This is a genomic window from Klebsiella sp. CD33, assembly GCF_051992865.1.
Classification (GTDB): domain Bacteria; phylum Pseudomonadota; class Gammaproteobacteria; order Enterobacterales; family Enterobacteriaceae; genus Klebsiella; species Klebsiella pneumoniae.
Genome location: NZ_CP197023.1, coordinates 2,162,459 through 2,276,203, shown reverse-complemented (window position 1 = coordinate 2,276,203; position 113,745 = coordinate 2,162,459). Strand labels below are relative to the sequence as shown.

General features: G+C 60.4%; 106 protein-coding genes, 3 tRNA genes and 5 pseudogenes (2 of these 114 only partly in view). 53 read left to right on the top strand and 61 right to left on the bottom strand.

Going from position 1 to position 113,745, the window contains the following annotated elements; translation table 11 throughout:
* Positions 1 to 203, bottom strand: the start of a protein-coding gene (locus ACR809_RS11310) for a riboflavin synthase (protein WP_025861980.1). 433 nt of this gene lie to the left of the window's left edge; the window shows 203 of its 636 coding nt (coding positions 1–203); the start codon lies at positions 201 to 203; its stop codon lies beyond the left edge, outside the window.
* A 229-nt stretch (positions 204 to 432) separates the two neighbouring features.
* On the opposite strand from ACR809_RS11310, the gene mdtK reads away from it, so the two are divergent.
* Entirely contained in the window at positions 433 to 1,806 is a 1,374-nt protein-coding gene (gene mdtK / locus ACR809_RS11305; protein ID WP_032434648.1) for an MdtK family multidrug efflux MATE transporter, read from the top strand.
* Positions 1,807 to 1,981: 175 nt separating this feature from the next.
* Positions 1,982 to 2,332 (top strand): acid resistance repetitive basic protein Asr, encoded by a 351-nt coding sequence (asr, locus tag ACR809_RS11300; protein WP_002907794.1) that lies wholly within the window; start codon positions 1,982 to 1,984, stop codon positions 2,330 to 2,332.
* A gap of 140 nt (positions 2,333 to 2,472) precedes the next feature.
* Here the strand turns inward: asr and ACR809_RS11295 are convergent, their stop codons facing one another.
* On the bottom strand, positions 2,473 to 3,051 hold the full coding sequence (locus tag ACR809_RS11295; protein WP_004175848.1) for a TIGR00730 family Rossman fold protein: 579 nt from the start codon (positions 3,049 to 3,051) through the stop codon (positions 2,473 to 2,475).
* Positions 3,052 to 3,305: 254 nt separating this feature from the next.
* Between ACR809_RS11295 and ACR809_RS11290 the strand changes: the two genes are divergently transcribed.
* The 3 genes from ACR809_RS11290 (at position 3,306) to ACR809_RS11280 (ending at position 3,544) form a co-directional block, all read left to right on the top strand.
* Positions 3,306 to 3,382 (top strand) — tRNA-Val (locus ACR809_RS11290).
* A gap of 4 nt (positions 3,383 to 3,386) precedes the next feature.
* Positions 3,387 to 3,463, top strand: a tRNA-Val gene (locus tag ACR809_RS11285).
* 4 nt (positions 3,464 to 3,467) lie between these two features.
* Positions 3,468 to 3,544, top strand: a tRNA-Val gene (locus ACR809_RS11280).
* A 411-nt stretch (positions 3,545 to 3,955) separates the two neighbouring features.
* Here ACR809_RS11280 and ACR809_RS11275 read toward each other — a convergent pair.
* Positions 3,956 to 4,207 (bottom strand): annotated as a pseudogene (locus tag ACR809_RS11275) (hypothetical protein); the annotation flags it as partial.
* Positions 4,208 to 5,240: 1,033 nt separating this feature from the next.
* Positions 5,241 to 5,993 carry an SDR family oxidoreductase gene (locus ACR809_RS11270; protein WP_122051260.1) on the bottom strand — a complete coding sequence of 251 codons (753 nt, stop codon included), beginning with the start codon at positions 5,991 to 5,993 and terminating at the stop codon, positions 5,241 to 5,243.
* A 98-nt stretch (positions 5,994 to 6,091) separates the two neighbouring features.
* Here ACR809_RS11270 and ACR809_RS11265 point away from each other — a divergent pair, with 98 nt between their 5' ends.
* Positions 6,092 to 7,018: an AraC family transcriptional regulator gene (locus ACR809_RS11265; protein WP_095221645.1), complete on the top strand. Its 927-nt coding sequence runs from the start codon at positions 6,092 to 6,094 to the stop codon at positions 7,016 to 7,018.
* On the opposite strand, the gene ACR809_RS11260 is transcribed toward ACR809_RS11265, so the two are convergent.
* Entirely contained in the window at positions 7,015 to 7,899 is an 885-nt protein-coding gene (locus tag ACR809_RS11260) for a LysR substrate-binding domain-containing protein (RefSeq protein ID WP_004180176.1), read from the bottom strand. The genes ACR809_RS11265 and ACR809_RS11260 overlap by 4 nt on opposite strands.
* 156 nt (positions 7,900 to 8,055) lie before the next feature.
* Here ACR809_RS11260 and ACR809_RS11255 point away from each other — a divergent pair, with 156 nt between their 5' ends.
* Complete coding sequence (locus tag ACR809_RS11255) at positions 8,056 to 8,571, top strand: hypothetical protein (RefSeq protein ID WP_122051259.1); 516 nt, start codon at positions 8,056 to 8,058, stop codon at positions 8,569 to 8,571.
* A 7-nt stretch (positions 8,572 to 8,578) separates the two neighbouring features.
* Positions 8,579 to 9,415, top strand: a complete 837-nt coding sequence (locus ACR809_RS11250) for an MBL fold metallo-hydrolase (RefSeq protein WP_004180178.1) — start codon at positions 8,579 to 8,581, stop codon at positions 9,413 to 9,415.
* Between the two features lie 87 nt (positions 9,416 to 9,502).
* Here the strand turns inward: ACR809_RS11250 and ACR809_RS11245 are convergent, their stop codons facing one another.
* Positions 9,503 to 9,652, bottom strand: coding sequence for a hypothetical protein (locus tag ACR809_RS11245; protein ID WP_002907802.1), 150 nt, complete (start codon positions 9,650 to 9,652; stop codon positions 9,503 to 9,505).
* A 401-nt stretch (positions 9,653 to 10,053) separates the two neighbouring features.
* Between ACR809_RS11245 and ACR809_RS11240 the strand changes: the two genes are divergently transcribed.
* From ACR809_RS11240 to ACR809_RS11230, 3 genes are all read left to right on the top strand, one after another.
* Positions 10,054 to 10,488 (top strand): winged helix-turn-helix domain-containing protein, encoded by a 435-nt coding sequence (locus ACR809_RS11240; RefSeq protein WP_004143863.1) that lies wholly within the window; start codon positions 10,054 to 10,056, stop codon positions 10,486 to 10,488.
* 45 nt (positions 10,489 to 10,533) lie between these two features.
* Complete coding sequence (locus ACR809_RS11235) at positions 10,534 to 11,250, top strand: hypothetical protein (protein WP_122051258.1); 717 nt, start codon at positions 10,534 to 10,536, stop codon at positions 11,248 to 11,250.
* An 84-nt stretch (positions 11,251 to 11,334) separates the two neighbouring features.
* Positions 11,335 to 11,544: a YdgH/BhsA/McbA-like domain containing protein gene (locus ACR809_RS11230; protein WP_002907807.1), complete on the top strand. Its 210-nt coding sequence runs from the start codon at positions 11,335 to 11,337 to the stop codon at positions 11,542 to 11,544.
* A 311-nt stretch (positions 11,545 to 11,855) separates the two neighbouring features.
* On the opposite strand, the gene ACR809_RS11225 is transcribed toward ACR809_RS11230, so the two are convergent.
* A complete protein-coding gene (locus tag ACR809_RS11225; protein ID WP_002907811.1) occupies positions 11,856 to 12,491 on the bottom strand; it encodes a carbonic anhydrase in 636 nt (211 codons plus the stop codon).
* Between the two features lie 249 nt (positions 12,492 to 12,740).
* Between ACR809_RS11225 and ACR809_RS11220 the strand changes: the two genes are divergently transcribed.
* On the top strand, positions 12,741 to 13,370 hold the full coding sequence (locus ACR809_RS11220; RefSeq protein ID WP_002907812.1) for a LysE family translocator: 630 nt from the start codon (positions 12,741 to 12,743) through the stop codon (positions 13,368 to 13,370).
* 4 nt (positions 13,371 to 13,374) lie between these two features.
* Here the strand turns inward: ACR809_RS11220 and ACR809_RS11215 are convergent, their stop codons facing one another.
* Complete coding sequence (locus ACR809_RS11215; protein WP_009307695.1) at positions 13,375 to 14,145, bottom strand: DeoR/GlpR family DNA-binding transcription regulator; 771 nt, start codon at positions 14,143 to 14,145, stop codon at positions 13,375 to 13,377.
* A 91-nt stretch (positions 14,146 to 14,236) separates the two neighbouring features.
* On the opposite strand from ACR809_RS11215, the gene ACR809_RS11210 reads away from it, so the two are divergent.
* From ACR809_RS11210 to ACR809_RS11170, 9 genes are all read left to right on the top strand, one after another.
* A complete protein-coding gene (locus tag ACR809_RS11210) occupies positions 14,237 to 14,620 on the top strand; it encodes a glyoxalase/bleomycin resistance/extradiol dioxygenase family protein (RefSeq protein ID WP_004175834.1) in 384 nt (127 codons plus the stop codon).
* Between the two features lie 31 nt (positions 14,621 to 14,651).
* Positions 14,652 to 15,335, top strand: a complete 684-nt coding sequence (locus tag ACR809_RS11205) for a CatA-like O-acetyltransferase, family 1 (RefSeq protein WP_004175829.1) — start codon at positions 14,652 to 14,654, stop codon at positions 15,333 to 15,335.
* A 342-nt stretch (positions 15,336 to 15,677) separates the two neighbouring features.
* A complete protein-coding gene (locus ACR809_RS11200) occupies positions 15,678 to 17,381 on the top strand; it encodes an ABC transporter substrate-binding protein (RefSeq protein WP_004184295.1) in 1,704 nt (567 codons plus the stop codon).
* 43 nt (positions 17,382 to 17,424) lie between these two features.
* Positions 17,425 to 18,384 (top strand): ABC transporter permease, encoded by a 960-nt coding sequence (locus ACR809_RS11195; RefSeq protein WP_004175825.1) that lies wholly within the window; start codon positions 17,425 to 17,427, stop codon positions 18,382 to 18,384.
* Entirely contained in the window at positions 18,381 to 19,331 is a 951-nt protein-coding gene (gene opp4C / locus ACR809_RS11190; RefSeq protein ID WP_162992534.1) for an oligopeptide ABC transporter permease, read from the top strand. The genes ACR809_RS11195 and opp4C overlap by 4 nt, the downstream gene beginning before the upstream one ends.
* A complete protein-coding gene (locus ACR809_RS11185) occupies positions 19,328 to 20,308 on the top strand; it encodes an ABC transporter ATP-binding protein (RefSeq protein ID WP_004151192.1) in 981 nt (326 codons plus the stop codon). The genes opp4C and ACR809_RS11185 overlap by 4 nt, the downstream gene beginning before the upstream one ends.
* Complete coding sequence (locus ACR809_RS11180; protein ID WP_004891377.1) at positions 20,305 to 21,276, top strand: ABC transporter ATP-binding protein; 972 nt, start codon at positions 20,305 to 20,307, stop codon at positions 21,274 to 21,276. The genes ACR809_RS11185 and ACR809_RS11180 overlap by 4 nt, the downstream gene beginning before the upstream one ends.
* A gap of 365 nt (positions 21,277 to 21,641) precedes the next feature.
* On the top strand, positions 21,642 to 22,169 hold the full coding sequence (locus ACR809_RS11175) for an anti-virulence regulator CigR family protein (RefSeq protein WP_002907918.1): 528 nt from the start codon (positions 21,642 to 21,644) through the stop codon (positions 22,167 to 22,169).
* Between the two features lie 117 nt (positions 22,170 to 22,286).
* Positions 22,287 to 22,775: a DinB family protein gene (locus ACR809_RS11170; RefSeq protein ID WP_016530053.1), complete on the top strand. Its 489-nt coding sequence runs from the start codon at positions 22,287 to 22,289 to the stop codon at positions 22,773 to 22,775.
* A gap of 36 nt (positions 22,776 to 22,811) precedes the next feature.
* On the opposite strand, the pseudogene ACR809_RS11165 reads toward ACR809_RS11170, so the two are convergent.
* Positions 22,812 to 22,907, bottom strand: a pseudogene (locus tag ACR809_RS11165) (transcriptional regulator); the annotation flags it as partial.
* A gap of 13 nt (positions 22,908 to 22,920) precedes the next feature.
* Positions 22,921 to 24,453 carry an MFS transporter gene (locus ACR809_RS11160; protein ID WP_122051257.1) on the bottom strand — a complete coding sequence of 511 codons (1,533 nt, stop codon included), beginning with the start codon at positions 24,451 to 24,453 and terminating at the stop codon, positions 22,921 to 22,923.
* A 115-nt stretch (positions 24,454 to 24,568) separates the two neighbouring features.
* Between ACR809_RS11160 and ACR809_RS11155 the strand changes: the two genes are divergently transcribed.
* Positions 24,569 to 25,486 carry a LysR family transcriptional regulator gene (locus tag ACR809_RS11155; protein WP_122051256.1) on the top strand — a complete coding sequence of 306 codons (918 nt, stop codon included), beginning with the start codon at positions 24,569 to 24,571 and terminating at the stop codon, positions 25,484 to 25,486.
* A gap of 73 nt (positions 25,487 to 25,559) precedes the next feature.
* Here ACR809_RS11155 and ACR809_RS11150 read toward each other — a convergent pair whose 3' ends face one another.
* From ACR809_RS11150 to ACR809_RS11135, 4 genes are all read right to left on the bottom strand, one after another.
* Entirely contained in the window at positions 25,560 to 26,549 is a 990-nt protein-coding gene (locus tag ACR809_RS11150; protein WP_004175808.1) for an isopenicillin N synthase family dioxygenase, read from the bottom strand.
* 20 nt (positions 26,550 to 26,569) lie between these two features.
* Positions 26,570 to 27,988, bottom strand: a complete 1,419-nt coding sequence (locus tag ACR809_RS11145; protein ID WP_064143145.1) for an amidohydrolase family protein — start codon at positions 27,986 to 27,988, stop codon at positions 26,570 to 26,572.
* 11 nt (positions 27,989 to 27,999) lie between these two features.
* Positions 28,000 to 28,989 carry an ABC transporter substrate-binding protein gene (locus tag ACR809_RS11140; RefSeq protein ID WP_122051255.1) on the bottom strand — a complete coding sequence of 330 codons (990 nt, stop codon included), beginning with the start codon at positions 28,987 to 28,989 and terminating at the stop codon, positions 28,000 to 28,002.
* 294 nt (positions 28,990 to 29,283) lie between these two features.
* A complete protein-coding gene (locus ACR809_RS11135; RefSeq protein WP_002908057.1) occupies positions 29,284 to 30,183 on the bottom strand; it encodes a LysR family transcriptional regulator in 900 nt (299 codons plus the stop codon).
* 207 nt (positions 30,184 to 30,390) lie between these two features.
* On the opposite strand from ACR809_RS11135, the gene ACR809_RS11130 reads away from it, so the two are divergent.
* From ACR809_RS11130 to ACR809_RS11090, 9 genes are all read left to right on the top strand, one after another.
* The gene (locus ACR809_RS11130) at positions 30,391 to 31,359 is read left to right on the top strand and encodes a PDR/VanB family oxidoreductase (protein ID WP_122051254.1); all 969 of its coding nucleotides are present in this window, start codon (positions 30,391 to 30,393) and stop codon (positions 31,357 to 31,359) included.
* A gap of 11 nt (positions 31,360 to 31,370) precedes the next feature.
* A complete protein-coding gene (locus tag ACR809_RS11125) occupies positions 31,371 to 32,654 on the top strand; it encodes an amidohydrolase family protein (RefSeq protein ID WP_122051253.1) in 1,284 nt (427 codons plus the stop codon).
* A complete protein-coding gene (locus tag ACR809_RS11120) occupies positions 32,644 to 33,123 on the top strand; it encodes a RidA family protein (protein WP_122051252.1) in 480 nt (159 codons plus the stop codon). The genes ACR809_RS11125 and ACR809_RS11120 overlap by 11 nt, the downstream gene beginning before the upstream one ends.
* On the top strand, positions 33,120 to 34,001 hold the full coding sequence (locus tag ACR809_RS11115) for a creatininase family protein (protein WP_004151186.1): 882 nt from the start codon (positions 33,120 to 33,122) through the stop codon (positions 33,999 to 34,001). The genes ACR809_RS11120 and ACR809_RS11115 overlap by 4 nt, the downstream gene beginning before the upstream one ends.
* A complete protein-coding gene (locus ACR809_RS11110) occupies positions 34,001 to 34,984 on the top strand; it encodes an ABC transporter substrate-binding protein (protein WP_115197649.1) in 984 nt (327 codons plus the stop codon). The genes ACR809_RS11115 and ACR809_RS11110 overlap by 1 nt, the downstream gene beginning before the upstream one ends.
* A complete protein-coding gene (locus ACR809_RS11105; RefSeq protein ID WP_122051251.1) occupies positions 34,981 to 35,811 on the top strand; it encodes an ABC transporter ATP-binding protein in 831 nt (276 codons plus the stop codon). Before ACR809_RS11110 ends, ACR809_RS11105 begins: the two co-directional genes overlap by 4 nt.
* Before the next feature lies 1 nt (position 35,812).
* Positions 35,813 to 36,628: an ABC transporter permease gene (locus ACR809_RS11100; RefSeq protein WP_122051250.1), complete on the top strand. Its 816-nt coding sequence runs from the start codon at positions 35,813 to 35,815 to the stop codon at positions 36,626 to 36,628.
* A gap of 26 nt (positions 36,629 to 36,654) precedes the next feature.
* The gene (locus tag ACR809_RS11095; RefSeq protein ID WP_032411686.1) at positions 36,655 to 38,076 is read left to right on the top strand and encodes an FAD-binding oxidoreductase; all 1,422 of its coding nucleotides are present in this window, start codon (positions 36,655 to 36,657) and stop codon (positions 38,074 to 38,076) included.
* Between the two features lie 79 nt (positions 38,077 to 38,155).
* Positions 38,156 to 38,401 (top strand): transcriptional regulator, encoded by a 246-nt coding sequence (locus ACR809_RS11090; protein WP_122051249.1) that lies wholly within the window; start codon positions 38,156 to 38,158, stop codon positions 38,399 to 38,401.
* Positions 38,402 to 38,566: 165 nt separating this feature from the next.
* Here ACR809_RS11090 and ACR809_RS11085 read toward each other — a convergent pair whose 3' ends face one another.
* Positions 38,567 to 39,475 (bottom strand): DUF535 family protein, encoded by a 909-nt coding sequence (locus ACR809_RS11085; RefSeq protein ID WP_004180248.1) that lies wholly within the window; start codon positions 39,473 to 39,475, stop codon positions 38,567 to 38,569.
* Between the two features lie 289 nt (positions 39,476 to 39,764).
* On the opposite strand from ACR809_RS11085, the gene ACR809_RS11080 reads away from it, so the two are divergent.
* On the top strand, positions 39,765 to 39,905 hold the full coding sequence (locus ACR809_RS11080; protein ID WP_002908189.1) for a hypothetical protein: 141 nt from the start codon (positions 39,765 to 39,767) through the stop codon (positions 39,903 to 39,905).
* A 45-nt stretch (positions 39,906 to 39,950) separates the two neighbouring features.
* Here ACR809_RS11080 and ACR809_RS11075 read toward each other — a convergent pair whose 3' ends face one another.
* A complete protein-coding gene (locus tag ACR809_RS11075) occupies positions 39,951 to 40,841 on the bottom strand; it encodes a LysR family transcriptional regulator (protein ID WP_004180250.1) in 891 nt (296 codons plus the stop codon).
* A 140-nt stretch (positions 40,842 to 40,981) separates the two neighbouring features.
* On the opposite strand from ACR809_RS11075, the gene ACR809_RS11070 reads away from it, so the two are divergent.
* From ACR809_RS11070 to ACR809_RS11045, 6 genes are read left to right on the top strand one after another with little or no spacing between them, the layout of a single operon-like run.
* Complete coding sequence (locus ACR809_RS11070) at positions 40,982 to 41,689, top strand: CoA transferase subunit A (RefSeq protein ID WP_004175762.1); 708 nt, start codon at positions 40,982 to 40,984, stop codon at positions 41,687 to 41,689.
* A 1-nt stretch (position 41,690) separates the two neighbouring features.
* Positions 41,691 to 42,347, top strand: coding sequence for a CoA transferase subunit B (locus ACR809_RS11065; RefSeq protein WP_122051248.1), 657 nt, complete (start codon positions 41,691 to 41,693; stop codon positions 42,345 to 42,347).
* 9 nt (positions 42,348 to 42,356) lie between these two features.
* The gene (locus ACR809_RS11060) at positions 42,357 to 43,538 is read left to right on the top strand and encodes an acetyl-CoA C-acetyltransferase (protein WP_122051247.1); all 1,182 of its coding nucleotides are present in this window, start codon (positions 42,357 to 42,359) and stop codon (positions 43,536 to 43,538) included.
* 11 nt (positions 43,539 to 43,549) lie between these two features.
* Entirely contained in the window at positions 43,550 to 44,473 is a 924-nt protein-coding gene (locus tag ACR809_RS11055) for a 3-hydroxyacyl-CoA dehydrogenase family protein (RefSeq protein ID WP_004891326.1), read from the top strand.
* A gap of 44 nt (positions 44,474 to 44,517) precedes the next feature.
* Positions 44,518 to 45,912 (top strand): GntP family permease, encoded by a 1,395-nt coding sequence (locus ACR809_RS11050; protein WP_020323796.1) that lies wholly within the window; start codon positions 44,518 to 44,520, stop codon positions 45,910 to 45,912.
* A 23-nt stretch (positions 45,913 to 45,935) separates the two neighbouring features.
* Positions 45,936 to 46,706, top strand: coding sequence for a 3-hydroxybutyrate dehydrogenase (locus tag ACR809_RS11045; protein ID WP_004189574.1), 771 nt, complete (start codon positions 45,936 to 45,938; stop codon positions 46,704 to 46,706).
* Between the two features lie 19 nt (positions 46,707 to 46,725).
* Here ACR809_RS11045 and ACR809_RS11040 read toward each other — a convergent pair whose 3' ends face one another.
* Complete coding sequence (locus tag ACR809_RS11040) at positions 46,726 to 47,598, bottom strand: LysR family transcriptional regulator (protein ID WP_004145376.1); 873 nt, start codon at positions 47,596 to 47,598, stop codon at positions 46,726 to 46,728.
* Positions 47,599 to 47,704: 106 nt separating this feature from the next.
* On the opposite strand from ACR809_RS11040, the gene budA reads away from it, so the two are divergent.
* Genes budA through ACR809_RS11025 form a run of 3 tightly spaced genes read left to right on the top strand, consistent with a single transcriptional unit; the run spans position 47,705 to position 50,967 of the window.
* Positions 47,705 to 48,484 (top strand): acetolactate decarboxylase, encoded by a 780-nt coding sequence (budA, locus tag ACR809_RS11035; RefSeq protein WP_002908205.1) that lies wholly within the window; start codon positions 47,705 to 47,707, stop codon positions 48,482 to 48,484.
* A 9-nt stretch (positions 48,485 to 48,493) separates the two neighbouring features.
* Positions 48,494 to 50,173 carry an acetolactate synthase AlsS gene (gene alsS / locus ACR809_RS11030; RefSeq protein ID WP_004175750.1) on the top strand — a complete coding sequence of 560 codons (1,680 nt, stop codon included), beginning with the start codon at positions 48,494 to 48,496 and terminating at the stop codon, positions 50,171 to 50,173.
* Positions 50,174 to 50,196: 23 nt separating this feature from the next.
* Complete coding sequence (locus ACR809_RS11025; RefSeq protein WP_004151179.1) at positions 50,197 to 50,967, top strand: (S)-acetoin forming diacetyl reductase; 771 nt, start codon at positions 50,197 to 50,199, stop codon at positions 50,965 to 50,967.
* 171 nt (positions 50,968 to 51,138) lie between these two features.
* Here the strand turns inward: ACR809_RS11025 and ACR809_RS11020 are convergent, their stop codons facing one another.
* Positions 51,139 to 51,501, bottom strand: coding sequence for a TonB family protein (locus ACR809_RS11020; RefSeq protein ID WP_040244881.1), 363 nt, complete (start codon positions 51,499 to 51,501; stop codon positions 51,139 to 51,141).
* 826 nt (positions 51,502 to 52,327) lie between these two features.
* On the opposite strand from ACR809_RS11020, the gene ACR809_RS11015 reads away from it, so the two are divergent.
* A complete protein-coding gene (locus tag ACR809_RS11015) occupies positions 52,328 to 53,170 on the top strand; it encodes a hypothetical protein (protein ID WP_040244883.1) in 843 nt (280 codons plus the stop codon).
* Between the two features lie 519 nt (positions 53,171 to 53,689).
* Here the strand turns inward: ACR809_RS11015 and ACR809_RS11010 are convergent.
* The 14 genes and pseudogenes from ACR809_RS11010 to ACR809_RS10945 form a co-directional block, all read right to left on the bottom strand.
* Positions 53,690 to 54,694 carry an IS110-like element IS5075 family transposase gene (locus ACR809_RS11010; RefSeq protein WP_000427619.1) on the bottom strand — a complete coding sequence of 335 codons (1,005 nt, stop codon included), beginning with the start codon at positions 54,692 to 54,694 and terminating at the stop codon, positions 53,690 to 53,692.
* A 348-nt stretch (positions 54,695 to 55,042) separates the two neighbouring features.
* Positions 55,043 to 56,403: pseudogene (locus ACR809_RS11005) on the bottom strand (anti-phage deoxyguanosine triphosphatase).
* 1,234 nt (positions 56,404 to 57,637) lie between these two features.
* A complete protein-coding gene (gene ccmI / locus ACR809_RS11000) occupies positions 57,638 to 58,480 on the bottom strand; it encodes a c-type cytochrome biogenesis protein CcmI (protein WP_122051246.1) in 843 nt (280 codons plus the stop codon).
* Entirely contained in the window at positions 58,477 to 58,923 is a 447-nt protein-coding gene (locus ACR809_RS10995) for a cytochrome c-type biogenesis protein (RefSeq protein WP_162992577.1), read from the bottom strand. Before ACR809_RS10995 ends, ccmI begins: the two co-directional genes overlap by 4 nt.
* An 11-nt stretch (positions 58,924 to 58,934) precedes the next feature.
* On the bottom strand, positions 58,935 to 59,489 hold the full coding sequence (locus tag ACR809_RS10990) for a DsbE family thiol:disulfide interchange protein (protein WP_060655969.1): 555 nt from the start codon (positions 59,487 to 59,489) through the stop codon (positions 58,935 to 58,937).
* A complete protein-coding gene (locus tag ACR809_RS10985) occupies positions 59,486 to 61,438 on the bottom strand; it encodes a heme lyase CcmF/NrfE family subunit (RefSeq protein WP_116955292.1) in 1,953 nt (650 codons plus the stop codon). The genes ACR809_RS10990 and ACR809_RS10985 overlap by 4 nt, the downstream gene beginning before the upstream one ends.
* Complete coding sequence (gene ccmE, locus ACR809_RS10980; protein ID WP_004143391.1) at positions 61,435 to 61,893, bottom strand: cytochrome c maturation protein CcmE; 459 nt, start codon at positions 61,891 to 61,893, stop codon at positions 61,435 to 61,437. Before ccmE ends, ACR809_RS10985 begins: the two co-directional genes overlap by 4 nt.
* Entirely contained in the window at positions 61,877 to 62,107 is a 231-nt protein-coding gene (gene ccmD / locus ACR809_RS10975) for a heme exporter protein CcmD (RefSeq protein ID WP_004143390.1), read from the bottom strand. The genes ccmE and ccmD overlap by 17 nt, the downstream gene beginning before the upstream one ends.
* Positions 62,104 to 62,841, bottom strand: coding sequence for a heme ABC transporter permease (locus tag ACR809_RS10970; RefSeq protein ID WP_002908223.1), 738 nt, complete (start codon positions 62,839 to 62,841; stop codon positions 62,104 to 62,106). The genes ccmD and ACR809_RS10970 overlap by 4 nt, the downstream gene beginning before the upstream one ends.
* 49 nt (positions 62,842 to 62,890) lie before the next feature.
* On the bottom strand, positions 62,891 to 63,550 hold the full coding sequence (ccmB, locus tag ACR809_RS10965) for a heme exporter protein CcmB (RefSeq protein WP_004151166.1): 660 nt from the start codon (positions 63,548 to 63,550) through the stop codon (positions 62,891 to 62,893).
* Positions 63,547 to 64,170 (bottom strand): cytochrome c biogenesis heme-transporting ATPase CcmA, encoded by a 624-nt coding sequence (ccmA, locus tag ACR809_RS10960; protein WP_004151165.1) that lies wholly within the window; start codon positions 64,168 to 64,170, stop codon positions 63,547 to 63,549. The genes ccmB and ccmA overlap by 4 nt, the downstream gene beginning before the upstream one ends.
* 83 nt (positions 64,171 to 64,253) lie before the next feature.
* On the bottom strand, positions 64,254 to 65,594 hold the full coding sequence (locus ACR809_RS10955) for a c-type cytochrome (RefSeq protein ID WP_004217197.1): 1,341 nt from the start codon (positions 65,592 to 65,594) through the stop codon (positions 64,254 to 64,256).
* A gap of 10 nt (positions 65,595 to 65,604) precedes the next feature.
* On the bottom strand, positions 65,605 to 67,389 hold the full coding sequence (locus ACR809_RS10950) for a GMC family oxidoreductase (protein WP_002908285.1): 1,785 nt from the start codon (positions 67,387 to 67,389) through the stop codon (positions 65,605 to 65,607).
* Positions 67,390 to 67,391: 2 nt separating this feature from the next.
* Positions 67,392 to 68,147, bottom strand: a complete 756-nt coding sequence (locus ACR809_RS10945; RefSeq protein WP_162992532.1) for a gluconate 2-dehydrogenase subunit 3 family protein — start codon at positions 68,145 to 68,147, stop codon at positions 67,392 to 67,394.
* 501 nt (positions 68,148 to 68,648) lie between these two features.
* Between ACR809_RS10945 and ACR809_RS10940 the strand changes: the two genes are divergently transcribed.
* Entirely contained in the window at positions 68,649 to 69,020 is a 372-nt protein-coding gene (locus ACR809_RS10940; RefSeq protein ID WP_002908289.1) for a VOC family protein, read from the top strand.
* A gap of 60 nt (positions 69,021 to 69,080) precedes the next feature.
* Here the strand turns inward: ACR809_RS10940 and ACR809_RS10935 are convergent, their stop codons facing one another.
* From ACR809_RS10935 to ACR809_RS10920, 4 genes are all read right to left on the bottom strand, one after another.
* Positions 69,081 to 69,764: a YrhA family protein gene (locus ACR809_RS10935; protein WP_122051244.1), complete on the bottom strand. Its 684-nt coding sequence runs from the start codon at positions 69,762 to 69,764 to the stop codon at positions 69,081 to 69,083.
* Positions 69,765 to 70,186: 422 nt separating this feature from the next.
* Entirely contained in the window at positions 70,187 to 71,257 is a 1,071-nt protein-coding gene (locus ACR809_RS10930) for an ABC transporter ATP-binding protein (RefSeq protein WP_002908292.1), read from the bottom strand.
* Positions 71,250 to 73,019, bottom strand: coding sequence for an ABC transporter permease (locus ACR809_RS10925; protein WP_029497075.1), 1,770 nt, complete (start codon positions 73,017 to 73,019; stop codon positions 71,250 to 71,252). Before ACR809_RS10925 ends, ACR809_RS10930 begins: the two co-directional genes overlap by 8 nt.
* Before the next feature lie 73 nt (positions 73,020 to 73,092).
* Positions 73,093 to 74,181 (bottom strand): ABC transporter substrate-binding protein, encoded by a 1,089-nt coding sequence (locus ACR809_RS10920; RefSeq protein WP_020802897.1) that lies wholly within the window; start codon positions 74,179 to 74,181, stop codon positions 73,093 to 73,095.
* 302 nt (positions 74,182 to 74,483) lie between these two features.
* On the opposite strand from ACR809_RS10920, the gene ACR809_RS10915 reads away from it, so the two are divergent.
* Together ACR809_RS10915 and fdhF are read left to right on the top strand one after the other, a co-directional pair.
* The gene (locus ACR809_RS10915; protein WP_102012755.1) at positions 74,484 to 75,563 is read left to right on the top strand and encodes a malate/lactate/ureidoglycolate dehydrogenase; all 1,080 of its coding nucleotides are present in this window, start codon (positions 74,484 to 74,486) and stop codon (positions 75,561 to 75,563) included.
* 247 nt (positions 75,564 to 75,810) lie between these two features.
* Positions 75,811 to 77,961, top strand: a complete 2,151-nt coding sequence (fdhF, locus tag ACR809_RS10910) for a formate dehydrogenase subunit alpha (protein ID WP_122051242.1) — start codon at positions 75,811 to 75,813, stop codon at positions 77,959 to 77,961.
* Positions 77,962 to 78,003: 42 nt separating this feature from the next.
* Here the strand turns inward: fdhF and ACR809_RS10905 are convergent, their stop codons facing one another.
* Complete coding sequence (locus ACR809_RS10905) at positions 78,004 to 79,161, bottom strand: M20 aminoacylase family protein (RefSeq protein WP_002908364.1); 1,158 nt, start codon at positions 79,159 to 79,161, stop codon at positions 78,004 to 78,006.
* A 295-nt stretch (positions 79,162 to 79,456) separates the two neighbouring features.
* Here ACR809_RS10905 and ACR809_RS10900 point away from each other — a divergent pair, with 295 nt between their 5' ends.
* The 4 genes from ACR809_RS10900 (at position 79,457) to ACR809_RS10885 (ending at position 83,434) form a co-directional block, all read left to right on the top strand.
* A complete protein-coding gene (locus tag ACR809_RS10900; RefSeq protein ID WP_004148650.1) occupies positions 79,457 to 80,656 on the top strand; it encodes an MFS transporter in 1,200 nt (399 codons plus the stop codon).
* A 116-nt stretch (positions 80,657 to 80,772) separates the two neighbouring features.
* The gene (locus ACR809_RS10895; protein ID WP_040148252.1) at positions 80,773 to 81,207 is read left to right on the top strand and encodes a VOC family protein; all 435 of its coding nucleotides are present in this window, start codon (positions 80,773 to 80,775) and stop codon (positions 81,205 to 81,207) included.
* 565 nt (positions 81,208 to 81,772) lie between these two features.
* Positions 81,773 to 83,005 (top strand): multidrug efflux MFS transporter MdtM, encoded by a 1,233-nt coding sequence (locus tag ACR809_RS10890; RefSeq protein ID WP_002908368.1) that lies wholly within the window; start codon positions 81,773 to 81,775, stop codon positions 83,003 to 83,005.
* A gap of 36 nt (positions 83,006 to 83,041) precedes the next feature.
* Positions 83,042 to 83,434 carry a VOC family protein gene (locus ACR809_RS10885; protein ID WP_002908370.1) on the top strand — a complete coding sequence of 131 codons (393 nt, stop codon included), beginning with the start codon at positions 83,042 to 83,044 and terminating at the stop codon, positions 83,432 to 83,434.
* Positions 83,435 to 83,531: 97 nt separating this feature from the next.
* Here ACR809_RS10885 and ACR809_RS10880 read toward each other — a convergent pair whose 3' ends face one another.
* From ACR809_RS10880 to ACR809_RS10840, 9 genes and pseudogenes are all read right to left on the bottom strand, one after another.
* Positions 83,532 to 84,149 (bottom strand): DUF1062 domain-containing protein, encoded by a 618-nt coding sequence (locus ACR809_RS10880; RefSeq protein WP_162992576.1) that lies wholly within the window; start codon positions 84,147 to 84,149, stop codon positions 83,532 to 83,534.
* A gap of 299 nt (positions 84,150 to 84,448) precedes the next feature.
* On the bottom strand, positions 84,449 to 85,171 hold the full coding sequence (locus tag ACR809_RS10875; protein ID WP_002908374.1) for an amino acid ABC transporter ATP-binding protein: 723 nt from the start codon (positions 85,169 to 85,171) through the stop codon (positions 84,449 to 84,451).
* Positions 85,158 to 85,922, bottom strand: a complete 765-nt coding sequence (locus ACR809_RS10870; RefSeq protein WP_004151161.1) for an amino acid ABC transporter permease — start codon at positions 85,920 to 85,922, stop codon at positions 85,158 to 85,160. Before ACR809_RS10870 ends, ACR809_RS10875 begins: the two co-directional genes overlap by 14 nt.
* Positions 85,923 to 85,985: 63 nt before the next feature.
* A complete protein-coding gene (locus tag ACR809_RS10865; protein ID WP_002908376.1) occupies positions 85,986 to 86,753 on the bottom strand; it encodes a basic amino acid ABC transporter substrate-binding protein in 768 nt (255 codons plus the stop codon).
* 92 nt (positions 86,754 to 86,845) lie between these two features.
* Positions 86,846 to 87,779: pseudogene (locus ACR809_RS10860) on the bottom strand (MurR/RpiR family transcriptional regulator).
* On the bottom strand, positions 87,745 to 88,722 hold the full coding sequence (locus ACR809_RS10855; RefSeq protein ID WP_162992575.1) for an ABC transporter substrate-binding protein: 978 nt from the start codon (positions 88,720 to 88,722) through the stop codon (positions 87,745 to 87,747). Before ACR809_RS10855 ends, ACR809_RS10860 begins: the two are co-directional and overlap by 35 nt.
* On the bottom strand, positions 88,712 to 89,764 hold the full coding sequence (locus ACR809_RS10850) for a FecCD family ABC transporter permease (RefSeq protein ID WP_122051239.1): 1,053 nt from the start codon (positions 89,762 to 89,764) through the stop codon (positions 88,712 to 88,714). Before ACR809_RS10850 ends, ACR809_RS10855 begins: the two co-directional genes overlap by 11 nt.
* Complete coding sequence (locus ACR809_RS10845) at positions 89,761 to 90,780, bottom strand: FecCD family ABC transporter permease (protein ID WP_122051238.1); 1,020 nt, start codon at positions 90,778 to 90,780, stop codon at positions 89,761 to 89,763. Before ACR809_RS10845 ends, ACR809_RS10850 begins: the two co-directional genes overlap by 4 nt.
* A complete protein-coding gene (locus ACR809_RS10840; protein WP_002908416.1) occupies positions 90,777 to 91,598 on the bottom strand; it encodes an ABC transporter ATP-binding protein in 822 nt (273 codons plus the stop codon). The genes ACR809_RS10845 and ACR809_RS10840 overlap by 4 nt, the downstream gene beginning before the upstream one ends.
* Positions 91,599 to 92,103: 505 nt before the next feature.
* Between ACR809_RS10840 and ACR809_RS10835 the strand changes: the two genes are divergently transcribed.
* Positions 92,104 to 94,176, top strand: coding sequence for a TonB-dependent siderophore receptor (locus tag ACR809_RS10835; protein WP_004180325.1), 2,073 nt, complete (start codon positions 92,104 to 92,106; stop codon positions 94,174 to 94,176).
* Between the two features lie 937 nt (positions 94,177 to 95,113).
* Here the strand turns inward: ACR809_RS10835 and ACR809_RS10830 are convergent.
* From ACR809_RS10830 to ACR809_RS10800, 7 genes and pseudogenes are all read right to left on the bottom strand, one after another.
* Positions 95,114 to 95,887, bottom strand: coding sequence for an ABC transporter ATP-binding protein (locus ACR809_RS10830; RefSeq protein ID WP_002908439.1), 774 nt, complete (start codon positions 95,885 to 95,887; stop codon positions 95,114 to 95,116).
* Positions 95,881 to 96,876 (bottom strand): ABC transporter permease, encoded by a 996-nt coding sequence (locus ACR809_RS10825; protein ID WP_117110760.1) that lies wholly within the window; start codon positions 96,874 to 96,876, stop codon positions 95,881 to 95,883. Before ACR809_RS10825 ends, ACR809_RS10830 begins: the two co-directional genes overlap by 7 nt.
* On the bottom strand, positions 96,857 to 97,894 hold the full coding sequence (locus tag ACR809_RS10820) for an ABC transporter substrate-binding protein (RefSeq protein WP_122051237.1): 1,038 nt from the start codon (positions 97,892 to 97,894) through the stop codon (positions 96,857 to 96,859). The genes ACR809_RS10825 and ACR809_RS10820 overlap by 20 nt, the downstream gene beginning before the upstream one ends.
* The gene (locus ACR809_RS10815; RefSeq protein ID WP_122051236.1) at positions 97,891 to 98,853 is read right to left on the bottom strand and encodes an ABC transporter substrate-binding protein; all 963 of its coding nucleotides are present in this window, start codon (positions 98,851 to 98,853) and stop codon (positions 97,891 to 97,893) included. The genes ACR809_RS10820 and ACR809_RS10815 overlap by 4 nt, the downstream gene beginning before the upstream one ends.
* Before the next feature lie 5 nt (positions 98,854 to 98,858).
* Positions 98,859 to 100,010: an acyl-CoA dehydrogenase family protein gene (locus ACR809_RS10810; RefSeq protein WP_004891252.1), complete on the bottom strand. Its 1,152-nt coding sequence runs from the start codon at positions 100,008 to 100,010 to the stop codon at positions 98,859 to 98,861.
* Positions 99,997 to 101,092, bottom strand: a pseudogene (locus ACR809_RS10805) (LLM class flavin-dependent oxidoreductase). The gene ACR809_RS10810 and the pseudogene ACR809_RS10805 overlap by 14 nt, the downstream one beginning before the upstream one ends.
* 144 nt (positions 101,093 to 101,236) lie before the next feature.
* Complete coding sequence (locus tag ACR809_RS10800) at positions 101,237 to 102,130, bottom strand: LysR family transcriptional regulator (RefSeq protein ID WP_122051235.1); 894 nt, start codon at positions 102,128 to 102,130, stop codon at positions 101,237 to 101,239.
* Positions 102,131 to 102,236: 106 nt separating this feature from the next.
* On the opposite strand from ACR809_RS10800, the gene ACR809_RS10795 reads away from it, so the two are divergent.
* Positions 102,237 to 102,839 carry a cysteine dioxygenase gene (locus ACR809_RS10795; RefSeq protein ID WP_002908526.1) on the top strand — a complete coding sequence of 201 codons (603 nt, stop codon included), beginning with the start codon at positions 102,237 to 102,239 and terminating at the stop codon, positions 102,837 to 102,839.
* A 5-nt stretch (positions 102,840 to 102,844) separates the two neighbouring features.
* A complete protein-coding gene (locus ACR809_RS10790; protein ID WP_122051234.1) occupies positions 102,845 to 104,425 on the top strand; it encodes a rhodanese homology domain-containing protein in 1,581 nt (526 codons plus the stop codon).
* Positions 104,426 to 104,437: 12 nt separating this feature from the next.
* On the opposite strand, the gene ACR809_RS10785 is transcribed toward ACR809_RS10790, so the two are convergent.
* The 8 genes from ACR809_RS10785 to ACR809_RS10750 form a co-directional block, all read right to left on the bottom strand.
* Entirely contained in the window at positions 104,438 to 105,163 is a 726-nt protein-coding gene (locus ACR809_RS10785; protein ID WP_064278918.1) for a polyphenol oxidase family protein, read from the bottom strand.
* Positions 105,164 to 105,265: 102 nt separating this feature from the next.
* Entirely contained in the window at positions 105,266 to 106,462 is a 1,197-nt protein-coding gene (gene mhpT, locus ACR809_RS10780; protein WP_004148691.1) for a 3-(3-hydroxy-phenyl)propionate transporter MhpT, read from the bottom strand.
* Positions 106,463 to 106,537: 75 nt separating this feature from the next.
* Complete coding sequence (mhpE, locus tag ACR809_RS10775) at positions 106,538 to 107,554, bottom strand: 4-hydroxy-2-oxovalerate aldolase (RefSeq protein WP_040245467.1); 1,017 nt, start codon at positions 107,552 to 107,554, stop codon at positions 106,538 to 106,540.
* Complete coding sequence (gene mhpF, locus ACR809_RS10770; RefSeq protein WP_014907417.1) at positions 107,551 to 108,501, bottom strand: acetaldehyde dehydrogenase; 951 nt, start codon at positions 108,499 to 108,501, stop codon at positions 107,551 to 107,553. Before mhpF ends, mhpE begins: the two co-directional genes overlap by 4 nt.
* The gene (gene mhpD, locus ACR809_RS10765; protein WP_004215152.1) at positions 108,494 to 109,300 is read right to left on the bottom strand and encodes a 2-keto-4-pentenoate hydratase; all 807 of its coding nucleotides are present in this window, start codon (positions 109,298 to 109,300) and stop codon (positions 108,494 to 108,496) included. Before mhpD ends, mhpF begins: the two co-directional genes overlap by 8 nt.
* 10 nt (positions 109,301 to 109,310) lie before the next feature.
* Positions 109,311 to 110,177, bottom strand: a complete 867-nt coding sequence (gene mhpC, locus ACR809_RS10760; RefSeq protein ID WP_004151837.1) for a 2-hydroxy-6-oxonona-2,4-dienedioate hydrolase — start codon at positions 110,175 to 110,177, stop codon at positions 109,311 to 109,313.
* Positions 110,178 to 110,194: 17 nt separating this feature from the next.
* On the bottom strand, positions 110,195 to 111,139 hold the full coding sequence (mhpB, locus tag ACR809_RS10755; protein WP_122051233.1) for a 2,3-dihydroxyphenylpropionate/2,3-dihydroxicinnamic acid 1,2-dioxygenase: 945 nt from the start codon (positions 111,137 to 111,139) through the stop codon (positions 110,195 to 110,197).
* A gap of 1 nt (position 111,140) precedes the next feature.
* The gene (locus ACR809_RS10750) at positions 111,141 to 112,805 is read right to left on the bottom strand and encodes a bifunctional 3-(3-hydroxy-phenyl)propionate/3-hydroxycinnamic acid hydroxylase (protein WP_122051232.1); all 1,665 of its coding nucleotides are present in this window, start codon (positions 112,803 to 112,805) and stop codon (positions 111,141 to 111,143) included.
* A gap of 177 nt (positions 112,806 to 112,982) precedes the next feature.
* Between ACR809_RS10750 and ACR809_RS10745 the strand changes: the two genes are divergently transcribed.
* A protein-coding gene (locus tag ACR809_RS10745; protein WP_004891228.1) for a DNA-binding transcriptional regulator crosses the window boundary here: on the top strand, positions 112,983 to 113,745 show its 5' portion. The gene runs 50 nt beyond the window's last position; 763 of the gene's 813 nt are visible here — the first part of the coding sequence; it begins with the start codon at positions 112,983 to 112,985; the stop codon falls past the right edge of the window.

The window sequence follows — 113,745 nt, the reverse complement described above, 5'->3', positions numbered from 1 at the left end:
AGCGTCTCTTTCATCAGATCGAAGCTGATGCGCGCGCCGTTGATTTCGGTCACCGTCAGGCAGCAGCCGTTGTTGGCTACCGAGGCGCCGGTTTCCAGCCCCTCCAGCATATGTGCCGGTAACTCAACCACGTGAGTGCGAAAATTGGGTTTATCATCAATGGAGACCACTTTCGCGGTTCCCTGAACAATACCAGTAAACATGTTTGGCTCCTGTTGAAAATCATGACGGTATCATTACCGCTTTCGCTATCGGGAACAATAACAGGAGGGCAAAGCGGTTGCCAGCGCGCTTCGTGCCTCGACTCTTTTTTCACTGGCTTAATAGCCAATCCTCGCTACAATAGACTGGAAATTCCTCATTTTTATCCCCTTGCTGCCAGTTACGGCGGCTTTTTTAGTCTCAAAATAACAACAATTCGAAGGTGTTCACGTGCAGAAGTATTTCGTTGAAGCGCGTCAGTTATTAGCTCTGGCTATACCCGTCATCCTTGCGCAGGTGGCGCAGACGGCGATGGGTTTTGTCGATACCGTGATGGCGGGTGGCTACAGCGCCACGGATATGGCCGCCGTGGCCATCGGGACCTCCATCTGGCTGCCGGCGATCCTCTTCGGCCACGGCCTTCTGCTGGCGCTGACCCCGGTGGTGGCGCAGCTTAACGGATCCGGGCGGCGAGAGCGTATCGCGCCGCAGGTGCGTCAGGGCTTCTGGCTGGCCGGCTTTGTCTCGGTGCTGATCATGGTCGTGCTGTGGAACGCCGGATACATCATCAGCTCCATGCATAACATCGATCCGCTGTTGGCAGAGAAGGCGGTTGGCTACCTACGCGCGCTGCTGTGGGGCGCTCCGGGCTATCTGTTCTTCCAGGTCGCCCGTAACCAGTGTGAAGGGCTGGCAAAAACCAAGCCCGGGATGGTCATGGGCTTTATTGGATTACTGGTCAACATTCCGGTGAACTATATTTTTATCTATGGTCATTTCGGCATGCCCGAGCTGGGCGGCGTCGGCTGCGGTGTGGCGACGGCCTCCGTTTACTGGGTGATGTTCGCCAGCATGCTGTGGTGGGTGCGCCGGGCGCGTACGATGCGCGATATCCGCTGCGTCGAGCGCTTCAGCGGCCCTGATTTTGCCGTCCTGTTACGGCTGGTGCAGCTGGGGCTGCCCATTGCTCTGGCGCTGTTCTTTGAAGTCACTCTGTTTGCCGTCGTCGCGCTGCTGGTCTCCCCGCTCGGGATCATTGACGTCGCTGGTCACCAGATCGCGCTTAATTTCAGCTCGCTGATGTTCGTTCTGCCGCTGTCGCTGGCGGCGGCGGTCACCATTCGCGTCGGCTTCCGCCTTGGCCAGGGCTCAACGATCGATGCCCAGGTTTCGGCCCGCACCGGCGTGGGCGTGGGGATCTGCCTGGCAGTATTTACCGCTATCTTTACCGTCCTGATGCGTAAGCAGATTGCGCTGCTGTATAACGATAATCCCGAAGTGGTGACGCTGGCCTCGCACCTGATGCTGCTGGCGGCTATCTATCAGATCTCCGACTCTATTCAGGTGATCGGCAGCGGCATTCTGCGCGGCTATAAAGATACGCGGTCTATCTTTTTCATTACCTTTACCGCGTACTGGGTGCTGGGTTTGCCGAGCGGCTATCTGCTGGCGCTGACCGATATGATTGTGCCCCGCATGGGACCTGCCGGTTTCTGGTGCGGATTTATCATCGGTCTGACCTCCGCCGCCATCATGATGATGCTGCGGATGCGTTTTCTGCAGCGCCAGCCTTCCAGCATCATCTTACAGCGCGCTGCGCGCTAACTTGTCTAAGCCCGCCGCTCCGGCGGGTTTTTTCGTTCTTCGCTATAACGGCACGTTGTACATTCCGTTACTCCCTGACACCAAAGACTCACTGATAGCCTCCCGGCAGGCGCTTATAGTGTTGCCAACAGCCCCGCAGTGGGGTTACTCAAGAAACCAAGTCGAGGATTTCAGAATGAAAAAAGTATTAGCTCTGGTCGTTGCCGCTGCTATGGGTCTGTCATCAGTTGCTTTCGCTGCCGATGCGGCAAGCACCACCCCGAGTGCAGCAGCCAGCCATACTACCGTTCACCATAAGAAACATCACAAAGCGGCCGCGAAACCGGCAGCCGAGCAGAAAGCGCAGGCGGCGAAGAAACACCACAAAGCCGCTGCAAAACCGGCTGCTGAGCAAAAAGCCCAGGCGGCGAAGAAACACCATAAAGCCGCTGCGAAACCGGCAGTAGCGCAGAAAGCACAGGCGGCGAAGAAACACCATAAAACGACGCACCATGCAGCTAAACCGGCGGTTAAACCGGCGGCATAATGGTCAGGGCGTTAAGGTGATAAACCGGCGCTGAACAGCGCCGGTTTTTTTTCAGGAGGACATCATGCTGCAACGCTATCGCTTCGAATTGCTGCTGTTACTGCTCATCGTCTGCGCGCTGTTTACCCTGCGCTTGATGTTTAAATAGCTGGCTGCTGAACCCATTTACGGGCCGGCGGCGTATAGTCGCGAAAACCGGCGATAATCTCGTCTGCCGAGGTAGCGAACGGCAGCATCTCCGCGTAGCGCGGGTGCATAAACCCTTCCCGTACCATGTTATCGACCATCGCCTGAAGCGGATCGTAATAACCCTTAATATTCAGGAACGCGCACGGTTTCTCATGGATCCCCAGCTGCGCCCAGGTCCATTGTTCGAAAATCTCCTCGAGCGTCCCCGCCCCGCCCGGCAGGGCAATAAAGCCATCCGCCAGCGCCGCCATTTTGGTTTTCCGCTCGTGCATATCCTCGACCACATGCAGCTCCGTCAAGCCGCGGTGGGCAATTTCCCGCTCCACCAGGCCGCGCGGCATCACGCCGATCACCACGCCACCGGCCTCCAGCGCCGCATCGGCGACCGCCCCCATCAGACCAACTTTGCCGCCGCCATAGACAAGCGCCAACCCCTGCTGCGCCAGCGTACGTCCAACCAGACGGGCGGTTTCGAGGTACAGCGGATGTTCGCCAGCTGAAGAACCGCAGAAAATACCAATCGATTTCATCTTCGTTATGACTCCTTCTCTTCTGGTGGCCGATAATTTAACACATCGGCAACCCTTCCGCGCAGGTTTGGACTGGCTGAAAAATGAGAGCCGTGATGCTCGCTGGCGAAGAAATATCCTTGTGGTTCAGTAAAATATATCCGGAATGAGTAAAAGTTCCGCAATCGCATGCAATGTGCAAGAAAAGTGACGTTTACCTCTTGCCACATCCCCTCCCTGCCGCTAATATGCGTCCCCGTTGTCACCACAACATTGCGTTCGTAGCTCAGTTGGTTAGAGCACCACCTTGACATGGTGGGGGTCGTTGGTTCGAGTCCAATCGAACGCACCATAATGCGTTTATAGCTCAGTTGGTTAGAGCACCACCTTGACATGGTGGGGGTCGTTGGTTCGAGTCCAATTAAACGCACCATAATGCGTCTGTAGCTCAGTTGGTTAGAGCACCACCTTGACATGGTGGGGGTCGATGGTTCGAGTCCATTCAGACGCACCAATCATTTTTCCTTCTGTAATTCCCGAATTTTATCACCTGCTCCCCGTTGGTATTGCTGACATTAAAATGTTGTGTATTGGCAAAGCGTTTTCCTTGCATAGTCCATACTAGTCCACATGAGTGCTAAGGAAGCCAACCCTTTTAATGAGCATCAAAAATCGATCAACAGACCACGCCGTTTAATTTCTTAATGATAATCATTCCATTCATCATAAATATATGCATATGCAAATCGATATATCAGATACCCCACCAGGAATTCCACAACTGAAAGTAAACCCCAGAGAAATTTATATTCATTTACTGAGAAAAAAAAGAACCAACCAGCCAGCGCGATACCTGAAGCACCTAATCCCATCCCAGCCCCTCTGATAACACGGGAAAACAGGATGAGTAATGTTCGTTTTATATTCATAATCCACCAAAGAAATATTCACATATTTTGTTAAATTCTGCTGGATTCTTATCACTGGCCATACACGCTGTTTCGAAAGGTTTTACAATATCCTCAACAAGAAAATACAGAAGATCCAGATCTCCCAGATTTTGCAGTTTATCATGCAGTACCGGATTTCTGCGCTTCAGATATCGGGACGTGTATATTGCTCTGGATGTTTCAGCTCCAACGGATAATAATAATCCGGCAAGACTTCCTGCAAAAAAAAGCGGACACTCCTCTTGAGGCGTTCCCCTCTTCCTCATCCCGCTCCGCGTCAGGTGCTGCGGCTTCGGTCCTGCCGCCATATGGGTTAACAGTTGCTGATTCAGCAGGCTGTCGATATTGCGCCCCCCCGGTGAACAACCATCCGGTAGCGTGACTGCCCCGGCGGTTGCTTTACCAAACTGGTTGCATCGTTTATCAGCCTGTTCCTCATCGCTTCACTCCATCTTTTCTGGCGTTAAAATTCATCATTACGACCTCCATTCGTTACCCTTCGCCACCCACTGGCCGCGCTATCGCACCCGCCTGCTTTCGCGAACGCTACCGCCCGTCGCTGTCTCCCTACAGGAACCCAAAGCGCACTGGGTAAGGCAGAACGGTGATCTTTTATTTAACGCCCGGAATAGCAGTCGCTCAGCAATACATGCACAAGAAAATCCCGTTCGTATCCGCGTACTGCCGGAGTATATTCAGTTTGAATTCAGCGGAATCTCGGTTCAGATCGGGAGTGACTGCGTAATGCTGAAAAAGACGATAAACAGAATAAAACAAATAAACTGATAATATTTTGTCATGCGAGAGAAGGAAGCTGTCTGGACGCAGGGCAGAAGCGGTGGCTTCGCAACAACAATATTCCATACTGATAACTATTCCCTGGTGTAAAAAAGCGAGCGCGCGGTACAACAGGGAGGAAACCATGCCACAGTAAAATAAAGAAAGTCCAGCCCCGACCGGGCCAGACTAACTTTTTAAGATTAACGCCCGAATTACATTGAGAATTTACATATAAATGACCTGAGCTATTGATCATCTAATAATATAGCGGACGGATCGCACACATCCAGAATAAGCTGCGAAAACGCACCATGAAATACATTGCTGTCCTGATTTATATCAGTAAATCCCCCCGACCGTTATATCGTATAACAGCTCATATTATCCAGGCGATCCTGACAGAGATAATATTCCCCGACCATAAAGCGCAGCGGCAGCTTGCGCACCCACCGTCTGACAGACAAGTCCCGCATATTGCCTTCAGACAAGGCGATGACTGGCCTGCGCCATCGCCAGGGCGTCTTCCCCTGCCGGCAGCCGCGAAGGGGCATCAGGATCGTGCACCATTCGCCAGACGGCCTGAGCGACATCGGTCGCCTGCGTCACGCTGGCGTTATCCTGCATGCTGTCGAAGATCTGCTGGCCGAGCGCCGCATAGCTCTCCGGGAGCTGCCCCATCGTCCGGCGGGCGTTTTCCCCGAACCGGGTCTGCGGGGCGCGTCCCGGGAGGATCAGCCCGACGCGAATATTAAAAGCACGGAGCTCCAGCGCCAGCGACTCCGTGAAGGCATTCACCGCCGCCTTACTCGCGGTGTAGACAGCCAGCAGGGGCATCGGTTGCAGGGTGACCGCCGAGGTAATATTAACGATGGTCCCGCTTCGGCGCTCTCTGAACCGGGGGATCACCGCCTGGGTCATGGCAATCGTTCCCAGGGTATTGGTGGCAAACAGGTTGGCTATCGCCTCGCGCGGGGCCCCCTCCAGGGCATTAAGCATCCCCACCCCGGCGTTGTTAACCAGCACATCAATCTCTCCGGCTTCGGCAATGGCCTCTGCGATACTCTGCGCCGAAGTGACGTCAAGATGAACCAGCCGCAGGCGGTCGCTGGCGGGTAACACACCTTCCTGCGGAGCGCGCATCGTGGCAATAACCTTCCAGCCTTGCTCGAGAAAATAACGCGCCGTCTCCAGACCAAAACCCGATGAACAGCCAGTGATCATTATCGTTTGCATATCTCTGTCTCCGAATGGCTTCTTCCTTTTCATCATAGACAGGCCGTGCCGGACGATATAGGGTCAATAATCCATCATTCTTTAGCAGGAGTCCGGAAATGAGCGATCCGCTGGCGGAGGTCATCGCGATGTTAAATCTCAGAGCGGTGCTGACCAAAACCATCGAGGGGGCGGGAGACTGGCGAGTCCGACGCTCGGATCAGGGGTTGTCATTTTATGGCGTCGTGCTGGAAGGCGGCTGTCGGCTGGAAATTGACCAGCATGAGCCGCAGATCCTGCGCGCTGGGGATTTTATTCTGATCCCGGCGGCGTACCGCTTCTCGCTAACCAGCCTGACCCCGCCCCCTTCACCGGCGCTGGAAACCATCCCGGTGCAACTGGCGGAGGGACACTTTCGGCTGGGCGCCCTCGACCAGCCTGCGCAGATGCAGGCGCTGATTGGCCACTGCGCTTCCGGTTCAACGAACGCCAGCCTGCTGGCCTCGCTGTTGCCAGCCTTTGTGGTGATCCGCAATCAACCGCGGCTGGCCACCTTTGTCGGGCTGCTGAAAGAGGAAGCGCAGGCGGATCGCGCGGGCAAATCTTTCGTTCTGGCGCGGATGGTTGAGCTGCTTTTTATCGAGGCCATCCGTTCCTCCGGCACGCTCGCGACCCCCGGTCTGATGCGCGGGCTGAGCGACCCGCGGGTCGCCCAGGCAATCCGTCTGCTGCATCAGGCCCCCGCCAGACGCTGGACGGTCAACGCCCTGGCCGCCGACTGCGCGCTGTCTCGCTCGACGTTATTTGAACGCTTTACCGACCTGACCGGGATGACCCCGATGGGCTATCTGTTAGGCTGGCGAATGACCCTGGCCATGCAGTGGCTGAGCGAGACGGGCATCAGCATTGCGGATATCGCCGAGCGCATCGGCTATGGCTCGGCCAGCGCGTTCAGCGTAGCTTTTACCCGTTATACCGGGATATCGCCGGGCAAATATGCCCGCCAGCGGGCGGCGCTAAATGTCTCCCGGCCAGCTCTGACTTAACCTGCCGCAATCTCCGTCTGCAGCCAGCGCTCAAACATCTGCAGCGCTGGCTCCCCCTCCCCGCCGCCGGGTTTGATCAAGCAGAAGCGCTTAGCCAGCGTCGGGGAGCCCGGCCACGGGGCGGCCAGCGTTCCGGCGCGCAGCTCGCTTTCCACATACATCTTCGGCACCAGGGCCACTCCCTGCTGACTTAGTACCGCGGCGATCGCCATCTCATGCAGATCGTAGCGCGGCCCCTGGGCGGGGTTATCCAGCGCCAGACCGCACTCGCGGGCATAGTGCAGCCAGGCGTCCGGGTTTTGCCGCCGGTGAATGCGCGTTAGCCGGTTAAGCAGCCCCGGAAGATCGTCATCTGTCAGCAGCGCAGCATGGCAGACCGGCAGCAAATACTCCGCAAATAAAAACGTCACCTCCATTCCGGTCCACGCCGGGTGTTCAAAATGGATAGCGGCATCAAATCCGCTTCCCGGCAGAATGAAGGGATCGCTGCGGGCGGCGATATTGACCACGATATGCGGATGCTGCGCCGCAAAGCGCCCGAGCCGGGGAATTAACCAGCGGCTGGCGAAGGTGGGGAGCACGGCGATCTCCAGGCTGCGGCCATCGACGGGCATCCCGCTGACGTCATGGGTGTCCCGTTCCAGACGAGCGAGGATCTCGCGGACCTGACGAGCATAGCGGGCGCCTGCCGGATTGAGCCGCACCCGGCTCCCCGTCCTGTCGAAGAGTTTACTGTCGAGGAGCGCTTCCAGACGGGCAATCTGCCGGCTGATGGCCCCTTCCGTTAACGCGAGCTCCGCCGCCGCGCGGGCAAAGTTGCCGTGACGAGCCGCGGCCTCAAAAGCCAGTAGCGCAGCGCTGCTGGGGATTTTACGACGCATAGCCAATGCTCCTTGTGCAGGCTCACCGAAAGTCAGTGACAGAATATCACTAAGCCTTGAATTAACATCGTTTTTCAGCGCCATTTTTAGCCGATAGGATGATGAAAACTCACTAAAGCGCCTTGTGCGCCACATCATCTGTTCATCGAGGTCACTATGCTCTATGTCGTCGAATGCGCCTACACCGATCCCCAAAGCGAAGCGGCGTGGAATACCTTTTACAATCAGGAAAAACTACCGGCGCTGGTCTCTGTGCCCGGTTTCTACGCCTCCCAGCGCTTCCGCGCTCTTAGCGAGGTCTGCCCCTGCTACCTGGCGCTACACGATATCCACGATGCTACGGTCATCGACAGCGACGCCTACCGCCGCAACGGCGGCGGCCATTTTGCCCGCTGGCAATCGGCGATCGCCGACTGGCATCGCCATCTCTATCTAACGAATAATACGCTGCGGGAGGTTGCCCCGGATGAAGTGCTGCTGCTGGGCGATACCGCGGAGGACTTGCCCGTCGCTGCGCCGATACACCTGCAGCCAGGCGGCCTGGCGACCGAACAAAGCCGGTATGCCGCCATCCTCCCACGAGACAACCTGCATCACCTGGCCACGACTGCCGCCGTCTTTATCTATCAGCCCATCACCGCCCGGTTACGCAACCCGGCGCAGCGCGCGTGAGGTCGCCATGTCACCTGCTCCCTTTTATACGTTGACCGCTGGCGACCTGACGGTGACTGCCGTGAGTGATGGTCTGATGTCAGCGCCGCTGTCCTTACTCTCGGGTATCTCGCGGGAGGAGGCGGAGCATCTGCAGCGGCATTCAGGATTAGCCTCGCCGGAGACCATTGCGATTGGCGCCTATCTGATCCGCGGTCGCGGGAATACGGTGCTGGTGGATACCGGCACCGGCGGAGCCAATGGCGTTGGCGGCGAACTTATCGCCAATCTGGCGCGGCTCGGCGTTGGTCCTGAGGAGATCGACGCCATCCTTCTCACCCACGCCCATCCGGACCATATCGGCGGCCTGCTGTCCGCCGCTGGTACGCCAGCGTATCCCAACGCCACGGTGTTCCTGCCTACGCGGGAAAGCGCTTACTGGCTGGCAACATCCACGTTCGACAACGCCAGCGATCGCGGCCGGCGCAACGTGCTGCTTGTTCGCCGTGTACTGGCGAACTGCGCGGCGCAAATCAGCGGGGTTGATGATGAGGAGGTGATCGCCGGGATCCGCCCGTGCCCTCTGCCCGGCCATACGCCCGGGCATACCGGGTATCGTCTCGAAGCGGGCGATACCTCGCTGCTGATCTGGGGGGATATCGTCCATTTCCCGTCCATTCAGTCTGCGCGGCCAGAAGCCTCGGTCGCCTTCGACGTCGATCCTGAACAGGCCCGGCGTACCAGGGAGATCCTGCTGCGCCAGGCCGCCAGCGAACGGTGGTTGATTGCCGGTATGCATCTTGGCCTGCCGGGATTCGCCAGAGTGGAGAACACCGCCTCAGGCTATTGTCTGCGTTCGGTGTGATCGTTGAGCAGAACAATGACCACAGTAAAACCCCGGTCGTGGCATGAGCACGACCGGGGCATTTTGTCCGGGAAAGTGGACGAGCCGTTAACCGCGGCTCTTCCAGCCTTTTTTACTTTTGCAGCTGGCTTTGGTGGCGACCCACGGGTGACGTAGCTGAGTCAACTGAAGATCCTGGGAGGCCGGGCTGGCCGACCAGCGTTTGTTGCACAGAGGCTTACGAGTTGCAATGACCATAAAAACGCTCCTGAAAAGTAATGAACCATTCCCTGGGTAGTTCCACAAGTTCAGAATTAGCGTATCACCGCGTAACGGAAGTTATTTCAATCTTTGTTTTAGAATGTAAATGGTCATCGCCCTCTGAAATAGCTTAAATTGATCCAAATCAATTTAAGTGCATTTATTTTTCGATGCCACCTATATTTTCAACCGCTTACCTTCGCCAGCCGCCTGATTAAGACTTTTCCTATACCGCATAATACAACAGAATCAAGCGATATTATCAGATTTTTATTCTAGTTATGTATGCCTATGTGGTTATTTGTTTTGATTATTCTAACTGATAAAATTCACTTGGTCAGTCAGCAGCGGGCAGGTACTCTGCACCGGCAAGAAGAGGATTTGTCAGGGAGTTGTGGATGACTAAAGGCTATAAACTACTTGGCTATAAGTTAGCGGATAATATTTTCTACTGCCTGCATCATCGGGAAATTATCACGCTGCGCGGGACACGGACGCAAGTCCAGCTACGCAGCACCATGGCCTGTTTACTGGAGTACCTGCTGGCGCACGGCAGAGAACGTCTGGTCAGCGATGAAGAGTTAATGATTAACGTTTGGGAAAAAAATAATCTCCGCCCTTCCGCGCAGCGCCTATGGCAGGTTATTCAGAGCTTAAAGTCTCGCTTACACCAGGCTGGCGTGGAGAGCGCGTTAATCATCCGCGTTAAGTGTGCGGGGTATTATATTAATAACGTTTACGTAGCCGAAATTTATTCATACAAACCGCCGGGGATGATGAATTATATAAACACTTCGCCTGCTGATATGAATAAGCTTCTGGTACGCAGCTAATCCCCTCCCCGCGCCGTTTACATCGCCAGCAACAGGGTTTATTCGTTGAATATTTTAATTCACAGCAATAATATTTATTTTAATATCGGTATCGCCCAGTGTTTTCGGGATATTCAGAAAACAGCGCCCGAATTAAAGGTTATTCACTCCCTGCCCCTCAGCCATCTTCCAGAACTGTCCGGGCTGGATGTGATTATTTTGTCACTGGAAAACTATCATGATTACCTGGCTGCCGCTGAAATCGCTCAGCACTTTCAGGGCCTGGTCATCGGCTTTACGTCAGCCGGCAACGTAAGGCGCAGACGCCCCTTTTTCGCGGATACCCTACTGTGGGTCAGTCAGCGCGAAGCGGTACGTGAAGTGAGCCGCCTTCTGCGCTGCCTGGCCGAGCGCCGCTGGCCACTCGTGCCGCGTCACCAACGTCAGAGCGTTTCTTTCCGTCAACGAGCCCCGCTCAACCGCCTGGAGATGCGGATGATTGATGCCACCATGAAGGGTCAGTCGGTTCATCAAATGGCCGCTACGCTGGGGATTAATCGCAAGCGGGTCTATAACGGCCTGGAAAGGATTAAAGTGAATTTCCGCCTGGTCAGTCATAGCCATTTTCATCATTTCATGACCGACAGGCTCTCTTTTAGTCGCCTGTCTGCCGATTTCCGATGCCTAACCACAGCAGCTAATGCAACCCTGCCGCCGCGCGCAGCCTCGCGGCTGGCGGAAAATCATTCATATTATTTGAAAGAGTTTCGCAAATTGTTTTGATTTTAGGCTCCAGCAATCAAGCGTATTCTTTATCACATCAGGGCAACAGGCCCTTTATCAGACACCAAATTAAGGAATACGACCATGAAATTCATCAAAACTTTCGTTGCTGTTGCTGCGCTGTCTCTGTTCTCTGCTGCCAGCTTTGCTCAGAGCGTCAGCGCCACTGCCTCCACGCTGGACCGCGCGGAAGCTAAAATTGCCGCCCAGGCCGCAGAACAGGGTGCATCCTATAAAATTACCAGCGCCCAGTTTAACAACCGTGTTCATATGACGGCTGAACTGAGCAAATAAACCCTTGCCCCTAAACGTTTCCTAAAGCGCCGCCTGGACGGCGCTTTAGTTTTTCCCCTTCCTGACCTTTCCCGGCAGGTCCATGCGGCATTCGCCGGATCCCGGACAATACTGACTCTCAGCACAAAAAAAGCCTGATAACAATAAATACCCGATTGGCTGGATTATCTGCGGCTTGTCGGCGTAAAGCGGAGTGGTCTGTCGCCGCGAATCAGTCGGAGGCCTTCCGCTATCTGCAAAGCGGCGCCCATTTTGGCAAAATTTGCGTGACGTGGTGAGGGTTTGCAGGGCCTCCGTGCCCTGGAAAGACTTTATTCGAAAAAGACGTCCGGATTTTCCGACAGCGAAACAAAGGATTTCGTGTTTTTATCCAGCGCCTGAATATCGCCGGTTTCGATGTCGTAGAACCAGCCATGCAGGCGCAGGGTATGGTCGCGCAGACCAACCGCCACCGAAGGATGGGTCTTGATATTATTCAGTTGGGCGATGACGTTTTCCTGCACCATGCCGTTGACCTTATCGGTTTCGCTAGCCCAGGTTTTCTTTTCCACCACCGCTTTCGCGGCATCGGCATAGCGTAGCCAGTGAGACACCGCCGGCATCGGCTCAAGGCACTGACAGGTGGCGATCGCTTTCATCGCGCCGCAGTTGGAATGGCCGCAGATCACGATATCCGTCACGCCCAGCGCAACCACGGCATATTCGATGGTCGCGGAAACGCCGCCCGGCTCCGGCCCGAAAGACGGCACGATATTCCCGGCATTACGAATGACAAAGAGCTGTCCCGGCTCCTGCTGGGTAACCAGTTCCGGCACCAGACGGCTGTCAGAACAGGAGATGAAAAGCGCTTTGGGATTCTGGCTGGAGGCCAGGCTGCGGAAGAGTTCTTTACGCTGGGGGAAGATCTCTTTCTGGAAGTTGAGGAAGCCCTCAATGATATGTTGCATAGCAGTGTCTCTTCTCTGTAGTTATTACGGTATGACAAAGATCACAGTTATTCAGTTTACCATCGATGACAAGAATGGGAATCGTTATTCAAACAGTTGCGCATAAAACGCGCGCCGCCAACGCCTGCTTCTCCCCGTCTAATACACACCTTTTTGACGTGCTTTCCTGAACCAGTTTGCTACTCTGTCTGCTCCAACCGTCCACACGTTACCGACCGCCTGCCTGCGGCGGACATAACAGGAGTCGCTATGTTCCTATCCAGCCTGATGGCCATTGCCGCGGTGCTGATCATGGGCGTGATCAGTCCCGGCCCAAGCTTTATCTTTGTCGCGCGCAATGCCGTCGCTCGCTCGCGTCTGCACGGTATGGTGACCGCCCTCGGTACCGGCGCCGGTGCGGCCATTTTCTCCATTATGGCGATGCTGGGCCTGCAGAAGGTACTCACCGCGGTGCCGGAGCTGTTTATTGGTTTGAAGGTGGCAGGCGGGCTCTATCTGCTGTGGCTGGGCTATAAAATTTTTCGCGGGTCGGCGCAGCCGATGGATTTTTCCGCCAGCGGGATGGCCGGCAACCGCTCTTTGCTGAAGACCTTCCGCGACGGGCTGTATACTCAGCTCAGCAATCCCAAAACGGCGCTGGTGTTCGCCTCAATTTTTACCGCCCTGCTGCCGGCGCAGATCCCCACCGCCTTCTATTACATCGTGCCGCTGATGAGCTTTCTGATCGACGTCAGCTGGTATTCGCTGGTGGCGCTGGTGCTGTCTGCCGACCGCCCGCGGCGCGTCTACCTGCGGCTGAAGCGGCGGATCGACATCGCCACCGCGACGGTGCTGGGGGCGCTGGGCCTGCGGCTTATCGCCACCTCCCTCACCCGCTAGCGGGTTACACGGTATAGATGCGAATATCGTGCTGCTGAAAGGCAACGCGATATTCGCGACTGATATTCTCTTCCACCACCAGCACATCGATATCGCTGCTGGCGGCCACCACAAACCGCGCTGCTGCCGGAATTTTATCCGAAGTCAGACCAACAATAATTTCGCTGCACTGTTTAATGACCGCTTTCTTGAACTCGCAGTCGGCATAGTCAAAGCCGGTCAGGCCCGACTCTGGCGCCATCGCGCAGCCGCCGATAAACCCCTGGTCGAATAACATGCCCTGCACCTGAGCCACCGCCGCGGCGCCGACGCAACCGCCGCTCGCGCGCTGTACCTGGCCGCCAAGCATCACCACGTCATACAGCGGTTTTTTCACCAGTACCGCGGCGATCTCCGGCGAGTTCGTTACCACCGTCAGCGCCAGCTCGGTGGGCAGCGCCTCGGCCATCGCCAGATTGGTGGTCCCGGTATCAATGAAAATAGTGCCGCCGGGCTTCACCAGCCGGGCACACTGTTGCGCGATCCTGAGCTTTATCGCGCGGTTTTTATCTTTCCGCTGACTGTAATCCCCCGCTTCCGGCAGACTCAGCACCGCCCCGCCATACACCTTTTTACAGAATCCCTCGCGGCTGAGCTCATGCAGATCGCGGCGGATGGTATGCTCCGACACCTGAAGACGCGCCGCCAGCTCCGCGCACACCACTCTGCCGTTTTCCTGCAGGATCTGGCAAATCAGCGCTTGTCGCTGTTGAGGGAAAGCAGCATAATCGAGCATAACACAATCCTTAAATGATCAAAACCGAGCAGTAGCAAGCATGATCGTCTGCCCTGCTCTGGTTGTCAACGTTCCTGCCCGGAGGTTTACCATGAAAATTGCCCATTTCGCCCTGTGGACCCAACAGCTCGACGTCCAGGCCCGCTTCTGGGTGGACTTCTTTGCCGCCAGCATCAATGAAAAATACCTTAGCCAGACCAACCCCGGCTTTGCCTCCTATTTTGTTACTATCGACGACGAGGTGGTGATCGAGCTGATGACCAAGCCTGGCCTGCAGCAGGCCAGCGCGGATAATAACCATACCGGCTGGGCGCATCTGGCCCTCTCGGTGGGCGGGGCGGAACAGGTCGATGCCATCGCCCAACGCGCCGGGGCCGCCGGAATACTGATTTCGCCGCCGCGCACCACCGGCGACGGCTATTATGAGGCGGTGATCGCCGATCCCGATGGCAACCTGATCGAAATCGTCGCATAGTCAGCAGAACGCCAGTATTCAGGAGGCATCCATGGCACATTACCGGATTATCGACACCGCATCCTGGCCCCGCCGGGACCATTTCACTTTTTACCGCCAATTCGCCAACCCCAGCTTTAATCTCTGCGTGCCGATAGCGGCGCAGCGCCTGTACGAATGTGCGAAGGACCGTCGGGTCTCGTTTTTTCAGCTCGCGCTCTATGCCCTGCTGCGCGCGGCCAACGGGGTACCGCAGCTACGCCAGCGCGTGCGGAACGATGAGGTGATTGAATATGACAGTCTGGCAGTAATGACGCCGGTGATGACCGTCGGAGAGGGATTCCGTCAGGTGTGGTGCGACAACGCCCCCGAGTTCACCGCCTTCAGCGCCGCGGCCACGCCGAAGATTGTCGCGGCAAGAGAGACATCCCCGGCGCCGCTCATCGTCGATGGCGAGCATTTTATCTGCGCCAGCTGTCTGCCATGGCTCCACTTCACCTCGATGACCCATGCGGAATATGCCGTCGGCGCGGCGGTCCCCGCGCTCACCTGGGGAAAATTGCAGAATGGCGTTATCCCGGTGGCCGGGCGGTTTAACCATGCCTTCGTCGATGGTCTCCACGCCAGCCGCTTTTATGCCCTTGTCGAAGAGGGATTTAATGACCCCGAGCGGCTCTGGTTGCCGCTAACCGAAACCGCACCCTCCCTGCTTCCCCCAGCGGCGAAGGAGCGTTAACGTCTGCCCGGAACTGACCGCCAGGGAGCCTTACTCCCTGCACGGCGGTCGGTACGGGGCCACTATCATCGTTCCCTTTCAGCCGGCGAATACCGCAGGTGTGACGCCTGTTCAGAACCTCGCGATTGAAAAGCTGGGTCGCAGACAGCATGCTGACCAACCATCATCAGACAGCGGAAAACACTGCTTCATAGCCATAGAATGGGATTATATTGCCGATCCTTTGCTAATGATAATTAGTTATAAATCATAGCGTTTCAGTGTTAGACAGGGCGAAGTGCGCCTCTTATCTTTCGTCATGAATTGTAAATAACCACGCAATCATTTGATGAGGTAGCACTTTTGTCCAGATTACAACAAGGATTAAAAACCAGACAAACCCGCTTCGCCCTGGCGCTAAAAGTGGCCCTGCTCGGCGGCGTGGTAGCATTTTCTTCTGCTGTCTTTGCTGAGGGTCTCCTGAAAGAAGGTATCACCCCGGCCACTGACGCCAGCCAGATCCCGGCCAGCGCCAAACTGCGCACAGACACGGTGGTGGCCGGGATCTCCGAGCCGCAGGGGATCTTTAACCCCTACTTTTTCGTCAACGGCTGGGATGAGAACGTGACTAACGTCATTTTTTCACGCCTGATCGACTGGGACAGCCAGGGCAAGCTGGTCCCGGGACTGGCGGAGAGCTGGACGGTCAGCCCGGATAACAAAGTCTATACCATCAAATTGCGCCCTGGCCTCACCTTTAGCGACGGCTCACCGCTGACGGCGGAAGATGTCGCCTTTACCCTGACGGTCCTGCTCGACCCCAGCTATGATGGCGATACCGACATCACCCTGGCCAATATCGCCGGCGGGACGGACTACAAAGCCGGCAAAGCTGACAGCGTCAGCGGCCTGAAGGTCATCGACCCGCTCACCCTGCAGGTGACCACCACGCAGCCAGGCGCCACCACGCTGGCCAAAATTGGCGGGCCTGTACTGTCGAAAGCCTGGTACGGCAAAGGGTATCAGCGGGGAAATCTCGACTATCTGCGCTCACTGCACGGCAAGCCGCTGGGCAACGGCCCTTACGTGTACGACAAATACATTCCCGGTCAGGAAATTCGCTTCCATGCCAATAGCCATTTTTACCGTGGGACGCCGCCAACGCCGCGCTTTATCTATCGCGTGACCAATCCGTCCACCAACTTCCAGCTGTTCCAGACCGGGGAGACCGACTACGACGCCTTTACCTCGCGCCCCGACGATATTGAGCAACTGAAGATGCTCGGCTTCGCCAATATTAATCTTTACGGCTCCAGCGACTACAGCCAGGTGGAATTCAACGTGCATCGCCCGGCGCTACAGGATAAGCGGGTGCGCCAGGCGCTGATTTACGGCCTGGATAGGCAGAAGCTGATCGACGTGGTCTATCAGGGATACGGCAAAGTCGCCATCGAACCGATCGCGCCGATCTCCTGGGCCTTTAACGCTGAAGGCGTCAACCCTTACCCTTACGATCCGGCACAGGCCAAAAAGCTGCTGGATGAGGCCGGCTGGAAACCAGGCGCCGACGGTATCCGCGCCAAAGACGGCCAGCGCCTGGAGCTGACCCTGCTGGTGAGCAAGAAGGTGCTCAACGATGCGCTGATCCCCATCGCCAAGGAGAACTGGCGGCAGATTGGCGTGCTGCTGAAGCCGCAGGTGGTGGATTTCAACGCCCTGATGGCGCAGCGCAAAGCCGGAAATTACGATTTGGCCTCGTTCAGCACCAGCACCCTCAACGACCCGCACGACGGGGTATGGGATTTCTACAGCAGCGAAGCTAAAGAGTCCGGCTACCATAACGCGGAAGTCGATAAGCTGATTAACGCCGGCAACGCGGTGCTCGACATCGAACAGCGCAAGCCGATCTACCACCAGCTGTATAAAGTGCTGGCCGACGATCCGCCGGTGATCCTGCTCGGCTATCGCGAGATCCTTTCCGCCAGCAGCGCCCGCGTCAGCGGCTTTAAGCCGGATATCTACAACGGCCTGACCGGCAGCCTGCCGGATGTAAAAATCGTCAAATAAATCCCTGGCCGCCGGGTTAACCGGCGGCTGATGTGAGACCGTCATGAGAAATTTCATCCTGAGGCGCCTGCTGCAAACGCTGCCGATGCTGCTGCTGGCCTCCTTCATTATTTTTTTGCTGTTTGCCAAAACACCCGGCGACTTTATCGATGGCAATATCACCCTGACCGCTGCCCGCGCCGCGGAGCTGAAGGCGATCTACGGCCTCGACCAGCCGCTGTTGACCCGCTACCTCCACTGGCTGGGACAGTTGCTGCGCGGTGATTTAGGCTTTTCGCTGCAGTATCAGATCCCGGTCAGCCAGTTGCTCAACCAGTACATCTGGAACTCTTTTCTGCTGGCCAGCGTCGCGCTGGTCTTTTACTGGGGCATCGGCCTGGCGGTCGGCGTGGTTTCTGCCCTGCGACCCGGCTCCTGGTTTGATCATCTGGTGAGCGTCGCGGTGTTTGCCGCCATGTCGTTCCCCACCTTTTTCCTCTGCCTGCTGCTGATTAAATGGTTCGCCGTCGATCTCCACTGGCTGCCGGTAGGCGGGATGACCAATACCGGCAGCGACGAGAGCGGCTGGCAGTATGTGCTGCAGGTGGCTGCCCACCTGGCGCTGCCGGTGCTGGCGCTGGTGATGCTGCAGGCGGGCAGCCTGACGCGCTATGTGCGCGCCAGTATGCTCGACGTGGTGAAAATGGATTTTATCCGTACCGCCCGCGCCAAGGGGTTGCAGGAGCGCACGGTGATCCTCAAACATGCCCTGCGCAACGCCCTGCTGCCGATTATCACCCTGCTGGGCTTCGAGCTGCCGGGGCTGTTCTCCGGGGCGATCATTACCGAAAAGGTATTCAACTGGCCGGGGGCGGGCCACATTCATATCGACTCGCTGGCCGCCCGCGACTATCCGGTACTGATGGGGTTTACCCTGTTTCTGGCAGTGCTGACGATAGTCGGGAATCTGCTCGCCGACGTGCTGTACGCCTGGGCCGATCCGCGTATTCGGGTGAGGTCATGATGATCCTGTCTTACTTAGCTTCCCGTCGCCGCCAGCGGCAGGCGGCTATCCCGGCGCTGGCGCACATTACCCCCTCTCCCTGGCGCCAGGGGTGGCGACAGCTGCGCCGTAACCGGCTGGCCATGTTCTGCCTGCTCCTGCTGGCGGTGATGGCGGTGTGGTGCGTGCTGGGGCCCGTCTGGTCGCCGTGGAGAGATGATGCCACCGACGCCCTGAGCATCAACCAGCCGCCCGGGGCGGAACACTGGCTGGGGACCGATTTCCTCGGTCGTGATGTCTACACCCGCCTGCTGCTGGCCGGGCGCATCTCGCTGGTTATCGGCCTGCTGACCATGGTGATGTCGGTGTGCCTCGGCTACCTGCTCGGCGCCCTCTCGGGTTACATCGGCGGGTTAACCGACAAACTGATCATGCGCGTGGCCGACCTGGTGATGACTATCCCTGGGTTACCGCTATTGATCGTCGCCGGGGCGATGCTTTCCGAGCTCGATTTTTCGCCGGACTCGCGCATTTATATGGTGGTGGTGATGCTCAGCCTGCTGGAGTGGCCCCGACTGGCGCGGCTGGTGCGCGGGCAATGTCTCTCCCTGCGCGAACGCGATTTTATGCTGGCCACCCAGGTGCTGGGCCTGTCGGCGCGTCGACGGCTGTTTGGCCACCTGCTGCCGAATACCATTCCGATTCTGGTGGTGATGGCGACCATGGCCGTCGCCAACGCCATTCTCAGTGAATCCGCGCTGAGCTATCTCGGCCTCGGCGTGGTGCCGCCGACGCCGTCGTGGGGCAATATGATGGATGCCGCTAACAGTCTGATCGATTTCCAGCGTCGCCCCTGGCTGTGGATGCCGCCGGGCATCGCCATCTTTATCACCGTGATCGCCATCAACGTGCTGGGCGATGGCCTGCGCGATGCCATGGATCCCAATATGAAACCGAGGCTGAAATGACCACGCCGTTAGTCTCCTTTAATCATCTTTCCGTCTCTTTCGCCGGCGAACGCTCTCGCGTGCGCGCGGTGCAGGAGGTCTCTTTCACCATTCAGGCCGGGCAAACCGTTGGCGTGGTGGGTGAATCCGGCTGCGGCAAAAGCGTCACCGCCATGGCGCTGATGGGCCTCCTGCCGCCGCAGACGGCGCGCATCGACGGCGGCGAGATCCGCTTCGCGGACCGCGATCTGCTGCGGCTGAAAGCCAGACAGATGGCCGATCTGCGCGGTCACCAGCTGGCAATGATTTTTCAGGAACCGATGTCGGCCCTCAACCCGGTGTTGACCATCGGGGAGCAGCTGTGCGAACCGCCGATCCGCCACCTCGGCGCCACGCCGAAAGCCGCCTGGCATCAGGCCATCCAGCTGTTAAGCGAGGTCGGCCTGGCGCGCGGGGACAGCCTGATGACCCGCTATCCTCACCAGCTTTCCGGCGGCATGCTGCAGCGGGTGATGATCGCCATGGCGCTGAGCTGTCGGCCCAAACTGCTGATCGCCGACGAACCCACCACCGCGCTCGACGTGACCGTGCAGGCGCAGATCCTACGCCTGCTGCGGGATCGGGCCCGGGCCAGCCAGATGGCGATGATGCTGATTACCCACGACCTGGGGGTGATCGCGCAGATGGCCGAGCAGGTGGTGGTGATGTATGCCGGACGAATTGTGGAACAAGGCGCCACCGCGGAAGTGCTACGGCATCCTCAGCATCCCTACACGCGGGGGCTGATCGCCTCCCGACCGGTGCCCGGTGAGCGGCGTCGGCGGCTGTACTCAATTCCCGGCCAGGTGCCGGATCTGGCCGCCCTGCCGGCGGGCTGCGCCTTTGCCGGGCGCTGCGAGCGGGCGACGGCGCGCTGCCGGGAGGCGATTCCGCCGCTGCTCGGCGACCGCCAACGTGCCGCCTGCTTTTATAGCGAATTTGCGGAGGTGACAGCATGAGCGAACGCTATGTCATTGAAGTGGATGGACTGAAAAAATATTTTCCGCTACGCGACGGCCTGTTTGGTCAGCAGACCGGCGAGCTTCGCGCGGTGGACGGCGTCAGCTTTAATATCCGTCCGGGCACCATTTTTGGCCTGGTGGGCGAGTCCGGCAGCGGTAAAACCACCGTCGGCCGGACCCTGCTTGGCCTGTACGAGAAGAGCGCCGGCAGCGTGAAATTTCACGGTCAGGAGCTGGCCGACCTGACCGCGCCTGCCCTGCGCGCTATCCGGCCCAGGATGCAGCTGGTGTTTCAGGACCCCTATAGCTCGCTGAACCCGCGGCTGCGTATTGGCGACGCGATTGGCGAAGCCATGCTGGAGCACAAACTGTGCGCCCGCAATGAGCTATATGACCGGGTAATCGACGTGATGAAGATCTGCGGCCTGGCGCCGGAACACTATGCCCGCTTCCCGCATCAGTTTTCCGGCGGCCAGCGTCAGCGGATCGGTATTGCCCGGGCGCTGATCCTCAACCCGGATTTTATCGTCGCCGATGAACCCATCTCGGCCCTTGATGTGTCGATTCAGGCGCAGATCATCAATTTGTTTTCCGACCTGCGCGACAACCGCGGCGTCACGTTTCTGTTTATCTCCCACGACCTCGGGGTGGTGGAGCATTTATGTGACGATGTGGCGGTGATGTATCTCGGGCAACTGGTGGAAAGCGCCAGCCGCGATGCGCTGTTCAGCCGCCCCCTCCATCCCTACACCCGCGCCCTGATGGCTGCGGTGCCGACCCTCGACCCGCACAGCGAACCGCAGGCGCTGGTGCAAGGCGAGATCCCGGATCCGGCCAATCCCCCCGCCGGCTGCCGCTTTTCATCCCGCTGCCCACTGGCCAGCGAACGTTGCCGCAGAGAGTCTCCGGCGCTGCGCGAGGTGGCCCCGGGCCATCGGGTCGCCTGCCATTGGGTCGCATCCTGAGCGCGGTCGATGGGGTTATTTATTTCTAAACAACCGACCGATTGTGCGCGGCAGCGCCAGGATTTACTATCCGCCCCGTCTTGTGAGACGCGCGATAAATGAAGCGGAACATCTTTGTACTCTTTTGCCCAATGGCTTCGGGCATTTTTTCTCCACGCCCGGGAGCGATCCTCCCGGCAAGATATTTAGCGGGGCGCGGTCGCCCGTCTGTCAAAACGCAGCAATGGAATTGCTCGTCCGCGTCCCGCTACCCTTTTCCCGCCGCTAATTAAATAAGGGCAAAAAAATAAGACAACATGAGATTGCCTGGGGTATAGCTTTATCTTATTTTTTAAGCGTGTACTCCCTGTTAAGGAATCAACATCATGCTTAAGCGTCGCACTCTCAAAACAGCACTGGCGGCGGTTATTTCCCTTGCCGTCATGGCCGCGCCAGCGTATGCCAACCCGGGTAATGGCAATGGCAACGGCGGTGGTAATCACGGGAACAGTGGTAACCATGGCAATAGCGGCAATCATGGTAACAACGGTAACAGTGGCGACCATGGCAATAAAGGGCAAAATAAAGGCCAGTCCACTGAAGATCACGGCAAACGGAAAAACTACGGCAAGCCCGACCACGTCGACAGCGATATTAGCTTCTCACGGGCGCGCTCCCTTGCCGTGAACTACGGTCTGGTCGGCTATCAGGCGCTGCCGCCGGGTATCGCCAAAAATGTCGCCCGCGGCAAACCGCTCCCTCCGGGGATCGCCAAAAAGACCCTGCCAGCTTCTATGATTAACGACCTGCCCTATTATCCGGGCTATGAATGGCGGGCGGTCGGCGATGATCTGGTGCTGGTGGCCCTGAGCACCGCGATCGTCACCGCCGTGATTAACGGTGTGTTTGACTAAATCACCTGCTTATTGAAAAGCCTCGCCTCGGCGAGGCTTTTTTGTGCCTGGTGCCGGTGAGTGACGGCTCACCGGCATAACCAGTATGATAACGGTTCAACCAACCCGGGACCGACTATGGACAAAGACACAGTAGTAACGCTGTTGAAATACAAGCGCTGGATTGACCTTGCCACCTTACAGGCGATCCGCGCGATTGACGGAACGGTACATGGCGAAAAGCGTCACCTGACCATCAGGCTGATGAACCATATCCATGTCGTTGATATGATTTTCCGGGCGAATCTGCGCAGCAGGCCGCACGGCTACACCGCGCTGAATACCCCTGAGACGCCAACCGTTGATGAGCTGGAAACGGCCATGACCGCCTGTACGGACGAATACATTCAGTACGTCAGCGCCATGACCCCCGCCGACTTCCACGAACGTATCGCCTTCAAATTTGTCGACGGCGGCGACGGCAATATGACCGCGATGGAGATGCTGAACCACATGCTCTTTCACGGCGCCTATCACCGCGGCGCGGTGGGCTGGATGATTGGCGAATGCGGCGGCGTGCCGCCGAAAGAGGTGCTGACCGTTTTCCTGCGCGACCATCATTCCTGACCGAGCGAAACCATTCGCCGTCGATTACGCGGAGAATCAGCAGGAGCTCTGCCTGATGTCGAGTATGGGTTTTCTGGTACAGGGCGCTAAGGTGGGTTCCGATCGTGGCGATAGATACGCCCAGATGTAAGGCTATCAAGGGGGTTCAGGATCCACTGTCGCGGGTTTGGATAGCGCCCCCCTTCCGGCATAGCGTCCGCCAGACCATCAGGGCGCACAGCAGGGTGACGACCGCCAGCCCGCTAAACAGTAGCGTATAAGCAGAGTCATAGCTCTCGCGCAGCGCCCGGAGGGAAAAGTCAGGCAAAAGCGCAGCCGCCTGCGGCATATTGCCGGCCCCCAGCCAGCCTGCGGCGCGGTCAATCACCTCAGGCGCATACCCGTGTACGCGACTCTGCAGGGTCAGGGTATTGCTTGCCGTTAATACCGCGGAGACTATCGCCAGGGCGATCCCCTCGCCGGCAACGCGTACGGTGTTGAACAGGCCTGCCGCCATACCGGCTTTGGCGACCGGCACAGCGGATATCGCCAGGCCATCCATCAGTCCCCAGGGAAGCGCTGCCCCCGCCCCACAGAGGATCAGCGCCAGCACCAGCTGCGGGAGGTGGTTACTGTGAAAAGCATCGCCCAGCAACAGCAACCCGACGGAGGCCATCATCAGCCCCGCCGTGGACACCTGCCCCGGTGAAAACCAGCGGGTGAGCAGGGCCGCAACGGATGGGAAAACCAGCATCGGCGTGGTCAGCGCCATCAGATACAGTGCGCTCTGCGACTCACTCATCCCCTCTCCGCCCATAAAATGCAGTGGAACAATAATCAGCAGGACCACGTAGCAACAGCAGGTGGCGACAGGCAACAACAGTACGCCGACAAAACGCGGATGACGCAGCAGGGAGAGTTCCAGCACCGGGTTGTTCACCCTCCGGCAGCGTACGACAAACGCCACGAACAGCCCCCCCGACGCGATGAGCAAGGCCAGCGTGGTCAGGGATAAAAAACCGCGGGCCGGAATGACCATAAGCGATGCAGTAAACAGCATCAGGGCCAGCGTAAACAGGGTTAAGCCCAGGTTGTCGGGTGTCCGCGGCTCGCTTTTTTCTGTCGCAGGCAGAGATACCAGGCCTATAAGCAGAACCCCTGCCGAGAGCAGCGCAAACAGGGCGTATACGCCGCGCCAACCCACCGCGTCGATCATGAAGCCGATCAGCAGCGGACCGAACGCCAGGCCAATGCCGAACACCGTGCCGAGGATGCTGAATGCCCTGGTCCGCTGGGCGCCATCATACAGCTGGGCCAGCGCCGCGCTGCCGCTGGCTAAAATCATCGCCGCGGCCAGGCCCTGCAGCGCCCTCAACACGCCTGACAGGAAGAGATTGTGCGTCAGACAAAACAGCAGGCTGCTCAGGCAAAACAGCGCGGCGCCGGCGATAAAAATACGTTTTCTGTCGATGGCATCCGCCGTCACCCCTGCGGCCAGCAAAAAGCTGCCGAAAGTCAGCATAAAGCCATTGGTCAGCCACGACAGCGCAGCGGGAGAGCCGCCCAGCGACTGCTGTATCGCGGGGGTGGTCATGACGCCGCCGGTAAAACTTACCGGCAGCAGCAAGGCCGCCATAAAGACAGAAAGCGCGGCCAGGGCGCTGGCGTATCGGGAAGGTGTTCTGGCGGTGAGTAACATCGGGCGGCCCTCATCAGTCGGCAAGAAAGAATAAACTGTCGCCATCCTATTGCGGATGTTATTGCCGATAAATAGACTGAAAATATCTTCTTAAGAGACATAAGGTTTATAATCGATGGACAGCCTCACCTCGCTGACGTCCTTTGTCCGCACCGCCGAAACGCTAAGCTTTGTTCAGGCCGCCAGGCTGCTGGGCATATCTGCCTCGGCGGTGGGTAAGAATGTCGCCCGGCTTGAGCATAAACTGGGGATCCGGCTGTTCAACCGCAGCACCAGAAACGTCAGCCTGACGGCGGAGGGGGCCGCATTTCTGACCCGCTGTCAGAGTATCCTGGAGCAGATCCAGGAGGCCGAGTCAGAGCTGACCAGCAGTCTCTCACAGCCCACCGGCAAACTGAGGATTTCACTGCCCGTCATTGGCTACCGCCTGTTGCTCCCCGCCCTCACCGCCTTTAGCCGTCTTTATCCGCAGGTTGAACTGGATCTCGACTTTAGCGACCGGCTGGTCAATCTGATCGATGAGGGAGTTGATGTCGCTATCCGCAGCGGTGAATTAGCGGACTCCCGCTTGATCGCCAGAAAGCTGGGAGGTTTTCGTTTTGTGCTCTGCGCCAGTCCGACCTATCTGGCGGAATACGGCGTTCCCGGCTCACCAGCGGAATTGGCGGCACACAAGTGCATTTTTTTCCGCTTCCCCGCGACGGGGCTGATCCAGCCCTGGGAACTGCGCGGTATGCGACTGACGGGAGATTTCAGGGCCGCTGCCGTGATGACGGTCAATAACATTGAGGCCGCCATTCGCTTAAGCGCGGCGGGGATGGGCATCGCTTATGTGCCTGATTTTGTCGTGCGCGAGGCCATGGATGAGGGACAACTGCAGGAGGTGTTGCCCGGCTGTTGCGTCAAGGATGGGCATTTCTCGGTCCTGTGGCCCGCCAGCCGCTACCTGTCACCAAGAATACGCTGTTTTATCGATTTTATGGCTGCGGCAGAGATACCCTTGTCACCCGCATCGGCAAGCCCTACCACCTGAAAAGCTTAGCGCCGGATATCCTGCCGCCCGGCCAGCGAAAGCCGGCGGCAGGTATACCACGCAAGGGAGCATCTTACCCTTTGGCAAAATTGGCCTGGATCCGCTGCTGCAGATAATCCTCGGCGCTGATGGGCGGGTACTTCCTCTGCGGCCCGAGGATCTCGACATCTTTATTGGCCTGGCAGAAAAACGCCAGGCTGTAGCGCGGCCCCTGATATTCATGAGGCAGCGGATTTCTCACCCGATGGAAGTTAGACGGCAGCTGGTCGTCGCTCCAGCGCATCAGCATATCGCCGATATTGCAGGTGATCACCTCCTCGCGCGGCTCAATGCTGGTCCACTGCTGGCTTTCGCGGTCTTTACCGGGACAAACCTGCAGGCCGCCCTGGCCGGGGCGCTGGAACAGCAGCGTCAGACAGTCAAAATCGGTGTGCGCGCCGGCCCGCCACATCCCCTGCTGCGACTGCTCGGTTGCATAGTAATGCAGCATGCGCAAGGTGCTCTGATAGGTGTCACGCTGCGGATCGTGCGCGGTGGTAAAAAACGATTCCGGAAAACCGAGCTTCAAAGCAAAGCAGGAGAGGATCTTCATCCCCAGCTGCCAGCACTGCGATTCAAACCCGAGCATCGTCTGCTGGAATGCTGGCAACTCCCGATCGCTGGGCCAGCGCCCGGCCATCAGAGGCCGGGTTATCTGATACGACTCTTTTTGATCCGGCGTGCGGGTCGACGGCCGAACCTGCGCTTTGCTTTCCCAGCCGGCGTTACCGGCCAGCGGATACTGGCGCTTCACCTCGTCGGGCAGGTCGAAAAACGCCTCGGTCATGCTGAACGCCTGGCGGATATCCGCCAGCGGAATACCGTGATGGCTGACCTGGAAGAAGCCAATCTCCACCGCCGCCTCCCACAGTTGTTCGGCAATGTCATTTTTTCTTGCGGCAAAGTTCGACAGGTCGATACAGCGCACTTCGCGGGCGAAGGTCTCTTCGCCCTCGGCGCCCATCAGCGCCTCTTTTTCCAGTTCCTGTAAGGCGTAGCGTTGATTCTGGGTGGTTGCGTTCATCGTCATTATCCTGTTATCAGTTACACAGCGGCGCGCTGTTGGAGGGTACGGACGGCCGCCAGCGCGTCGTGACGCATCGCGTCAAGGTCGAGACCGGGAATGGCGTCGTCTTCCACGATGGGGCGGCCATTCAGCAGTAGCGCCTTCAGCGCGGCGCGCCCACCGCAGGCCACCGGCCCAATGGCCATATCGTGCAGGCCGAAGTAGCGCGGATCGTCCAGCCGGTAAATGGCAAGGTCCGCCTGCATGCCGACCTGCAGGGTGCCGCTCTGCGCTAAGCCGAGGATCTGCGCCCCTCCGGCGCTGCCCCAGCGCACTACATCCTCCACCGTGGCCGCATCGGCCCCACCCTCAAAGGTGCCCCCGGCGTAGCGCGGCTGCGCCAGCATCCCCTTGCGCGCGCGCTGCAGCAGCCATGCGGCATGGGCTTCGCTTTGCATATCCGCCGCTTCATTCGAGGCGGCGCCGTCCACCCCCAGCGAGACCGGGACCCCGGCCTGCTCTAACGCCAGCAGATCGGCGATGCCGCTGCCCAGCCGGCCGTTGCTTTGCGGGCAGTGGGCGATGCCGGTTCCGGTACGGCCCAGCAGGGCAATCTCCTCCGGCAGCAGCTTCACCAGATGGGCAAACCACACGTCATTTCCCAGCCAGTCGTGTTCCGCGCAGAACTGCACCGGCGTCATGGCGAATTTCTGCCGCGCGGCGTCGAGATAATCGACGGTTTCCGATAAATGGCTGTGCAACCGGATCCCCAGCTGGCGGGCCAGCTTCGCCATCTCCCGCAGCTGGGCGCCCGGCGCGGAGTGCAGGACGGTAGTGGGCGCCATCACCACCCGGCGCAGAGACTCGGGCCGGGGGTCGTGATAGCGGCTGACCAGCCGTTCGACATCCGCCATATAGCCGTCGAAGGTTTCCGGACGCAGCGCCACCGGCAGATCCTGTTCCACCGCCCGGCCCTGGGTCGCCCCACCCCGGCACAGGACGATGCGCATCCCCAGCGCTTCCCCTTCGCTGAAGACAATCTCCGAGGTATCGAAAGGCATATCCGGCCAGTACAGGTAGTTGTGATCCGCCACGCTGGCGCAGCCCGAGCGCAGAAGCTCCACCAGGCCAATGCGCACCGCCAGACGAAAGGTATGTTCATCGAAAGCCGCGCGAAAGCGGTACGGCGTGGCGCTCAGCCAGGCCGTCAGGCTCTGGTTCAGCCCCTGCGGCTCGCCCTTCAGCAGCGACTGAAAAAGATGGTGGTGCGTGTTCACCCACGCCGGATAGATCACGCAGTCGCGGGCATCGATCTGTCGCTCTTCCGGCAGCGGCGTCAGGCTGCCGATGGCGGCAATCCTGCCGTCGCGGATGCGAATATCCGGCCCGGCCAGCCGCGCCGCCTCTCCGGGCAGACCGCTGAGGATGGCATGGGCATTTTTAATAATTAATGACATGGCGTCGCTCCTCAGGGTTTAACCTGCATGGCCTGAACAAATTCGGTGGTGTAGGCCTGTTTCCAGTCGGTGGCCGCCGCCAGCAGACCGGCGCTGACCATAAAGTCGCGGGTCTTCTGCCAGCGCGCGTCGGTCATCGTCCCCCAGCCCTGGCTGGCGGCATCCCCGCCGTCGATCAGGTGATGCTCACGGATCTGGGTCACGCCCCAGGCGAGCAGATCGTCGGTCATTTTCGGGTTGTCCTGCTTAATCAACGCATTGCCCGGCTCCGGATCCTTGAGATAGCTCACCCAGCCCTCCATTGAGGCGCGGACAAACTTCGCCATCGCCGCTTTACGCTCGGCGATGGTATCCGGGCGGGCGATAAGGATGCCGCCGTAGGGGGGATAGCCGTGTTCGGAAAAGAGGAAGAAGTTCGCCTTCACTCCGGCCTTCTGCACCTGGAACACCTCGGAGCTGACATAGGCCTGCTGGGCGACAGCGTCATCGACGACAAAGGGTTGAATATTGAAGGTATAGGGGCGAACCTGCGCGTCGCTCAGCTGGTATTGCGCCTTCAGCCACGGCCACCACGTCGCCTGACCGGAGCTGGAGACCAGCAGGGTTTTGTCTTTCAGCCCCTGCAGAGAGGTGACATCGGCATGGGTCAGCAGCCCCTGGGGATCGTACTGAAAGGGCGCGGCAATGGCCTTTGCCTGGAAGCCGCGCTGAATGCCTTCCTGCAGCTGCAGGTCGTAACCGATGATCACATCGGCCCGCTTCGACAACAGCAACTGCATGCCGTTGACCTGCGGTCCACCGGAGCGGATCTCGACGTCGAGACCATATTTTTTGTACAGCCCGGTGGCCTGAGCCTGATAATAACCCCCCTGCTCCGCCTGGGCGTACCAGGAGGTCAGCAGAACGATTTTCTCCTCGGCCTGAACGGCCAGCGAGACACCGCCGAGGGCCATCAGGCCCAGCCAGCGTATGCCCCGGGGAAGGCGTGCGCCTGTTTTCATATCCCTCTCCTCTTTACGCCGGGAGGGGGAGCGAGCGAATGTGGCTCAGCCTCCCATCCCGGTCAACATTGAACCGCGACATGGTGACTGAGCAATGTCCCGTATGGATAACCCGTACTGACCGCTTCTACTCACACTCAGCTATACAAAAACAATGCCAGATTTAAACGCCTGCGAGCGGCCGCGAGAAATCGCCTGCGCCGCCCCCCTTGGGCATGCAACCTTTGATTCATGCCCACAAGAAACGCACCATAATGGTGCGCTAATGAATGATTTTAGTGCCTGCCCGACATTTCACAGTTGGCTGAAGAGCATCTCCAGCTGGTTCAGCATCATCGAGGCGGCAAGGGAAAGCTGGCGGGCGGGCGAGACGCACAGCGCCAGGGTGAAAGGCTTAAGCTGCGGATCGGTTAGCGGCACAAACGCCAGCTGGCCGGACTCAATTTCATCGAGAATATCCAGCCGGCACAGGATGCCGATGCCCATCTGCTCTTTGATCAGGGTGCGGATCATGTGAATGTTATTCGATACCGCCACCTCCTTTACCTCGTTGCCGCTGATGTTCACCAGCGCCTCCACCGGCTCGCTGATCATCAATGGGGCGGACGGCAGGATAAAGGGGTAGTCGAGGCACTGACTAAAGCGCACCGCGCTGCGGCTGGCCAGCGGATGGCCGGTGGGCACCACAATCCCCATATTCATCTCGGCAAACGCCCGGACCTGCAGTTCACGAGAGGTCTGGGGATTGAGCATGATGCCGAAATCCGCCTCGCCGGAGATCAGCGCCTGCTGGATGTGGATATTGTTGATGGTGGTCAATGTAAAAGAGATGTTGGGATAATGTTTATGCACCTCTTTGAGCATCGTCGAAAAGAAATGCCGGTTAATGGCATCGATGGTGGCGATGCGCACATGCCCCCGCCGCAGCCCGCGCAGATCGTCCAGCTGCTCGCAGACCCGGGTAAAGTCCTTTTTCCAGTTATTGGCCGCGTGCAGGAGCAGCTCCCCGGCGGCGGTCAGCCGCAGCCCGGTGGGATGGCGCTCGAAGAGCGGCATCGCCAGCTCCTGTTCCACGCGCAAAATCTGACGGTCGATGGAAGACGCCGACACATGCAGCGCCTCTGACGCTTTACGAAACGATCCCTGACGGGCCACTTCGGTGAAATAGAGCAGAAATCGGGAGAAGGCAAACATCGTTTGGGTGCTCTCTTTTTTGCAACGGGTTGTGCGAATCAAAGCTCTGGACGCAACAGTTTTATCACAATACCGTAGCATTCATAGCGGAGAAACGATCGTTTCACCCATTTTCTTGCACGCCGGACAGTTCACCGCGAAGGGGAGTTATCTCTTCGCCGACCCTGGCCGCCCTGCAGACAGCGGAATGAGGGAGAGTAAACGGTAATGCACAGCCACGATCTTATTTCGGTCTCGGTCGGGGAAATACGCCCCAACGGACAGGGAAACCTATCCATAATTTTGCAGGCGGCGGCCGGGGAAATATTACCGGCCTACTCCGCCGGGGCGCATATCGATATTATTATTCCCGGCGTCGGTCCGCGGCAGTATTCCCTGTGCGGCACGCCTGACCGCAGTAATACTTATGAAATTTGCGTCAGGCTGACTGATGCTTCCACCGGCGGCTCACGCTATTTGCACCAGCAGCTCAAATCCGGCGATCGGCTCGCCATTTCGCCGCCGCGCAACCATTTTCCCCTGCCGCAGGCCGGGCGCTACCTGCTGTTTGCCGGCGGTATCGGCATCACGCCTTTGCTGGCGATGGCTGAAGCGATTGCCGCCAGAAAGGGGGCGCTGGAGCTGCATTATTATGTCGCCAGTTCGCGCCAGACGGCCTTCTCCCCGCGCCTGAACCAGCTGACTGCGAACGGCACGGTGGCCATTCACTGCAGCGAGGAAGGCGCGTCGCTTCGCCAGCGGGTCCCCGAATGCTTAACTGTGCCCCACCCTGATACCGCAGTAATAGCCTGCGGCCCGGAGGGTTTTATTCAGAGACTGCGGTCGGTCGTGGAGGAATATCGCTGGTCGCCGTCGCAGTTCGTATTCGAGCGTTTTACTCCCGCGGCGGAAAATAATACTGCGGCGAAAAATGCGTTTTATATTGAGCTGGCCTCCAGCGGGCAGCGCCTGCAGGTCGCCGCGGATCAAACCATTGCTCAGGTATTACAGCACGCCGGGGTGGAGGTAATGCTCTCCTGCGAACAGGGAATGTGCGGCTCCTGTATTACCGGGGTCCTCGACGGGATCCCCGAGCACCGGGACAGCGTGCTGACGGCGGAAGAGAAAGCTGGCAACGACCAGATCACGCTCTGCTGTTCGCGGGCGAAATCGCCGGGTCTGGTTTTGGATCTGTGAGGAGACTGACGATGACGTTCCCCTCCTCTTGCGCGCCGCTCGTCGGGATCAGCCGCGCCCGACTCCCGGCCTGGGCGCTGCCCGACGGCTGGCCGACGCGGGCCAACGGTGAGCCGCTGCTGGCGGACCTGGCCCTTCGCGACGGCCGGATTGCCGCACTGACCCCAACCGACCAGCCGACTCCCGGCCTGTGGGACCTGGCGGGAGCCCTGACGCTCCCCGGCCTGGTGGAACCCCATGCCCATCTGGACAAGACCTTTACCATTGAACGCTGCCGTCCGGCGCAGGCCGGGCTGCTGGCGGCAATCCACGCCATGCACGAGGATCGCCGACACTGGACCAGGGCGGATATTCAACGTCGGGCGTCCGCCGCGCTGGCCCGGGCGGCAGCGAATGGCGTGACCCATTTGCGCAGCCATGTCGACTGGTTTACCGCCGACGCGCCGGACGCCTGGCAGGAGATCGCCCGCCTCGATACCGGCGGCATCACCCTGGAGCGGGTGGCGCTGGTCCCGCTGCCCCTGTTTCGCGAGCCGGCGCAAGCGGAGGCCATTGCCCGGACGGTCGCCAACAGCGGAGAGCGCTGCCTGCTGGGCGGCTTCATCCACTCCTCCAACTGGGACGCCACCGCCATGGAAAATCTGCTGTGCAGCGCGGCCCGCTGGGATCTGGATCTGGATTTGCATATCGATGAGGAGCTCAGCGAAGTATCTCAGGGGCTGACCTGGCTGGCGGATCACCTCTCCCGCCACCCTTTTCCCGGACATATCTGCTGCAGCCACGGCTGCGCACTGGCCGCCGGCAGCGACGAACAGGCGGCGCCGATCCTGCGCCAGCTGGCGGCGCACGGCGTCACCCTTATCGCTCTGCCGATGACCAACCTGCTGCTGCAGGATGCGACGTTCGGCCGCACGCCGCGCCAGCGGGGGATCACTCTGCTGCACGAGGCGCAGGCCGCCGGCGTGGCCACCCTGCTCGGCTGCGACAACGTGCAGGATGCCTTCTGCCCGGCGGGGAGCTATGACCCGCTGGACACCCTGGCCTGCGGTCTGTTCAGCGCTCAGCTCAGCGACCTGTTCGACCGGCAGTCGCGGCTGATCTGCGATCGCGCGGCGCTAACCGGTTCGCCGGCAGACGCGGCGCCCTTTGCCGTCGGGGCGGCGGCCAGCGTGGTGATTTTCCCGGGTAGCGACCGTTTTACCTGGCCTTTAAACAGCGCCGCCCGTCTGGTGGTTAACCACGGCAGGTTAACCCACCGGCGCGTGTGGCAGGAGGAGATGGCACATGAGTCTTGAAGCAGGCGCCGGGGCGCCGCTGGCGCGGTATGCCGCCTGGCGCAGAGCCGGCGATTTTATCTTTCTCTCCGGCATTATTCCGGTCAATCCCCTGACCGGCACCATCGTCAACGGCTTTCAGGATGTGCCTGAGCCGGTGCGGGAGCTGCTGGGGGCGACCGGCGAATTTTCAACCGATGCGAAACAGGGCCCGATCCTCACCCAGAGCTGGTACGTCCTGGAGAGCATCCGCCGCACCGTGGCGTCCGCAGGAGGGCAGATGAGCGACGTTATCAAACTGGTGCAGTACTTTCGCAACCTTGACCATTTTCCCTATTACAGCCGGGTCAGGAAGCTGTTTTACCCCGACCAGCCGCCCGTTTCCACCGTGGTGCAGGTCAGCGAAATGCTGCCCGACGCCACGGTACTGATTGAAGTCGAAGCGACCGTCTGGTTACCCCCGTCATTTAACTCCGAGGCACCGCGATGATTAACGGTTACATTCCTGCCGCGCGCTTTCTTCCTTTTCTGAGCTGGACGGACGTGGCCGCCCTGCCGGATAAAAGCAATACGGTTATCGTCCTCCCCACCGGGGCGATCGAACAGCACGGCCCGCATCTGCCCTGCTCGGTGGACAGCGTGATATCTTCCGGCGTGGCGGGCCATGCCCTCGCCAGGCTGCCGGCGACGATCCCGGCCTACGCCATTCCGCCGATCGTCTACGGTAAGTCCGAGGAGCATCTGCATTTTCCCGGCACCCTGACCCTTAGCGGCGATACGCTGCTGCATACCCTGCTGGAGATCGCCGAATCTCTCTATCGGGCCGGTTTTCGCAAGCTGCTGATGATCAACGGCCACGGCGGCCAGCCGCAGATCCTGCAGATCGCCTGCCGGGAAATGCGCCTGCGCCACGGGGATTTCATCGCCATCCCCCACGACGTGTTCAACGTGCCCAACTGCGAAAAACAGTTTCTCAGCCCGCATGAACAGCGGATGGCGATGCACGCCGGGCATAGCGAAACGGCGCTGATGCTGGCGCTGGCGCCGGAGTGCGTCCATATGGAACGGGCCGTCGCTAATTTCCCCCCGGAATTCCCCTGCCCAACCCTGTCGAAAGGCCGTCCGGCGGCGGCGTGGGCGTCGTATGACTTTGGCCCCAGCGGGGTGATTGGCGACCCGACCCCGGCGACGCGGGAGCAAGGCGAAGGGCTGCTCGACTCCCTCGCCGCCAGCTGGGCGCAGGCGATCATCGAGATCCACCGCATGGCCTGGGTCGAACGTCGCGAACCGACCTGGGGCAAACAGCACTGGCACGGCTTTGTGCAGTCCCTACCACCTTCTTTCGCTGCTGAATCCAGGGAGCCCTGATGAATACCAGATTGACGCCCGTTTTTACCCTGCTGACCGTGGCCGCCCTCGCGACCTCAGCCTCCTGCTTCGCGGCGGAGAAGTTTACCTTTCTCACCAACTGGTATGCCCAGGCCGAACACGGCGGGTTTTACCAGGCCCAGGCCACCGGGCTGTATCAACACGCCGGTCTCGATGTCGAAATTAAAATGGGCGGCCCGCAGATCAACGTCATGCAGCTGATGGCGGCCGGTCAGGCGGACTGCACCCTTGGCGACAACGGTCAGGCGCTGGAGACCTGGCAGGCCGGGGTGCATGCGGTGACCGTCGCCACCGTGTTCCAGCACTCGCCGACGGTGTTTATCACTCATAACAAAGTGGAGAACCCGGCGGAGCTTAAAGACAAAACCTTCCTGCTCGCTACCGAGGCCTATACCTCTTTCTGGCCGTGGGCGAAAAGCGAGCTGGGTCTGGCTGGCAGCAAAGTGCGCCCCTATACCTTTAACGTTCAGCCGTTCCTCGCCGATAAAAACCTGGTGCAGCAGGGCTACGTGACCTCCGAGCCGTTCTCCGTCGCCAAAGGCGGGCAGCCGTTCTATGTCTATCCGCTCAGCGACTGGGGCTACCCGCCCTACGGCAACTCGATTATCTGTATGGCCGACACCATCCGCAAACGTCCGGCGGCGGTGGCGGCCTTCGTCAAAGCCTCCATGGAAGGCTGGAAAAGCTACCTGCAGGATCCCGCCCCCGGCAACAGCCTGATCGGTAAAGCAAATCCGCAAATGGGCGCCGAGCAGATCGCCTTTGGCATTGCCCAGATGAAGCAGTACCAGCTGGTGACCGGCGGCGATGCTAAGACCGGCGGCATCGGCATCATCACCGAGCCGCGGCTGAAGAAAACCTGGGACATGCTGGTGAAAAACAAACTGATCGACGCCAGCAAGGTGCCGTTTGAGCAGACTTACACCCTGGAGATGGTCAAAGACGCCGGAGTGATGCCATGAATACCGCCCCGAAACTGACCGTGATGAGCGATACCCGCTTTATACCCGCCGCTGCCACCCCGGCCATCGAGGTGCTGTCGGCGGAGAAAATCTACAGCAACGGCACCCGGGCGCTACTGCCCGTCAACCTGACCATCAATCAGGGGGAGTTTATTACCCTGCTCGGCCCGTCCGGCTGCGGTAAAAGCACCCTGCTGAAGATGGTCGCCGGCCTGGTGGAGCCCAGCGACGGCAAGCTGATGCTGTGGCGGCGCGACAGTCGGGAAAAGGCCCAGCATCCGCTGTCGTTCGTCTTCCAGGAAGCCACCCTGATGCCGTGGAGCAGCGTGCGCAATAACGTCAGGCTGCCGCTGGATCTGGCCGGCGTGCCGCGGGCGGAGGGCAATACCCGGGTGAATGAAGTCCTTGAGCTGGTGGGCCTCGGCAAGTTCGCCGACGTCCTGCCGCGCGAACTCTCCGGCGGCATGCAAATGCGCGTCTCCATCGCCCGCGGCCTGGTCACCCGACCAAAGCTGCTGCTGATGGATGAGCCCTTCGGCGCGCTGGATGAAATTACGCGTAACAAACTCGACAGCGACCTGCTGCGTCTCTGGCAGGAGCAGAACCTGACGGTAGTGTTCGTCACCCACTCGATCCACGAAGCGGTGTTTCTCTCCCAGCGGGTGATCATGATGGCGGCCCGTCCCGGACGGGTGGTCGAAGATGTCCCCATCCGCGAGCCGTTCCCGCGCAGCGAGGCGTTCCGCGTCAGCCCGGCCTTTTCCCTGTATGCCCGTCAGCTGCAGGACAGTCTGTTGCAGGCCAGCCAGTCTGGTATGGAGCCATAATATGAAAACCACAACCGCAACGCCGTGGATCCAGCATCCGCATTTTCTCAAAATTCTCTATCCGACCCTCGTCGCGGTGGCGGTGGTGCTCCTGTGGCAGGGCGCGGTGAGCTATTTCCGTATCCCGGCCTTTCTGGTGCCGTCGCCGCTGGTGATGCTGGAAAGCCTGTGGACGCATCTTACGCCGCTGCTGCTGGCGCTGCTGTTCACCCTCAAGATCACCCTGATCTCGTTTCTGCTGTCGATTGTCATCGGCGCCGCGGTGGCGTTTATCCTGGTGCAGAACCGCTTTGTGGAAACCGCCCTGTTTCCCTACATCGTGTTTTTGCAGGTGACGCCGATCGTCGCCATCGCCCCGCTGATCATCATCTGGGTGAAGGATGCCACGCTCTCGCTGGTGGTGTGCGCCACCCTGATGGCGGTGTTTCCCATCATCTCCAATACCACTCAGGGACTGCGCAGCGTCTCCCCCGGCCTGCTGAGCTATTTTCGCCTCAATCACGCCAGCCGCTGGCAAACGCTGGTGCGGCTGCGTATCCCCTCGGCGCTGCCCTATTTCTTCGGCGCGCTGCGTATTTCCAGTGGGCTGTCGCTGATTGGCGCGGTGGTGGCGGAGTTTGTCGCCGGGACCGGCGGGACCAATACCGGGCTGGCCTATCAGATCCTGCAGGCCGGCTACCAGCTGGATATCCCGCTGATGTTTGCCGCGCTGCTGCTGATATCTCTCGCCGGTATCGCGCTGTTTGGCGTGATGTCCTGGGTTTCGCGCCGGGCGCTCAGCGCCTGGCATGAAAGCGAAGCCGTGCAATCTCATTAATGTTCTGCTGACGAACAGGAAAAAGAATGATGACTGATGAACAGCGTCAACACGCGGTCGCGGCGATCCAGCAGGCACTCCCGGCGCTGGAGTGGACCTTACAGCCGGCGAAGATCAAACGGCTCTCCCGCGATTTTCACTGGTTCAGTCCGCTACTCACCGAGCAACTGGCGGGGAAACAGGCGGACGCGGTGGTTCGCCCGCGCGATGAAGAGGAGCTGCGCCAGCTGGTCTGCGCCTGCGCGCAGCACCAGCTGCCGCTGACCCTGCGCGGCAGCGCCACCGGCAACTACGGACAGCTGGTCCCCCTCGAAGGCGGGCTGCTGGTGGATATGACCGGGCTCAACCAGATCGTCGCCCTCGGCAACGGCACAGTGAGGGCCCAGGCCGGCATTCGCCTGGCGGACATCGAAACCGCCGCCCGCCCGACGGGCTGGGAGCTGCGCTGTATGCCATCGACCTATCGACTGGCGAGCCTGGGCGGTCTCTACGGCGGCGGGTTCGGCGGCATCGGCTCCATCAACTATGGGCCGCTGGCGGCGCCCGGCAATGTGCTCAGCGTCAAAGTGATGACCGTCGAGCCGGTCCCCCGCGTGCTGACCGTCCCGGCTCCCGAAGCGCTGCTGCTGCATCACGCCTACGGCACCAACGGCATTATCCTGGAGGTTGAGCTGGCGCTGGCGCCTGCGCACCAGTGGATTGAACGTCTGGACGTGTTTGACGATTTCGCCGATGCGCTGAACTATGCCAACGCCTGCGTCCGCTCGCCGGGGCTGGTGAAGCGCCAGGTGGCGCTGCTGGCCACGCCGATCGCTGACTATTTTAGCCACCTCAACGATCGTTACCGCGCCGGGCAGCATGCGGTTATCAGCCTGATCGCCGAGGAGAGCGAAGGACTCTGCGCCAGCCTGTTACCGCGCCATCGCGGGAGCAACGCCATCCGGCAGGCCAGCGAGGAGGCCCGGACGCGCAACGGCTCGTTAATGGAATACTGCTGGAACCACACCACCCTGCATGCGCTCAAGGTGGACAATACGCTGACCTATCTGCAGACGGCGTTTGATCCGCTGCGCTATCCGCAGCAAATTTTACAGATGGAGCAGCACTTCGCCGGGGAGGTGATGTCCCATATTGAATTCCTGCGCGATATCGAGGGCAATCTCACCGCCAGCGGTCTGCAGCTGGTGCGCTATACCACGCCCGAACGTCTTAACGCCATCATGCAGATATTTCGCGACAACGACGTCAAGATTAACAACCCCCACGTGCTGCAGGTTGAGGACGGCAAACAGGGCGTGATTCGTCCCGACGTCGTGGCGGTGAAACAGTCTCTCGACCCGGCGGGATTGCTTAACCCCGGCAAGCTGCGCGGCTGGGCGCTGCGCGACCAGCTGGAACTCGACAGCAACCCGCTGACGCGGGCCACCCGCGAAAGCCCCACGACCTGATGGTCCCCGGTCCGGTTGGGCGCTAACGGGTCGCTGGCCCGTTGCCGCCCAACCTCATCCTGCGCCGGACAGTCCCGCCATATGGACGATAAGGCCCACCGCGGCGGCGGCCAACGGCGCCAGCCACAGCAGTATCCCGGCGCTGGTGCTGTTCGCCCTGATGGAATGGGGCCACCAGCACGTGCTGCATAGCGCGTCGCCTATTGCATTGGTGGACAGCGCCAGCGGCGAGACCGTCCATCCGGGGTTCGTCACCGCCAGCGGCAGCGTGGCGAGCCCCAGCGCGCTACAGATCGTCAAAGCCGGTACCCATGCCGAAACCTGAAGAATGTATTCCTGGCACTGCTTGCCGGACGCGCGGCCTCGCCATTTTCGACCGGCCACAAAAGCTCTGGGATAGGATGAAATCTGGCTGGAAACGCGCCAGTGAAGAAAGGATATCGCCAGGCGGGCAGCAGCCCCCTGCTGCTCGCCTGACGTGTGAGTGGCGTTAATTCACCCGCGCAGGCAAGGTAATTTGCTGCAGGGCATTCGCCATATTAATCTGAATCAGCTCTTTAAGACCTTCGCGCTTAATAAACTGGCTCCGGTGCTTACTTTTCACCTCTTCAATACTCTTTTTGATCTCTTGCGCCGGCAGTTTATACCAGCCGCGAGCCTGTTTCTCACCGCCCATTTCCAGCCACAGCGATGAATAACTGGCTTTCACCAGATCGCTTTTCACGTGGTAATCAGAATCGATGGCGTAGACCGTGGAGATGTTGAAATATCGCAGCAAACCATACAGCACGCTCATGATGATATTTTTCGGCCGCGCGCCATGCAGCTCTTTAGTCAGCACCTTCACTTCGTCATTGGTGATATCTTTCCCGCCCTGGATGCCGCCGATATAAGCGCGGCCATCGTCGGTGCAGGAAAAACAGACGCTATAGACGCGCCGGTCGCCAAGAAACAGCTGCAGCATCAGTTCCCCTTCCTCCTGAAACGGCGAGGCCAGCAGCTTAACGTCAAGCTTATCGCCATTTTTCAAGGGAATAGAAAACATCTCGCGGCCAAAATCCGCGACATTGTAGAGCTGCGGCAGGACATCAGGGTGAAACGTTTTCTCGATGAAATTCAGTGAACCATGGGCAATATCCAGTTTGCGTCGTTTTGACAGCCGTTTATTGAGATACGCTTTAAACGGTTTATCCTCAAAAGGCACCAGTCCTTTGGTCACCGCGGTCAACCGCGCGCACTGATATTTCGCACAAAGTCCTTGATATTCTCTGTATTTACCTCCTGCGAGCGAGAGCTCTCTGCATTTTCGTAAAATTTTTTTATAGCTTATTTTGACCTGACCGATCACTTTATTATGTTTACGCCATTCTTTGATGGCGCCTGCAACAGTATGTTCCATTGATTAAGATCCATAGATTCATCCATAATCGCGGCCATATTAACATAAAAGCGTTTCGTCAACGCTTAATTACTCCTTCATTGTCCTTTCATTTAATATTTAGGCAGGAAATTATCCTGGCGACGTTATTTGTCGTTAAACTTATTCTGTCAACGATGAATTATGGTAGGTAACGCCCTCCGCTCAGCGACTTAACGCTCTGTGCCTTCGGCGCGAAGCGCGGCTACATCCGCTGGCGGTTATGCCCTATACTTGACCCTGATTCAAAACCAGCAACGATAGGTAACTTATGGAAATTGATCTCGACAACCTGGTCTTCAGCGGCCTGGATGAAGCGGAAGAGCGCAACGCGGAGCGTCTGGAAGAAGCGGACAAAAAAGCCCAGGCGATCGTTGCCGACGACGACTGCGGCGACGCCTGCAAAATCTGATTGTCAAACCGGCCAGCAGGCCGGTTTTTTTTGACGCCCACACCTTCAGGTGGGTAAAAACCCTTTCAGCGTATCCAGCAGCGCCTGCGCCGCCTTCGACAGCGGCAGATGTCCGGCATGGATCGCGCCGACGCACTTCTCAATCGGCGGATCGCTGAGCGGGATGCAGACGGCGCCCAACGATGCCATCTGCGTTTTACACAGCGCCGGCACCGCGCTGCCCCCCAGGCCGCTGGCCACCATCCTCCCCACCGTCACCAGCTGATGACTCTCCAGCGCCACGTCCAGCTGACGTCCGCTGCGCGCCAGCGCCTCCTCCAGCATCAGGCGTACCGCCGAGGGGCGCTGCAGGGTAATAAAGTCGAGGGTCAACAGCTCCTGCCAGCTGAGCTGCTTTTTCTTCGCCAGCGGGGATTGTTGGGGAACGATCGCCACGAAGCGGTCCACCGCCAGCGGGGTAAACAGCAGGTTGTGGTTGGGCGATGGCTCGAAAGCGATGCCCATCTCCACCCGCCCCTCGCGCACCATCTCGATCACCTGCTCATTAATCACGTCATGCACCGTAACGTTCACCCCGGCATAGCGGTCGCGAAAGGCTTTCAGCGCCTCCGGCAGAACGTTGGCGGCAAACGACGGCATCGCGGCGACCGAGATTTTACCCCGCTGCAGGGTAAAGCTCTGACGCATGGCCTCCTCGACGTTATCCCAGTCGGCCAGCAGCTGACGGGCCATCGGCAGAAAGAGTTCCCCCTCCTGGGTGAGGGTCACTTTGCGGGTGCTGCGCTGCAGCAGCGCGCCGCCCAGCGCCTCCTCCAACCCTTTGATGGTCAGGCTGAGAGCTGGCTGCGACAGATTCAGCCTTTCGCTGGCGTGGGCGAAATTCAGAGTGTGAGCTACCGCTAAAAACGCGCGTAACTGTTTGACACTCATTCTCATTTTTCTTCCTGTTAACTAATTGAAAAAAATTAGTTAACAGGAAATTAATTAAAATTCCAAATGAGTGAGTCACAAATTCAAAATTATCAAATCAGTCGCCTGCGCCAATGATAAGGCTATCGCAAGGCAGGAGAGACAAGATGGCAGGACTGGATAAACGCGTCGCCAGTTACGAAGCGGCGCTGGAAGGGTTAACGGACGGCATGACGCTGCTCGCCGGCGGCTTCGGCCTGTGCGGCATTCCCGAGAACTTGATCGCCGAGGTGCAGCGTCGCCAGGTGCAGGGGCTGACGGTGGTCTCCAACAACTGCGGGGTCGACGGTTTCGGTCTCGGCATGCTGCTGGAGTCGCGCCAGGTCAGCAAGGTGGTGGCCTCTTACGTCGGGGAAAACGCGCTGTTTGAACAGCTGGTGCTGAGCGGCGAGCTGGCGGTAGAACTCACCCCGCAGGGAACGCTGGCGGAAAAAATCCGCGCCGGCGGCGCCGGCATCCCCGGCTTTTACACCGCCACCGGGTATGGCACCCCGGTCGCCGAAGGCAAAGAGGTGCGCCAGTTCGACGGCCGACACTACATCCTTGAAGAGGCGATCCGCGGCGATTTCGCGCTGGTCAAAGGCTGGAAAGCCGACTGGTACGGCAACGTGGTCTATCGCCACACCGCGCAGAATTTCAACCCGCTGATGGCCACCGCCGGGCGCATTACGGTGGTGGAGGTGGAAGAGATTGTGCCGCCGGGCGAACTGCCCCCCTCCGCCATCCATACTCCGGGGATCTATGTCGACCGGCTGATCGTCGGGCAATTCGAAAAACGTATTGAACAGCGCACCCTGCGCGCCGGAGGGCACTGAGATGCTGACCCGTGAACAAATGGCGATGCGCGTCGCCCAGGAGCTGCGCGACGGCGACTACGTCAACCTCGGGATCGGTATCCCGACGCTGGTGGCCAACTACATTCCCGCCGGCATTGAAGTGATGCTCCAGTCGGAGAACGGCCTGCTGGGGATGGGCGAATTTCCCGATGAGGAAACCATCGACGCCGACATGATTAACGCCGGTAAACAAACCGTCACCGCGCAAACCGGGGCAGCGATCTTCGATTCCGCCCAGTCGTTCGCCATGATCCGCGGCGGCCACGTCGACCTGACCGTTCTTGGCGCCTTTGAGGTCGACGTCGCGGGCAACATCGCCTCATGGATGATCCCTGGAAAAATGGTCAAGGGGATGGGCGGCGCCATGGACCTGGTGGCCGGCGCGCAGAACATCATCGTGGTGATGACCCACACCTCAAAAAACGGCGAATCCAAACTGCTGCCGCAGTGCACCCTGCCGCTCACCGGCGTGGGCTGTATTCGCCGGGTACTCACCGATCTGGCCCTGCTGGAGATTGTCGACGGCGCGTTTGTCCTGCGCGAAGTGGCCCCGGGGGTCAGCCCCGACGAGGTGATACGTAAAACGGCGGGACGGCTGATCGTCGCCGACGACGTGCGCGAAATGCGCTTCAGTTAAGGAGAGATCATGACCGATATTGCCATTGTTGCTGCCGTACGCACCCCGATAGGCAGCTTTCGCGGCGCCTTCGCCCCTCTTTCCGCCGTCGACCTCGGCGCGGCGGTGGTGCGCGGCCTGCTTGAACGCTGCCAGCTGCCCGCCGCAGCGGTCAACGAACTAATTTTCGGCCAGGTGCTTACCGCCGGCTGCGGGCAGAACCCGGCGCGCCAGACCGCGCTGCGGGCCGGCCTGCCGGTCGACACTCCGGCGGTCACCGTCAATCTGGTGTGCGGCTCCGGGCTGAAAGCGGTTCAGCAGGCGGTGCAGGCGATCCGCTGCGGCGACGCCGGGATCGTTATCGCCGGCGGCCAGGAGAGCATGAGCAATGCTCCCTATCTGATGCATGGCGCCCGCGACGGCCTGCGTTTCGGCCACGCCAGCCTGCAGGACAGCATGATCCAGGACGGCCTGTGGGACGCCTTTAACGACTACCACATGGGCATTACCGCCGAGAACCTCGCCGACGCCTTCGACATCAGCCGCGAGCGCCAGGACGCCTTCGCCGCCAGCTCCCAGCGCAAAGCAGCGGCCGCTATCGCCGCCGGGCGCTTTCGCGAGGAGCTCGTTCCGGTCAGCGTCCCGCAGGGCAAAAAGCCGCCGCGAGTCGTGACTGACGATGAGCAACCCCGCCCGGAGACCAGCGAGCAGCAGTTGGCCCAGCTGCGCCCGGCGTTTCGCCCGGCTGACGGCAGCGTCACCGCCGGGAATGCCTCGTCGCTGAACGACGGCGCAGCGGCGGTCCTGCTGATGCGTGTCGATAAAGCGCGCGAGCTTGGGCTGCCGGTGCTGGCGCGCATTGTCAGCTCAGCGGTCGCCGGGGTCGACCCGTCGGTGATGGGCATCGGCCCGGTGAGCGCCTGCCGCCAGGCGCTGCAGCGCGCCGGCTGGACGCTGGACGAGGTGGACCTTATCGAAGCCAACGAGGCTTTTGCCGTCCAGGCGCTGGCCGTCGGTCAGCTGCTTGAGTGGGATAGCGAGAAGGTCAACGTCAACGGAGGCGCCATCGCCCTGGGCCATCCCATCGGCGCCTCCGGCTGCCGGATCCTCGTCAGCCTGGTGCATGAGATGCAGCGCCGGGGCGCCAGCAAAGGGCTGGCAACCCTGTGCGTCGGCGGCGGCCAGGGCATCGCCATGACTCTACAACGTTAACAGGAGCCACTATGTTTACACCACGCCTGGCGGTACTCGGCGCGGGACTGATGGGCGTCGGTATCGCCTGCCATTTCGCCCGTCACGGTCACGCCGTCCGCCTGTATGACACCGATCCGCAGCGTCTCGCCGAGGTTCCGGCGGTGGCCAGCGCCATCCTGTGCGAGCTGGAGGCCAGCGGTCAGCAGGATCCCGCCGACCGCGACGCGGTGCTGGCCCGTCTGACCCCCACCCCGACGCTGAATGCCCTGGCCGATGCCACGCTGCTGATTGAAGCGATCCCCGAACGGCTGGCGCTGAAGCACGCCCTGTACGCCGAGCTGGAAACGCTGATCGCCGACGAGGCGATTATCGCCAGCAACACCAGCGGCCTGCCGCCGGATCAGCTGGCGCAGGGCATGCGCCTCCCGGAACGGCTACTGATCGCTCATTTCTGGCATCCGCCGCACCTGATCCCGCTGGTGGAGGTGGTGCCCGGGAGCGCCACGCTGCCTCATCTGGCGCGCGAGGTGAGCGACTTTTGCGCCGCCTGCGCGCTGGAGGCGGTGGTGCTCAACCGCGCCGCGCCGGGCTTTGTCGGCAACCGGCTGCAGTTCGCCCTGCTGCGCGAAGCGTTGCATATCGTCCACAGCGGCATCGCTTCCCCGGAGGTGGTGGACCAGGTGATGCGCGCCTCGCTGGGCCGCCGCTATGCGATGGTCGGCCCGCTGGAGGCTGCGGACATGACCGGCCTGGCGACGGTCCAGGATATCTGCCAGCACCTGCTGCCGGAGCTGGCCAGCGGCACGGAGATGATGTCGCTGGTGGCGGAGAAAGTGGCGCGAGGCGACACCGGCGCCCGCAGCGGGCAAGGCTTTTACCGCTGGGACGAGGCCCGGCACCAGCGCATCCAGTCGCGCCGGGAACACCAGCTGCGCTTCGCCCTGAAACCCTAGTATCGCGTTCTGTACCCCTACACTAACAATGAGAGTGAGACGTCGTGATGAGTGTGATAATAGCCCTGGCCGCGCTGGCGTTACTGATGCTGGCAGCCTACCGTGGATACAGCGTGATCCTCTTTGCGCCGATCGCCGCCCTCGGCGCGGTGCTCCTCACCGACCCGGGCGCGGTCGGCCCGGCCTTTACCGGCCTGTTTATGGAAAAAATGGTCGGCTTTGTGAAGCTCTATTTCCCGGTGTTTCTGCTGGGCGCGGTATTCGGCAAGCTGATTGAGCTGTCGGGATTCTCACGTTCGATTGTCGCCGCCGCCATCCGCATCCTTGGGCGCCGCCACGCGATCCCGGTGATCGTGCTAGTGTGCGCCCTGCTGACCTACGGCGGGGTGTCGCTGTTTGTGGTGGCCTTTGCCGTCTACCCTTTCGCCGCCGAACTATTTCGCCAGAGCGGGATCCCCAAACGGCTGATCCCCGCCACCGTCGCCCTCGGGGCATTCTCGTTTACCATGGACGCCCTGCCCGGCACGCCGCAGATCCAGAATATTATTCCCACCAGCTTCTTCGGCACCAACGCCTGGGCGGCCCCCTGGCTGGGGCTTATCGGCTCGCTGTTCATTATCATCTTCGGTTTGCTGTGGCTGGAGCGTCAGCGCCGCAAAGCGCAGGCCCGCGGCGAAGGCTATGGGACCGACCTGCAAAATGAGCCGGAGACCCCGGATGACATCGATCTGCCGCATCCGCTAATCGCTATCGCCCCGTTGCTGCTGGTGGGGGTGCTGAATTTGCTGTTCACCCACTGGATCCCGCAGTGGTACGGCGCCAGCCATGAGCTCAACCTGCCGGGCCTGGCGAAGCCTGTCGTCACCGAAGTGGGGAAAATCACCGCCATCTGGGCGGTGCAGGCGGCGCTGCTCTCCGGCATTGTGCTGGTGCTGGTTTGCGGCTATCGCAATATCCGCGGCCGGCTGGCGGAGGGAAGTCGGACGGCGGTGGGCGGGGCTATTCTCGCGGCGATGAACACCGCCTCTGAGTATGGCTTCGGCGCGGTTATCGCCGCCCTGCCGGGTTTCCTGGTGCTGTCAAAAGCCCTCGCGGCCATTCCCAATCCGCTGTTAAACGAGGCGATCAGCGTCACGGTGCTGGCCGGGATCACCGGCTCGGCCTCCGGGGGGATGAGCATCGCCCTGGCGGCGATGTCCGAGACCTTTGTCGCCGCCGCCCACGCCGCCAATATTCCGCTCGAGGTCCTGCACCGTGTCGCCGCCATGGCCAGCGGCGGCATGGACACCCTGCCGCACAACGGGGCGGTGATCACCCTGCTGGCGATCACCGGCCTGAGCCATCGCCAGGCCTACGGCGGCATTTTCGCCATCACGGTGATCAAAAGCCTCGCGGTACTGTTTGTCATTGCCACGTTCTATGTGACCGGCATTGTCTGATACCAGATTGAAGGAGTAATAAAATGAACTTACACGGTAAAACGGCGCTGGTCACCGGCTCCACCAGCGGCATCGGTTTAGGGATCGCCAAAGTGCTGGCGCAGGCAGGCGCCCAGCTGGTGCTCAATGGCTTCGGCGACAGCAGCCACGCCCGGGCCGAAGTCGCCGCGCTGGGCAAGATCCCCGGCTATCACGACGCCGACCTGCGCGACGTCGGGCAGATCGAAGCGATGATGCACTATGCCGAAAGCACCTTCGGCGGCGTCGATATCGTGATCAATAACGCCGGCATCCAGCACGTGGCCCCGGTGGAGCAGTTCCCGGTGGACAAATGGAACGATATTCTCGCCATCAATCTCTCCAGCGTCTTCCACACCACCCGCCTGGCGCTGCCGGGTATGCGCCAGCGCAACTGGGGGCGCATCATCAACATTGCCTCAGTGCATGGCCTGGTGGCGTCGAAAGAGAAATCGGCCTACGTCGCCGCCAAGCACGCGGTGGTCGGGCTGACCAAAACCGTGGCCCTGGAAACCGCGCGTAGCGGCATCACCTGCAACGCCATCTGCCCTGGCTGGGTGCTAACCCCGCTGGTGCAGCAGCAGATCGATAAGCGCATCGCCGAGGGGGTCGACCCGGAGCAGGCCAGCGCCCAGCTGCTGGCGGAAAAACAGCCCTCCGGGGAGTTTGTCACCCCGCAGCAGCTGGGCGAAATGGCGCTGTTTCTGTGCAGCGACGCCGCCGCCCAGGTGCGCGGCGCCGCATGGAACATGGATGGCGGCTGGGTGGCGCAGTAAGCCGCTGGCGCCGCGAAGATCAGAACATCGCCAGAAAGCGTTTCACCGTACGCGAGCGCTCGAAGCGCCGCCAGGCGATGGCGATATCGGTCTTCAGCGGCGCCCCGCTAAGCGGGTGATAGCTGACGTTCGGCTGCTGGATGCAGGTCATCGACTGCGGAACCAGCGCGAAGCCGAAGCCAGCATTGACCATGCTCAGCGACGACGAAATTTGCGACGACTGCCAGGCGCGCTCCATATCGATCCCGGCGCGCAGGCAACTGTTATACACCAGCTCATACAGCCCGGGGGCCACCTCCCGCGGGAAGAGGATCGGCGCCACGTCGCGCAGCTGCTCCAGGGCCAAGGTCGGCTGCGTCGCCAGCGGGTTATCGCGCGGCAGCGCGATAACCATCGGCTCCTCATCGATAATCCGCAGATTAAAGGCTTTACTGCTCTCGCACGGCAGGCGGACGAAGGCGATATCCAGCTCGGCCTCGCTCAGGGCGGTCATCAGATTGGCCATATTGTCTTCCATCTGGTGCAGGGTCACCCCGGGGTGGTCGAGCTGAAAACGGTGCAGCAGCGTGAAGATTTGCGGATGGAAAGCATCAGAACTGGTAATGCCTAGCGACAGGCTGCCGTTCATCCCGCGCGCAATGCCCTTGGCCTTCTCCAGCGCCGCATCGCTCATGGCGAGGATCTGGCGGGCATCCTCATAGAAAGACTCTCCCGCTTCCGTCAGCTCCACCCCGCGGGTTAAACGCCGGAACAGCGGGGTCCCCACTTCGCGCTCAAGCCGCTGAATTTGCTGACTTAACGGAGGCTGTGAAATACCCAGCTCCTTGGCGGCCTGGGTGAAGTGCCGCGTCCTGGCGACGGCGACAAAATAGCGAAGATAACGAAGTTCCATATCGAAAACGTCTCAAACCAGCATGGTTTCTATATTGGAACTGTGAGCTGAATCGGGTCAACATTTATTTAACCTTTCTTATATTTGTTGAACGAGGAAGTGGTATATGAATCATTCTGCTGAATGCACCTGCGAAGAGAGTCTATGCGAAACCCTGCGGGCGTTTTCCGCGCAGCATCCCGAGAGCGTGCTCTATCAGACATCGCTCATGAGCGCCCTGCTGAGCGGGGTTTACGAAGGCAGCACCACCATCGCCGACCTGCTGAAACACGGCGATTTCGGCCTCGGCACCTTTAATGAGCTGGACGGGGAGCTGATCGCCTTCAGCAGTCAGGTCTATCAGCTGCGCGCCGACGGCAGCGCGCGCAAAGCCCAGCCGGAGCAGAAAACGCCGTTCGCGGTGATGACCTGGTTCCAGCCGCAGTACCGGAAAACCTTTGACCATCCGGTGAGCCGCCAGCAACTGCACGAGGTGATCGACCAGCAAATCCCCTCTGACAACCTGTTCTGCGCCCTGCGCATCGACGGCCATTTCCGCCATGCCCATACCCGTACCGTACCGCGCCAGACGCCGCCGTACCGGGCGATGACCGACGTCCTCGACGATCAGCCGGTGTTCCGCTTTAACCAGCGCGAAGGGGTGCTGGTCGGCTTCCGGACCCCGCAGCATATGCAGGGGATCAACGTCGCCGGGTATCACGAGCACTTTATTACCGATGACCGCAAAGGCGGCGGTCACCTGCTGGATTACCAGCTCGACCACGGGGTGCTGACCTTCGGCGAAATTCACAAGCTGATGATCGACCTGCCCGCCGACAGCGCGTTCCTGCAGGCTAATCTGCATCCCGATAATCTCGATGCCGCCATCCGTTCCGTAGAAAGTTAAGGGGGTCACATGGACAAACAGTATCCGGTACGCCAGTGGGCGCACGGCGCCGATCTCGTCGTCAGTCAGCTGGAAGCTCAGGGGGTACGCCAGGTGTTCGGCATCCCCGGCGCCAAAATTGACAAGGTCTTCGATTCACTGCTGGATTCCTCCATTCGCATTATTCCGGTACGCCACGAAGCCAACGCCGCATTTATGGCCGCCGCCGTCGGACGTATTACCGGCAAAGCGGGCGTGGCGCTGGTCACCTCCGGTCCGGGCTGTTCCAACCTGATCACCGGCATGGCCACCGCGAACAGCGAAGGCGACCCGGTGGTGGCCCTGGGCGGCGCGGTAAAACGCGCTGATAAAGCCAAACAGGTCCACCAGAGTATGGATACGGTGGCGATGTTCAGCCCGGTCACCAAATACGCCGTCGAGGTGACGGCGCCGGATGCGCTGGCGGAAGTGGTCTCCAACGCCTTCCGCGCCGCCGAGCAGGGCCGGCCGGGCAGCGCGTTCGTTAGCCTGCCACAGGATGTGGTCGATGGCCCGGTCAGCGGCAAAGTGCTGCCGGCCAGCGGGGCCCCGCAGATGGGCGCCGCGCCGGATGATGCCATCGACCAGGTGGCGAAGCTTATCGCCCAGGCGAAGAACCCGATCTTCCTGCTCGGCCTGATGGCCAGCCAGCCGGAAAACAGCAAGGCGCTGCGCCGTTTGCTGGAGACCAGCCATATTCCAGTCACCAGCACCTATCAGGCCGCCGGAGCGGTGAATCAGGATAACTTCTCTCGCTTCGCCGGCCGGGTTGGGCTGTTTAACAACCAGGCCGGGGACCGTCTGCTGCAGCTCGCCGACCTGGTGATCTGCATCGGCTACAGCCCGGTGGAATACGAACCGGCGATGTGGAACAGCGGCAACGCGACGCTGGTGCACATCGACGTGCTGCCCGCCTATGAAGAGCGCAACTATACCCCGGATGTCGAGCTGGTGGGCGATATCGCCGGCACTCTCAACAAGCTGGCGCAAAATATCGATCATCGGCTGGTGCTCTCCCCGCAGGCGGCGGAGATCCTCCGCGACCGCCAGCACCAGCGCGAGCTGCTGGACCGCCGCGGCGCGCAGCTCAACCAGTTTGCCCTGCATCCCCTGCGCATCGTTCGCGCCATGCAGGATATCGTCAACAGCGACGTCACGTTGACCGTGGACATGGGCAGCTTCCATATCTGGATTGCCCGCTACCTGTACAGCTTCCGCGCCCGTCAGGTGATGATCTCCAACGGCCAGCAGACCATGGGCGTCGCCCTGCCCTGGGCCATCGGCGCCTGGCTGGTCAATCCTGAGCGCAAAGTGGTCTCCGTCTCCGGCGACGGCGGCTTCCTGCAGTCGAGCATGGAGCTGGAGACCGCCGTCCGTCTGAAAGCCAACGTACTGCACCTGATCTGGGTCGATAACGGCTACAACATGGTGGCCATTCAGGAAGAGAAAAAATACCAGCGCCTGTCCGGCGTCGAGTTCGGGCCGATGGATTTTAAAGCCTATGCCGAATCCTTCGGCGCGAAAGGGTTTGCCGTGGAAAGCGCCGAGGCGCTGGAGCCAACCCTGCGCGCGGCGATGGACGTCGACGGCCCGGCGGTAGTGGCCATCCCGGTAGATTATCGCGATAACCCGCTGCTGATGGGCCAGCTGCATCTGAGTCAGATTCTGTAAGTCATCACAATAAGGAAAGGAAAATGAAAAAAGTCGCACTTGTTACCGGCGCCGGCCAGGGGATTGGTAAAGCTATCGCCCTTCGTCTGGTGAAGGATGGATTTGCCGTGGCCATTGCCGATTATAACGACGCCACCGCCAAAGCGGTCGCCTCCGAAATCAACCAGGCCGGCGGCCGCGCCATGGCGGTGAAAGTGGATGTCTCCGACCGCGATCAGGTGTTTGCCGCCGTCGAACAGGCGCGCAAAACGCTGGGCGGCTTCGACGTCATCGTCAACAACGCCGGCGTGGCGCCGTCCACGCCGATCGAGTCCATTACCCCGGAGATTGTCGACAAAGTCTACAATATCAACGTCAAAGGGGTGATCTGGGGCATCCAGGCGGCGGTTGAGGCCTTTAAGAAAGAGGGTCACGGCGGGAAAATCATCAACGCCTGTTCCCAGGCCGGCCACGTCGGCAACCCGGAGCTGGCGGTGTATAGCTCGAGTAAATTCGCGGTACGCGGCTTAACCCAGACCGCCGCTCGCGACCTCGCGCCGCTGGGCATCACGGTCAACGGCTACTGCCCGGGGATTGTCAAAACGCCAATGTGGGCCGAAATTGACCGCCAGGTGTCCGAAGCCGCCGGTAAACCGCTGGGCTACGGTACCGCCGAGTTCGCCAAACGCATCACTCTCGGTCGTCTGTCCGAGCCGGAAGATGTCGCCGCCTGCGTCTCCTATCTTGCCAGCCCGGATTCTGATTATATGACCGGTCAGTCATTGCTGATCGACGGCGGGATGGTGTTTAACTAATAAAAAAGCTCTGACATGGCTTGCCCCTGCTTTCGCGCAGGGGCTTTTTTTTGGTTTGAGAATTAGCATCCGGTAAAACGAACCCTCTATTGATAGGTAGAGTCCGCTCCTGGCGCCCAGGGGACTTTAAAGACGTAGACGTTGCGTCAGGCGATTAGTCATTAAAAGTTCTTACTGCTTATTTGCGGGACCGCCGTCTGATTTGGGTTGGATGTTGACGACTAATCTTTGAGCTATACCCGGTTTGCCCTTTTCAAAACGCCATTTTTTCAGCATTTTATTAATGATTTGATGTTCCAACTCCGGAGTCGTTGTCGATTCAAGTATCTTTACATTCTGAACTCTGCCATCTGAATCAACATCGTACTGAATCCGCAGGAAACTCGGCAGTAGGTTTCCGTTCTTATCACGAGTGGTAATTGATGTGTTTGCAGAGGAAATGCTGCCTGAAGGTGTACTGGCGCTGGCCTGTGTGCCGGCTAAGAGTGCCAGGAACAATGGCAGAATCAGAGTGAATAGTCTGATAGCTTTCATAAATCGTCTGAGTTCCAAAGTTAAGCATGAATCTTCACGTTACCAACGGCACGAGTGAAAGGTTACCAGATGAGATGATCAGTGAATACCGCGTCTTTAGCAGCAATCACGTTGACCTCCTGACAAGGCGCTTCGTACTACATCCATTCCCGAGGACGTTTCGCTATCAGGACAAGTGGGCGCTGAGCGACTATATCAACGATTCTTTTGCCAGCTGTCAGCAGCGCTATCCGGTTCGTCGGGGAACATGATCGAGCTAACACCCTCAAGTGATTAGCATTTATTCGCGTCCCGCGCTGAAGACGTTCAGCTAATCCTTTTTGACTTCTGTGTTCGGGATCTACCGCGCTTGCGACGTTAAGAGGGTGTTCTCCGCGGGCTTAGCGGCAGCTTGCTGCTGATGCTAAGGGGGAGATTCTTCAGTCATTCCTGCGACACCGGGGAACTTAACACGGAAGCGGCTGAACATAGCGCCAGCAGGGAGGATCCCGGATAGCGGTGCGTGACGCCTTATACCGGCTAGGTTGTTGGGCTGCTCTTGTTCCGTTTGTTTGCCGGGTGGCGGCTGCGCCTTACCCGGCCTACAAAAACTAGCTAACTGACTGACTGGCTTGCGCAGAGTTGAGTGGTGCCTGGTCATGTCAGCGCTTTCCGCTCCTGGTATAGAGCGGACAAACCGGCTGAGCACAAGGTCCGCCATGAGCGAACAGCGGAAGTTCGGAATGCATACTTACTACGATGCATGTTAAGCAATGAGGAGCAGGTCTCCTCTCCTGTGATAGAATCGGCTGATAATGTAAGTGCAAACACATGCTGAGGGATACTCATGAACGGGATTAGTTGGAAAGGCTCAAATAAGCAAGTTGAAAAACAATTGGTGGCACAATTTGAAAGTCTAGGGATAGATTATTCAAATCCCGGTTTTTGTGATGATCCTAATTTCTTGAGGCAGGAAAAAAAGGACCCACGCTTTCTCGAAAAATATGCTTTGTATGTAGAGTCTAAACATTATGAGGATGAGTACTTAGAAAGGGCGAAGAAATCTATAATAATTTGTGCTGAATCCTTACATAAGGCTATTAAGAAAGATGGAAGACTTGGAGCTTGTGTTGACGTGTCTAGTATGCTGAGTCGAATGCTGGAAGAATTGGGTATTTGGAGTTATGTAACCAATTCAGCGGTTAAGATTGATTTCCCTCAGTCATCAAAAATTAAGCCCATCTGGTTTTGGTCACCCTCCGATGGAAGTGGGATGGCAGCAGCACATGCCATTGTTGTTGCACCACCTTTTGCAATCGTAGATTTAACCATCAAAATGCAACCGTACCAACCAGGAGTCAATAGGTATCTTCCAGAAATAGCATTGGTTACAGATTATACTAACGGTCAATGGGAACCTGAAGACGTTATTGAGCATGACACCCTAAATATGTACGGTTTAAGCGGTGATGCTGCTCGTAAAGCTATTCAGAGCCAACTAAGGCCAATGTATGAAGTAATGAATACATTCCCGTGCCGGATAGCAACATTTGGAGAAACCCATATTAAGTATACGACCATTGCTATCGGAGGTTCATTAGAACCTCTGAGCGGGATCTTAGGCTATAAACCTAATGGCCAAACTGCACTAGAGATTTTTCAAAATGATATTATTCCTCGATTAAGTTGAATAAGTCGTTTAAGGGGTCCGTTAGGATATAGGGCATTATTGTACGTTAGCGCTTACCAAACTGACCCTGGTTGCTAATCACTTAAGTTCTGATCTTTAAGTTACAGCCCACACGGAATGCTCTTCCTATTTCGAGATATTCAGCTCTCGCGGCACCGGTCAGCTGCTGCGACTGCTCAGTAAACTTGGCCATATTGACCTGCTCCCCGTTGATTAATACACCGCGATGTTAGTAATGTATTGGAGTCCGCTTGGAAAACGGAATCTATGGTCACTCCCGTTTTTGCAACACCGATTTTGACGACAAGTTGGCTTGCTTGAATCTATCCGGCGTCTGAATGGGATTTTATTCCCGCGCCTCGATGAGTTCCGCGCCTGATGAACCTCCAGAAAATATACGGCTTCAATGAGCCTTTCCGTTTTACAGGTTCCTCAACAGGCCGGTGGGCCGTTAGTATCATCAATATCAGTATTCGCAAAACCAGATGAATGATTGTTTAAACTGGTGTATTTCTGCCTTTATGCTTCGTAAGTTTGCTGTCGCGCCGTCAGTGCCCAGGCTATTCTGGCCAGCTTGTTTGCCAGAGCACAGGTGACGACAAAGTTGCTTTTCCGACACAACAACTCCCTGACCCAGTCGGCCAACTTGCCAGACTGGTGTTCCAGTTTTTGTATGAATACCCTGGCACACTGAACCAACAAAGTTCGGATCTTTTTGTTGCCCCGCTTGCTAATCCCTAACAATGTCGTCCGACCTCCCGTGCTGTACTGTCGGGGTACCAGCCCTGTTGCCGCCGCAAAGTCACGGCTGCTGGCGTACTGCTTCCCGTCGCCAATCTCAGTTGAAATAGTACTGGCAGTCAGCGTTCCAACGCAGGGAATACTCAGCAAGCGCTGTCCAACCTCATCTTCGTCCAACTTTCGTTTCAACTGAGATTCCAGATCTTTAATCTGCTCAACAAGATAGTGATAATGCTGTTGTAATTTCAGCAGTAACTGGCTGAGATAAAGAGGCAAACTACTGTCCTCAAGAAGGGTACTCAGTCGACTAATAACGGCAGCACCTCGCGGAACGCTGATACCAAATTCCAGCAGAAAAGCATGCATCTGATTAGTTGTTTTCACCTTATCCTGAACCAGGGATTCACGGACACGATGCAGAGCTCGCATTGCCTGCTGAGATTCGGTTCTGGGCTGCACGAAACGCATAGATGGACGTGATGCTGCTTCACAGATAGCTTCAGCATCAACGAAGTCATTTTTGTTGCTTTTAACGAATGGGCGGACAAATTGCGGTGATATCAGCTTTGGAAAATGCCCTAACTCTTCCAGCTTGCGTGCCATAAAGTGAGAACCGCCACAGGCTTCCATCGCGATGGTTGTTGCCGGGCATGTCGCCAGAAATTCGATTAGCTTTGGTCGGGTGAATTTTTTACGGTAAACGGCCTTCCCACGATGATCCTGACAATGAATATGGAAAGAGTTCTTACCCAGATCGATACCAATAAGCGCAATGTTTTCCATGATGGTTCTCCGAATGAAAGCCTGTCCTCAGCATAGTACTGGGAAGGAGGGAGTGACCATCTCATTAAATATCCTACGTTAAGCCTGCTTTTTGAGCTGGCATGACGGGCAGCTATGAGCGAGCAGCAGAAGTTCGCAATTGCTCTCATAACGGAGTAAGACGCGGCTGGTATTAAGGTGTATTAATGAACATTGTAGTTCAACGATTACTGGCGCTTAACGCTCAGATGAGAATGTTCACCGATTCTGCACGAACAAATTCAGAATGGGGGGATTTGATATCCCCCTGGTAGATGCCTTGGTTAATGTTTATAGGTCAATTGAACTCAAAGCATCATTCTTGCCGCATCAGAGATGGTCAAAAATAGACCCTTTGCGTGGAATAAGGATCTTCTCATAAAGCTTTGTTGCATAGTCATCAGTCATCCCTGAAACATAGTCGCAAATGACTCGCATACCAGCCTTCTCGTCTAAGCTAATCTGCTGCTCGTAAATTTCCCTCGTTGAGGCAGGTAGAAACCGACACGGATCGTTAGCCAGTACACTGAAAAGCTCAACAATCAACTTTTGCCCCTTGAATTCAAGCTGCTGTACATTTTCATGCTTAATTACTTTGTTTTGGACCAGTTTGAAAATTTTCGACCTTAGTGCTTCGACCGCTTCCGGAAGGACCGCATTATATTTAAGTATGCCACATTCGAATGCTGCATTCTTTGTACTAAGCTCAACACTTGTAATCATCAGGTGAACTAGCATCCCGATGCACTCTTTTCTCTTGTAACTTTTACTAAAAAGGCTATCCGCGACAGATTCGCATGTTCCGGCAAATGTTTTTCCATGGCAGTTAGAAAATAGGGTTTCATGTCCACTGAAATGTTCCATCCACATTGCTCGCGTCACCATTCCGAGAGAAATAGCATCCTCCAAATCGTGCAGCGAATACGAAATTTCATCGGCAAGATCCATGATGGTTGTATCGAGAGCTTTATAAGAAGCTTTTTTATGATCGGATTTGGTTTGACCATCTTCAACGGAAGTAAAAAGCCTCCGATCCTGTTCAGAAAATGGTGAGAGAGCAAATTCTACAATATCGCATTCTGAATCTAGATAGCATTTTGGAGGTTTAAAATCAGATGACTTGAAGAGCCAGTTCGGCGATCCGATAGTGGCCGGGATACTGTCTCTTTTAACCACTAGATCCGAGTATTTAACGGGATATTTCAGTATGCCTAGCAGAAGTCTGCGTGTAGGATCGAGTCCGTGTTCTAAGGTATACTTATCTAGTTTCGAGAGAATGCGAAGCGTCTGGCCGTTTCCTTCAAAACCACCGTAATCCAGCATACAGTAGTTAAGAGCTACCTCACCGCCGTGACCAAATGGAGGATGTCCAATATCATGTGCGAGACATACAGCTTGCATTAGATCGTTATCTGGTAAAAATTGCTCTTCCTTTTCACCTTTATATTTTTTTTCAGCTTAGCAAGAAGACCTGAACCGATTTGGGCTACTTCCATAGAATGAGTCAGTCGTGTGCGGTAGAAATCACTTTCACCCAGACCAAGAACCTGTGTCTTGGATTGCAATCGTCTGAAAGGAGACGAGTGAATCAATCGAGAAAGGTCGCGCTGAGCTTCAGATCGAATCTCCTCAACTCGAGGACTATTGGTGCCTCGTCTCAAATCCCAGACGTTTATTTCACTCCGAGTCATATTATTCCTTATTTTTTACTTTGTGCAGTGCGGTGTTCTAACGTAACTAAATTAGCAAAATAAAGTATATATTTCTGACCTAATCTTCAATAATCAATGTTGTGTGAACTTAGTAAGGTCCGTTTCTGGCACACAGCAGACATGAAATTCTGGAATAGCATTCGTACACTTACAACATCGAGAGGCTTCTGAAAGCCGCGTCAGCGGCATGACAGCGCCAGCAGAGAAAAACCCGGATGGCGGCGCATGGCGCCTAATCCGGGCTACGCTGTTGTGCTGTTATTCTGCCTGGTGACAGCTACGCCTTACCCGGCCCGGTGATTTGGCGCTCAATTCGCGCCCTTCGTAGGCCCGCGCAAGCGTAGCGCCGCCGGGCAAGGGCAGCGGGTGCGGAGCCGGTTTTGTGCCGGGTGGCGGCTGCGACTTACCCGGCCTACGGTCCGTGCGACTTGTCGTTAATTTATTCACCATTGTTGCTGAAACTGCCGGTGTTGCGGCCTCAAAATCGCTGAGACGTTCCCGGAAGGCCGGGGCAGCCCGCATGGATGCGGGCTGAGGGCCGTGTTTTGCACGGACGCTGCCTCGGCCCGACCCGAAGCCTGCAGGGATAAGTCGAAGGCACCACGAAGTGGCGATTTTGCTGGCCGGAGCCCGGGGGTACAGGGGGCGACGGCGACTGGCCGCCCCCTGTGCGCTCCCTGCGCCATGCCAGGCATAACGCAGAAGATTAACCGGGAGCGCAAAATACGCTGAAGCCACAGATAACATAAAAGACCTCCCGGCAGTGCTTTCCCTCACCCAGGCCTTCTTCCGGAGGGAGAGAGAACCGTACGGCAGTCGTTGCCGTTCCATGACGCTCCCTGCGCCACGGAGAACCAGGTGCAGCACCACGAAGCGGGAGCACAGAGTACGCTGAAGTCATACGTGATATACGCTTTTCCCGGGCTGAGAACCTGGAAAACCGATACAGTCTCCACCGCCGCCGGCAAGATATCAGACTCCGTGCCCAACATGTTGCCGGGTGGCGGCTGGCGCCTTACCCGGTCTACAAAGGCTACCCGCGATTTGGCGCTCTATTCGCGCCCTTCGTAGGCCCGCGCAAGCGTAGCGCCGCCGGGCAAGGACAGCGGGCACGGAGCCGATTTTGTGCCGGGTGGCGGCTGCGCCTTACCCGGCCTACAAAACTCTTCTGGTGGCATACCCAGGCCCGCGCCTGCGCAGCGCCGCCGGGCAGTTATTGCGCCTGCTGCTGCGCCTGCGCCAGCTGGCGGACGATCGCCGCGCGCCGCGCATCCCCTTTCGGTAGCCGGGCCAGTAACGCCTGCAGGGCCGCCACGGCCTCGGGGTAATCTTCATTGCGCACCGCGCTCAGGGCCAGCATCTCCAGCACCGGCAGGCTGTTCGGCTGCCGCTGATGCAGGTCACGCAGCAGCAGCTCGCCCATCCGAACCTGACCGCTATCCCCCGCCCGCACCAGCGCGCTGGCGTAATCGAAAGCCGCCGCCGGGTCATCCCCCGCCAGAGCATGCGCCCGGCCAAAGGCGCCGATCGCCGTCTCGCCATCGTTTAACAACAGGCCCAGCCGCCCAAGCAGCTGCCAGCCGGCGAGGTCGTTCGGGGTATCCTGCAGGTGGCTGCGCAGGCCAAGCCGCAGCTCCGCCAGCTCATCCATTCGCAGCGGCGCCGCCGTCGGGTCCTTAACCTGCTGCAACAGTGCAGGATAATGTCGTTCAGCCTGCTGCCAGAGCAGCACCTGACCAATATCGCTGGTTTTCAGATACAGGCCCAGACTCAGGACCACCAGCAGCAGCGCGCCCGGAAGCAGCGCCCAGCGGCGTAGCGGCCGTTCGCCAGACTGTGCCTGGGGCGGAATATCCGTCAGCAGGGTGCGCTGCAGTTCGACGACCAGCGCCGGGTTGTCCTCGCCGCGCTCCTGCGCCAGCTCCTGCAGGCGCGACTGGTACAGGGCGCGGTTGAGGGCATCGCGGTCTACCGCCCCTTTGCCCGACCACGGGAAGTACAGCAGCCCCAGCGCGCCAGCCAGCAGCAGCGCGGCGATAACTACCAACAGGCTCATCGTTCTTTTCCTTCTTGCAATAATGCCGCCAGCCGCTGGCGCTCTTCGGCGCTGAGCGCCGCGTCAGGAATGTCGCGACGGCGGGCGCGGGCGATAATCACTCCCGCGCCCGCCAGCACGAACAACCCCGGTCCCAGCCACAGCAGCACCGTGCCCGCGGTCAGCGGCGGCTCATAGCTGACAAAATGACCGTAGCGGGCCACCATATAGTCAACGATCTGCCCTTTCGTTTTACCCTGCTGCATCAGCTCGTACACCTTCTGCCGCATATCAGCGGCAATCATCGCGTTTGAGTCGGCGATGCTGTTGTTCTGGCATTTCGGGCAGCGCAGCTGGGAGGTGATCTCGCGAAAGGCCTGCTCCTGGGCCTCATCCTTAAACTGCCAGGTATCGATGGCGGCCCACGCCTGGCCTGTCAGCATCAGCGCCAGCAGGATGCCAATTACCCCTCTCATCAGCCCGCCCCCCGGTTGTATTGATTCCACAGCGGCTGGAGCTCCTCGCGCCACACCCGTTCGTTCAGGTCGCCGGCGTGCCGCCAGCGGATGATGCCCTGACCGTCTATGAGAAACGTCTCCGGCGCGCCATAAACCCCCAGATCCAGGCCGAGCATGCCGTTGCCGTCGTACAGGCTCAACCTGTACGGATTACCCAGGCGCTGCAGCCAGCTCATCGCCTTCTGGCGATCGTCTTTGTAGTTCATCCCCACCACCCGCACGCCCTGCTGCGCCAGGCCGTTGAGAAACTGATGCTCGGCGCGACAGGTTGGGCACCAGGTGGCCCAGACGTTGAGCAGCAGCGGCTTGCCGTCAATCAGCGTCCGTCGGTCCAGCGTCTGACCGGGGGTATTCAGCGCTTCAAGGCGAAATTCCGGCAGCGGTTTGCCAATCAGCGCCGACTCGAGGGTCGTCGGGTCATCGCCCTCGGCGTTGCGCATCAGTTGCCAGAACAGCGCGGCGGCCAGCGCCAGAAACAGCACCAGCGGGATAAACAGTAGCTTCCGGTTCATGAGGCCTCCTGCAGCTTCTTACGCATCCGGTAGCGCGGATCGAGCATGCAGCACAGACCGCCGAGGGCCATCAGCACCCCGCCGTACCAGATCCAGCGAACGAACGGTTTATAGTACAGACGCACCGCCCAGCTGCCGTCGCTCAGCTCTTCCCCCAGCGCGGCGTACAGATCGCGGGTCAGCCCGCCGCTGATCGCCGCCTCGGTCATCATCATCCGGCTGGCGGTGTAAAAGCGCTTCTCAGCATACAGCGTCGCTTCCGGGCGGCCGTTGCGGGTCACGGCGATAATGCCTTCGCCACCGGTCCAGTTGGGGCCGACGATATTGCGCACGCCGTTAAACACAAAGTGATAGCGGTGGATATCGATGCTGTCGCCGGGGCGCATCCGTACATCGCGCTCCACGCTGTAGTTCTGGCTGAAGGTGATGCCGATAACGGTCACCGCCACGCCGACGTGGCCGAGCACCATCCCCCACTGGCTGCGGGTCAGAGTGCGCAGGCCGCGCCAGAAGCCGTGGCGATGAGTGGCCCGTTCGTGAACCTCCAGCAGGGCGAAGATCAGCACCCACAGGGCCATCATCAGGCCAGTGACCGCCATGGCGGTGATACGATCCTGCAGCAGCCACGGCAGCGCCAGAGAAAGTGACAACGTCACCAGCAGAGCGATAATCAGGCGCTTAATCTGCCTGGCGACGTCATCGCGCCGCCAGCGGATCAGCGGCCCCAGCCCCAGCAGCAGCGCAAACGGCGCCATCAGGGCGGTGAACATGGTGTTAAAGAACGGCTCGCCGATGGAGATGCTGCCGAGGCCCAGCTCTTTATGCACCAGCGGCAGCAGCGTCCCGAGGAGCACCACCAGCATCGCGGCCATCAGCAAGATATTGTTGCCAAGCAGGAACGTCTCGCGCGACCAAAGCGTATGTTCCACCCGCGCCCGCACCCGGCCGCCCTTCAGGGCGTACAGCAGCAGCGATCCGCCGATGGCGACAATCAGCAGTACCAGAATAAACAGCCCGCGCGACGGATCCGAGGCGAAGGCATGCACCGAAACCAGCACCCCGGAGCGCACCAGGAAGGTGCCCAGCAGGCACAGGGAGAAGGCGGCGATGGCCAGCAGCACCGTCCAGGCGCGGAAGCTGCCCCGCTTTTCGGTCACCGCCAGGGAGTGCAGCAGCGCGGTTCCCACCAGCCACGGCATAAACGAGGCGTTTTCCACCGGGTCCCAGAACCACCAGCCGCCCCAGCCCAGTTCGTAGTATGCCCACGCCGAGCCCAGCACGATGCCGAGAGTGAGGAACATCCATGCCGCCTGGGTCCAGGGACGCGACCAGCGCGCCCAGGCAGTATCCAGCCGGCCCGCCAGCAGCGAGGCGATGGCGAAGGCGAAAGCCACCGAGAAGCCGACATAACCCATATAGAGGATCGGCGGATGGAAAATCATGCCGATATCCTGCAGCAGCGGATTGAGGTCGCGGCCATCAATGGGGTACTGCGGCAGGCCGCGGCTGAACGGATTGGAGGTGAAGAGGATAAACAGCAGGAAACCAAAGGCGATCATCCCCATCACCGCCAGCACCCGGGCGACGGCGTCGAGCGGCATCCGGCGGCTGAAGATGGCGACGGCGAAGGTCCAGACGCTGAGCAGCAGAACCCACAGCAGCAGCGAGCCCTCGTGCGCCCCCCAGGTCGCCGCCACCCGATACCACACCGGCAGCGCGCTGTTGGAGTTTTCCGCCACGTAGCGGACGGTAAAGTCATTGACCACAAAGGCGTGCACCAGCAGCAGGAAGGCGCCGCCGATACAGGCGAATAGCCCACAGGCCAGCGGCCGCGCCAGGGCCATCAGCCGCCGATCCTGCCGCGCCGCGCCCCACAGGGGATAGACGCTCAGGAGCAGCGCCAGCCCCGCCGCCAGACACAATAAAAAGTTGCCCAGCTCCGGCATCATGGCTGCGCCCCCGTTTTCTCCGGCGTCATGGCGTTTTTCACCTCCGGCGGCGTGTAATTTTCATCATGTTTGGCCAGCACCTGCTGGGCGGTAATATGCCGCTCGCCGTCCAGTACGCCCTGGGCCACCACGCCCTGCCCTTCACGAAACAGGTCCGGCAGAATGCCCTTATAGCTGACGTCCACCACCCCGCGGGCGTCATACAGCTTAAAGCGCACGTCGAGGGTTTGCGGGTCGCGCTGCAGGGAGCCCGGCTGAACGTAGCCTCCCACCCGCAGCCGCTGACCGGTATGGGGCAGCGCCCGGGTTTCCGTTTTGCCGTAGATAATTTCCCCCGGGGTGTAGAACAGATCGATATTGCTGCTCAGGGCGTACAGCGTCAGGCTGACGGTTAGCCCGAGGCCGGCGAGCACCGCCAGCACGATATACAGCCGGGTTTTACGACGCGCTTGCATCCGCGGCCTCCTTGTCATGTTCGCGGGCGGCAGCGATCCGCCGCTCGCGCGCCTGCTGGCGTCGTACCTCATGGAACAGCGCCCGCCGCGCCCACAGGGTATGCACCGTCAGCAGGCCAAAGGCGGCGACGGTCACGGCCACCGCCAGCCAGACGTACACGGCATAGCCGCCCATATTCAGGAAGGCGGCGAAAGACGAAAAGGCGGGGCTCATCGGGCGGCTCCTTTATTCACCAGCGCCACCACCCACGGTCGACGGCGCTCCAGTTGCAGGATCAGGTTACGCAGGCGCATCAGGGTCAGGGTGACCGACAGCGTGAGGAAGGCAAAGATGCAGATCCGCAGCGGCAGACGCATGCTTGGGTCGATGGTTTGCTGCAGGTTGGTCGAGCCCTGGTGCAGGGTGTTCCACCAGTAGACCGAGTAATGAATGATGGGCAGATTGACCACCCCGACCAGCACGAGGATCCCGGCCGCGCGCCCGGCCAGCCGCCGGTCGTCAAAGGCGTGCCACAGGGCGATGACCCCGGCATACAGAAACAGCAGCACCAGCTCCGAGGTCAGACGGGCGTCCCAGATCCACCAGGTCCCCCACATCGGCTTGCCCCATGCCGCGCCGCTGACCAGCGCCACCAGGGTGCAGACCGCCCCCACCGGCGCCAGGGCGGCGATCGCCAGATCGGCCATTTTGATCTGCCAGACCACCCCGACGAAGGCCGCGACGGCCATCGCCAGGTACAGCCCCATCGACCACATCGCCGCCGGGACGTGAAGGTACATGATCCGGTAGCTTTCCCCCTGCTGATAGTCCGCGGGGGCGAAGCCAAAGCCCCACCCCAGGCCGATGACCAGCAACAGCGCGCTCAACGCCGCCAGCCAGGGGATCCAGCATCCGCACAGGCGGTACAGCCGCTCGGGGATCGCCAGTTGATGTAACGCTTTCCACATAGACGCTTACTCACACGGTTATGATGGCCGCGCCCGCAGGCGCAGCGAGTTATCGCACGGTCAGCCGCAGCGCAGCGGCGGTGGCGAACGGACACAGGGTGGCGCTGGCGGTTAAGAACGCCGCCAGCATCGCCAGATAGCCGCCGACCGGGAGCCCGGCGGCGGCCGCCTGGCAGGCCGCGGTGGCGAAAATCAGCAGCGGCACCGCCAGCGGCAGCACCAGCAGGCTCAGCAGGACGCCGCCGCGCTTCAGGCCGACCGTCAGGCCAACCCCCACCGCGCCGAGAAAACTGAGCGTCGGGGTGCCGAGCAGCAAGGTCAGCGCCAGCACACCGGCGTCATGCAGACTCATCCCCAGCAGCAGCGCCGCCAGCGGCGAGACGATCAGCAGCGGCAGGCCGCTCATCATCCAGTGGGCAACCACCTTCACCAGCACCACCGCCACCAGCGGCGTCGGCAGGAGCATCAGTTGCTCCAGGGAACCGTCCTGCCAGTCGTCGCGAAACAACCGATCCATCACCAGCAGCGCCGCCAGCAGCGCGGCGACCCACACCACGCCCGGCGCAATCTGCGCCAGCAGCTGCGGCGCGGCGCCTACGCCGAACGGAAACAGGGTGATGACGATCAGAAAGAACCAGAGCGGATTGAGGATCTCCGCCCCGCTGCGCCACGCCAGGCGCAGTTCCCGGGCCAACAGCGCACGCATCATTGCCCGCCTCCCGCGTCGCCGCCGAGGCGCAGGGTGCGCAACGGACAGCCCAGCGGCCGCAGCGGCTGGTGGGTGGTGAGGATGGCGCATCCCCCCTGCCGGGCGTGCTGCTCCAGGCGACGGGTCAGGGTTTCCATCGCCGTGGCGTCGAGGGCGGTGAACGGCTCATCAAGGATCCACAGCGGCGCGTCGGTTAACCACAGGCGGGTGAGCGCCACCCGACGCTGCTGCCCGGCGGAGAGCTGGCTCAAGGGGAGGTCTTCATAGCCCGCCAGGCCGACGGCGGCGAGGGCGCTTTCCCGCTGCTGAAGGCGGCTGGCCGGAAAGAAGAAACGCAGGTTTTCATCGGCGGTCAGCGCCGCGTTAACGCCGGGTTTATGGCCCAGCCACAGCAGCTGACGGTGAAATGACTCCCGGACCTTCGCCAGCGGCTGGCCCTGCCAGCTCACCACCCCGCTTTCCGGGCGCGCCAGGCCGCAGAGGATCCGCAGCAGCGAGGTTTTCCCCGCGCCGTTATCACCGGCGACCTGCAGCAGCTCGCCGGCAGCGAGGGACAGCGTCAGCGCCGCAAACAGCGGTCGATCGTCAACGATGCAGGTCAGTCGCTCTGCATGCAGCATGAAGGCAAACTCCTTGATTCAGACAGTATTTTACGTCGTCGCTAAGTATGGGTTGCGCCGCGCGGGCGACGCAACCCTGACGGTTACTGTCCGGCCCCCGGCAGCTTCGAGATATCGGCGTTGCCTAACGCCTTCTCATCATGCGCCGCAGTCTCCTTACGCACCTTCGCCACATCGCTGGCGCTGACCGCCGGCGCGTTGTTGCCCCAGCTGGTGCGGATGAAATTGACCACATCCGCCACCTGCTGGTCGTCCAGGCGCCAGCCGAACGACGGCATGGTCAGGTTGGAGACCGCATCTTTCACCGCCGGCGTGGTGCTCCCGGTCAGAACGATGTGGATAAGCGAAGTGGCATCTTCCGTCTGTACCACCGGGTTGCCCTTCAGCGACGGGAAGGCGCGTTTATAGCCCGCGCCGTCGGTGCGGTGGCAGGCGGCGCAGTTATCGACGTACAGCGCGGCGCCGGTTTTACTGTCGTTACCCTTCCACAGATCTTTCGCCACGCTGTCTTCCACCGGGGCTGGGGTCTGTTTGCCGCCGCGCGGCGGGAGCGACTTCAGGTAGCGGGCGATGGCGGTGATGTCGTCATCAGAGAGATACTGCAGACTATGCTCCACCACATCGCTCATGCCGCCGAAGACCACCGATTTATCGTTGCGTCCGGTTTTGAGGAACTCGGCCAGCTCGGCTTCGCTCCAGGTCCCCAGACCGTCGCGGTTTTCGCCGCGCAGGCTGGAGGCGACCCAGCCGTCAATCGGCGCATTGCTGCCCGCCAGGTAATCATCGCCTTCGCTTTCGCTGAGCGCTTTTTCCTGCATCGTCAGGCTACGCGGGGTATGACAGGCGCCGCAGTGGCCCAGACCTTCCACCAGATAGCGGCCGCGCTCCAGCACCGGGTCAACCTGCGGGTTGGCGACAAAGTCGCTCGGCGTCGGGGCGAAGATGCCGCGCCAGAACGCCAGCGGCCAGCGCATCGACAGCGGCCATGGGATGTCGGTGTCCTTGTTGGCGACATTCACCGGCTCCACGCCGTGCATAAAGTAGGCGTACATGGCGCGCATGTCCGCTTCGCTGATCCGCGCGAACGAGGGATACGGCATCGCCGGATAGAGCGTGGAACCGTCTTTCCGCACGCCCTTGCGCACCGCGTCGTCGAACTCTTCGAAGGTGTACCCGCCAATGCCGTGTTCTTTATCCGGCGTGATATTGGTGGAGTAGATGGTGCCGATCGGCGTCTCCATCGGCAAACCGCCGGCGAAAGGTTTCCCCGCTTTGCCGTTGGTGTGGCAGGCGACACAGTCCCCCGCCCGCGCCAGATACTCCCCCTGCTTAATCAGATTGCTGTCCGCAGGCGCCTCTTCGGCAAAAGCCGCGCAGCTCAATGCCCCAAGCACCAGGGCCGATAACCATTGCATTTTCATCATCTGCCTTCCTTTATGCCTGCACCAGGGGACCCGGATTTTTCAGATACTGCTCACGGATCGCCTTCGCTGACCAGTAGGCCAGCGCGGCCACCGTGCCGGTTGGGTTGTAGCCCAGCCCCTGCGGGAACGCGGAGGCGCCGATGACGAAGACGTTATGCACGTCCCAGCTTTGCAGATAACGGTTCACGGCGCTGGTTTTCGGATCTTCCCCCATCACCGCCCCACCGTTCATATGGGTGGTCTGGTAGGTGGTGGTATCAAAGTGGCTGTTGGCGTTTTTTGGGCTGCCGAGGATATATTTCGGCTTCATCGCTTTGGCGATCGGCGCCATCTTATCGAACATAAACTGCGCCATCTTGATGTCGTTTTCCTGCCAGTCGAAGGTCATGCGCAGCAGCGGCTGGCCAAAGACGTTTTTGTAGTTCGGATCAAGATCGAGGTAGTTCTGCCGATAGGACTGGTGCGCGCCGTGGGCATCCATCGACAGGTGATGGGTGTAGGTATCGGCCACCGCCGCTTTCCACTTGCTGCCCCACGCCGGGGTGCCCGGCGGTACCGGGAAACCGGAGATGGGCTTGGTCCCGGCCTGGTTGACCCAGAATGGCGAACCGCCGACAAAGCCCGCCGCGCCGTGGTCGAAGTTGTCGGCGTTGAAGTCGTCGACCCCGACGCCGTTGCCGCCCGCGCCGATAAACGGGTTGGTATAGGTGTCTTTGTCGAAAATGGCCTTGATGGTGGTCATGTTCTGGTAGGCGAAGTTACGCCCCACCACCCCTTCGCCGGTCTCCGGATTGTACGGTTTGCCGATCCCGGAGAGCAGCATCAGGTGCACGTTGTGGAACTGGAAGGCGCCGATAATCACCAGGTCCGCCGGCTGTTCCATTTCGCGCCCCTGGCCGTCGACGTAGGTCACGCCGGTGGCGCGGGATTTGTCGTCGGTCAGGTTGACCTTCAGCACGTTGGCGTTGGTCCGCAGCTCAAAGCGTTTTTCCTGGCGCAGCGCCGGCAGAATGTTCACGTTCGGCGAGGCTTTAGAGTACATGTAGCAGGCGTAGCCGCTGCAGAAACCGCAGAAGTTGCACGGGCCCATCTGCGCGCCGTAGGGGTTGGTATAGGAGTCGGAGGTGTTGGCCGACGGCAGGTTATAGGGGTGATACCCCACTTCCAGCGCCGCTTTTTCAAACAGTTGCGCCGACCAGGTGTTTTTCTGCGCCGGCAGCGGGAAGTCGTCCGAGCGGTCCGGGGCGAAGGCGTTGCCGCCGCGGCCTTTGCCGACGACCTTGCCTTTGATCGACCAGGCGGTCCCGGAAGTACCGAATACTTTTTCCGCTTTATCGAAGAATGGTTCCAGCTCGTCGTAGGTGACGCCGAAATCCTGGATAATCATATCCTGGGGGATGAAGTTTTTGCCGTAGCGTTCTTCATAGTGGCTGCGCATCCGCAGCTCAATGGGATCGACGCGGAAATGGACGCCGGACCAGTGCAGCCCGGCGCCGCCCACGCCGGTACCCGGCAGGAAGGCCGCCAGCTGGCGATAGGGCACCGCCTGCTGGCTGGTGTTATGCCGGATGGTGACGGTGCTTTTCGACAGATCCTGGAACAGCTTGCGGCGGATGTTGTAGGTCAGCTCATCAATCACCTGCGGATAGGCGCCGTCCGGCCAGGTGTCGCGCATCGGGCCGCGCTCCAGCGCGACGACGTTGAGCCCCGCTTCGGTCAGCTCTTTGGCCATGATCGCCCCAACCCAGCCGAAGCCGACGATCGCGACATCGGTTTTTTTCAATACGGTGGCCATGATTACGCCCTCTCCCCATTAATTGATACCGGCGGGAAGGGGTAGCGTTCGCCCCGTTCAACCCAGTCCATAAAGTCGGCGCGCGCGCCGGGAAAATTAATCAGCGTCCAGCCGACCATGCCTTTATTGCCGCCATGGATCGGGTCGCTGAAGAACCCTTCGCGGGTGTTTTGCAGCAGATAGGTGAAGAACAGCGAGGCCGGCAGCTGTTTGAACTCGGCTTTACCCGATTCCCACAGGCCGAGCGCCTCGTCCTGCTGCTCGCTGCTCAGTTCAGCGAAGGTTTTATGATATTTGTCCTGACACCACGCCTCGGCGTCGGCGATCCCGAGGTTATAGATCTGTTTGGGCACCAGCGGCAGCTGATAACCCATCTCTTTCGGCACGTCGGGATTGAAGGGCCCCTGCATATACCAGATGGAGCCGGTGGCGTAAGGGGTATTGAGCTGGCGGTCGATAAACTCCGGGACGCCGGCCTCTTTGGCGCCGGGACCGAGTTCATCCGCCGGGATTAAGCGAGCGACGGCGGCGTTGATAAACGCCCACTCACGATCGTTGAAGAACTGCGGCTTCCAGTCGCTGGCCCTCGCGGTGTTCCCGGAGGCTGGCTCTGAAGCGGGGGCCGCCTGCGCGGTCGCGCTGGTGGCCACGCCAATAGCCCCTGCTCCCGCGCCGCCGATCACCACCGTCGGGATCAGCGCCATCGATTTAACCAGGAAATCACGCCTGGAATTGTTGGTTTTCTCGCTCGACATCATCACATTCCTGTCATTGAAAATTACTGTTTTTGTCGCTGACAAAACCAGTGAATGTCGTGCTGGAACCGATACCATTGCGCTTTTAAACCGCTTAGCGTCTGGCCCGGCCCGGCAAGTCGGATAAAACATCGCCAGAGGCGATATCATTTATAGGGTTATCGTTTGGATAGTAGACGATTCTCAACGAAACGCGGGAAATCGGAGAGAAATTCACCGGTCTGTCATCGTGAGAAGAGTGCTGCCATAACCTTGAGGCGGTAAACCAGCGGCATTCACACCGCGCTGAGCTTACCCATGCGCCAAAAAAGAGTGACTTGTATCACAAATGTTATTTTTTGTTTATGGTACATGGCAGATTAAACGTCTGTAAATACTCGTATTAGGAATAATTAAACATTTTGAGCTGTTAAAAAAGTTAATAACCGTTGTTAACTATCTTGTATCTATTGTCCGGCTAGCGCCTTCAGCTGGCGATATCCCATCCACAGGAGAAGAGAAGATATGTTCGATCATGTGAAATTCGGCGTTAGCGACTATGCCGCCAGCAAAGCGTTCTTTTTGCAGGCCCTTGCCCCGCTTGGCGTAACGCTGGTTGGCGAAGGCGAACCGAGCTACGGCGCAGAGTTGGCCGGCAGCGGCGATGCTTCTCTATGCCTCTATCAAAGTGCGGAAAAACCGGCGCCGCTGCACATTGCCTTTCGCGCCGACAGCCGCGAGCAGGTCGATGCCTTCTGGCAGGCGGCGCTGGCCGCCGGAGGAAAGGACAACGGCGCGCCGGGGCTACGGCCAAACTACCACGCCAGTTACTACGCCGCGTTTGTGATTGCGCCAGACGGGCACAATATTGAAGCCGTGTGCCATCTGGCGGGGTAAGCTGAGCGGAAAAAAATTCCCACGTCCGTGGGAAACGCTGAAGGTATGGATGTGTCGGATTCAGCTGACCGGCTCAATGAGGGCGGACAACAGTCCGTTGAAGTGGGTATGTGACTCAATGACATAATCCGGGGAGACTTTATCGCGGATTTCGAAACGGTCATCTGTGAAGCTGTAGACAATCACGGACATGCCCTCTTCACCAATGATTACTTTGCCAATGAGGTTCGGATCGACATAGATTTCGTTAATACGCGTATCAAAGTTTCGAACAAAGATATTCGACCATGCAGGTTCACCGTTCTCTGCCTGCACCAGGCTGTACAATGTCATGCCATTGTACTCACCCCCATCCATAATATTGAACATATCAGCGTAGTCCGGCCGACTAATCAATAGTCGTTGAATATCCTCATAGACCCTTCTTTTCTTGTCCTCCCATTCAACAGGCGCGACTTTGTGCATTAAATCTGCCATGACGTCTGGGTCTACAGGGTCGGCTACGGGATAATTACCTTCAACCATCAGCGACTTCAGGTTACGAATCGTGAAATAGCGCTTTAGCTGGGCGGAGAATAAAACTGGCATTGCGATTGTTTTTCCTTTCTCGTCGCAAAACTCGACCAGATAGCCAGTTGTTGGCGAATTAAAAACCATAACAATAGTACCAAGCGTTCCTTTTACCAGCCCTTCATTCGGCAAATCCTCACTTAAAACCACAACGTCTAATTCGGCACTTTTCATTTTAATTTCCTTATCAAACGAAAACAGGCCCCACACGTGTGGTGAAGACCCGAACAGGGAACCGGAGAATTTTCTTTTTTAGACACACCCCCACACAGGTGAGGAAGACAGCCCATATACTCTGACAAAACCATGCTTAACAGAAACACCCCCACGCATGTGGGGAAGACACCAGCATATTGTGTTTAGCGGCGTATTAAAACGCCAGATTTACAACAATTGCACTCCGCAGGGTTTCCGCATCAGCATCAACATTCATCAAACGAAAAAGTATGTCCCCATATCACCACCGTCGACTTGCTGCTGACCTGGGCCGGTCTACCCTACTGGCCTGCCCGCCCCGCAGCCAGGCGCAAAACGCTTTTGTCATACCCAGAATATAGCGCGTCATCCTGGCGCTTGCCTTCCGTGGCTTCGCGTAGTTACCGCTGCGGAAAAATCCACACATCCTCCGCCGGGAGCGTCAGATGGCAGTGTTCGGCATCGCGCAGCGCCGTTCCGTAGGCGCGCAGCGGAAAGTCGTCGCCTTCGGTACGGAACAGGTACTCCCAGCGGTCGCCGAGGTACATGCTGGTCAGCAGCGGTAGCTGGAGGCTATTATCCTGCGCGGCGCCGTCAAGTCGCAGGCGCTCGACGCGGATTACCGCCGTCGCCGGCTCGCCAACGCTAACCCCCTCGCCCGCTCGCCCCCACAGGCTCCAGCTGGCGCCTTCGATCCGCGCCCTGCCGTTCTCCAGCGCCATCACTTTGCCGTGCAGGCGGTTATTGCTGCCCATAAACTCAGCGGCGAACAGCGTCGCCGGGCTGCCGTACATCTCCTGCGGGGTCCCCTGCTGCTCAATGACGCCATTGTTCAGCAGCAAAATACGATCGGAGATGGCCATTGCTTCATTCTGATCGTGGGTGACCATCAGCGCCGAGAGGCCCAACTTAATGATCAGCTCGCGCAAAAACACCCGCGCCTCTTCGCGCAGCTTGGCGTCAAGGTTGGAGAGCGGTTCATCCAGCAGGATCACCGGCGGGTTGTAAACCAGCGCCCGGCCGATGGCCACCCGCTGCTGCTGGCCACCGGAGAGCTGGTGCGGATGGCGGTTGCCAAGGTGCCCCAGCCCCAGCTGATCCAGCACACGCTGCACCCGCTCTTTTATCTCCCCGGCGGCCACTTTACGCAGCTTCAGCGGATAGGCCACATTGTCGAACACCGTTTTGTGCGGCCACAGGGCATAGGACTGGAACACCAGGCCGAGGTTACGCTCTTCGGCCGGGATCTCGCTGCGCGGCGTGCCGTCGTACACCGTGCGGTTGCCGATGGCGATCCGTCCGCTCGTCGGTTTTTCCAGCCCGGCCACCGCCCGCAGCAGCGTGGTTTTCCCGCTTCCCGAAGGCCCCAGCAGCGATACTACCTCCCCCCGGCCGAGCGTCATGGACACCCCCTTCAACACCGGGTTGTCGCCATAGGTGAGATGCAGATTTTCTACCGATAACTCAATCATGTAATTTCACTCCAAAGCGCAGGGCGATACCCAGGCCAATCACCACCAGCAGAATATTGATAAAGGAGAGCGCCGCGACGATATCGATGGCCCCCGCCGCCCACAGCGACACCAGCATCGAGCCGATGGTTTCGGTACCCGGCGACAGCAGATAGACGCCGGTGGAATACTCGCGCTCAAAGATCAGGAACATCAGCAGCCAGGAGCCAATCAGCCCATAGCGCGACAGCGGAACGGTCACGTGGCGGGTGATCTGCCCCCGCGAGGCGCCGGTGCTACGCGCCGCCTCCTCCAGCTCCGGGCCCACCTGCAGCAGCGTCGAGGAGATGAGCCGCAGGCCGTAGGCCATCCACACCACGGTGTAGGCCAGCCAGACGCTGAAGATGGTGTTGCGCAGGGCGCGCAGCTGCACGATAAGGTGCTCCCGCAGCCAGTCGGCCACCGGCAGCGCCGAGAGCCAGCCGTGCTTCAGCGACTGATCGAGCCACATCGGTACAAACAGGAATACCCACAGGAAGGCCAAGCCGGCCAGCAGCCCCGGTACCGCGCGCGGGACCAGCACGCTGTAGTCGAGAAAGCGGGTGACGTTATCCGCTTTGCGGTGCATGGCGATGCCGACAAACAGATAGCAGATCACCGCCAGCGCGCCGCCGATGATGCCGATAGCCATCGAGTTGACGATCGCCCGCAGCAGGTTGGGCTGCTGCCAGATATTGTGGAACGTCGCCAGCGACAGCTCATCCCATAGCGACACGCCGACGCCCCAGTTGGAGATAAAAGCGCGCAGCGCCACGCCGAGCAGCGGTACGCCGATGGTCACCGTCAGCCAGGCCACCACCACCGCCCCGGCCACCCAGCGCCATTTGCCCAGCGGCAGCGCCCGCGCCTGGGACGCCTTGCCCTTCATGGTGACAAAGCGGTTGGCGGTGCGCATCAGCCGCCGCTGGAGCATCACCAGCGGGATGGTGATGCAGATCAGCACTACCGCCACCGCCGCCATCAGATGGTAGGAGGGGGTGCCGAGCTTGTTGGTCAGCTTATAGAGATAGGTCGCCAGCACCATGTTGCCCTCGGGGTCGCCCAGCACCAGCATCAGACCGAAAACCTCCAGACCGAGGAAGAAGAGCAGCACGCAGGCGTAAAGGATGGATGGCCGCACCATCGGCAGACTCACCGAGGTCATCACCTGCAGCGGCGTGGCGCCGACGGTGCGCGCCGCCTCTTCCACGTCGGAACCGACGCTGCGCAGCGCCGAAGAGATATAGAGATAGGCATGCGGAACGTGAGTTAAGCCGGCGATGACCACAATGCTGAACATCGAGTAGATATTCCACGGCACAAAGCCGATCAGCTGCTGCGCCCACTGGGAAAAGAAGCCTACCGGCCCGGCGGCCACCACGTAGCCAAAGCCCAGCACCATCGGCGAGACGAAGATCGGCACCAGGATCAGCGGCTCAATGATCCGCCGGCCGGGTAAATCGGTGCGCACCATCAGAAACGCCAAAATACCGCCCAGTGGAATGGCAATAATCACCAGGCCAAAGGCCAGAATAAAACCTGACTTTAATGCCAGATAAAAATCCGGGTCGGTAAAAATAAAGGCGAAGGCTTCCAGACTCCACGATTTGGAGCGGGAAAAGAACGGTGCCGAAAGAAAACTCTGCACCACAATAAATAACAGCGGGACATAAATCACCAGCGCCGTGATGCACACCACCACGCCGCGCGGCAGCCCCTGCCACTTTCTGCGTAATACGTTCATGGTTCATCCCTTCGGTCAGGTGAATAAACCCGCCGGGTGTGAATAGGAGCATCGGCGATGCCCCAGGGGAGGATTATTTCGCGGCGGCGCTGCGCCATTGTTTAATAAACTGCAGACGTTTTTGCGGCTGTAAATAATCGAGCAGCGTTTCGTTGACCGGGATCGGTTTTAACGCTTTGCCCAACAGCGCGGTCATACCGTCGATATCATTTTTACCTGCAATATCGCGACGAATAGAGGGAATATCCGCCTGGCTGGCGAGGATCTGCTGGCCTTTTTCCGACAGGACATAATCCAGCCACAATCTCGCCGCATTGGGATGTTCGCTCTCCTGGCTAATAAACGAGACGCGGGAGAGCACCAGCACGTAATCTTTCGGATAGGCAATACCTAAAGAGGGATCGTTTTTCGCCCGCGCTTCGGCATAAGAGCCAAGAATGTTATAGCCGATCAGGTTTTCGCCGGAGGAGACGCGCTCCATCATTGTGCCGGTGGAAGACTGCACCGTCAGGCCGCCTTTGGCGATATTCGCCAGGTCGGCAAAATAGTTCGCGTCGGCCTGGCTGTCCTGTACCGCCAGCATAAAGCCGAGGCCCGATTTTTCGATATCGTAGGTGGTGACTTTGCCTTTAAATTTATCGGCCTGGCTGGCGATAAGTTTTGCCAGCGCGGTATGCGAATCCGGAACCTCATTCTGCGGGATCAGCCGTTTGTTATAGATAAACACCACCGGCTCATAGGTAGTGCCATAGGCTTTCTGCTGCCAGACCGCCCAGTCGGGTAATTGCTTCACCTCCGGCGAGGCATATTGTTCGGCGTATTCGGTGGCTAATTTCAGCGCGGTATCCATCGATGAGCTCCACACCACATCCCCGCTGCCGCCCCCGGCGGCCTGTTCGCTGATATAGCGGTTATACAGCTCGGTACTGTTCATGTCGTTATATTCGACTTTTACACCCGGGTATTGCGCTTCAAATCCCTTAATTAACGGCCCGGCCGCTTTGGTATCGGTCGTGGAATAGATCACCACCTTGCCCTCTTTTACGGCGGCATCAATCGTTTTTTGATAATCCGCGGGATAGCCCGCAGGCACCTCCGCCCAGGCGGCACAGGCGAAAACGGCCGTCAGTGAAACCACTAAACCACTTATTTTCTTATACATGATACCAACCTTTAATCATCAATTAATAAACACAAATTTAACATATAGTGGTATCAGCTCCCCTTGCAACGACGGGGATGGCTTTTTTCTGGCTTTTGTGACACTGGCAGAATTTAAAAATGTGGTGTTTATGGCGTTAATTAAAACGCGATCCCGGCCTGGTTTTTTATCGTCTGTCGGATGCGCAGGCGCTGGCGCAGCGGCATGTTGCCGGGAGACTCCGCCCTTGACCTTCTGCGCCGGGCGGCGCAGCATAAAACGGCAAACATAACAAAATAACAACAGACTACAGGAGAGAATCAGTGCCTACAGGACACCGCTTTCTGGCGACGGATCTGCATCAGTTTGTCGTCTCACTGTTTATCCATCTCGGCAGTACCCCAGGGGAAGCCACCCTCGTCGCGGACCATCTGATCGCCGCCAATCTTGCCGGACATGACTCCCACGGCGTCGGGATGATCCCCAGCTACGTCAAATCCCACGCCGGTGGTTTTCTGCAGCTCAACCGCCACGCCACGGTGACCAAAGACGCCGGCGCCGTGGTCACCCTCGACGGCAACGCCGGCTTCGGCCAGGTGGTCGCCCACGAGGCGATGCAGTTAGGCATTGAAAAGGCGAAGCAGCATGGTATGGCGGCTATCGCCCTGCGCAATGCGCATCACGTCGGACGCATCGGCTACTGGGCCGAACAGTGCGCCGCCGCCGGGCTGATCTCCATTCACTTCGTCAGCGTCATCGGCGACCCGATGGTCGCCCCGTTCCGCGGGAAGGACAGCCGCTTCGGCACCAACCCGTTGTGCGTGGTGTTTCCCCGCGCGGGCCATCCGCCGCTGCTGCTGGACTACGCCACCAGCGCCATCGCCTTTGGTAAAACCCGCGTCGCCTGGCATAAAGGCGAAGCCGTGGCCCCCGGCTGCCTGATTGACGCCGAGGGTCGACCCACCACCGACCCGGCGGTGATGCAGACCTCTCCGCTGGGCGCCCTGCTCACCTTCGCCCAGCACAAAGGCTATGCCCTGGCGACGCTGTGCGAAGTGCTCGGCGGCGCGCTCTCCGGCGGGCAAACCACCCATCAGGAGAGCCTGCAGACCAGCGTCGACGCCATCTTTAACTGCATGACCACGGTCATCCTGCGCCCGGACGCGTTCGATGCCCCGGACAGCCAGGCACAGACGGAGGCCTTTATCGCATGGTGTAAGCAGTCGCCGCACGATGCCGATGCCCCGGTGCTGGCGCCCGGCGAATGGGAGGCCGCCAACCGCGAAGCGCGGCTGGCGCAGGGGATCCCGCTGGATGCCGGCAGCTGGCAGGCTATCTGCGCCGCCGCGCGCGACGTCGGCCTGAGCGAATCGCACTTCGACCGCTGCCGCCCTCTCGCCTAGCCGCGTTTTACTCCCGCAGAGCGTCTGACGTCGGCGCTCTGCGTCATCGTCATTAGTGACGAGGTCATGCTCCCGTCATCAATCTCTTTTCATTTTTCAATACAGATCAAGAGCTTAAATTCTGGCACAAGACCTGCATAGCACAACAGGCCTGCGTCTGCATCACCACCAGGCGATACCGCGATCGTTGCCCGTCGGGCCCGGCGCGACAGCGATCCTCAGTTCACTGTTAACAGGTCTGTTACTGATGAAAAAAATCACGAGCGTGTGCCCCTACTGCGGGGCGGGTTGCAAACTTAAACTGGTTGTCGACAACAATAAAATCATTCGCGCGGAGGCCGCCGACGGCGTCACCAACCAGAACCAGCTGTGCCTGAAAGGCTACTACGGCTGGGATTTTCTTAACGATACGCAGCTCCTGACGCCCCGTCTTAAACAACCGATGATCCGCTACCAGAAAGGCGGCGCCTTCACGCCGGTCAGCTGGCAGGAGGCGATTCGCTATACCGCCAGCAAGCTCAGGGAGATCAAAGAGAAGCATGGCCCGCGCGCCATCATGACCACCGGCTCCTCGCGCGGCACCGGCAACGAAACCAACTATGTGATGCAAAAGTTCGCCCGCGCGGTGCTGAACACCAATAACGTCGACTGCTGCGCCCGCGTCTGCCACGGCCCCTCCGTCGCCGGGCTACAGCAGGCGCTGGGCAACGGGGCGATGAGCAACTCGATTAGCGACATCGAAAACTCGAAGTGCCTGCTGGTCTTTGGCTACAACTGCGCCGACTCCCATCCCATCGTCGCCCGCCGGGTAATCAAGGCCCGGGACAACGGCGCCAAAATCATCGTCTGCGATCCGCGGCGCATTGAAACCGCGCGCATTGCCGATCATCATCTGCAGCTCAACAACGGCAGCAACATGGCGCTGGTAAATGCCTTCGGCTATGTGCTGCTGGAGGAGGAGCTGTACAACAAAACCTATGTCGAACGCTATACCGAAGGGCTGGATGCTTACCGCGAGGCGGTGAAGGATTACGCCCCGGAAGCGGTGGAAGGGATTGTCGGGGTCAGCGCGCGGGAAATCCGGGAGGCGATGCGCATGTTCGCCGCCGCCCCATCCGCCACCATTATGTGGGGCATGGGGGTCACCCAGTTTGGCCAGGCGGTGGACGTGGTGCGCGGCCTGGCAAGCCTGGCGCTGCTCACCGGCAACCTGGGACGGCCCAACGTCGGCGTGGGGCCGGTCCGCGGGCAAAACAACGTACAGGGCGCCTGCGATATGGGCGTGCTGCCGAACCTGTTTCCCGGCTATCAGGAGGTCACCGACCCCGCCGTGCGGGCGAAATTCGCCGCCGCCTGGGGCATCGACCCGGCGCTGATGGACGACCAGGTCGGCACCCGCATCACCGAGGTGCCGCATAAAGCGCTGACCGGCGAGATCAAAGCCTATTATATTATGGGCGAAGATCCGCTGCAGACCGAAGCCGACCTCGGCCTGGTGCGCAAAGGCATCGAGGCGCTGGACTTCGTGGTCGTGCAGGACATCTTCATGACCAAAACAGCGGAAATGGCCGATGTCCTGCTGCCGGCCACCTCCTGGGGCGAGCACGGCGGCGTCTTCACCTGCGCCGACCGCGGGTTCCAGCGGTTTGAACAGGCGATCCCTCCGGCGGGAAATGTGAAGCGCGACTGGGAGATCATTAGCCTGCTGGCCAGCGAATTGGGCTATCCGATGCACTATGAGAACAACCAGCAAATCTGGGACGAGATGCGCGAGCTCTGCCCGCTGTTCTACGGCGTGACCTGGGAGAAAATGGGCGATATGGGCCATGTCCAGTGGCCGTGCCCGACCCTCGATCATCCCGGTACGCCATGGCTGTATAAAGACAACCGCTTCGACACCCCCTCGGGTAAAGGGCAGCTGTTCGCCACCGCCTGGCGCGCGCCGGCGGAGCGCCCGGATGACGAGTGGCCGCTGGTGCTCTGCACCGTGCGGGAAGTCGGGCATTATTCCTGCCGCTCGATGACCGGCAACTGCGCCGCGCTGCAGTCGCTGGCCGACGAGCCGGGACGGGTGCAGATGAATCCCGCGGATGCGCAACGACTGGGGATCGCCGACAAACAGCTGGTGTGGGTCAGCTCCCGGCGCGGGAAGGTGATCTCCCGCGCCGACCTCAGCAATCGCATCAATCCGGGGGCGGTCTATATGACCTATCAGTGGTGGGTGGGCGCCTGCAATGAGCTGACCCAGGATAACCTCGATCCGATCTCCAAAACGCCGGAAACCAAATACTGTGCGGTGAAAGTGGAAGCGATTGCCGACCAGCAATGGGCGGAGCGCTATGCCTGGACGGCCTACAGCGACATGAAAGCGCGACTGAAAGCCGCTGCCGACGTCTGACCTCAGGGAGCGCAGCGCGCTCCCTCTGCCGCTGCCGGTGGGTTACGCCGCCGGCAGCTGTTTCTCCACCAGCCCCACCCACATGGCGACGCCGGGGCCGATCAGCGCATCGTTAAAGTCATAGCTGGCGTTATGCAGCGGCTTCGACGGGGTTTCGCCGTCGGTGCCTATCCAGAAATAGGCCCCCGGACAGGCCTCCAGCATGCAGGCAAAATCTTCGGAGGCCATCGACGGCGCCTGATTCCAGCGCACCGCTTGCGCGCCGAGAGTGGCGGCAGCCACCTCGCGCACCTGCTGCGCCTGCAGCGCATGGTTTTTGGTCACCGGATAGCCCGGGAACCAGCTAATCTCGCCCTGCACATCGGACACCTGCGGCTGGGTCGCCACATAGCGCTCGATAAGCTCCCGCACGCGGGCGCGAACGCGATTGCTCAGACAGCGGAAGGTACCGCGCAGCACCACGGTGTCCGGCAGGACGTTGATCGCCTCGCCGCCGTTTATCTGGGTGATGCTGACCACTGCGGAATCCTGCGGCGACAAGCGGCGGGAAGGAATGGTCTGCAGCGCCATTATCAGCTGCGCCGCCGCGACGATCGGATCGGCCCCGCTCTCCGGCATCGCCGCATGACAGCTCTTTCCGCGCAGGGTGATCTCGAAGGCGTCCAGCGAGGCCATCATCGCGCCATCGCTGAGCGCCACTTCGCCAAGAGGGATCCCCGGCCAGTTATGCAGCGCGTAGATGGCGTCCATCGGGAAGCGCTCAAACAACCCCTCCTCCACCATTTTGCGCGCGCCGCCGAGGTTCTCTTCCGCCGGCTGAAAGACAAAGTGGACGGTGCCGCTGAAATGGCGGGTCTGCGCCAGATGGGCGGCGGCCGCCAGCAGCATCGCGGTATGGCCATCGTGGCCGCAGGCGTGCATCACCCCGGGACGGCGTGAACGGTAGCTGACGCTCCCCAGCTCGGTGATCGGCAGGGCGTCCATATCGGCGCGCAGGCCGATAACCGGCCCGGGGCCGTTCTCCAGCGTCGCCACGACGCCGGTGCCAGCCAGCCCGCGGTGCACCTGCAGCCCAAACGAGGCCAGCAGCTCCGCAACGCGGCGCGAGGTCTCCTGTTCCTGATATCCGAGCTCAGGCGCGGCGTGAAATTCACGTCGCCAGCCAACGGCTTCGGCGATCAGTGACGGCGATACGGCCATGTATTACTCCTTTCCTGCATAGCGTAATGCTGAATAATCGGTCATGCGTCGCGTTTTTCCCCGTCGCTCACCGGCGTCGGGGCGCTGCCGCTCCCTCCGTTATATCCTGTCGTTACCACGCTGACAACGTCACGAAATGCGGCGGCGGCGCGGCGTACAGCCCACCTGCCGCCCTGCGGCCCTTTTTTGGTAGTGATTTCAACGGTGACAACGGCCAGTCGATTAATTATTATGCAACTCAGGACGGCAATTTGCCGAAGGATCCACTACTGACCTCTCCGTCATCGGAAATAAAATGTTTAACCCAGACCAGAATCGTCTTGCCCCCACGCTGGCGATGATCATGGCCGCGTCGCTTGTGGGATTTATCACCGGCTATACGGTGCCGTTAATCAGTCTTGAGCTGGCGCAGCAGCAGATCGCGCCGCTGTACGTCGGCCTGCTGGCCGCCCTGCCGCCCGCCGGCATGATGATCTCCTCTTTCCTCTCTCCTGCGCTGTGCCGGCGCGTTGAAATGGGCGTGCTGCTGAGCGGCAGTCTGATCCTGCTGGCGCTGGCGACCATCGCCTCATGCATGACTACCGATATGACGCTGCTTTTGCTGCCGCGCCTGCTGACCGGCCTGGCCTCCGGGGTCATTATCGTACTCGGCGAAAGCTGGATCACCGGCGGCGCGGCGGGCAGCCAGCGCGCTACCCTCACCGGTCTCTACGCCTCGGCCTTTACCGGCTGCCAGCTGGCCGGGCCGCTGCTGATCTCCGTCGGCCCCGCCTGGCAGACATCAGCGCTGATCGCGATTGTCGCGGTCACCGCCGTCTGCCTGCTGATGCTGCGCCATCTGCCCACCGGCACTCGTGAAAGCCTCGGGGAGCGCGCCAGCTGGCGCAGCCTCGGCGCCTTTCTGCCGGTACTGGCCTCCGGGGTCTTCTGCTTCGCCTTCTTTGACGCCAGCATCCTCGCCCTGCTGCCGCTGTACGGCATGGACAAAGGGCTGAATGAAGGGCTGGCGGTGCTGCTGGTCACCGTGGTGCTGACCGGAGATGCGATGTTCCAGACCCCGCTAGGCTGGCTGGCCGACCGGGTCGGGATTCGCCGCGTGCATCTGAGCTGCGCGGTGGTTTTCAGCCTGTCGCTGCTGGCCCTGCCGCTGATGCTCGGCTCGCGCATTCAGCTGATGGCCATTTGTCTGCTGCTGGGCGCCGCGGCGGGCGCGCTTTATACCCTGTCGCTGGTGCGGGCGGGGAAAACCTTCAATGGGCAGAAGCTGATTATGATTAACGCCCTGTTCGGCTTTTTCTGGTCCGCCGGCAGCGTTGCCGGGCCGGTAGTCAGCGGCATGCTGATCGGCATCACTGGTTACGATGGCCTGATCGTCACCCTGGTGGCCAGCGGCGTGCTGTTCCTGTTGATTCAGTGTCTGTGCAAAAACGAGAAAACCCTGCTTGCCAGTGAGCAGGAAGATGACATGGACGAGGCGACGGAGTCCGCACGGTAGTCCTCACGGGCTGGCCTGGCGCCAGCCCTTTTTTATGGCCCTCACCGGAGGGTATCCTGTTCTTGCTGGCTCACTGCTGTTAACCATTGCCGGCCCCCCAGCCGAGAGGAAATCCCATGGAAAGTAATACCTTACATCGTGGCAGATTGATCGATCATATTCTGCTGGTTGTCGAAGACTTTGAGGCAAGCAAAAACTTCTATACCGCCGTACTGTCGGCGCTGGAGATCCCGGTTATCACCACCTCCAACGAATACTTGCTGGCCGACGAACTGGTGGTGGCCTCACGCCACAGCCCGGAGGCTGCCGGGAAACTGACTGGGCGCCACCACCTGGCATTCCAGGCCAGAGATCGTGACATGGTGGACGCTTTTTACCATGCGGCACTGACCCATGGCGGACGTGATAACGGCGCGCCTGGCGAACGACACTATCATCCTGGTTACTATGCCGCTTTTGTGCTGGATCCGCAGGGGAATAATATTGAGGCGGTGTACCATGGCAAGGCTGAGCGCAGCGCCGGGTCTGTTGCGATCAGCTTCACGCAGTAAGCGGGCGAAAGTCACATTTTCTTACCTGCGCAATTCCCATAATAAATGTGGGTGTTATCATTTCCTTGATAAATAATTCATACCCATAGCTGAGGCGTCGATGCTGGAAAACCTAATCATCTGATAATCAGACTTCCGACCATCACTGGCCGGACTGATTATCACTGCGCTGAAATCGAATGCGGACACTGGCGAGTGTTCGCCTATTTTGCCCATGATGATGACACAGGTTTCCCGGTATGAATGTTTCCCCTCAGGAGCAAGCGACTTTATTCATTCTCGTCCCCTGCGGACAAACGCTCCACATCCACGCGATGGCAGCGAGACCCCTCCCTCGCATAAGAAACGTCCCCCCCAGCCAGTTAACCCGGTGCGTTATCCCTCTGCCATGCTCGATCACTCCCTCTGCATGCCGTTGCGTTGCCTTACCCAATGACCGTCGTCAGGCGAATTTTATCTTTCGATTTGTCATTCCGCGGCCAGCCTGTGACGACAGTCGCAAGGGATCCACATCAACCAGGCCCCGATACCAGGGAAACCGTCACCGACCAGGGAGTCTTCGCGTATGAAATTAGCGTTGGGACCGTACATCCGTTTTAGCAGAATCTTGTTATTTCCGCTGGCGATGGTTATCTATGATTTTTCTGCTTATCTGACTACCGATCTCATTCAGCCGGGTATTATCCACATCATCCGGGAATTTGAGGCTGATGTTGCGTTAGCCCCGGCCTCTGTCAGCCTCTATTTAGCCGGGGGGCTGGCATTACAGTGGCTGCTGGGGCCGCTCTCCGACCGCATTGGTCGCCGCCCCGTACTACTGACCGGAGCCATCATCTTTGCTTTGGCCTGCTTCAGCATGATCTTTGTCACGTCGATTGATCAATATCTTATCGCCCGTTTTATCCAGGGAACCAGTATCTGCTTCATTTCGACAGTCGGTTATGTCTCCATCCAGGAGGCTTTTGATGAAAAAGAGTCTATCCGCATTATGGCGGCGCTGACATCCATCGTTTTGCTGGCGCCGGTAATCGGGCCCCTGGCGGGCGCTGGCCTGATGAATTTCCTGCACTGGAAGTTATTGTTTGCGATCATCGGCGCCATGAGCTTGCTGGCCTGGGCGTTACTGATTTTTAACATGCCAGAAACGGTCACCTCTCAGGGCCGGGGGTTTCGTCCGGGAGAGGTATTTTCCGAGTTTGTCCGCGCCTTTAAACAGCCGGTGGTGCTCACGGGCGCGCTGGCGTTGTCATTCAGTAACCTGCCGATAATCACCTGGGTAGCACTCTCTCCGGTGATCCTGATCGATGACGGCGGGATGTCGCGCGGCGCCTATGCCTGGACCCAGGTGCCTGTCTTTGGCGGCGTTATTATTGCCAGCATCATCGTGGCCCGTTTTATCAAGGATCCGACCTCTCCCCGCTTTATCTGGCGCACTATCCCGATACAGCTGACCGGGTTGTTGGTATTACTGGCGGGAAATATTGCATGGCCCCATACCTGGTGGTGGTCCGTTTCAGGAACAAGTCTCTATGCCCTCGGAACAGGCCTGTTGTTCCCCGTATTATTCCGTTTTGCGCTTTTTTCCCACTCCCTGCCGAAAGGGACGGTTTCAGCCACCATCAACATTGTGGCGCTCAGTTTTATGGCGGCCTCGGTGGAAGTAGCGCGCTGGGTTTACTTCCAGGCTGGCGGCAGAATTGCTTTTCACTGCCTGGCGCTGATAGCAGGAATCGTCGTCATCATGCTGGTCTCGCGCTTGTTAAAACTCCGTCAGCAACATCTTCTTCAGCCAGCCTGAAGGTTTAGGCCTTTTTGCCCGCAACAGGAGAACACTATGTTTTCATACATTATGCTGGGAACGAACGATCTGCCACGCGCCATCAAGTTCTATGACCCGTTAATGGCGCTGCTGGGACACGTCAAAGCCGGCCGTAACGAACAGGGGGCGTCCTGGGGCACCTTCAACGGCAATCACACCTGCGGGCTGTGCGTGGGTGTTCCTTTTGACCAGCAGCCTGCCGGGGTGGGTAATGGAACGATGGTGGCGCTTAACGCCCGCTCCGTCGCACATATTGCGGAACTGCATGCCCTCGCCCTGCAACTCGGCGGACGTGACGAAGGCGGTCCCGGTCACCGGCCGCAGTATGGCGACGGTTTTCACAGCGCCTACGTCCGCGATCCCGACGGCAATAAGCTGGCATTTGTTTACTATGCGTCTGCAGATTGAATGGCTGCAGCGGAGGTGGCTTATGCAGACGGAGATAAGGGAGTCAGGACGGCCAACTTCGCCGTCCTTATTCACCGAGGAATAAAAAGCCAGCAGCTCAAGCGCTGCGGCTTATCTTCCCGGCAAGTGATCTACCGCAAAGTGATAACGTAATCCGGCGTCGCGCATACAGCGTTTCCGCCGCCAGCTGAAAATCATATTCCATCGCCTTCAGCTTTTTCGTCTTGAGCTGTTTTAGTGAAATACCCTCGATATGCCCTGTCGCGACCAACCACCGGATTTCAGCCGTACTCAGCTTGAGCTGTTTTTTCAGTATTGATAGCAGGCTGATGCGAAATGGCTGACTGACTCTGACGCGCACCGTTATCCGCTGACATGCCATCAACGTAACCGACCATTGCTCGTGAATACGAAAATCAGGTTGCCCCGACGGCTCGGCGCGGTTGCGCTTCAGCGTCGCGAGGTCAGCGGCATAATAGTGAACCATGGCTGCATCGTTCTGCAGCAGGCGCTGAAGCAGTTCACGGTTTATCTTGCTGACGTGCAGCCTGGAAAACAGGGCGATATTCCAGGTGTAATCGCAGTGCGTGCATTTATAGATGCTCCAGATATCCAGCAGCTTCTTTTGCGAATTCACCCGGATGGCGCCGGAAGGCGCGAAGTCGCGTTTCACATTGCAGGCGGGGCAGCGTTTGGCAATGTGCTGATACCCCACGGGCGTGACCGTCCATGTAACTGTCATAACGTACCTTTTTTAACCCATACGAAACCGAGTCCGTGATTAACGGACCATGATTTTTGGCGTATGAAAAATAGTTAATCGCTATTTTTCAGTGGGTTAAAAAAAAGATTTCCAACGTTATTTTCCTGGAGAAGTCCTAATCGACACCCTGAGATTAACAAAGGGGTTATCGCGGGATAAATGAGCCCAGTCAATGTTTGCGCGGATGATTAAAAGCTTCGTCAATACACCCGGAATGCTCAGCGGGCTGGCCTGGCGCCAGCCCGCTCGGTTTACAGCACCTTGCTGAGGAACGCGGCGGTGCGTGGGTTGCTCGGCGCGCTAAAGATCTGCCCCGGCTTGCCCTCTTCCTGAATCACGCCCTGGTCGATGAAGATCACCCGGTCGGCCACTTCGCGGGCAAAGCCCATTTCGTGGGTCACGATCACCATGGTCATCCCCTCGCTGGCGAGGTTTTTCATCACCTCCAGCACGTCGCCCACCAGCTCCGGATCCAGCGCCGAAGTGGGCTCATCGAACAGCATTATCGACGGCTTCATCGCCAGCGCGCGGGCGATGGCTACCCGCTGCTGCTGGCCGCCGGACAGGCTCGAGGGCCAGGCGTCGCGCTTATCGCTTAAGCCTACCTTCGCCAGCAAGGCTTCCGCCAGGTCGACCGCCTGCTGGCGCGGCATATTGCGCAGATTCATCGGCGCCATGATCAGGTTTTCCAGCACCGTCATGTGCGGGAACAGGTTAAAGCGCTGGAACACCATGCCGACGCTTTCGCGCATCTTGTTGAGGTCGGTGGTCCGGTCGTGGGCGGCAAAGCCGTTAACCACCACCTCGCCTTCGCTGACCGTCTCCAGGGCGTTCATGCAGCGCAGGAAGGTGCTTTTCCCCGAGCCGGATGGGCCGATGATGCACACCACTTCCTGCGGTTTAATATCGCAGCTGATGCCGCGCAGCACGTGGCTGTCGCCGAAGCGCTTATGTAAGTTATTAATGTGAATCACTTTTGCCAAACCTCTTTTCCAGACGGTTAACCAGCTGCGCCAGCAGGAAGGTGATCACCCAGTAGACCAGAGAGATGGTCAGGTAGGGTTCCCAGTAGGTGGCGTAGGCGCCGGAGACGGTGCGCGCGGCATAGGCCAGATCGGCCAGGCCAATCGCCGAGGCCAGCGACGAGTCTTTGACAATGGCGATGGCGTTATTGCCCAGCGGCGGCAGAATGCGGCGAAACGCCTGCGGCAGGATCACCTTGCGCATGGTTTTCCACCACGGCATGCCCAGCGCGCGGGAGGCCTCCATCTGCCCTTTGTCGATCGACTGGATGCCGGCGCGGAAAATCTCCGACACATAGGCCCCGGCGTTAAGGGTGATCGCCACGATGCAGGAGAGGAACGCCCCGTAGCTGGCGCGCAGCTCGCGGGCAAAGTCGGCGCTCATCAGGCCGCTGGTCACCAGCAGGCCGTCGCGCGGGTTGATAAACAGCGGCACCAGCGCAAAGTGCACCACCATAATCTGCACGAACAGCGGCGTGCCGCGGAAGGCGCTGACGTAAAAGCGCACCGGAAACTGCACCAGGTAGCGGAGAATATATTTCCACGGCCCGTGCTCGGCCTTCGCCATCCGCCCGAGACCGAGAGTTAACCCCCACAGCGTCCCGAGGATCACGCAGATAATGGTACATTTAATCGTCATCAGGGCGCCGTCCACAAACAGCGGGCCGTACTCCTCGATGATCTCCCAACGGAATCCCGTCATAGTCCTTCCCTAAAAAATACGGCTATCGCCTGGGCGATAGCCGTGGTCACTGAAAAAGGTGGATTATTGCGCTGGCAGCGTCGGCACGTTGTCGTCGAACCAGGTTTTATAGATTTTGGCGTAAGTCCCGTCAGCAACGATCTTTTGCAGCCCGGCGTTGATTTTGCCCAGCAGTTCGCTGTTGCCTTTCGCCACCGCAATACCGAAATACTGACGCTCAAATTTGGCATCCGGCACCAGCTTGAACTGCTTCTCCGGGTGCTGTTTGATGTAGTACTTCACCACCCCGACGTCGCCTACCGCGGCGCTGACGCCGTCCTCAAACAGCTCCTGGAGCATCAGCGGGGTATTGTCGAAGCGCTTGATCGCGGTGCTGTTTTTACCCAGCACCTCAGAAACCACGATATCGCCGGTGCTGGAGTTCACCACCCCGACCTTCTCGTTTTTCAGGGCCGCCAGTGAATCCACCTGCGAGTCCTGAGCGACGACGATAGACTGTTCGGCCGGGAAGTACGGCGCGGAGAAATCGACCATCTGTTTGCGTTTATCGGTGATGGTGATCCCGGAGATGATGATGTCGCGGTCGCCGGTGTTCAGCGTGGCGAAGATGCCTTCCCATGGGGTATTGACCAGCTTAACGTCAAAGCCTTCGGCTTTGGCGATGGCTTTGATGATGTCGATGTCGAAACCTTCCAGCTGTTTCTGGCTGTTTTCAAATTCAAACGGCCGGTAGGTGCCGCCGGAGCCGACGGTATAGGTTTCCGCAGCCGCCTGTCCGGCAGCCGTCAGCGCGGCTATCATGCAACACGCTTTGAGCAAATTCTTGACCATGAGATTTCCTTTTTATGCATTTATTTTGCATAAAAATACACACACTCACTTTTATATGCAACCGGAAACCTTCCCGCTGGTGAATTATCTTCTCAATGGCCCCGTTTACCGCCGGATTTACCGATAGCCCGATGCAGATCGTTGATTCGTTTCAGGGATTTCACCGTTTTTTGTGGCGTGGTAGAGGCCACCGACAGGACAATCATCTCGAGACAGACCAGCACCGTACCGTGCAGCGGCATCCGGCTACTGTCCCCGCCGCGCGGGACGTCGATCACCACCTGCGCCTCCTGGCTGAAGCGCGAGTCCACCGCCTGGGTCAGCAGGATGGTCGGAATACCCAGCCGCTTCGCCTCGCGCAGGGTGGTCAACCCTTCGCGATGGGGGGATTTTTGCCCCATCATGATCAGCACATCGCCGCGCTGCAGGCCGATAAGCTGTTCGGCAAGGCTAAAGCCCGTGCGGTTCATCACGTACGCCGGCAGGCCAATACGGCTGAACAACCGGGCGGTGTATTCGGCGAGGATCCCCGAGGCGCCGATACCGAAGATCCCCACCTGGCGCGCGTCGCTGAGCAATGCCACCGCCTGAGCCACCGCCGCGCGGTTGTCGGCCCGCGACAGGACCTCGCACACCCGCTGATGGCCTTCAAGCACAAAATCAATACTGGAGTTGACGTCGCTGGAGAGCGCGGTAACCGTCGAGCGCATCTTTTCCGCCGAGGTGACCGAGGTGCCGAACCAGCGCTCCATGGTCTGCTTAAGCTCGCGCAGCCCGGCGAAGCCCAGCGCCTGGATGGCACGCACCACCGTGGCGTCGGAGGTCTGGGTCGCGGTGGCGATCTCCATCGCCGTATGCTCCAGCACCACCTCGCGGTTGTCGTTGATATAGCTGACCACCGCCCGCAGCCGGGGGGAGAGCTGGTGCGCCCGGGCGCGATAGCGTTCGCCGAACAGATCGACTTTGCCCTTCTCTTTTTTTACCGCGCTTTTCATTTGGCCTCCGCCGGGATCGGCCTGCCGGCAATATGCGACTGCACCTGGGCCACCATCAGGGACAGCGCGGCGTAGGAGTTGGAGATCACCTCTTCCCGCGGCAGTAAAATATAGTGCCCGGTGCGGCAGGCGCGCATAAAGTCGCACCAGCCGGGCATCACGCCTTCCATCGCCTGCAGCTCATCCTGCGGCTTACCGCCGGTATCCGACCGCCAGGTGGCGAAGACAAAATCAGCGTCCAGCTCCGGCAGCTGTTCCGCGCTGACGTCAATGCGCTGACCATCGGGGATCCGCTCAATCAGCGGCGGAAAGCGGAACCCGGCGTCGCGCAGCACCCGGCCCAGCGCATGATACGAATGATGCACCGTGACCTTGCCGTTGTTCGCCTGGATCACTGAGACGCTGTACTGCGGTGGGTTGACCATCGCTTTCAGCTGCTTGATTTGCTCCTGATAGCGGCGCTCGAGGATCGCCAGCCGCGGCTGGGTGCCGGTCAGCTGCGCCAGCTTGCGGTAAATCTCCGGGGCGCTGCCCTGCAGATGGTCGATGCTCACCGTCGGGGCAATCTTCTCCAGTTGCTCTACCGACACGTGGCGGCTGGGCTCGGTGATGATCAGATCCGGCCTGGCGGCGGCTACCGCTTCCAGATCGATATCGGCGGTGCCAATAAAGCGGATATCGCTGTTGTCGAAATCGACGCCGGTGAGCTGGGCGCTGGATCGCAGGTAGTGGCTGCCGTCCGGGCGCGTCCGGCCGTGGCTGGCGATCGGCGGCGCCCCGAGCTCAATCAGCGGAATGGTAATGTCGAGATCGTGCATCGAAACGATACGCTGCGGATGCAGCGGCACGGTGACGGTGCGGCCTAAATCATCGGTGAAAGTTTGAGTTTGTGGGGCGGCGGCGCTGACGGCCCCCGTCAGCAACACCAGCAATGAGACGAACCAACGCATACTACCTTCCTGGTTAAAGGGCATCACGGCGACGCCAGAGCAAGACAACGAAGAACGGGCAGCCCACCAGGGCAATGACAATCCCCGCCGGGATCTGCAGCGGGGCAAACGCCAGCCGGCCAAGGGTATCGGTCGCCAGCACCAGCAAGGCGCCAATCAGCGCGCTGCCGCACAGCAGCGATACCTGGCCGCCGCGCAGCACGAAACGCGCCATATGCGGCGCCATCAGGCCCACAAAACCCAGGCTGCCGACGCAGGAGACGCTGGCCGAGGTCAGCAGCACCGGCGCAAAAAAGCGCAGCATCGTCAGCTGCTGCAGACGTACGCCGAGGCCGATGGCGGTCCGGTCGCCCAGCAGCGCCACGTCCGCCGCCCGGGCGGTACAGAACAGGATGATGGCCCCGGGCAGCGCCCAGCAAAAGGCCACCGCCAGCAGCGGCCAGGTGGCGGCCTGCAGGCTGCCCGCCAGCCAGATCATCGCCGTCTGCACGTCGCGTACGTCGGCGGTGGTCATAAAGATGCCGACCGCGGCCGCCAGGCTCCAGGAGACGCCGATGCCAATTAAAATAAAGCGCGGCCGCGAACAGTCGCGAGCCAGCGTCAGGACCAGCAGGGCCACCGCTATGCCGCCGACCATCCCCGCCAGCGGCCGCCAGACCAGGCCTACTGCCGGGAAAAACAGCACCAGCGCCAGAACCACGATGCTTGCCCCCTCTTTGACGCCGATCAGCCCCGGGTCGGCCAGCCCGTTACGGGTGATGCTCTGCATCGCCGCGCCGGCCAGCCCCAGCATGGCCCCGCACAGCAGCGCCATCAGGATCCGCGGCAGGCGGATATCAAACAGAATAAAGCGCGGCTGCTCGCCCATCTCCTGCGGCGCCAGCAGGGTCCGCGCCAGCGTCGACGCGGGCAGCGGATAGCTGCCGCGGCTAAGGCTGTACAGCCCCAGCGCCAGCAGCGTCAGCACTATGCTGGCGGCAATTTTTAACGCCGCAGGACGCAGCAGCAGATGACGGGAGGCGAAAGCCAGCGGCCGAAAACCGGCCCGGTGAACGGCGCGCGTCATTTAAAAAACCTCGCGGCGATAAAGATAAACAACGGCGCGCCCACCAGGGCGGTCATCGCTCCGGTGGCCAGCTCCTGCGGCGCGACCAGCGTCCGGGCGGCGATATCCGCCAGCACCAGCGCCAGCGCTCCCACCGGCGCGGCCAGGGGCAGCGCCAGGCGGATGTCTTCCGTCACCAGACGGCGCACCACGTGCGGCACCACCAGCCCGACGAAGCCGATCGGCCCGGCCACCGCCACCGCCGCGCCGCAGAGCAGCGCAATCGCCAGCAGGCCCAGCAGCCTCGTCTGGACGAGATTAACGCCAAGGCCCAGCGCCACCTTATCCCCCAGCGCCAGCACGTTGAGGCGTGGGGCAATGATCAGCGCGACGCCAAGGCCGATCAGCGCCGGAACCAGCGCCGTCTGCAGCGTGCTCCAGTTCAGTCCGGCCAGGTCGCCGGCCAGCCAGGTGCGCATCGCCAGCAGCGTCTGTTCATCGAGAATTAATATCGCCGCCGTCACCGCCGACGCAAACCCTGACAGCGCCACTCCGCACAACGTGATGCGCAGCGGCGTCGCCCCGCCGCGCCCGGCAGAGGCCAGCGCCATCACGCCACCGAACAGCAGCCCCGCGCCGCAGGCGGCGGTCAGCGGGCGCCCGGCGGGGAAAGCGCCGAAGGACAGGCCCAGCGCCGAGGTCGCCACCACCGCCAGCGAGGCGCCGGCGTTAAGCCCGAGAATATGCGGCTCGCCAAGCGGGTTACGGATCACCGTCTGCAGCAGCAGCCCGGCGACGCCGAGCGCCGCGCCGGTCAGCAGCGCCGCCGCCAGCCGCACCAGACGCAGATCGATGATAATCCGCTGCTCAAAGTTGCGCGGATCGTACTCCAGCAGCGCCTGCAGCACCGTCTGCGGGGCGATCCAGCGGGCGCCTAAGCCAAGATGCACCAGCGAGGCGGCGATAAGCAGCAGCGTTAGCAGAAGCAGCGCCAGCCGGGGGCGACGCCGCGCGGAAAGCAGGATGGCCACGCTCATTGTGCCGCTGCCTGGCGGGCGCGAAACGGCATAAAGAAGGGTTTGCCGGTTTGCGGGTTAATCGACATCTGCACGTCAACGTCAAACACGCGTTTAATCAGCTCAGGGCTACAGACATCGTTGTCGCTAATCGTGCCAGCGATGCGCCCCTGTTTAAGGAATACCAGCAGATCGGCGTAGTTCACCGCAAAGTTAAGGTCATGGAGCACCGTCACCACCGTGCGGCCATGTTCGCGGGTGAGGGTCTGGAGCAGCTCAAGGATATCGACCTGATAGCGCAGATCGAGCCAGGTGGTCGGCTCATCGAGCAGAATGGTGGCCGTTTGCTGGGCCAGCGCCATGGCGATCCAGCAGCGCTGACGCTGGCCGCCGGAGAGGCTGTCCACCGGCAGATGGGCGAATTCGGCGGTACCGGTTAAGCGCAGCGCCTCCTCTACCGCCAGCTCATCGGCCTCGGACCACTGGCGCATCAGCCCCTGCCACGGGTAGCGCCCGCGCGAGACCAGCTCGAAAACGGTCAATCCTTCCGGGGTCAACGGCGATTGCGGGAGGATGCCCAGCTGGCGCGAGACGGCTTTCGTCGGCATCTGGTGAATGGCTTGCCCGTCCAGACGCACGCAGCCGCCGAGCGGTTTCAGCATTCTGGCGATGGTCGAGAGCAGCGTGGATTTGCCGGATCCGTTCGCCCCGGCCAGCACCGTCATTTTGCCGGTGGGAATGGTCAGGTTGATATCGTCAACGATCAGGGTCTGGCCGTAGCCGGCCGACAGGGCATCCAGTACGATCCCCTGCTCTGCAGGTTTCACCCGCTGTGGCATAACTCGCTCCTGCGCCGCAGCGTTCCAGGCGATAGCTGGACATTCTGCAGTCAAATCAAAATAAATCTCATTCTCTTTTGATCATGACGGGGATGAATGTAGTAGTCAATACTCGCCATCGTCTTCAGACGGGGACGCTGACTACAGCGAGACTGTGCCAACGCAATATAATTAAAATAAAATAATATCAGATAGATAACTACAGAACATTCCCTACTGGAGGTGTTTAAAACGTCCTGTTCCTCGCCGCTGAATTTTTATCTTGCATAACGTTTACTACTACATCCCTTCATGATTGAATGATTCTCAATTACACATCTGAAGGCGCATTCAGACGCTAAACAGAGTGCTTTTATTATTCAGGGCAATGATTTTATTGGCTTAATCTGACCGCAAAGGCAGATTCGTTCACGAGAAACAGATAATGACTCAACCCCATGTCGCCTGCAGGACGTTGCCAGGGCGCGCGCTTTTTTCGCTTCTTTTTTTAGCCTCACCGGGATTAATGGCCGCCGACAATCGCGCGGCGAAAAGTACTAACGACGCGGAAGAGACCATCACCGTAGTGGCCGACGGCGCGCAGCAGAGCGCCACAAGCGGCTATCAGCCGCTCAGCTCCGCCACCGCGACGCTAACCTCGATGCCGCTGCTGGATATTCCCCAGGTGGTCAATACCGTCAGCGATCGGGTTCTCGAAGATCAGCACGCCACCTCACTCGATGAGGCGCTGTATAACGTCGCTAACGTGGTGCAGACCAACACCCTCGGCGGTACCCAGGACGCCTTTACCCGCCGCGGCTTCGGCGCCAACCGCGACGGCTCGATCATGACCAACGGCCTGCGCACCGTGCTGCCGCGCAGCTTTAACGCCGCCACCGAACGGGTGGAAGTCCTGAAGGGGCCCGCCTCGACGCTGTACGGTATCCTCGACCCCGGCGGGTTGATCAACGTCATCACTAAACGGCCGGAGCGGCAGTTCTCCGGTTCGGTTTCCGGGACCTCCACCAGCTTTGGCGGCGGCACCGGCAGCGTCGACATCACCGGCCCCATCGAAGGCACGAATCTGGCGTACCGACTGATTGGGGAATATCAGAATGAGGATTACTGGCGCAATTTCGGTAAAAACAAAAGCAGCTTTATCGCCCCTTCCCTGACCTGGTTTGGCGAGCGGGCAACGGTGACCGCGTCCTATTCGCACCGCGACTACAGCGCCCCCTTTGATCGCGGCACTATCTTCGATCTGAATACCGGCCATGCGGTGAACGTCGATCGCAAAATCCGCTTCGATGAAGCGTTTAATATTACCGATGGCTATTCCGATCTCGCTCAGCTCAACGCCGAGTATCGCCTTAACGACGCCTGGACCGCGCGCTTCGATTACAGCTACAGCCAGGATCACTATAACGATAACCAGGCGCGGGTGATGGCCTATGATTCGGCGACCGGCAACCTCACCCGCCGGGTCGATGGTACCCACGGTTCAACGCAGAAGATGCACTCCACCCGCGCCGACCTGCAGGGCAACGTGGTAGTGGGCGGCTTTTATAACGAGCTGCTGACCGGCGTCGCCTATGAGAATTACGATCTGCTGCGCACCGATATGCTGCGCTGTAAGAACGTTAAAGGCTTTAACATCTATCATCCGGTCTACGGCACTCTCGACACCTGTAATACCGTCTCCGCCTCCGACAGCGACCAGCGGATCCAGCAGGAGAGCTATGCCGCATACGTGCAGAACGCGCTGTACCTGACCGACAACTGGATCGCCGTCGCCGGCGTGCGCTACCAGTACTACACCCAGTACGCCGGTAAAGGCCGACCGTTTAACGTCAATACCGACAGCCGCGATGAGAAATGGACGCCGAAAGCCGGCCTGGTCTACAAGGTCACGCCGAACGTCTCTCTGTTCGCCAACGTCGCCCAGTCGTTTATGCCGCAGTCGTCGATCGCCAGCTATATCGGCGAGCTGCCGCCGGAAGAGTCCACCTCTTACGAAGTGGGCGCCAAATTCGACCTGTTAAACGGCATTACCGCCAATATCGCGCTGTTTGATATTCATAAGCGTAACGTGCTGTACACCGAGAGCATTGGCGATGAGACGGTGGCCAAAACGGCGGGCAAAGTGCGTTCCCAGGGCGTGGAAGTGGATCTGGCGGGGTCCATCACCGATAACCTCAGCGTGATCGCCAGCTACGGCTACACCGACGCCAAAGTGCTGGAAGATCCGGATTACGCCGGGAAACCGCTGCCAAACGTACCGAAACATACCGGTTCGCTGTTCCTGACCTATGACATTCATAACGTCTATAACAGCAACACCCTGACCGTCGGCGGCGGCGGCCACGCGGTCAGCAAGCGCTCCGGCACCAACGGCGCGGATTATTATCTGCAGGGGTATGCGGTGGCGGATGTGTTTGCCGCCTATAAGATGAAGCTGCAGTATCCGGTGACGCTGCAGGTGAATGTGAAGAACCTGTTTGATAAGACCTATTACACTTCCTCGATCGGCACCAATAACCTCGGCAACCAGATTGGCGACCCGCGCGAAGTGCAGTTCACGGTGAAGATGGATTTTTAAGCCGGACCATGGCGTCGCGCCGGATATTCATTGCCGGGCGGCGCTGCGCTTGCGCCGGCCTACGTTTCCGTGACATTTGTCGCAGCTCGTAGGCCCGGTAAGGCGCAGCCGCCACCGGGCAAAACAGGCGCCTGGCGCCGGATGCCCATTGCCGGGCGGCGCTGCGCTTGCGCCGGCCTACGTTTCCGTGACATTTGTCGCAGTTCGTAGGCCCGCTAAGGCGCAGCCGCCACCGGGCAAAACAGGCGCCTGGCGCCGGATGCCCATTGCCGGGCGGCGCTGCGCTTGCGCCGGCCTACGTTTCCGTGACATTTGTCGCAGTTCGTAGGCCCGGTAAGGCGCAGCCGCCACCGGGCAAAAACAGGCGCCTGGCACCGGATGCCCATTGCCGGGCGGCGCTGCGCTTGCACCGGCCTACCTTTCCGTGACATTTGTCGCAGTTCGTAGGCCCGGTAAGGCGCAGCCGCCACCGGGCAAAACAAGCGCCTGGCACCGGATGTTCATTGCCGGGCGGCGCTGCGCTTGCGCCGGCCTACCTTTCCGTGACATTTGTCGCAGCTCGTAAGCCCGGTAAGGCGCAGCCGCCACCGGGCAAAAACAGGCGCCTGGCACCGGATGCCCATTGCCGGGCGGCGCTGCGCTTGCGCCGGCCTAGTTTCCGTGACATTTGTCGCAGTTCGTAGGCCCGGTAAGGCGCAGCCGCCACCGGGCAAAAACAGGCGCCTGGCGCCGGATGCCCATTGCCGGGCGGCGCTGCGCTTGCGCCGGCCTACCTTTCCGTGACATTTGTCGCAGTTCGTAGGCCCGGTAAGGCGCAGCCGCCACCGGGCAAAAACAGGCGCCTGGCGCCGGATGCCCATTGCCGGGCGGCGCTGCGCTTGCGCCGGCCTACCTTTCCGTGACATTTGTCGCAGCGCCACCGGGGAATGCGTTCAGCTTACCAGTCCGCCTCCTGGCCGAGGATGCGCAATATATCCTGACGATGCTGCAGCAACTGCGGGTTATCACGATGACGGGGAAAAGCCAGCGGCAGCGCAAACTCGGCGATAATCCGCCCTGGACGCGGCGACATCACCAGCACCCGCTCGCACAGCAGCAGCGCCTCTTCGATATCGTGGGTCACCAGCAGGCTGGTATACCCCTGCTGCTGCCAGAGGGCGATCAGCTCCCGCTGCATACTGATGCGGGTCAGCGAATCGAGTTTGCCCAACGGCTCGTCGAGCAGCAGCAGACGCGGTTCGTTCAACAAGGCGCGCGCCAGCGCCGCACGCTGTGCCATCCCTCCGGACAGCTGCCGCGGCCACGCCTCGCTGAAGGCCTGCAGCCCGATGCGGTCAATCAGCGCGTCTGCCTTCGCCTCCAGCCCCTTTTTCCCCTGCGCCTGCGGGCCCAGCAGCACGTTCTGCCGCACCGTCAGCCACGGATAGAGCGTCGGATCCTGAAACACCAGAATTCGCTCCGGCCCCGGGGCGCCGAGCGCCGCGCCGTCGATCTGCATCTGTCCGCTCTGCGGCGCTTCCAGCCCCGCCAGCAGCCGCAGCAGGGTTGATTTACCGCAGCCGGAAGGGCCCAGCAGCGCCACGCTTTCCCCCGGGCGCAGCTGCAGGCTAATATTCTCCAGCACCGGTACCGTCTGTTTGCCAAGCGTAAACGCATGATGAAGATGGCTGATGGATACCGCCGCGCCGCGCGCTATCGTCTCGGTTACCATTGCATCCCTCCTCGCTGCCAGCTCAGCAGCCGGTCACGCAGCATAAATAATCCGCTTATCAGGCCGGAGCATAACAAGGCCATCACCAGCAGCGCGGCATACATATTCGGATAGGCCGCCCAGCCTTGGGCCCACTGGAGGTAAAAGCCGATCCCCGACTTCACCCCGACCATTTCGGCGACAATCAGCACCGAAAACGACGCGCCGAGCCCCATAAACAGGCCGACAAAGACGTTCGGCAACGCGGCGGGGATCGCCACCCGCAGGATCAGGAAACGCTGGCTGGCGCCGAGGGTCCGCGCCACGTCGTACCACGCCTTATCAATGCCCATCACTCCGGACCAGGTCAGCACCGTGACCGGGAACCAGGTGCTCAGCGCGATCAAAAACACGCTGGCGCCGAAGCTCGAGGGAAAAATAAACAGGCACAGCGGCAGCAGCGCGGTGGAGGGCACCGGCCCCAGCAGACGTAACACCGGATGCACCCAGTAGCCAATCCGTTGCGACCAGCCGATGGCCAGACCGGTGATGAACCCGCTGCTGGTACCCAGCAGCACACCGAGCCCCAGCAGCCCCAGGGAGTGCAGCAGGCTGTCGAGCAGGCGCGGCCAGTCGTCGTGAAGCACCTCGATCAGCGCCTGCGGCGGCGCGAAGAATGGTACCGGCAACACGGCAGTTTTGGCGGTCAGCCCTTCCCAGGCAGCAAACAGCACCGGCAGCAGCGCCAGCCACTTGCCGGCATGCAGCACACGCGCGCCGCGCGCCCGCCAGTAGCGATAGCTCAGCGCCAGCAGCAGCAAGCCGCCGCCGAGGGTGAATTGCGCCAGCGCCCAGCCTTCGCTAAACGGCCAGCGCCGCCCGGCGTCGGGCCAGGTCAGAGTAAACAGACCGCCCAGCAGCCACAGCGTGGCGGCCAGCAGCCCTTCTCCCCACAGCGGCGCGCGGCCGGTGGGGCGCGCCAGAGCCTGCTCAGGCGAATACGTTGGCATAGATACTCTCCGCGAACTGATGGGGATCGGTACCCGGCTTGATCACCTGCACCCGCTGCAGGTCGACCGCATACTGCGTCAGCTCTTTCACGAACGCTTCGCCCACCGCGTGATGGCCGTGGCCCTGCCCGTGCAGGATGCCGCTCACCTCCGCTTCACTGGTATTCAGGGCATGGGCGAGGAAGGATTGCGCCACGCTTTCCGGATGCGCAGCGGCATAGCTGTGCGCCTCAAGGATCGCCTGGGTGAGCGCCGCGGCGGCCGGTTTATGGTCCCACGCCAGGCTCCCGCTCACCCCCAGCACGCAGCAGCTGAGGTTGGCATAATCCCCGGTCATATTGCTGGCGATCAGCTGATACTTACCGGTCTCCAGCAGACGATAGCTAAACGGCTCGCTGCCGCTGATGGCGGCGATTTCGCGCTTGTCCAGCGCCACGCTGAGCAGATCCGCCGGGTAGACTTTCCACTGCACGTCGCTGATCGGGTCGATACCGTGGCGCTTAAGCAGAATGGCGAAGAAGTTTTTATCCGGTCCGGCCATGTCGGTGACGCCGATGGTTTGACCCTTCAGGCTCTCGAGGCCGCCGAACGGCGAGTCTTTAGCCGTCAGCAGGTTCAGACAGCCGCCGTGGGTCCCGGCGGTGAGCTTGACGTCAAAGCCCTGCTCCAGCGCCTTCAGCCAGCGCAGCGCCATCCCCACCCCGGCGTCGGCCTTACCGGTGGCGATCGCCTCCAGCAGCACATCGGTGGAGCTGCCGAAGTTAACAAACTCAACGTCGAGGTTGTATTTACTGAATATCTTCTGCTGCTCGGCGACGGCGACCGGCGCGAGGCATACCGCGCTTTTGTTGATCGCCAGCTTGATCTTGTAGGGCTCTGGCAGGCGCAGCGCCGGATGGGCATCGCCGCCGGCCATGTCCGCCATATCATGAGCCCACAGCGGCAGAGAGACCCCGGCCAGCGCCAGGCCGCCGCTGAGCTGTAAAAAACGGCGGCGGGAAAAAGGGGTTCTGGTCATGGCGTCACCTCGGCGGCGGGCACGCTAAAACGGCGGTCAAAGGTCGGCTTCACGTCCAGCCGGGTGCGGATCAGGCCGTTGGCGAGATAAAAGTCCGCCGTTGCCTGCTGCTGGGCCACTGTTTCCTCGGCCAGCGGCTGCCACTGCGACTGGCGGTTGGCAAACTGCGCGCGGGCGATCTCCGCCGGGAAGCGGATGATCCCCCCCAACGTTTTGCCGTAGCTGTCGAGATTGGCGTAGGCCCAGCGCTCGGCGCCGGCCAGGCGCTGGAGATAATCCTGCAGCGCGGCGCGTTTTTGCGGATCGTTAAGCGCGGAATCCGTTGCCGCGAGGAAGGTATTCCCCGGCAGCAGCCCTTTGCCGCTCACCAGGATCTGCCCCTCGTTGGTCTTCACCATTTGGGTGGTGTAGGGCTCCCAGGTCGCCCAGGCGTCCACCGAACCGTTTAGCAACGCCACTTTGGCGTCCACCGGGCCGAGGAACACCCACTGCACCTCCTTCGGTGAAATCCCCGCCTGCTCCAGCGCTTTCAGCGCCACGAAATGACCAATCGACCCTTTACCGGTGGCGATGCGTTTGCCTTTTAAATCAGCGCCGCTTTTTAACGTGCTGCCGGGGGATACCAGCACCGCGGTCCCCGCCGGGTTGCTTTTATCCACGGCAATAGCTTTGACCGGCGCACCGTTGGCCAGGGCGAAGAGCAACGGCGCATCGCCGATGATCCCCGCGTCCACGGCGCCCGCGTTGAGGGCTTCCGCCAGCGGCGCGGCGGCCGGGAACTCGGCCCACTTAATGTCGTAAGGGAGATTTTGCAGGGCGTTGGCCGCCTCCAGCTGCGAACGCATGCCGCCTTTTTGATCGGCGATACGCAGGGTAAGCCGCTCCTGCGCTGTCGCGTAGCCGCCCAGCGCCAGCAGCATCAGCGCGGCCGCCACCCGGCCTGAAAATGATAGACGCATCGTGATTATCCTTGTGATTGAAAGACGAAGTTGCCGGCTGCCAGCCAGGCGCTGTCGCTCTGTGGGGTATGTACCCGTCCGCAGAGCACATTGCGGTAGTGGCGTTCCAGCGGGTTTTGTCGGCTGAGACCATGATTGCCGGTCAGCTCGAGCGCGATATTCACCGCCTGAATGGCGTTGTCGGTGATGGTGACTTTCGCCAGATTGGCCTCAATGGCGGAAAAGCGCAGCGCGGCGGCCTGCTCCAGCAGGCTGCGGTTGACCAGCAGCAGCCCGGCGATCTGCCCGACTTTCTCCTGCACCCGTGGCAGACGAGAGAGCGGATGGCCGAGACCGGCGGGCACCCGCCCCGCCAGCCACCTCACCAGCCAGTCGTGAGCGGCGTGGGCAATGCTGTCATAGATCGCCGCCAGCAGTGCTGTCTGCCGGTTGGCGAACAGGCGAAACGGTTCGGCCTGGGCGGCGGGTGGCGCATCGGCCGGCCAGACATCCACCGCGTGCTCTGCCGCCACCCGAACGTGGTTAAAAATAACTTCATGGCTGCCGGTGGCCCGCATCCCGGCGTGATCCCAGCTCTTCACCACCGTGATACCCGGGCTGTCGCCAGGCACCAGCCAGGTACCCACCAGCGGCGGGTTATCATCGCTTCTGGCCCACACCGCCAGCCAGCGCAACCCTTCAATGCCGGTGGTATAAATTTTATGGCCGCTGATGTCCCAGCCCTCCGCGCGACGGGTCGCCACGGTGTCCGGCAGGCCGCCCCGCGCCGGGGAGCCCAGCTCCGGCTCGACGCGCAGGCTGTTGATGAGGCCACCGTGTTCGACAGCATCGTGAAAAACCTGCTGGCGCAGCGGCGCGTGCCAGGCGTCGTTTTCCGCCAGCCGCAAATGGTGGAGATACTGCATGCAGACAATCAGCGCTGTCGCCGGCTCTCCCCAGGCGATGGCGGCGATGACCTGCTGCAGCTGGGCCAGACTGGCGCCCGCGCCGCCGCAGGATGGCGGCACGGCGAGACTTAACCAGCCCCCCGCACGCAGATGGTCGATATTACGCCAGGGAAACTCGCCGCTGGCGTCAAGGCTAGCCGCCTGCTCCGCCATCTGCTGGCGAAGCGCCGTCAGCTGCCGGGCCCAGTCGTCGCGCTCAGGATGGATCACGATGCGCGCTCCGCCACCGCACGCCGCGCGGCTTTTTCCCGGGCGATCGGCAGCAGCGCCCGGCCATAGTCGGCCGCGTCGTTCAGCGGATCGAAGCCGCGGATCAGGAAGTTACGCACGCCGAGGTCGTAGTAGTCGAGCAGCGCATCCGCCACCTGCTCCGGGGTGCCCACCAGCGCGGTGGAGTTATGTCCGCCGCCCACCAGCTGGGCGATGCCGGTCCACAGGCGTTTGTCCACCACTCTGCCCTGCGCCGCGGTAGCCCGCAGCCGCTGGGCGCCGATGCTGTCCGGTTTGGCTTTGAACCCGCCCCCGCGCTGCGCCGCCTGCTCGGTGGCGACGTGCAGGATATGCTCGGCTTTCTCCCAGGCTTCGGCTTCGCTGTCGGCGATAATCGGCCGGAACGAGACGCTGAAGCCGATATCACGCTGGTGTTTCGCCGCTTCGGCGCGTACGCGCTGGATGGTCTCGCCGGTTTGCGCCAGCGACTCGCCCCACAGCGCGAAGACGTCGGCATGTTTGCCGGCGACGGCGATGGCCGCTTCCGACGAGCCGCCAAAATAGATCGGAAGATGCGGTTTTTGCAGCGGGCGAATGGCGGACCAGGCCTGCTCGGCCTGATAGAAATCGTTGTGAATATCCACCGGCTGCTCGCTGGTCCACACCTGGCGCACGGTGTCGAGGAAGGCGTCGGTGCGGGCGTAGCGCTGGTCGTGGTCGAGATAATCGCCATCCCGGCGCTGCTCGGCATCGTTGCCGCCGCTGATGATATGCACCGCCAAGCGGCCCTCCAGCAGGTGCTCAAGGGTAGCGAATTTGCGCGCGGCAAGGGTTGGGGAAACAAAACCGGGACGATGGGCCAGCAGGTACTGAATTTTCTGCGTCGACAGCCCGGCCAGGGCCGTCACCAGAAAGCCGTCGGGTTGATCGGACCAGTGGCCGACCAGCAGACGATCAAACCCGGCGGCTTCATGGGTTTGCGCAAAGCGAACGATATAGTCGCGGTCAAAGATCGGCCCCACCGGGGCAATCGTTTCGGAAGAGAGGCGGTGGCCAATCATGCCGAGAAACTGAATGCTCATGAACAACTCCTTGCGTCAGGGTAATGGAGTGGCCGCGACAGCGGCGCTGGTCATTACCCTATACAGAGCGTGTTAATGAGCAAAATGCATTTTTATCATATCTTAATATGCTTAATTAGCATTAAGCAAAAATACATAGTGCTTTCAGCCGGATACGGTCAGCTGCTGCATCACTTTGCTGGCAAAAAAGGTCAGCGGCGGCAGCAGGTTCGCCAGATACTGGGCGTGGACCAGCCACAGTGAGACCGCAGGCTGAAAATCGCTGAGGCTGAGGACCGCGACCTCGTCCCGCCACGGGCTGCTGGCCAGCGCCGCCCTCGGCACCAGCCCCAGCCCCAGCCCCTGCGCCACCAGCGCTATCTGCAGCTGCGCGCCCGCGCTCTCGACGTTGAGCGTCAACCGCAATCCCTTGCTCTGCAGCTCGCGAATGAGCCCGGCGCGCAGGCCACAGCCGTCGGGGTTAAGGATCCAGCCCCGTTCGGCGCACTCCCGCAGGGATGACGCGCGCAAATTCAAACGCCGGCCGACGATCGGCACCACCTCCAGGGGACACAGCAGGCGCCCGCTGTAGCCCTCGGCGAAGTTTTGCTGGGCGGGCCCCATCGCCAGCATGCCGTCCAGTTCGCCGTTTTCCAGCCGGCGCTGCAGCTGTCCGCTCCAGCCGCAGGTGATCTGCGGCGACAGTCCGGGAAACTGCTGGCTCAGCGCCGACAGCGCCGCCGGCAGGGCAATCTCGCTGAGACTCTGCGGCACGCCGAGACGCAGGGCGCCGCGCGGCTCGCCTTGCGGATCCAACAGGCTGTAGAGTTTTTTCGTCTCACGCTTAATGCTCAGACACTGCTCGTACACCCGGTGTCCAGCGGCGGTCAGGGTCAGCGGGCGGGTCTGGCGCTCTAACAGCGTGACGTTCAGCTCCTGTTCCAGACGCTGCAGGCGCCGGGTGATGGCCGACTGGGTGATCCCCAGATATTCCGCGGCCTGATTGAGGGAGGAAAACTGCACCGTGGCCAGCAAAGCGTCGATATCGTCAATGCGCATAGGAACCTTATGTGAAATTTGCATATTAATATATGCGTAAATTGCATTTAAATAATATTAACGCCTCTGTTAGCGTTTTGACCAGTCCCTCTGACAGGAACCGCACATGACTGCACCACGACTGGAAAAATTACGCCATTTCATTCATGAGGTAGACCGCCTGCACCGCGAACACCACCAGACCGCCCCGCTGCTTGACGCCGTGGCGCAGCGGCTGGCGGCGCTGGTGCGTTACGACGACTGGCTGCCGGAAGAGTACACCCTGCCGCATCCGCACCATTACCAGCAGTATCTGCTGCATGCCGACTCCGGGGAGCGCTTCTCGATTGTCAGCTTCGTCTGGGGACCGGGGCAAGCGACGCCGATCCATGACCACCGGGTGTGGGGGGCCATTGGGATGCTGCGCGGCGCGGAGGAAAACCAGCGCTACCAGCTGGATGCCGATGGCATACCGCGCGCGCTCGGCGCCGCCACGCTTCTGGAAGCAGGCCAGGTGGAGAAAGTATCCGCTGACGATGGCGATATTCATCGCGTCAGCAATGCGCTGGCGGATCGCGTCTCCATCAGCATTCATGTCTACGGCGGCAATATCGGCGCGGTGAAGCGCGCCGTGTATACCCCGGAAGGGCAGCAGAAACCGTTTATCTCCGGCTACTCTAACCGCCATTTACCCAATATCTGGGATTCCTCCCGCGAACATCAAGGATAACCACTATGTCCACCTACGCTTATCGCCAGGCCGCCGGGATCCGCCAGGCGCTGCTCGACCGTCGTGAACTGGCGCTGATCGACGTCCGTGAAGAGGCCGATTTCGCCACCGCTCATCCGCTGTTTGCCGTCAATCTGCCGCTCAGCAAACTGGAGCTGGAGGTCCGCCGGCGGATACCGCGCTTCACCACCCCGCTCACCGTCTACGACAACGGCGAGGGTCTGGCGGAGATCGCCGTCGAACGGCTGCGGTCCTGGGGCTATCAGGATGTGGCCCTGCTGGCCGAGGGTATCGCCGGCTGGCGCCGCAGCGGCGGCGAACTGTTTCAGGACGTCAACTCCGCCAGTAAAGCCTTTGGCGAGCTGGTGGAAAGCGTGCGTCACACACCGTCGCTCAGCGCCCAGGAGGTTCAGGCGCTCATCGACAGCCGGCAGGAGGTGGTGATCGTCGACGCCCGGCGCTTCGATGAGTACCAGACCATGAGCATCCCCGGCAGCATCAGCGTGCCCGGCGGCGAGCTGGCCCTGCGGGTGGAGAGCCTGACGCCCTCCCCGCAGACGCCGGTTATCGTCAACTGCGCCGGACGCACCCGCAGCATCATCGGCACCCAGTCGCTGATCAACGCCGGCGTGCCAAACCCGGTCCATGCCCTGCGCAATGGCACTATCGGCTGGACGCTGGCCGGCCAGACGCTGGCGCACCAGCAACAGAGGCAATACGATCCCGCCGCCCGCGCCTCCGGCGCCCGGACCGCTGCGGTGGCGCATTTTGCCGAACGGGCCGGGGTGGCGGTCATCGATGAGGCCACGCTGCAACGCTGGCTGCAGCAGAGCGACCGCACCACCTTCCTGTTTGATGTCCGCAGCCCCGAAGAGTACGCGGCGGGTCACTATCCCGGCAGCCTGAGCGCGCCAGGCGGCCAGCTGGTGCAGGAGACCGACCACTTCGCCAGCGTACGAGGGGCGCGCATTGTGCTGCTGGATGACGATGGCATCCGGGCGGCGATAACCGGCTCGTGGCTGGCGCAGATGGGCTGGGAGACGGCGCGGCTGAGCGCGCTGTCGGCCAGCCAGTTGAGCGAACGCGGGGTGCCAGCCGCCGAGGTGCCGCCCGGCCCGCAGGCGGAGGAGATAAGCCCGGCGCAGCTGGCGCAACAGCTGGAAGAACCCGGTACGGTGGTGCTCGATTTTACCACCAGCGCCAACTTTGTCGCTCGCCATATCCCCGGCGCGTGGTGGCTGACGCGCTCGCAGCTGCGCCAGGCCCTGGAGGTGATCCCTCCCGCCCAACGTTACGTGGTGACCTGCGGCAGCAGTCTGCTGGCCCGCTACGCGGTGCCGGAGGTGGCGGCCTTGACCGGTAAACCGGTGCAGTTGCTTACCGGCGGGACGCTGGCGTGGATCGCCGCCGGTCTGCCGCTGGCGCATGGCGACAGCGGCCTCGCCGTCGAGCGCCGTGACCGCTATCGTCGTCCGTACGAAGGAACCGATAATTCCGCCGAGGCCATGCAGGCCTATCTGGAGTGGGAGTATGGCCTGGTGGATCAGCTGGCCCGCGACGGCACCCACGGTTTTCGGGTGCTCTAGCGCGAGCCCGCCTCAGGCTTCGCGCATGATCCACGAATACTGAAAGCTCTTCGGCGCCGGAAAATGGGTCCGGCGCCGGTAGGAGCCCAGCGACTGCGGGGTGCAGTAGGTACAACTCCCCAGCCATTCAACGCTCGCCGGCGCCACCCCCGCCTCTGCGAAGATCGCTTCGGCAAAGGCGCGCAGATCAAACCACAGATTATCGCTGCCGCGTGCGGCGGCTTTGAGCGGATCGCTGACCGGGCCCGAACGGGAGTGGAACAGCCGCTGGCGATGGCGGGCCACCCGGTCACCGCCGGGCTGGTCCAGCAGTTGCTGATAGAATCCGGCGGAGACTTCGTAACAGCAGGGGTGAATATACGGCCCCACGGCGATGACCAGATCGGCCAATGCCACCCCCTGCTGGCGAAAACAGGCCAGACTGTTGTCGACAATACCGCTGACCAGCCCCTGCCAGCCGGCATGCACGCTGCAGACGTAGCGACCGTCGCGCGAGGCGATCAGCAGCGGCAGACAGTCGGCGGTCACCACCCCCACCTTTTGCCCGGCTACCGCGGTAAACACCGCGTCGGCGTGCGGGCGCGTCGGCAGCGGCTGCTGATAATGATGAACCTCATTACCATGCACCAGCTTCACCGGAGCCAGCTCGGCATAGGGAAAGACGGCGGTTTCATGGACATCGAGAAAAGCGTGGCGGATGCCAGGGATCGCATTGAGCAAACGGGAGGTGTAAGCCATAGGGACGATAAGCGTCAGGGAATGATGTCTTACCTTAGGCCAGGGGACGCGGACAGGCAAGGCGGCGGCCCGGCATTTTTTTACCAGACCGCCGGATGCATATCAGACCATGGCCGCGCGCTGCTGGCGATGCATCAGCCAGAACACCGCCACGCCGGCCAGCACAATGCCCGGCGCCGAGGCCGCCATCACCCCGACGGTGCCGGTGCCGAGGGCCAGCATCTTGCCGGCCAGCAGCGGGCCGCTCATCGCCCCAAGACGCCCCACCGCCACGGCGGTGCCCACCCCGGTGGCGCGGATGGCCGCGGGATAAAAAAGCGGCGCCAGAGCGTAAAGCACACTTTGTCCGCCGGTGGCGAACAGCCCGGCGACAAACCCCGCCAGCAGCATGCCAGTCAGCGACGACGCGCTGCCCAGCGCCAGCAGCGACGCCAGAATGCCGCTGTAGATCAGGAGCGACATCCGCAGCGGGGTGAGCTTATCCATTAGCGCCCCCAGCAGCAGCGTGCCGCAGGCGGCGCCGATCTGCAGAGAGAACATCACCCCGGCCGCCTGGCTGGCGCGGAATCCCTGGCCCACCAGCAGCATCGGCAGCCAGTTGATCAGCATATAGACCACCAGCAGGGTGAAAAAATAACCCAGCCACAGCAGCAGCGTAGCGGCGGCCTGGCCCGGGGCAAACAGGGTGCGCAGCGGCACGCTGGCCTCCGCGCGCTGAAACGCCTGCGACTCCGGCAGCCAGCGCATCAGCAATGGGATCAGCAGCAGCGGGACCACGCCGCCAATCCAGAAAATAATCTGCCAGGCCGCGGCGAGACCGGAAAAGCCCAGCGCTGCCGCCAGCGCGGCGCCAATGGGTACGCCGCAGTACATCAGGCTTACCGCCCGGCCGCGGAAACGTGAGCCAGCGGCTTCCGAGGTTAAGGCAATCAGGTTCGGCAATGCCGCCCCGAGCCCGACGCCTGTGAGCAGGCGCGCCAGCAGCAGCGTCGGGAAGCTCCATGCCAGCGCGGTGGCCAGCGAGAACAGGCCAAACAGCAGCACCGACCCCAACAGAATGCGCTTACGCCCGTGGCGGTCCGCCAGCATGCCGCCCACCAGCGCGCCGGGCAACAGGCCGAGGATCCCGGCGCTGAAGATCCAGCCCATCTGCATTTTATCCAGCGCAAAGGCCTGCGCCATGCCGACGGCGGCGATCCCCGCCGCCTGCAGATCCAGCCCTTCCATCAGGGCCACCATAAAACAGAGCCCGATGGTGACCACCAGGCGCGAGGGGGTTGCAGTCGTTATCTTGGTCATAGGGTACCTTGGCGATAGCCGAACAAACGGAGCAGGTGACTGGCGGCTGATGCTTTGTCAGCCGCACGTTCTTAGTTATTTATTGCGGTTAAGCAGATCCAGCGCGACGTCGACGATCATATCCTCCTGGCCGCCGACCATCCGCCGCTTGCCCAGCTCGACGAGAATATCCACCGCGCTGAGGCCATAGCGCTTGGCCGCCGCTTCGCTGTGGCGCAGGAAGCTGGAGTAGACTCCGGCGTAGCCCAGCGCCAGCGTTTCGCGGTCGACACGCACCGGGCGATCCTGCAGCGGCCGCACCAGCTCATCGGCCGCGTTCATCAGGGCGTAGAGATCGGTGCCATGCTGCCAGCCGAGCTTGTCGGCGGCGGCAATAAACACCTCCAGCGGCGCATTGCCCGCCCCCGCCCCCATCCCGGCCAGGCTGGCGTCAATGCGATCGCACCCCTCTTCCACCGCGACGATCGAGTTCGCCACCCCGAGGCTCAGATTATGGTGGGCATGCATCCCGGTGGCGGTCTCCGACTTCAGCACCGCCTTCAGGGCGCGGAAGCGGTCGCGAATGTCGTTCATGTTCATCGCCCCGCCGGAATCCACCACATAGATACAGGTCGCGCCATAAGATTCCATCTTCAGCGCCTGCTGCGCCAGCGCCTGCGGGGAGATCATATGGCTCATCATCAGAAAACCGACGGTGTCCATCCCCAGCTCGCGGGCAAAGGCAATATGCTGCGCGGCGACGTCCGCTTCGCTGCAGTGGGTGGCGACCCGCACCACCCGCGCCCCGGCCTGATACGCCGCTTTCAGATCGTGCAGCGTGCCGATGCCCGGCAGCAGTAAGGTGGCGATTTTCGCCTGGCTGACCGCCGCCGCCGCCGCTTCAATCCACGCGATGTCGCTGTGGGCGCCAAAGCCATAGTTGAAGCTGGATCCCTGCAGGCCATCGCCATGGGCCACTTCGATGGAGTCGACCCCAGCCTTATCCAGCGCGCCGGCGATCTGCTGCACCTGCGCCAGGGAATACTGGTGACGAATAGCGTGCATACCATCGCGCAGCGTCACGTCCGAGATATAAAGTTTTTTACCGTTCATGCTGTCGCTCCCGCCGCGCTGTGCATTGCCCCGGCCATTTGCTCCGCCGTCGCCAGCGCCGCCGAGGTCATAATATCGAGGTTGCCCGCGTACGCTGGCAGATAGTGCGCCGCTCCTTCCACTTCGAGGTAAACCGCGGTTTTCAGGCCGGAAAAACAGCCGACGCCGGGCAGGTTGACCGGCCTGTCCTCGGGGATAACCTCAAACTGCACCTGCTGCTTCAGCCGGTAGCCCGGGACGTAAGCCTGCACTGCCGCCGCCATTTCGGCGATCGAGGCGGCAATCGCCTCCTGCGACGCCAGCTCGCTCAGGATGTAGACGGTATCGCGCATCATCAGCGGCGGCTCCGCCGGGTTCAGTACAATAATCGCTTTGCCCTTGCCCGCCCCACCGACTTTTTCAATCGCCTGCGAGGTGGTTTCGGTGAATTCGTCAATATTGGCCCGCGTGCCCGGCCCGGCGGATTGGCTGGCGATCGAGGCCACAATCTCCGCGTAATGCACCTTCGCCACTCGCGAGACCGCGGCGACCATCGGGATGGTCGCCTGCCCGCCGCAGGTCACCATATTGACGTTGCCCTGATGGAGATTGTCCGCGAGGTTGACCACCGGTACGCAGTACGGGCCAATCGCCGCCGGCGTCAGGTCGATAACGCGGATCCCCGGCTTCGCTTCGCGCAGCGCGGCATCGTTTTTGATGTGCGCCCCGGCGCTGGTGGCGTCAAAAACAAAATCGATGTCGGCAAATTCCGCCATCTGCATCAGGCCGCCCACCCCTTCGTGAGTGGTCGCAACGCCCAGGCGCCGGGCGCGGGCCAGGCCATCCGACTGCGGGTCGATGCCGACCATCACCGCCATCTCCAGATGCTGGCCGTGGCGCAGGATTTTAATCATTAAATCGGTGCCGATATTCCCGGAGCCGATAATGGCGACTTTACGTTTACGCATCACGATCTCCTTCTCCGGCGGCAACGAAGCGTGCCGCGACTGAGCCAATACCTTCGATATGGGCGGCAAAGCTGTCCCCCTCGTTAATCGTCACCATCGGGCCTAACGCCCCGGTCAGGACGATATCCCCCGCCCGCAGCGGTTCGCCGAGACTCGCCAGCTTGCGCGCCAGCCAGACTGCGGCGTTCAGCGGATGCCCCAGACACTCGCTGCCGCGGCCGCTGGAGACCAGCTCCTGGTTGCGGGTCATGTGCATGGCGCACTGCTTCAGATCCAGTCCCGCCGGGCGCTGCGCCGGGCCGCCAATGACGTACAGGCCGCAGGAGGCGTTATCGGCGACGGTGTCGACAAAGCCGATTGACCAGTCGCGAATGCGGCTGCCCACCACCTCCAGCGCCGGCAATACCCATTCGATGGCGTTATACAGTTCATCAAAAGTGGTATCGGCATGCGGCAGATCCTGCTTCAGCACCAGGGCGATCTCGGCCTCCACCTTGGGCTGCAGCACGCGGCCAAACGGCACCTCGGCGTTGTCGCCGTAGCACATGTCGGCAAACAGGGTGCCGAAGTCCGGCTGATTGACGCCCAGCTGCTGCTGCACTTTGGGATGGGTCAGGCCCACCTTGCGGCCCACCACCCGCCGGCCATGGGCCACGTGGTGCTGGACGTTCAGACGCTGGATGGCATAGGCGGCGTCGGCATTGTCGACGCCGAGAATATCGCGCAGCGGGGCGATCGCCTGGCCGCTCTGTTCCGCGTCGCGGAGCTGCCGGGCCAGCGCGTCAAGAGAAAAAGTCATCATTTACTCCTTAAGCCCGTGCGAGGAAATTGAGCACCAGCTGATTAAAACTGTCGGCATGTTCCCACTGCGCCCAGTGGCCGCAGTCGCGGTAAATATGCAGTTCCGAACCGGCGATCCCGGCGAGCAGGCGCAACCCGGCGTCCATCGGCACGAAGCGGTCATTGCGTCCCCAGACGATCAGAGTTGGCGCGCTGATTTCGCCCAGCCGCGGGCCAAAGTCAGGAAACTGCTTCGGGTTGGCTTCGAGGCTCTTGACGAAGTTGTCCAGATGGTCGCGGCGCGACAGCATATTGTTGAGACGCGCCTCGAACAGCGCCTCGGTGAGGTCGCGGGTGTCGAAGACGAAGATGCTCATCATCTTTTTGAGGTTTTCAATGGTCGGCTCGCGGTACAGGGCGTTCAGCAACTTGATGCCCTCGGTCGGCATCGGCGTGAACAGGCTCATGCCGCCGGTCCCCCCGCCCATCAGCACCAGCTTAGCCACCCGCTCCGGCCAGCTCAGGGTGAAGGCCACCGCGCTATGGCCGCCCATCGAGTTGCCCAGCAGATGGACTTTATCGATCCCCAGCTGATCGACCACGCTTTTCAGAATGCGGGCGTTGAGGTCCGAACGCGAGCCGCTGTTGACGATAGCATCGCTTTTGCCCCACCCCGGACAGTCGAGGAGCAGCACGCGATAGCCCGCCTCGACCAGCGGGTCAATATTGCGGCTGAAGTTGGCCCAGCCGGTGGCCCCCGGCCCGGAGCCGTGCAGCATGACCACGGTCTCTTTCCCGTCGCCGCAGTCATTGATATGGATACGCAGCGTGCGGCCCCCCTCGTCGACATTGAGGAATCGGCTGGTGGCGGCTTCAGTTTGCGGTTGATAGCTCATGTTAGTCTCCCGGTTAATCAAATCTCGGTGGTGGCGCTCAGCGAGCCGAATCCGGCGATCCACTCGGGGATCGGCCGGTAATAGCGGCCTTCACTGCGCCAGCGGCCAAAAGCGGATAGCGCGGCAAAAGCGGCCACCCAGGTCTTAATTTCGTGCGTCGATTTGCCGGCCATCGCCGACAGCTCTTCATTGCCGATCGCGTCCAGTTCGCTCAGCCGCCCCTGCTCCAGCAGGCTCATAAAGCGGTTGTCCCAGACCGGGTTGAGGGGATGGAGCGAGTGGGGGTCTTCGGTAAACCGTCGGGCGGCATTGATCACCCGCTGCTGGCGCCGTTCGCGTTCGTCCGGCGGCAGCTGCTTTCCGCCGCCGAGCAGGCGATCGCGCAGATGGGCGTCGGCCTTCGCCAGCTCCGGCACCGGCGGCTGGTGCGAGAGTCCGCCCGAGCCGAGGATCAGCACCCGCTTATTGAGGGTATTGAGAAAGCGGCCCATCGCCTCGCCCAGCAGCCGGGTGCGTTGAAAACCCGGCAGCGGCGCGGCGACGCCGTTAATAAACACCGGCAGCACCGGTACGCGGTCCAGGCCACCCAGCAGAAACTCCAGCGGCTGGGCGAAGCCGTGGTCCACCTGCATGTTGTACGACACCGCCAGGTCGATACCGCTGTTGATCACGGCGTGGGCGCAGGCTTCCGCCAGCTCGGTCGGCACCAGCAGGTCGCCGGCGGCGCTGGCGAAGTCGCCAATCGCGGTGGCGCCGACGCCGAGGCAGAACGGCGGCATCACGTCATAGAAAAAACCGTTGTAGTGATCGGGAGCGAAGAGCACTACCAGCTCGGGATCGAATTCAGCGATCCGCCGCCGGGCGTCGGCAATCACCCCGTTCACTTCATCAAGGACCGCCTGCTCCGGGTCCACGAATCCCACCAGCGGGGTGTGGGAGAGACAGTGCAAATAGGCATGCATATCAGGCCACCTTCTCTTCAGCGTGGGCGGTATCCCCGGTTGCGAGGGCCATTTTTTCCGCCAGAGCGGTCAGCTTCGCACCGAGGGACTGCGGGATGGCGAGAGCGGCAACAAAGCGGTCCGGTCTGACCACGGCGATGGCGGTGTTATGCTGAGCAAACCAGCTCTTCAGGCGGTTTTGCCTGTCGCCCACCCGCAGCGTGCCGGGGGCGTTATCCTGCTCACGGTGGATCTGCACCTCCGGCACCACCTGGATAAAGCGCACGCCAATCGCGCGCCAGCGGGCGATCTGCCCGGCGTCGAGCCCCCACTGCGGATTACAGCCCCAGCCGATAATGGCGAAATTCGCCCCGATAACCTCGTCGAGCAGCACGCTCTCACCGCTCTCCAGCGTCACCTGCGGTTGAATAAACATTTTGCCCACCGGCGATGTCTTGCCGGCGCCGTCGGTCAGCAGCGCCCCCTCGCGGTACTGCGGCATCGGCTTAAAGCGCATCTCGAGGAAGTAGCGTTTCACCGGCGGCAGGTAATTCAGCAGCCAGGAGAGACCGTCGCGCACGGCCCCCTGCCAGCGCTTCGGCGGCGCCAGCACGTAGCCGGCGGTGACCGACAGATCAATCATCGCTTTCGCGTGGTCGCGGCGCTCCTGCTGGTAGCTGTCGAGCAGCGCCTCTCCCGCTTTACCGTTGACCACCAGCGCCAGCTTCCACGCCAGGTTGAAGGCGTCGCGCATGCCGCTGTTGTATCCCTGCCCCTGCCAGACCGGCATGATGTGTGCCGCATCGCCGGCCAGCAGCACCCGGTTAATGCGAAAGCGCTCGGCAAGGCGGGCGTTATGCGTATAGACCCGCTGGCGGATCAGCTCTACGCGGTCCGGGTCCGGCAGCACTTTGCTCAGCAGACGGCGCATATTGTGCGGCTCGCTGAGCTGGGCTTCGGTTTCTCCGGGCATCACCATAAATTCAAAGCGGCGCACGCCGTGGGGCAGCGCGGCGGAAACGTAGGGTCGCACCGGGTCGCAGCACAGGTAAACGTGCGGAGTGGCCAGCGGGTCGTTAGCGATATCGATGACGATCCACTGATTCGGCGCGGTCTTGCCTTCGAAGGGGACGTTCAGCGTACGACGAATAAAGCTGGCGCCGCCGTCGCAGGCCACCAGCCAGTCCGCGCGCACCGTCTCCCGTTCGCCGTCCGGTCCTTTAAGATTTAACGTGACACTGTCACCGGTCTGGCTAAAGGCTTCCACTTCGCGGGAGAAGAGGCAGCGGACCTGAGGGAAACGCTGCAGACCGTGATACATCACCGCATCGACCTGCGGCTGAATGAAGGCGTTGCGCCGCGACCAGCCAAACTCATCGGTCATCGGCTGGATATCGGCAAAGCAGCGGCCTTTTGGGGTGAGAAAACGCATGGCGTGCCACGGCGTGGTATGCGGCAGCACGTCATTCACCAGCCCCACCGCCTGCATCGCCCGCAGGGATTCATCGTCAATGCCGATGGCCCGCGGGTAATCGATCAGTGTGGCGAGCTTTTCCACCACCAGCACGCTGATGCCCATCTGGCCAAGGTAGTTGGCCATCATCAGACCAACCGGACCGGCGCCAACGATGGCGACCTGAGCGGTATGCTGCACGGCGGGTTGAATATCGGGTGTAGATGTTGTCATTCTCAGCGACCTCACGACTCGGAAACTGCCCGGCTGACAGGCAATTTGTTAATCATGTGTAAACGTATTTTTATAATGGGCTGAGTATAGGGCGGGGGTTTTCGGCTACAATCAAAACATCATCGAATGTGCACAAGGTGCACAACACTGTTTTTAAAGCATTTTTAGGGAGGATTTATGCGTGACGATGGGTCCGCAGCGTACAAAACGGTGCGCGGATTAAGCCGGGGTTTATTGTTATTAAAATTGTTAAATAAATTCGACGGCGGCGCGACGCCGGGCCTGCTGGCGGAGTTTAGCGGCCTGCATCGCACCACCGTGCGCCGGCTGCTGGAGACGCTACAGGAGGAGGGTTTTGTCCGCCGCAGCCGCTCCGATGACAGCTTCCGGTTGACCATTAACGTCCGCCAGCTGAGCGATGGATTTCGTGACGAACATTGGATTTCTGCCCTCGCCACGCCGCTGCTCGGCGAGTTGCTGCGCGAGGTGCAGTGGCCGACAGACATCACCACCCTCGACGTCGACGCCATGGTGGTGCGCGAGACTACCCACCGCTTCAGCCGACTGTCGTTTCACCGCGCGATGGTCGGACGGCGGCTGCCGCTGCTGCTCACCGCCTCCGGACTGACGTGGCTGGCCTTTGCCCCCGACGCGGAACGCGACGCCATCGTCAGCATGCTGGCCGCCCGTCCGGAAGCTGAGTATCAGCTGGCCCGCGAACCGGAACGGCTGGCGGCGATCCTCGCCCGCACCCGCCAGAACGGCTATGGCGAAAACTTCCGCGGCTGGCGGCAGGAGGAGAAAATCGCCTCGATCGCCGTGCCGGTCTGCAGTCAGCAGCGGGTTATCGGCTGCCTGAACCTGGTCTATATCGCCAGCGCAATGACCATTGAGCAGGCGGCGCAGAAGCATCTCCCTGCGCTGCAGAGGGTGGCGAGGC

Coding starts and splice junctions, on each gene's coding strand:
- asr (WP_002907794.1), top strand. CDS start 1,982: ATGAAAAAAGTATTAGCTCTGGTCGTTGCCGCTGCTATGGGTCTGTCA.
- ACR809_RS11295 (WP_004175848.1), bottom strand. CDS start 3,051: ATGAAATCGATTGGTATTTTCTGCGGTTCTTCAGCTGGCGAACATCCG.
- ACR809_RS11270 (WP_122051260.1), bottom strand. CDS start 5,993: ATGCAAACGATAATGATCACTGGCTGTTCATCGGGTTTTGGTCTGGAG.
- ACR809_RS11265 (WP_095221645.1), top strand. CDS start 6,092: ATGAGCGATCCGCTGGCGGAGGTCATCGCGATGTTAAATCTCAGAGCG.
- ACR809_RS11260 (WP_004180176.1), bottom strand. CDS start 7,899: ATGCGTCGTAAAATCCCCAGCAGCGCTGCGCTACTGGCTTTTGAGGCC.
- ACR809_RS11255 (WP_122051259.1), top strand. CDS start 8,056: ATGCTCTATGTCGTCGAATGCGCCTACACCGATCCCCAAAGCGAAGCG.
- ACR809_RS11250 (WP_004180178.1), top strand. CDS start 8,579: ATGTCACCTGCTCCCTTTTATACGTTGACCGCTGGCGACCTGACGGTG.
- ACR809_RS11245 (WP_002907802.1), bottom strand. CDS start 9,652: ATGGTCATTGCAACTCGTAAGCCTCTGTGCAACAAACGCTGGTCGGCC.
- ACR809_RS11240 (WP_004143863.1), top strand. CDS start 10,054: ATGACTAAAGGCTATAAACTACTTGGCTATAAGTTAGCGGATAATATT.
- ACR809_RS11230 (WP_002907807.1), top strand. CDS start 11,335: ATGAAATTCATCAAAACTTTCGTTGCTGTTGCTGCGCTGTCTCTGTTC.
- ACR809_RS11225 (WP_002907811.1), bottom strand. CDS start 12,491: ATGCAACATATCATTGAGGGCTTCCTCAACTTCCAGAAAGAGATCTTC.
- ACR809_RS11220 (WP_002907812.1), top strand. CDS start 12,741: ATGTTCCTATCCAGCCTGATGGCCATTGCCGCGGTGCTGATCATGGGC.
- ACR809_RS11215 (WP_009307695.1), bottom strand. CDS start 14,145: ATGCTCGATTATGCTGCTTTCCCTCAACAGCGACAAGCGCTGATTTGC.
- ACR809_RS11210 (WP_004175834.1), top strand. CDS start 14,237: ATGAAAATTGCCCATTTCGCCCTGTGGACCCAACAGCTCGACGTCCAG.
- ACR809_RS11205 (WP_004175829.1), top strand. CDS start 14,652: ATGGCACATTACCGGATTATCGACACCGCATCCTGGCCCCGCCGGGAC.
- ACR809_RS11195 (WP_004175825.1), top strand. CDS start 17,425: ATGAGAAATTTCATCCTGAGGCGCCTGCTGCAAACGCTGCCGATGCTG.
- opp4C (WP_162992534.1), top strand. CDS start 18,381: ATGATGATCCTGTCTTACTTAGCTTCCCGTCGCCGCCAGCGGCAGGCG.
- ACR809_RS11185 (WP_004151192.1), top strand. CDS start 19,328: ATGACCACGCCGTTAGTCTCCTTTAATCATCTTTCCGTCTCTTTCGCC.
- ACR809_RS11180 (WP_004891377.1), top strand. CDS start 20,305: ATGAGCGAACGCTATGTCATTGAAGTGGATGGACTGAAAAAATATTTT.
- ACR809_RS11175 (WP_002907918.1), top strand. CDS start 21,642: ATGCTTAAGCGTCGCACTCTCAAAACAGCACTGGCGGCGGTTATTTCC.
- ACR809_RS11170 (WP_016530053.1), top strand. CDS start 22,287: ATGGACAAAGACACAGTAGTAACGCTGTTGAAATACAAGCGCTGGATT.
- ACR809_RS11160 (WP_122051257.1), bottom strand. CDS start 24,453: ATGTTACTCACCGCCAGAACACCTTCCCGATACGCCAGCGCCCTGGCC.
- ACR809_RS11155 (WP_122051256.1), top strand. CDS start 24,569: ATGGACAGCCTCACCTCGCTGACGTCCTTTGTCCGCACCGCCGAAACG.
- ACR809_RS11150 (WP_004175808.1), bottom strand. CDS start 26,549: ATGAACGCAACCACCCAGAATCAACGCTACGCCTTACAGGAACTGGAA.
- ACR809_RS11145 (WP_064143145.1), bottom strand. CDS start 27,988: ATGTCATTAATTATTAAAAATGCCCATGCCATCCTCAGCGGTCTGCCC.
- ACR809_RS11140 (WP_122051255.1), bottom strand. CDS start 28,989: ATGAAAACAGGCGCACGCCTTCCCCGGGGCATACGCTGGCTGGGCCTG.
- ACR809_RS11135 (WP_002908057.1), bottom strand. CDS start 30,183: ATGTTTGCCTTCTCCCGATTTCTGCTCTATTTCACCGAAGTGGCCCGT.
- ACR809_RS11130 (WP_122051254.1), top strand. CDS start 30,391: ATGCACAGCCACGATCTTATTTCGGTCTCGGTCGGGGAAATACGCCCC.
- ACR809_RS11125 (WP_122051253.1), top strand. CDS start 31,371: ATGACGTTCCCCTCCTCTTGCGCGCCGCTCGTCGGGATCAGCCGCGCC.
- ACR809_RS11120 (WP_122051252.1), top strand. CDS start 32,644: ATGAGTCTTGAAGCAGGCGCCGGGGCGCCGCTGGCGCGGTATGCCGCC.
- ACR809_RS11115 (WP_004151186.1), top strand. CDS start 33,120: ATGATTAACGGTTACATTCCTGCCGCGCGCTTTCTTCCTTTTCTGAGC.
- ACR809_RS11110 (WP_115197649.1), top strand. CDS start 34,001: ATGAATACCAGATTGACGCCCGTTTTTACCCTGCTGACCGTGGCCGCC.
- ACR809_RS11105 (WP_122051251.1), top strand. CDS start 34,981: ATGAATACCGCCCCGAAACTGACCGTGATGAGCGATACCCGCTTTATA.
- ACR809_RS11100 (WP_122051250.1), top strand. CDS start 35,813: ATGAAAACCACAACCGCAACGCCGTGGATCCAGCATCCGCATTTTCTC.
- ACR809_RS11095 (WP_032411686.1), top strand. CDS start 36,655: ATGATGACTGATGAACAGCGTCAACACGCGGTCGCGGCGATCCAGCAG.
- ACR809_RS11085 (WP_004180248.1), bottom strand. CDS start 39,475: ATGGAACATACTGTTGCAGGCGCCATCAAAGAATGGCGTAAACATAAT.
- ACR809_RS11080 (WP_002908189.1), top strand. CDS start 39,765: ATGGAAATTGATCTCGACAACCTGGTCTTCAGCGGCCTGGATGAAGCG.
- ACR809_RS11075 (WP_004180250.1), bottom strand. CDS start 40,841: ATGAGAATGAGTGTCAAACAGTTACGCGCGTTTTTAGCGGTAGCTCAC.
- ACR809_RS11070 (WP_004175762.1), top strand. CDS start 40,982: ATGGCAGGACTGGATAAACGCGTCGCCAGTTACGAAGCGGCGCTGGAA.
- ACR809_RS11065 (WP_122051248.1), top strand. CDS start 41,691: ATGCTGACCCGTGAACAAATGGCGATGCGCGTCGCCCAGGAGCTGCGC.
- ACR809_RS11060 (WP_122051247.1), top strand. CDS start 42,357: ATGACCGATATTGCCATTGTTGCTGCCGTACGCACCCCGATAGGCAGC.
- ACR809_RS11055 (WP_004891326.1), top strand. CDS start 43,550: ATGTTTACACCACGCCTGGCGGTACTCGGCGCGGGACTGATGGGCGTC.
- ACR809_RS11045 (WP_004189574.1), top strand. CDS start 45,936: ATGAACTTACACGGTAAAACGGCGCTGGTCACCGGCTCCACCAGCGGC.
- ACR809_RS11040 (WP_004145376.1), bottom strand. CDS start 47,598: ATGGAACTTCGTTATCTTCGCTATTTTGTCGCCGTCGCCAGGACGCGG.
- budA (WP_002908205.1), top strand. CDS start 47,705: ATGAATCATTCTGCTGAATGCACCTGCGAAGAGAGTCTATGCGAAACC.
- alsS (WP_004175750.1), top strand. CDS start 48,494: ATGGACAAACAGTATCCGGTACGCCAGTGGGCGCACGGCGCCGATCTC.
- ACR809_RS11025 (WP_004151179.1), top strand. CDS start 50,197: ATGAAAAAAGTCGCACTTGTTACCGGCGCCGGCCAGGGGATTGGTAAA.
- ACR809_RS11020 (WP_040244881.1), bottom strand. CDS start 51,501: ATGAAAGCTATCAGACTATTCACTCTGATTCTGCCATTGTTCCTGGCA.
- ACR809_RS11015 (WP_040244883.1), top strand. CDS start 52,328: ATGAACGGGATTAGTTGGAAAGGCTCAAATAAGCAAGTTGAAAAACAA.
- ACR809_RS11010 (WP_000427619.1), bottom strand. CDS start 54,694: ATGGAAAACATTGCGCTTATTGGTATCGATCTGGGTAAGAACTCTTTC.
- ccmI (WP_122051246.1), bottom strand. CDS start 58,480: ATGAGCCTGTTGGTAGTTATCGCCGCGCTGCTGCTGGCTGGCGCGCTG.
- ACR809_RS10990 (WP_060655969.1), bottom strand. CDS start 59,489: ATGAACCGGAAGCTACTGTTTATCCCGCTGGTGCTGTTTCTGGCGCTG.
- ACR809_RS10985 (WP_116955292.1), bottom strand. CDS start 61,438: ATGATGCCGGAGCTGGGCAACTTTTTATTGTGTCTGGCGGCGGGGCTG.
- ccmE (WP_004143391.1), bottom strand. CDS start 61,893: ATGCAAGCGCGTCGTAAAACCCGGCTGTATATCGTGCTGGCGGTGCTC.
- ccmD (WP_004143390.1), bottom strand. CDS start 62,107: ATGAGCCCCGCCTTTTCGTCTTTCGCCGCCTTCCTGAATATGGGCGGC.
- ACR809_RS10970 (WP_002908223.1), bottom strand. CDS start 62,841: ATGTGGAAAGCGTTACATCAACTGGCGATCCCCGAGCGGCTGTACCGC.
- ccmB (WP_004151166.1), bottom strand. CDS start 63,550: ATGATGCGTGCGCTGTTGGCCCGGGAACTGCGCCTGGCGTGGCGCAGC.
- ccmA (WP_004151165.1), bottom strand. CDS start 64,170: ATGCTGCATGCAGAGCGACTGACCTGCATCGTTGACGATCGACCGCTG.
- ACR809_RS10955 (WP_004217197.1), bottom strand. CDS start 65,594: ATGATGAAAATGCAATGGTTATCGGCCCTGGTGCTTGGGGCATTGAGC.
- ACR809_RS10950 (WP_002908285.1), bottom strand. CDS start 67,389: ATGGCCACCGTATTGAAAAAAACCGATGTCGCGATCGTCGGCTTCGGC.
- ACR809_RS10945 (WP_162992532.1), bottom strand. CDS start 68,147: ATGATGTCGAGCGAGAAAACCAACAATTCCAGGCGTGATTTCCTGGTT.
- ACR809_RS10940 (WP_002908289.1), top strand. CDS start 68,649: ATGTTCGATCATGTGAAATTCGGCGTTAGCGACTATGCCGCCAGCAAA.
- ACR809_RS10935 (WP_122051244.1), bottom strand. CDS start 69,764: ATGAAAAGTGCCGAATTAGACGTTGTGGTTTTAAGTGAGGATTTGCCG.
- ACR809_RS10930 (WP_002908292.1), bottom strand. CDS start 71,257: ATGATTGAGTTATCGGTAGAAAATCTGCATCTCACCTATGGCGACAAC.
- ACR809_RS10925 (WP_029497075.1), bottom strand. CDS start 73,019: ATGAACGTATTACGCAGAAAGTGGCAGGGGCTGCCGCGCGGCGTGGTG.
- ACR809_RS10920 (WP_020802897.1), bottom strand. CDS start 74,181: ATGTATAAGAAAATAAGTGGTTTAGTGGTTTCACTGACGGCCGTTTTC.
- fdhF (WP_122051242.1), top strand. CDS start 75,811: ATGAAAAAAATCACGAGCGTGTGCCCCTACTGCGGGGCGGGTTGCAAA.
- ACR809_RS10905 (WP_002908364.1), bottom strand. CDS start 79,161: ATGGCCGTATCGCCGTCACTGATCGCCGAAGCCGTTGGCTGGCGACGT.
- ACR809_RS10900 (WP_004148650.1), top strand. CDS start 79,457: ATGTTTAACCCAGACCAGAATCGTCTTGCCCCCACGCTGGCGATGATC.
- ACR809_RS10895 (WP_040148252.1), top strand. CDS start 80,773: ATGGAAAGTAATACCTTACATCGTGGCAGATTGATCGATCATATTCTG.
- ACR809_RS10890 (WP_002908368.1), top strand. CDS start 81,773: ATGAAATTAGCGTTGGGACCGTACATCCGTTTTAGCAGAATCTTGTTA.
- ACR809_RS10885 (WP_002908370.1), top strand. CDS start 83,042: ATGTTTTCATACATTATGCTGGGAACGAACGATCTGCCACGCGCCATC.
- ACR809_RS10870 (WP_004151161.1), bottom strand. CDS start 85,922: ATGACGGGATTCCGTTGGGAGATCATCGAGGAGTACGGCCCGCTGTTT.
- ACR809_RS10865 (WP_002908376.1), bottom strand. CDS start 86,753: ATGGTCAAGAATTTGCTCAAAGCGTGTTGCATGATAGCCGCGCTGACG.
- ACR809_RS10855 (WP_162992575.1), bottom strand. CDS start 88,722: ATGCCCTTTAACCAGGAAGGTAGTATGCGTTGGTTCGTCTCATTGCTG.
- ACR809_RS10850 (WP_122051239.1), bottom strand. CDS start 89,764: ATGACGCGCGCCGTTCACCGGGCCGGTTTTCGGCCGCTGGCTTTCGCC.
- ACR809_RS10845 (WP_122051238.1), bottom strand. CDS start 90,780: ATGAGCGTGGCCATCCTGCTTTCCGCGCGGCGTCGCCCCCGGCTGGCG.
- ACR809_RS10840 (WP_002908416.1), bottom strand. CDS start 91,598: ATGCCACAGCGGGTGAAACCTGCAGAGCAGGGGATCGTACTGGATGCC.
- ACR809_RS10835 (WP_004180325.1), top strand. CDS start 92,104: ATGGCCGCCGACAATCGCGCGGCGAAAAGTACTAACGACGCGGAAGAG.
- ACR809_RS10830 (WP_002908439.1), bottom strand. CDS start 95,887: ATGGTAACCGAGACGATAGCGCGCGGCGCGGCGGTATCCATCAGCCAT.
- ACR809_RS10825 (WP_117110760.1), bottom strand. CDS start 96,876: ATGCCAACGTATTCGCCTGAGCAGGCTCTGGCGCGCCCCACCGGCCGC.
- ACR809_RS10820 (WP_122051237.1), bottom strand. CDS start 97,894: ATGACCAGAACCCCTTTTTCCCGCCGCCGTTTTTTACAGCTCAGCGGC.
- ACR809_RS10815 (WP_122051236.1), bottom strand. CDS start 98,853: ATGCGTCTATCATTTTCAGGCCGGGTGGCGGCCGCGCTGATGCTGCTG.
- ACR809_RS10800 (WP_122051235.1), bottom strand. CDS start 102,130: ATGCGCATTGACGATATCGACGCTTTGCTGGCCACGGTGCAGTTTTCC.
- ACR809_RS10795 (WP_002908526.1), top strand. CDS start 102,237: ATGACTGCACCACGACTGGAAAAATTACGCCATTTCATTCATGAGGTA.
- ACR809_RS10790 (WP_122051234.1), top strand. CDS start 102,845: ATGTCCACCTACGCTTATCGCCAGGCCGCCGGGATCCGCCAGGCGCTG.
- ACR809_RS10785 (WP_064278918.1), bottom strand. CDS start 105,163: ATGGCTTACACCTCCCGTTTGCTCAATGCGATCCCTGGCATCCGCCAC.
- mhpT (WP_004148691.1), bottom strand. CDS start 106,462: ATGACCAAGATAACGACTGCAACCCCCTCGCGCCTGGTGGTCACCATC.
- mhpE (WP_040245467.1), bottom strand. CDS start 107,554: ATGAACGGTAAAAAACTTTATATCTCGGACGTGACGCTGCGCGATGGT.
- mhpF (WP_014907417.1), bottom strand. CDS start 108,501: ATGCGTAAACGTAAAGTCGCCATTATCGGCTCCGGGAATATCGGCACC.
- mhpD (WP_004215152.1), bottom strand. CDS start 109,300: ATGACTTTTTCTCTTGACGCGCTGGCCCGGCAGCTCCGCGACGCGGAA.
- mhpC (WP_004151837.1), bottom strand. CDS start 110,177: ATGAGCTATCAACCGCAAACTGAAGCCGCCACCAGCCGATTCCTCAAT.
- mhpB (WP_122051233.1), bottom strand. CDS start 111,139: ATGCATGCCTATTTGCACTGTCTCTCCCACACCCCGCTGGTGGGATTC.
- ACR809_RS10750 (WP_122051232.1), bottom strand. CDS start 112,805: ATGACAACATCTACACCCGATATTCAACCCGCCGTGCAGCATACCGCT.